This window comes from Pantoea sp. B65, from assembly GCF_047308185.1.
Classification (GTDB): Bacteria; Pseudomonadota; Gammaproteobacteria; order Enterobacterales; family Enterobacteriaceae; genus Erwinia.
In genome coordinates this window covers 67,487-182,829 of sequence record NZ_JAHXPU010000041.1, presented here as the reverse complement: position 1 = coordinate 182,829, position 115,343 = coordinate 67,487, and the positions used below count along the sequence as shown (strand labels likewise).

At 51.0% G+C, this 115,343-nt stretch carries 94 protein-coding genes, 5 tRNA genes and 7 pseudogenes; 58 read left to right on the top strand and 48 right to left on the bottom strand.

Annotated elements, in window-relative coordinates; all coding sequences use genetic code 11:
- Positions 1-31 precede the first annotated feature (31 nt).
- Entirely contained in the window at positions 32-487 is a 456-nt protein-coding gene (locus tag JWF83_RS21205) for a tlde1 domain-containing protein (protein WP_413652433.1), read from the top strand.
- Positions 488-783: 296 nt separating this feature from the next.
- Here the strand turns inward: JWF83_RS21205 and ssuB are convergent, their stop codons facing one another.
- The 5 genes from ssuB to ssuE are packed head-to-tail and all read right to left on the bottom strand — an operon-like array spanning position 784 to position 5,051.
- Entirely contained in the window at positions 784-1,572 is a 789-nt protein-coding gene (gene ssuB, locus JWF83_RS21200) for an aliphatic sulfonates ABC transporter ATP-binding protein (protein WP_413652431.1), read from the bottom strand.
- Entirely contained in the window at positions 1,569-2,360 is a 792-nt protein-coding gene (ssuC, locus tag JWF83_RS21195; RefSeq protein WP_413652430.1) for an aliphatic sulfonate ABC transporter permease SsuC, read from the bottom strand. Before ssuC ends, ssuB begins: the two co-directional genes overlap by 4 nt.
- A gap of 9 nt (positions 2,361-2,369) precedes the next feature.
- On the bottom strand, positions 2,370-3,515 hold the full coding sequence (gene ssuD, locus JWF83_RS21190; protein WP_413652428.1) for an FMNH2-dependent alkanesulfonate monooxygenase: 1,146 nt from the start codon (positions 3,513-3,515) through the stop codon (positions 2,370-2,372).
- 11 nt (positions 3,516-3,526) lie between these two features.
- Positions 3,527-4,489 (bottom strand): sulfonate ABC transporter substrate-binding protein, encoded by a 963-nt coding sequence (locus JWF83_RS21185; RefSeq protein WP_413652426.1) that lies wholly within the window; start codon positions 4,487-4,489, stop codon positions 3,527-3,529.
- Positions 4,490-4,499: 10 nt separating this feature from the next.
- Positions 4,500-5,051 (bottom strand): NADPH-dependent FMN reductase, encoded by a 552-nt coding sequence (gene ssuE, locus JWF83_RS21180; RefSeq protein WP_413652424.1) that lies wholly within the window; start codon positions 5,049-5,051, stop codon positions 4,500-4,502.
- A 257-nt stretch (positions 5,052-5,308) separates the two neighbouring features.
- Between ssuE and pyrD the strand changes: the two genes are divergently transcribed.
- On the top strand, positions 5,309-6,319 hold the full coding sequence (gene pyrD / locus JWF83_RS21175) for a quinone-dependent dihydroorotate dehydrogenase (protein WP_413652422.1): 1,011 nt from the start codon (positions 5,309-5,311) through the stop codon (positions 6,317-6,319).
- 185 nt (positions 6,320-6,504) lie between these two features.
- Positions 6,505-7,050 (top strand): cell division protein ZapC, encoded by a 546-nt coding sequence (locus JWF83_RS21170; RefSeq protein ID WP_413652421.1) that lies wholly within the window; start codon positions 6,505-6,507, stop codon positions 7,048-7,050.
- 57 nt (positions 7,051-7,107) lie between these two features.
- Here the strand turns inward: JWF83_RS21170 and JWF83_RS21165 are convergent, their stop codons facing one another.
- On the bottom strand, positions 7,108-8,229 hold the full coding sequence (locus tag JWF83_RS21165; protein WP_413652419.1) for a YcbX family protein: 1,122 nt from the start codon (positions 8,227-8,229) through the stop codon (positions 7,108-7,110).
- A gap of 376 nt (positions 8,230-8,605) precedes the next feature.
- Between JWF83_RS21165 and rlmKL the strand changes: the two genes are divergently transcribed.
- The 6 genes from rlmKL to rmf all read left to right on the top strand — a co-directional run bounded on the left by rlmKL (position 8,606) and on the right by rmf (position 16,573).
- On the top strand, positions 8,606-10,723 hold the full coding sequence (gene rlmKL, locus JWF83_RS21160; protein WP_413652418.1) for a bifunctional 23S rRNA (guanine(2069)-N(7))-methyltransferase RlmK/23S rRNA (guanine(2445)-N(2))-methyltransferase RlmL: 2,118 nt from the start codon (positions 8,606-8,608) through the stop codon (positions 10,721-10,723).
- Between the two features lie 5 nt (positions 10,724-10,728).
- Positions 10,729-12,639 (top strand): ABC transporter ATP-binding protein, encoded by a 1,911-nt coding sequence (locus JWF83_RS21155; RefSeq protein ID WP_413652417.1) that lies wholly within the window; start codon positions 10,729-10,731, stop codon positions 12,637-12,639.
- Between the two features lie 20 nt (positions 12,640-12,659).
- Positions 12,660-13,928 (top strand): membrane integrity-associated transporter subunit PqiA, encoded by a 1,269-nt coding sequence (gene pqiA, locus JWF83_RS21150; protein WP_413652416.1) that lies wholly within the window; start codon positions 12,660-12,662, stop codon positions 13,926-13,928.
- Positions 13,915-15,558: an intermembrane transport protein PqiB gene (pqiB, locus tag JWF83_RS21145; protein WP_413652414.1), complete on the top strand. Its 1,644-nt coding sequence runs from the start codon at positions 13,915-13,917 to the stop codon at positions 15,556-15,558. Before pqiA ends, pqiB begins: the two co-directional genes overlap by 14 nt.
- A complete protein-coding gene (gene pqiC, locus JWF83_RS21140; protein WP_413652412.1) occupies positions 15,555-16,127 on the top strand; it encodes a membrane integrity-associated transporter subunit PqiC in 573 nt (190 codons plus the stop codon). The genes pqiB and pqiC overlap by 4 nt, the downstream gene beginning before the upstream one ends.
- Before the next feature lie 278 nt (positions 16,128-16,405).
- Entirely contained in the window at positions 16,406-16,573 is a 168-nt protein-coding gene (rmf, locus tag JWF83_RS21135) for a ribosome modulation factor (RefSeq protein WP_413652489.1), read from the top strand.
- 82 nt (positions 16,574-16,655) lie between these two features.
- Here the strand turns inward: rmf and JWF83_RS21130 are convergent, their stop codons facing one another.
- From JWF83_RS21130 to JWF83_RS21120, 3 genes are all read right to left on the bottom strand, one after another.
- Entirely contained in the window at positions 16,656-17,291 is a 636-nt protein-coding gene (locus JWF83_RS21130; protein ID WP_413652410.1) for a hypothetical protein, read from the bottom strand.
- A gap of 409 nt (positions 17,292-17,700) precedes the next feature.
- On the bottom strand, positions 17,701-18,219 hold the full coding sequence (gene fabA / locus JWF83_RS21125) for a bifunctional 3-hydroxydecanoyl-ACP dehydratase/trans-2-decenoyl-ACP isomerase (RefSeq protein WP_413652408.1): 519 nt from the start codon (positions 18,217-18,219) through the stop codon (positions 17,701-17,703).
- A gap of 68 nt (positions 18,220-18,287) precedes the next feature.
- Positions 18,288-20,042, bottom strand: a complete 1,755-nt coding sequence (locus JWF83_RS21120; RefSeq protein WP_413652407.1) for an AAA family ATPase — start codon at positions 20,040-20,042, stop codon at positions 18,288-18,290.
- Between the two features lie 185 nt (positions 20,043-20,227).
- On the opposite strand from JWF83_RS21120, the gene matP reads away from it, so the two are divergent.
- Entirely contained in the window at positions 20,228-20,686 is a 459-nt protein-coding gene (gene matP, locus JWF83_RS21115) for a macrodomain Ter protein MatP (protein WP_413652487.1), read from the top strand.
- A 68-nt stretch (positions 20,687-20,754) separates the two neighbouring features.
- Here matP and ompA read toward each other — a convergent pair whose 3' ends face one another.
- Together ompA and sulA are read right to left on the bottom strand one after the other, a co-directional pair.
- Positions 20,755-21,825, bottom strand: a complete 1,071-nt coding sequence (gene ompA / locus JWF83_RS21110) for a porin OmpA (protein ID WP_413652406.1) — start codon at positions 21,823-21,825, stop codon at positions 20,755-20,757.
- 349 nt (positions 21,826-22,174) lie between these two features.
- Positions 22,175-22,681, bottom strand: a complete 507-nt coding sequence (gene sulA, locus JWF83_RS21105) for an SOS-induced cell division inhibitor SulA (protein ID WP_413652404.1) — start codon at positions 22,679-22,681, stop codon at positions 22,175-22,177.
- Between the two features lie 213 nt (positions 22,682-22,894).
- Here sulA and JWF83_RS21100 point away from each other — a divergent pair, with 213 nt between their 5' ends.
- On the top strand, positions 22,895-23,506 hold the full coding sequence (locus JWF83_RS21100; protein ID WP_413652402.1) for a TfoX/Sxy family DNA transformation protein: 612 nt from the start codon (positions 22,895-22,897) through the stop codon (positions 23,504-23,506).
- 7 nt (positions 23,507-23,513) lie between these two features.
- On the opposite strand, the gene yccS is transcribed toward JWF83_RS21100, so the two are convergent.
- Both yccS and JWF83_RS21090 read right to left on the bottom strand, forming a co-directional pair.
- The gene (gene yccS, locus JWF83_RS21095) at positions 23,514-25,652 is read right to left on the bottom strand and encodes a YccS family putative transporter (RefSeq protein ID WP_413652401.1); all 2,139 of its coding nucleotides are present in this window, start codon (positions 25,650-25,652) and stop codon (positions 23,514-23,516) included.
- A 17-nt stretch (positions 25,653-25,669) separates the two neighbouring features.
- The gene (locus JWF83_RS21090) at positions 25,670-26,116 is read right to left on the bottom strand and encodes a YccF domain-containing protein (RefSeq protein ID WP_413652399.1); all 447 of its coding nucleotides are present in this window, start codon (positions 26,114-26,116) and stop codon (positions 25,670-25,672) included.
- A 139-nt stretch (positions 26,117-26,255) separates the two neighbouring features.
- On the opposite strand from JWF83_RS21090, the gene helD reads away from it, so the two are divergent.
- Positions 26,256-28,310 carry a DNA helicase IV gene (gene helD, locus JWF83_RS21085; protein WP_413652398.1) on the top strand — a complete coding sequence of 685 codons (2,055 nt, stop codon included), beginning with the start codon at positions 26,256-26,258 and terminating at the stop codon, positions 28,308-28,310.
- Between the two features lie 36 nt (positions 28,311-28,346).
- Here helD and JWF83_RS21080 read toward each other — a convergent pair whose 3' ends face one another.
- Together JWF83_RS21080 and JWF83_RS21075 are read right to left on the bottom strand one after the other, a co-directional pair.
- Entirely contained in the window at positions 28,347-28,805 is a 459-nt protein-coding gene (locus JWF83_RS21080; protein WP_413652397.1) for a methylglyoxal synthase, read from the bottom strand.
- A 94-nt stretch (positions 28,806-28,899) separates the two neighbouring features.
- Positions 28,900-29,529: a DUF2057 family protein gene (locus JWF83_RS21075; RefSeq protein ID WP_413652396.1), complete on the bottom strand. Its 630-nt coding sequence runs from the start codon at positions 29,527-29,529 to the stop codon at positions 28,900-28,902.
- A 193-nt stretch (positions 29,530-29,722) separates the two neighbouring features.
- On the opposite strand from JWF83_RS21075, the gene JWF83_RS21070 reads away from it, so the two are divergent.
- Positions 29,723-30,139, top strand: a complete 417-nt coding sequence (locus tag JWF83_RS21070) for a CoA-binding protein (RefSeq protein WP_413652394.1) — start codon at positions 29,723-29,725, stop codon at positions 30,137-30,139.
- A gap of 29 nt (positions 30,140-30,168) precedes the next feature.
- Here JWF83_RS21070 and hspQ read toward each other — a convergent pair whose 3' ends face one another.
- On the bottom strand, positions 30,169-30,486 hold the full coding sequence (gene hspQ / locus JWF83_RS21065; RefSeq protein WP_413652392.1) for a heat shock protein HspQ: 318 nt from the start codon (positions 30,484-30,486) through the stop codon (positions 30,169-30,171).
- Positions 30,487-30,547: 61 nt separating this feature from the next.
- Positions 30,548-31,738 carry a 23S rRNA (cytosine(1962)-C(5))-methyltransferase RlmI gene (rlmI, locus tag JWF83_RS21060; protein WP_413652390.1) on the bottom strand — a complete coding sequence of 397 codons (1,191 nt, stop codon included), beginning with the start codon at positions 31,736-31,738 and terminating at the stop codon, positions 30,548-30,550.
- A 281-nt stretch (positions 31,739-32,019) separates the two neighbouring features.
- On the opposite strand from rlmI, the gene JWF83_RS21055 reads away from it, so the two are divergent.
- From JWF83_RS21055 to yccX, 3 genes are all read left to right on the top strand, one after another.
- The gene (locus tag JWF83_RS21055) at positions 32,020-32,772 is read left to right on the top strand and encodes a DUF4225 domain-containing protein (RefSeq protein ID WP_413652389.1); all 753 of its coding nucleotides are present in this window, start codon (positions 32,020-32,022) and stop codon (positions 32,770-32,772) included.
- The gene (locus JWF83_RS21050) at positions 32,772-33,158 is read left to right on the top strand and encodes a hypothetical protein (RefSeq protein WP_413652387.1); all 387 of its coding nucleotides are present in this window, start codon (positions 32,772-32,774) and stop codon (positions 33,156-33,158) included. Before JWF83_RS21055 ends, JWF83_RS21050 begins: the two co-directional genes overlap by 1 nt.
- Positions 33,159-33,230: 72 nt before the next feature.
- Positions 33,231-33,521, top strand: a complete 291-nt coding sequence (gene yccX, locus JWF83_RS21045; protein ID WP_413652386.1) for an acylphosphatase — start codon at positions 33,231-33,233, stop codon at positions 33,519-33,521.
- 1 nt (position 33,522) lies between these two features.
- Here yccX and tusE read toward each other — a convergent pair whose 3' ends face one another.
- Together tusE and yccA are read right to left on the bottom strand one after the other, a co-directional pair.
- Positions 33,523-33,849, bottom strand: coding sequence for a sulfurtransferase TusE (gene tusE / locus JWF83_RS21040; protein WP_413652384.1), 327 nt, complete (start codon positions 33,847-33,849; stop codon positions 33,523-33,525).
- 104 nt (positions 33,850-33,953) lie between these two features.
- Positions 33,954-34,610: an FtsH protease modulator YccA gene (gene yccA, locus JWF83_RS21035; protein ID WP_413652383.1), complete on the bottom strand. Its 657-nt coding sequence runs from the start codon at positions 34,608-34,610 to the stop codon at positions 33,954-33,956.
- A gap of 218 nt (positions 34,611-34,828) precedes the next feature.
- Between yccA and JWF83_RS21030 the strand changes: the two genes are divergently transcribed.
- The 5 genes from JWF83_RS21030 to JWF83_RS21010 all read left to right on the top strand — a co-directional run bounded on the left by JWF83_RS21030 (position 34,829) and on the right by JWF83_RS21010 (position 37,893).
- Positions 34,829-34,916: transfer RNA gene (locus JWF83_RS21030), tRNA-Ser, on the top strand.
- A gap of 356 nt (positions 34,917-35,272) precedes the next feature.
- Positions 35,273-36,037 carry a hypothetical protein gene (locus JWF83_RS21025; protein ID WP_413652382.1) on the top strand — a complete coding sequence of 255 codons (765 nt, stop codon included), beginning with the start codon at positions 35,273-35,275 and terminating at the stop codon, positions 36,035-36,037.
- The gene (locus tag JWF83_RS21020) at positions 36,007-36,390 is read left to right on the top strand and encodes a VOC family protein (protein WP_413652380.1); all 384 of its coding nucleotides are present in this window, start codon (positions 36,007-36,009) and stop codon (positions 36,388-36,390) included. The genes JWF83_RS21025 and JWF83_RS21020 overlap by 31 nt, the downstream gene beginning before the upstream one ends.
- Positions 36,391-37,608: an MFS transporter gene (locus tag JWF83_RS21015; RefSeq protein ID WP_413652379.1), complete on the top strand. Its 1,218-nt coding sequence runs from the start codon at positions 36,391-36,393 to the stop codon at positions 37,606-37,608.
- A 197-nt stretch (positions 37,609-37,805) separates the two neighbouring features.
- Positions 37,806-37,893 (top strand) — tRNA-Ser (locus JWF83_RS21010).
- Positions 37,894-37,944: 51 nt separating this feature from the next.
- Here the strand turns inward: JWF83_RS21010 and galE are convergent.
- Together galE and JWF83_RS21000 are read right to left on the bottom strand one after the other, a co-directional pair.
- A complete protein-coding gene (gene galE, locus JWF83_RS21005; RefSeq protein ID WP_413652377.1) occupies positions 37,945-38,967 on the bottom strand; it encodes a UDP-glucose 4-epimerase GalE in 1,023 nt (340 codons plus the stop codon).
- Between the two features lie 18 nt (positions 38,968-38,985).
- A complete protein-coding gene (locus JWF83_RS21000; RefSeq protein WP_413652375.1) occupies positions 38,986-40,092 on the bottom strand; it encodes an ABC transporter ATP-binding protein in 1,107 nt (368 codons plus the stop codon).
- Positions 40,093-40,445: 353 nt separating this feature from the next.
- Here JWF83_RS21000 and JWF83_RS20995 point away from each other — a divergent pair, with 353 nt between their 5' ends.
- The 6 genes from JWF83_RS20995 to JWF83_RS20970 all read left to right on the top strand — a co-directional run bounded on the left by JWF83_RS20995 (position 40,446) and on the right by JWF83_RS20970 (position 47,617).
- Positions 40,446-41,681 (top strand): extracellular solute-binding protein, encoded by a 1,236-nt coding sequence (locus JWF83_RS20995; protein WP_413652373.1) that lies wholly within the window; start codon positions 40,446-40,448, stop codon positions 41,679-41,681.
- 119 nt (positions 41,682-41,800) lie between these two features.
- Positions 41,801-43,051, top strand: coding sequence for a carbohydrate ABC transporter permease (locus JWF83_RS20990; protein ID WP_413652486.1), 1,251 nt, complete (start codon positions 41,801-41,803; stop codon positions 43,049-43,051).
- Positions 43,052-43,061: 10 nt separating this feature from the next.
- The gene (locus JWF83_RS20985; RefSeq protein WP_413652371.1) at positions 43,062-43,913 is read left to right on the top strand and encodes a sugar ABC transporter permease; all 852 of its coding nucleotides are present in this window, start codon (positions 43,062-43,064) and stop codon (positions 43,911-43,913) included.
- Between the two features lie 4 nt (positions 43,914-43,917).
- Positions 43,918-45,117 carry an arabinogalactan endo-beta-1,4-galactanase gene (locus JWF83_RS20980; protein ID WP_413652370.1) on the top strand — a complete coding sequence of 400 codons (1,200 nt, stop codon included), beginning with the start codon at positions 43,918-43,920 and terminating at the stop codon, positions 45,115-45,117.
- A 56-nt stretch (positions 45,118-45,173) separates the two neighbouring features.
- Positions 45,174-47,234, top strand: a complete 2,061-nt coding sequence (locus JWF83_RS20975) for a beta-galactosidase (protein WP_413652368.1) — start codon at positions 45,174-45,176, stop codon at positions 47,232-47,234.
- 68 nt (positions 47,235-47,302) lie between these two features.
- Complete coding sequence (locus JWF83_RS20970) at positions 47,303-47,617, top strand: glucose PTS transporter subunit EIIB (RefSeq protein WP_413652366.1); 315 nt, start codon at positions 47,303-47,305, stop codon at positions 47,615-47,617.
- A gap of 135 nt (positions 47,618-47,752) precedes the next feature.
- On the opposite strand, the gene JWF83_RS20965 is transcribed toward JWF83_RS20970, so the two are convergent.
- Positions 47,753-49,012, bottom strand: coding sequence for a maltoporin (locus JWF83_RS20965; RefSeq protein ID WP_413652364.1), 1,260 nt, complete (start codon positions 49,010-49,012; stop codon positions 47,753-47,755).
- A gap of 267 nt (positions 49,013-49,279) precedes the next feature.
- On the opposite strand from JWF83_RS20965, the gene JWF83_RS20960 reads away from it, so the two are divergent.
- Both JWF83_RS20960 and agp read left to right on the top strand, forming a co-directional pair.
- Positions 49,280-50,356 carry a LacI family DNA-binding transcriptional regulator gene (locus tag JWF83_RS20960; protein WP_413652363.1) on the top strand — a complete coding sequence of 359 codons (1,077 nt, stop codon included), beginning with the start codon at positions 49,280-49,282 and terminating at the stop codon, positions 50,354-50,356.
- Between the two features lie 283 nt (positions 50,357-50,639).
- A complete protein-coding gene (agp, locus tag JWF83_RS20955; protein WP_413652361.1) occupies positions 50,640-52,232 on the top strand; it encodes a bifunctional glucose-1-phosphatase/inositol phosphatase in 1,593 nt (530 codons plus the stop codon).
- Between the two features lie 99 nt (positions 52,233-52,331).
- Here agp and JWF83_RS20950 read toward each other — a convergent pair whose 3' ends face one another.
- The 3 genes from JWF83_RS20950 to wrbA all read right to left on the bottom strand — a co-directional run bounded on the left by JWF83_RS20950 (position 52,332) and on the right by wrbA (position 54,628).
- Positions 52,332-53,705, bottom strand: a complete 1,374-nt coding sequence (locus tag JWF83_RS20950) for an NAD-dependent succinate-semialdehyde dehydrogenase (RefSeq protein WP_413652359.1) — start codon at positions 53,703-53,705, stop codon at positions 52,332-52,334.
- Between the two features lie 73 nt (positions 53,706-53,778).
- Positions 53,779-54,009: a YccJ family protein gene (locus JWF83_RS20945; RefSeq protein ID WP_413652358.1), complete on the bottom strand. Its 231-nt coding sequence runs from the start codon at positions 54,007-54,009 to the stop codon at positions 53,779-53,781.
- A gap of 22 nt (positions 54,010-54,031) precedes the next feature.
- Positions 54,032-54,628 carry an NAD(P)H:quinone oxidoreductase gene (wrbA, locus tag JWF83_RS20940; RefSeq protein WP_413652357.1) on the bottom strand — a complete coding sequence of 199 codons (597 nt, stop codon included), beginning with the start codon at positions 54,626-54,628 and terminating at the stop codon, positions 54,032-54,034.
- Positions 54,629-55,154: 526 nt separating this feature from the next.
- Between wrbA and JWF83_RS20935 the strand changes: the two genes are divergently transcribed.
- Together JWF83_RS20935 and JWF83_RS20930 are read left to right on the top strand one after the other, a co-directional pair.
- The gene (locus JWF83_RS20935; protein ID WP_071590531.1) at positions 55,155-55,319 is read left to right on the top strand and encodes a general stress protein; all 165 of its coding nucleotides are present in this window, start codon (positions 55,155-55,157) and stop codon (positions 55,317-55,319) included.
- 140 nt (positions 55,320-55,459) lie between these two features.
- Positions 55,460-56,389: a DMT family transporter gene (locus JWF83_RS20930; protein ID WP_413652356.1), complete on the top strand. Its 930-nt coding sequence runs from the start codon at positions 55,460-55,462 to the stop codon at positions 56,387-56,389.
- On the opposite strand, the gene rutG is transcribed toward JWF83_RS20930, so the two are convergent.
- The 7 genes from rutG to rutA are packed head-to-tail and all read right to left on the bottom strand — an operon-like array spanning position 56,386 to position 61,971.
- Complete coding sequence (gene rutG, locus JWF83_RS20925; RefSeq protein WP_413652354.1) at positions 56,386-57,717, bottom strand: pyrimidine utilization transport protein G; 1,332 nt, start codon at positions 57,715-57,717, stop codon at positions 56,386-56,388. The genes JWF83_RS20930 and rutG overlap by 4 nt on opposite strands.
- Positions 57,718-57,767: 50 nt before the next feature.
- Positions 57,768-58,292 (bottom strand): NADH-dependent FMN reductase RutF, encoded by a 525-nt coding sequence (gene rutF / locus JWF83_RS20920; RefSeq protein ID WP_413652353.1) that lies wholly within the window; start codon positions 58,290-58,292, stop codon positions 57,768-57,770.
- A 10-nt stretch (positions 58,293-58,302) separates the two neighbouring features.
- Positions 58,303-58,893 carry a malonic semialdehyde reductase gene (locus tag JWF83_RS20915; RefSeq protein WP_413652351.1) on the bottom strand — a complete coding sequence of 197 codons (591 nt, stop codon included), beginning with the start codon at positions 58,891-58,893 and terminating at the stop codon, positions 58,303-58,305.
- Complete coding sequence (gene rutD / locus JWF83_RS20910; RefSeq protein WP_413652349.1) at positions 58,878-59,705, bottom strand: pyrimidine utilization protein D; 828 nt, start codon at positions 59,703-59,705, stop codon at positions 58,878-58,880. The genes JWF83_RS20915 and rutD overlap by 16 nt, the downstream gene beginning before the upstream one ends.
- 11 nt (positions 59,706-59,716) lie before the next feature.
- Complete coding sequence (gene rutC, locus JWF83_RS20905) at positions 59,717-60,103, bottom strand: pyrimidine utilization protein C (RefSeq protein ID WP_413652348.1); 387 nt, start codon at positions 60,101-60,103, stop codon at positions 59,717-59,719.
- A 30-nt stretch (positions 60,104-60,133) separates the two neighbouring features.
- The gene (rutB, locus tag JWF83_RS20900; RefSeq protein ID WP_413652484.1) at positions 60,134-60,832 is read right to left on the bottom strand and encodes a pyrimidine utilization protein B; all 699 of its coding nucleotides are present in this window, start codon (positions 60,830-60,832) and stop codon (positions 60,134-60,136) included.
- A 47-nt stretch (positions 60,833-60,879) separates the two neighbouring features.
- Positions 60,880-61,971, bottom strand: a complete 1,092-nt coding sequence (gene rutA / locus JWF83_RS20895; RefSeq protein ID WP_413652346.1) for a pyrimidine utilization protein A — start codon at positions 61,969-61,971, stop codon at positions 60,880-60,882.
- Between the two features lie 283 nt (positions 61,972-62,254).
- Here rutA and rutR point away from each other — a divergent pair, with 283 nt between their 5' ends.
- Positions 62,255-62,914 carry an HTH-type transcriptional regulator RutR gene (gene rutR, locus JWF83_RS20890; protein ID WP_413652344.1) on the top strand — a complete coding sequence of 220 codons (660 nt, stop codon included), beginning with the start codon at positions 62,255-62,257 and terminating at the stop codon, positions 62,912-62,914.
- 73 nt (positions 62,915-62,987) lie between these two features.
- On the opposite strand, the gene cycA is transcribed toward rutR, so the two are convergent.
- Entirely contained in the window at positions 62,988-64,382 is a 1,395-nt protein-coding gene (gene cycA, locus JWF83_RS20885; RefSeq protein ID WP_413652342.1) for a D-serine/D-alanine/glycine transporter, read from the bottom strand.
- Between the two features lie 325 nt (positions 64,383-64,707).
- Between cycA and JWF83_RS20880 the strand changes: the two genes are divergently transcribed.
- Entirely contained in the window at positions 64,708-65,403 is a 696-nt protein-coding gene (locus tag JWF83_RS20880) for an extensin family protein (RefSeq protein ID WP_413652340.1), read from the top strand.
- Between the two features lie 4 nt (positions 65,404-65,407).
- Here JWF83_RS20880 and JWF83_RS20875 read toward each other — a convergent pair whose 3' ends face one another.
- Entirely contained in the window at positions 65,408-66,085 is a 678-nt protein-coding gene (locus tag JWF83_RS20875) for a DUF4396 domain-containing protein (protein ID WP_413652339.1), read from the bottom strand.
- Between the two features lie 700 nt (positions 66,086-66,785).
- Between JWF83_RS20875 and sdiA the strand changes: the two genes are divergently transcribed.
- Both sdiA and JWF83_RS20865 read left to right on the top strand, forming a co-directional pair.
- Entirely contained in the window at positions 66,786-67,508 is a 723-nt protein-coding gene (sdiA, locus tag JWF83_RS20870) for a transcriptional regulator SdiA (RefSeq protein ID WP_413652337.1), read from the top strand.
- Between the two features lie 127 nt (positions 67,509-67,635).
- Positions 67,636-68,250, top strand: a complete 615-nt coding sequence (locus JWF83_RS20865) for an autoinducer synthase (RefSeq protein ID WP_413652335.1) — start codon at positions 67,636-67,638, stop codon at positions 68,248-68,250.
- Here JWF83_RS20865 and JWF83_RS20860 read toward each other — a convergent pair whose 3' ends face one another.
- Both JWF83_RS20860 and JWF83_RS20855 read right to left on the bottom strand, forming a co-directional pair.
- Positions 68,251-68,586, bottom strand: coding sequence for a GlpM family protein (locus tag JWF83_RS20860; protein ID WP_413652333.1), 336 nt, complete (start codon positions 68,584-68,586; stop codon positions 68,251-68,253).
- A 78-nt stretch (positions 68,587-68,664) separates the two neighbouring features.
- Positions 68,665-68,889: a DUF2594 family protein gene (locus JWF83_RS20855; protein ID WP_413652331.1), complete on the bottom strand. Its 225-nt coding sequence runs from the start codon at positions 68,887-68,889 to the stop codon at positions 68,665-68,667.
- A 516-nt stretch (positions 68,890-69,405) separates the two neighbouring features.
- On the opposite strand from JWF83_RS20855, the gene uvrY reads away from it, so the two are divergent.
- The 7 genes from uvrY (at position 69,406) to JWF83_RS20820 (ending at position 74,457) form a co-directional block, all read left to right on the top strand.
- Positions 69,406-70,065, top strand: coding sequence for a UvrY/SirA/GacA family response regulator transcription factor (gene uvrY, locus JWF83_RS20850; RefSeq protein WP_413652329.1), 660 nt, complete (start codon positions 69,406-69,408; stop codon positions 70,063-70,065).
- Positions 70,058-71,890 carry an excinuclease ABC subunit UvrC gene (gene uvrC / locus JWF83_RS20845; RefSeq protein ID WP_413652328.1) on the top strand — a complete coding sequence of 611 codons (1,833 nt, stop codon included), beginning with the start codon at positions 70,058-70,060 and terminating at the stop codon, positions 71,888-71,890. Before uvrY ends, uvrC begins: the two co-directional genes overlap by 8 nt.
- A gap of 71 nt (positions 71,891-71,961) precedes the next feature.
- On the top strand, positions 71,962-72,510 hold the full coding sequence (gene pgsA, locus JWF83_RS20840; protein WP_413652327.1) for a CDP-diacylglycerol--glycerol-3-phosphate 3-phosphatidyltransferase: 549 nt from the start codon (positions 71,962-71,964) through the stop codon (positions 72,508-72,510).
- Positions 72,511-72,685: 175 nt separating this feature from the next.
- A tRNA-Gly gene (locus JWF83_RS20835) sits at positions 72,686-72,761 on the top strand.
- 54 nt (positions 72,762-72,815) lie between these two features.
- Positions 72,816-72,889: transfer RNA gene (locus JWF83_RS20830), tRNA-Cys, on the top strand.
- Between the two features lie 11 nt (positions 72,890-72,900).
- A tRNA-Leu gene (locus JWF83_RS20825) sits at positions 72,901-72,986 on the top strand.
- Between the two features lie 217 nt (positions 72,987-73,203).
- The gene (locus JWF83_RS20820; protein WP_413652326.1) at positions 73,204-74,457 is read left to right on the top strand and encodes a tyrosine-type recombinase/integrase; all 1,254 of its coding nucleotides are present in this window, start codon (positions 73,204-73,206) and stop codon (positions 74,455-74,457) included.
- A gap of 617 nt (positions 74,458-75,074) precedes the next feature.
- On the opposite strand, the gene mobH is transcribed toward JWF83_RS20820, so the two are convergent.
- The 4 genes from mobH to JWF83_RS20800 form a co-directional block, all read right to left on the bottom strand.
- Entirely contained in the window at positions 75,075-76,685 is a 1,611-nt protein-coding gene (mobH, locus tag JWF83_RS20815; RefSeq protein WP_413652325.1) for a MobH family relaxase, read from the bottom strand.
- A gap of 103 nt (positions 76,686-76,788) precedes the next feature.
- Positions 76,789-77,700: an ArdC family protein gene (locus JWF83_RS20810; protein ID WP_413652324.1), complete on the bottom strand. Its 912-nt coding sequence runs from the start codon at positions 77,698-77,700 to the stop codon at positions 76,789-76,791.
- Positions 77,701-78,517: 817 nt separating this feature from the next.
- Positions 78,518-79,903 (bottom strand): hypothetical protein, encoded by a 1,386-nt coding sequence (locus tag JWF83_RS20805; protein ID WP_413652323.1) that lies wholly within the window; start codon positions 79,901-79,903, stop codon positions 78,518-78,520.
- A 226-nt stretch (positions 79,904-80,129) separates the two neighbouring features.
- Entirely contained in the window at positions 80,130-80,732 is a 603-nt protein-coding gene (locus JWF83_RS20800; RefSeq protein WP_413652322.1) for a site-specific integrase, read from the bottom strand.
- 258 nt (positions 80,733-80,990) lie between these two features.
- On the opposite strand from JWF83_RS20800, the gene JWF83_RS20795 reads away from it, so the two are divergent.
- A complete protein-coding gene (locus JWF83_RS20795; protein WP_413652320.1) occupies positions 80,991-84,113 on the top strand; it encodes a hypothetical protein in 3,123 nt (1,040 codons plus the stop codon).
- 138 nt (positions 84,114-84,251) lie between these two features.
- Here the strand turns inward: JWF83_RS20795 and JWF83_RS20790 are convergent, their stop codons facing one another.
- From JWF83_RS20790 to JWF83_RS20765, 6 genes and pseudogenes are all read right to left on the bottom strand, one after another.
- The gene (locus JWF83_RS20790) at positions 84,252-85,352 is read right to left on the bottom strand and encodes a hypothetical protein (protein ID WP_413652318.1); all 1,101 of its coding nucleotides are present in this window, start codon (positions 85,350-85,352) and stop codon (positions 84,252-84,254) included.
- Positions 85,353-85,681: 329 nt separating this feature from the next.
- Positions 85,682-86,245, bottom strand: a complete 564-nt coding sequence (locus JWF83_RS20785) for a hypothetical protein (protein ID WP_413652316.1) — start codon at positions 86,243-86,245, stop codon at positions 85,682-85,684.
- A 360-nt stretch (positions 86,246-86,605) separates the two neighbouring features.
- Positions 86,606-87,391, bottom strand: a complete 786-nt coding sequence (locus JWF83_RS20780) for an MAE_28990/MAE_18760 family HEPN-like nuclease (RefSeq protein WP_413652314.1) — start codon at positions 87,389-87,391, stop codon at positions 86,606-86,608.
- The gene (locus JWF83_RS20775) at positions 87,391-88,473 is read right to left on the bottom strand and encodes a DUF262 domain-containing protein (protein ID WP_413652312.1); all 1,083 of its coding nucleotides are present in this window, start codon (positions 88,471-88,473) and stop codon (positions 87,391-87,393) included. The genes JWF83_RS20780 and JWF83_RS20775 overlap by 1 nt, the downstream gene beginning before the upstream one ends.
- 190 nt (positions 88,474-88,663) lie before the next feature.
- A pseudogene (locus JWF83_RS20770) lies at positions 88,664-88,795 on the bottom strand (transposase); the annotation flags it as partial.
- A 267-nt stretch (positions 88,796-89,062) separates the two neighbouring features.
- A pseudogene (locus tag JWF83_RS20765) lies at positions 89,063-89,371 on the bottom strand (ArdC-like ssDNA-binding domain-containing protein); the annotation flags it as partial.
- 334 nt (positions 89,372-89,705) lie between these two features.
- Between JWF83_RS20765 and JWF83_RS20760 the strand changes: the two are divergent.
- From JWF83_RS20760 to JWF83_RS20715, 10 genes and pseudogenes are all read left to right on the top strand, one after another.
- Positions 89,706-89,978: pseudogene (locus JWF83_RS20760) on the top strand (IS3 family transposase); the annotation flags it as partial.
- 178 nt (positions 89,979-90,156) lie between these two features.
- Complete coding sequence (locus JWF83_RS20755; protein ID WP_413652482.1) at positions 90,157-95,109, top strand: AAA domain-containing protein; 4,953 nt, start codon at positions 90,157-90,159, stop codon at positions 95,107-95,109.
- On the top strand, positions 95,106-96,542 hold the full coding sequence (locus JWF83_RS20750; RefSeq protein WP_413652311.1) for a hypothetical protein: 1,437 nt from the start codon (positions 95,106-95,108) through the stop codon (positions 96,540-96,542). The genes JWF83_RS20755 and JWF83_RS20750 overlap by 4 nt, the downstream gene beginning before the upstream one ends.
- Positions 96,543-96,873: 331 nt before the next feature.
- Positions 96,874-97,008 (top strand): annotated as a pseudogene (locus JWF83_RS20745) (transposase); the annotation flags it as partial.
- A gap of 404 nt (positions 97,009-97,412) precedes the next feature.
- Entirely contained in the window at positions 97,413-99,077 is a 1,665-nt protein-coding gene (locus tag JWF83_RS20740) for a ShlB/FhaC/HecB family hemolysin secretion/activation protein (RefSeq protein ID WP_413652309.1), read from the top strand.
- A gap of 12 nt (positions 99,078-99,089) precedes the next feature.
- A complete protein-coding gene (locus JWF83_RS20735) occupies positions 99,090-110,291 on the top strand; it encodes a polymorphic toxin type 25 domain-containing protein (RefSeq protein WP_413652307.1) in 11,202 nt (3,733 codons plus the stop codon).
- The gene (locus JWF83_RS20730; RefSeq protein WP_413652305.1) at positions 110,278-110,739 is read left to right on the top strand and encodes a hypothetical protein; all 462 of its coding nucleotides are present in this window, start codon (positions 110,278-110,280) and stop codon (positions 110,737-110,739) included. Before JWF83_RS20735 ends, JWF83_RS20730 begins: the two co-directional genes overlap by 14 nt.
- A pseudogene (locus JWF83_RS20725) lies at positions 110,739-110,991 on the top strand (hemagglutinin); the annotation flags it as partial. The gene JWF83_RS20730 and the pseudogene JWF83_RS20725, both read left to right, overlap by 1 nt.
- 308 nt (positions 110,992-111,299) lie before the next feature.
- The gene (locus JWF83_RS20720) at positions 111,300-111,440 is read left to right on the top strand and encodes a polymorphic toxin type 33 domain-containing protein (RefSeq protein ID WP_413652480.1); all 141 of its coding nucleotides are present in this window, start codon (positions 111,300-111,302) and stop codon (positions 111,438-111,440) included.
- Positions 111,441-111,449: 9 nt separating this feature from the next.
- Positions 111,450-111,854, top strand: a complete 405-nt coding sequence (locus tag JWF83_RS20715; protein WP_413652303.1) for a DUF4279 domain-containing protein — start codon at positions 111,450-111,452, stop codon at positions 111,852-111,854.
- A gap of 55 nt (positions 111,855-111,909) precedes the next feature.
- On the opposite strand, the gene JWF83_RS20710 is transcribed toward JWF83_RS20715, so the two are convergent.
- Together JWF83_RS20710 and JWF83_RS20705 are read right to left on the bottom strand one after the other, a co-directional pair.
- Positions 111,910-112,245 carry a hypothetical protein gene (locus tag JWF83_RS20710; protein WP_413652301.1) on the bottom strand — a complete coding sequence of 112 codons (336 nt, stop codon included), beginning with the start codon at positions 112,243-112,245 and terminating at the stop codon, positions 111,910-111,912.
- Positions 112,242-112,466, bottom strand: coding sequence for a SymE family type I addiction module toxin (locus tag JWF83_RS20705; protein ID WP_413652299.1), 225 nt, complete (start codon positions 112,464-112,466; stop codon positions 112,242-112,244). The genes JWF83_RS20710 and JWF83_RS20705 overlap by 4 nt, the downstream gene beginning before the upstream one ends.
- A 223-nt stretch (positions 112,467-112,689) precedes the next feature.
- Between JWF83_RS20705 and JWF83_RS20700 the strand changes: the two are divergent.
- From JWF83_RS20700 to JWF83_RS20680, 5 genes and pseudogenes are all read left to right on the top strand, one after another.
- Positions 112,690-113,678: pseudogene (locus JWF83_RS20700) on the top strand (VENN motif pre-toxin domain-containing protein); the annotation flags it as partial.
- Positions 113,675-113,998, top strand: a complete 324-nt coding sequence (gene imm45, locus JWF83_RS20695) for an Imm45 family immunity protein (protein ID WP_413652298.1) — start codon at positions 113,675-113,677, stop codon at positions 113,996-113,998. The pseudogene JWF83_RS20700 and the gene imm45, both read left to right, overlap by 4 nt.
- Before the next feature lie 544 nt (positions 113,999-114,542).
- Positions 114,543-114,845 (top strand): annotated as a pseudogene (locus tag JWF83_RS20690) (hemagglutinin); the annotation flags it as partial.
- Positions 114,842-115,036 (top strand): CPCC family cysteine-rich protein, encoded by a 195-nt coding sequence (locus JWF83_RS20685; RefSeq protein WP_413652296.1) that lies wholly within the window; start codon positions 114,842-114,844, stop codon positions 115,034-115,036. The pseudogene JWF83_RS20690 and the gene JWF83_RS20685, both read left to right, overlap by 4 nt.
- Before the next feature lie 228 nt (positions 115,037-115,264).
- Positions 115,265-115,343, top strand: a 79-nt coding sequence (locus JWF83_RS20680) for an Rpn family recombination-promoting nuclease/putative transposase (RefSeq protein WP_413652479.1), incomplete at its 3' end; no start/stop codon positions are given.

The window sequence follows — 115,343 nt, the reverse complement described above, 5'->3', positions numbered from 1 at the left end:
AAAATTACTCCTGCCATAAGGGATGGCAGGAATGACTGTAAAGGACTCACTATGCAAATCTGTCGGCTTGATTATCAAAATTTGTATGAAAATGGCGCAAAGGCCAGATTTCATTGCTATGGCGTGGGAGCATTTGAGGTGTTCTCAGGTGATCGTCCCTTTTCAAACATGCCAGAGTGTGCCGATATTCCTTATGCAGCTTTACCTCTCCGTGTGGTTCGGACTGTTTAGTTTTCAGATAATGAACGACTGGCTTTATGTCAACGGCGTCAGGCGTGGGCAGTTCAGGTTGCATCCGCTGCGCCCCAATGGCTCTGGTACTTCATGGGGTTGTATTACGTTTTTCCGTATGCATGATTTTGCTATGGTCAGGCAGGCATTGCTGAGCAGGAAAAAGGTTCGGGTTCCTGGTCACTCTGAGTTGATGGCTTATGGTCGTGTTGATGTGACAGGGAGCCGGGATTTTGGTTTATGCAAACTGCGCTAAGTACGGCAAAAAAACGTTAATCTTTCTGGTCTGTTTCTTTAGCATATTTATTGTGTCACGCCAGATCGGCCCATTGAAAAGTTTTCTCTATTCAACCTCTCTAATGCTGGAAACGATGCTATTCAATCTGGGCTGGAGGTTGCCAGGACAGGACAGTGAGGGGAGTTGGATCGAATTCTTCACCATTTTGTTTTATCTGTTAGTCATGACGATAATTTTATACAGATTAATTTCCCGCTGGTTGAAGCATTAAACGCGTAATAAATAGCGGGCGGCAAAATGCCGCCCGTTTTTAATCAGCCGCGGGCATAACGTTTTTCCGCTGGCGACGGCGCACGTTTCATTACCCGATCCAGCACTTCGGCTTCCAGCTCCGCCAGTTTCGCCGATCCCCGCCGTCGCGGGCGTGGCAGGTCAACCAGCAAATCCAGTCCGACATTGCCTTCCTCAATCAACAGTACCCGATCTGCCATCGCCACCGCTTCGCTGACATCATGGGTGACCAACAGTACGGTGAAGTGATGCTGCTGCCAGAGGGATTCGATGAGTCCCTGCATCTCAATACGTGTCAGCGCATCCAGCGCCCCCAGGGGTTCATCCAGTAACAGTAAACCGGGTCGATGAATCAGCGCCCGCGCCAGCGCCACACGCTGTTTCTGGCCGCCGGAAAGAGCGGCGGGCCACTCACCGGCGCGATCCGCCAGTCCGACCGCCGCAAGCGCATCCAGCGCTGCACTGCGCCAGGACTTACCGCGTAAACCGAGTCCGACATTATCAATCACGCTTTTCCACGGCAGCAGACGCGCATCCTGAAACATCAGGCGCGTATCATCGCGCGACGCGCTCAGGGGGGCACTCCCTGCCAGTAGCTCGCCGGAGCTGGTGGTTTCCAGCCCGGCCAGCAGGCGCAGCAGGGTGCTTTTACCACAGCCGCTGCGACCGACCACCGCCACAAACTGCCCGGCCGGAATATGCAGATTGATATTATTAAGAATAGTGCGTCCGCTGTACTGCTTACCGACACCATTAATCACCAGTGGCATACCGGCATTGAGACGCGCCGGAGAGGTTGCTAACTCGCTCATGCGTTTTCCTCTTTTAGTTGATATGCCGGATGCCAGCGTAGCCAGACACGCTCAAGCAGCAGCGCACTGACATCAGCCAGTTTCCCGAGCAGGGCGTAAAGAATAATGGCGACCACCACCACATCGGTTTGCAAAAATTCACGCGCATTCATTGCCAGATAGCCAATGCCGGAATTGGCTGAAATGGTTTCGGCGACAATCAGTGTCAGCCACATCAGGCCGAGGCCAAAGCGCACGCCGACCATAATGGATGGCAGGGCGCCTGGCAGGATCACCTGCACAAACAGGCTCCAGCCCGACAGGCCATAACTGCGCGCCATTTCCACCAGACCGCTGTCGATGTTACGAATGCCATGCCAGGTATTCAGATAGATGGGGAACAGGGTACCGAGGGCGACCAGAAAGATTTTGGCGGTTTCATCAATACCAAACCACAGGATCACCAGCGGGATCAGCGCCAGATGCGGCACATTGCGCAGCATCTGAATCGATGTATCCAGCAGGCGTTCACCCCAGTGCGACATGCCGGTAATCAGTCCCAACAGCAGGCCTATCGAACCGCCGATACTGAAACCGATCACCGCACGCCAGCCGCTGATCGCCAGATGTTGCCACAACTCCCCGCTGGCGGATAAACGCCAGAAGGTGAGCACAATATTTTCCGGCGACGGCAAAATGCGCGTCGACAACCACCCGTTTTGCGAGGCAACTTGCCAGACTACAATCAGTAGTGCCGGCAGTGCCCAGGGAACCAGCTGGTTAACCACCCGGTTGCGTCGCTTGCTCATCGTCACCTCTTAGCTTTGCGATACTTTTTGCGGGGCGAAGCCATGTGCCACTGCTTCACCGTGGGCTGATATTTTAGACGGCTGTGGGATCGTCGGCACGTTCAGGTCCAGATGTGGGAACAGCAGTTCGCCGACGCGATAAGCTTCTTCCAGATGGGGATAGCCGGAGAGAATAAAGGTCTCAATCCCGAGGTCGGCATATTCCTGCATCCGCGCCGCCACCGCCTCACCATCACCCACCAGCGCAGTACCGGCGCCGCCGCGTACCAGACCGACACCGGCCCACAGGTTCGGGCTGATTTCCAGCTTGTCACGGCGTCCGCCATGCAGGGATGCCATACGTTGCTGGCCCACTGAATCGGTACGGGCAAAGGCCTGCTGCGCTTTGGCAATGGTGGCATCGTCAAGATGGGAGATCAGCCGCTCAGCCGCCTGCCAGGCTTCTTGATTGGTTTCGCGTACGATGACGTGCAGACGGATACCAAAACGCACGCTACGCCCCTGTGCCGCCGCTTTAACGCGTACCGTTTCAATTTTCTCTTTCACCTGTGCCGGAGGTTCCCCCCAGGTCAGATAAACATCCACCTGCTCTGCGGCCAGATCCTGCGCCACATCCGAGGAGCCGCCAAACCACAGCGGCGGACGCGGTTGCTGCACCGGTTTAAACATCAGGCGCGCACCGCGCACATGAATATGCTTGCCTTCATAATCGACGGTTTCTCCTTCCAGCACCCGGCGCCAGACGCGGGTAAACTCTGCCGATTCGGCATAGCGCTCGCGGTGGTCGAGAAACACGCCGTCTCCGGCCAGCTCTTCAGGATCGCCGCCGGTGACCAGATTAAACAGGGTGCGGCCATTAGAGAGGCGGTCAAGGGTTGCTGCCTGACGCGCAGCCTGAGTAGGGGAGATCACCCCCGGTCGCAATGCCACCAGAAAACGCAGACGCTGGGTTACCGGGATCAACGAAGCCGCGACCAGCCACGCATCCTCACAGGAGCGACCGGTCGGGATCAGTACGCCAGCAAAACCCAGACGATCGGCAGCCTGGGCAATCTGCTGCAGGTAGCCGTGATCAACCGGACGTGCACCCTCAGCGGTACCAAGATAATGGCCATCACCGTGAGTAGGCAGAAACCAAAAAACGGAAAGACTCATGATGCGCTCCTTTATGGGTTTACCGGGCTGTCGTGCCAGATGCGATCGGCAATATTGACTTTCACCGGCATTAAATGATTTTCATAAAACAGATCGGCGGTCTGTTGCTGCGCTTTGACAGTTTTCTCATCGACCGGCGTAATTGCCGTTGGCGGACGGTGGCTGAGATAGCTGGCAATCACCGGTTTCGGCAAGCCCATCGCCTGCGCCAGCAGGTCGATGCTTTGTTCAGTCTGCGTACGCGTCAGGGCATCTGCCTGAGTAAAAGTATCCAGTACCTGACGAACAAAGGCGCCATGGGCATGGGTAAAAGTACGGCTGGCGAGATAGAAGGAGCCGGTCTGATTCAGATCGGTGCCATCTTTTAACACCCGGACATCGCCCTGCAACCATGCCGCAGAGTAGTAAGGATCCCAGATCGCCCAGGCATCCACGTCGCCTTGCTGGAATGCCGCGCGGGCATCGGCCGGCGTCAGATAAGTAGCTTTGATATCGCTGAAACTCAGACCGGCCTGGCGTAGCGCGCGTAGCAGCAGATTGTGGGAGCTGGAACCTTTCTGAAAGGCAACTTTATGCCCTTTCAGGTCCGCCACGGTGTTCAGCGGGCTGTTTTTCGGCACCAGAATCACTTCCGCTTTTGGCTTTGGTGGCTCCACGCCGACATACAGCAGGTCAGCGCCGGCGGCCTGGGCAAAAATCGGTGGAATATCGCCGGTGCTGCCGATATCAATGCTGCCGACATTCAGCGCCTCCAGCATTTGCGGTCCGGCGGGGAATTCAACCCAGCGGATGTCAGTGGCGGGAAATCTTTTCTCCAGTAACTGATGGGATTTCGCCAGCACCATGCTGACCGACCCCTTTTGATAGCCAATACGGAACTGTGCGGGGGCTGGCGCATCGGCGCTGGCCTGGCCGCTGAAAGCCAGCAAGGCGCTCAGTGCGACGCCAGAAAGCAGGGAAGTTAATCCTTTCATACCGGGCTCCTTATACTGCGGTGGCCAGCGTATGATGTCGTCTTGACAGCGCCTGCCAGAAGGCATCCAGCGACTCATCCAGACGCGCGGCCAGCACCTGATTCACTTCCGGCTGGCGATCGTAATGGGTGATTTGCGAATCATCAGCAAAAACGCCGTGTAACACTTCCTGCGCCTTCAGCGCGTTCAGTACCGGCTTCAGGGCGTAATCCACCGCCAGCATATGCGCGACAGTGCCGCCCGTCGCCAGCGGTAATACCACTTTATGCTCGAGTGCGCGCTCGGGCAGCAGATCCAGTAGGGTTTTCAGCGCGCCAGAGAACGAAGCTTTATATACGGGCGTGGCGACAATTACCCCGTCGGCACTCTCCAGGTCCTGTTTCAGCGCCAGCAGAGCGGGTGAGTCAAAACGCGCGTAGAGTAAGTCTTCAGGCTGGAAGTTGTGCAGATTCCATGGAATCACTTCAACGCCACGCTTTTCCAGCTCCGTCTGGCAAAGGGTTAACAGTGCCGTGGAGCGTGAAGGATAGCGAGGGCTTCCCGCCAGAGTAATAACGCGCATAAAGACTCCTTATAACTAAAAGTTATTGATTAATCTTAATTCAGAACAGATGAGGTTATCCTGACAGAGGCGCGGGAGGCGATTAAATGATTTATCCGGGAAATCTAAGTCAGATTTGAGATAAGAAGTGCAATCAGCGGCATGCTGTGGGAAAACGTTTGCGTTTATTTCACCTGATTTGTTTCAGATCCTGTTTTTTCTTCTCTTTATCCCGGATAATACCGCCCCGATTTGCCATCGGGAATTCAGGAGTATGCATGTACTATCCTTTCGTTCGTAAAGCGCTGTTTCAGCTCGATCCAGAGCGGGCGCATGAACTGACTTTTCAGCAGTTACGCCGACTTTCCGGCACCCCATTTGAAGCCTTAATCCGGCAGAAATTACCGTCCAGACCGGTAAAATGTATGGGGCTGACGTTTAAAAATGCATTAGGACTTGCCGCAGGGCTGGATAAGGATGGCGAGTGCATTGATGCTTTAGGCGCCATGGGCTTTGGGTTTGTTGAGGTCGGCACCGTGACGCCACGCCCGCAGGCTGGTAATGACAAGCCACGTTTGTTCCGTATTGTTGCCGCCGAAGGGATCATCAACCGGATGGGTTTCAACAATCTGGGCGTCGATCATCTGATCGAAAACGTCAAGAAATCGCACTTCACTGGCATTCTCGGCATTAATATCGGCAAGAATAAAGACACGCCGGTAGAGCAGGGCAAAGATGATTATTTAATTTGCATGGAGAAGGTCTATCCCTATGCGGGTTATATTGCCATCAATATCTCTTCGCCGAACACCCCGGGTTTACGTAGCCTGCAATATGGGGAAGCATTAGACGAGCTGTTGGCGGCGATTAAAATAAAGCAGAAAGATCTGGAAAAAATCCATCACAAATATGTGCCGGTAGCGGTAAAGATCGCGCCGGATCTGTCGGAAGAGGAGTTGATCCAAATAGCCGGCAGCCTGCTGCGTCATAATATTGATGGTGTGATCGCCACCAATACCACCCTCGATCGTTCTCTGGTTGCCGGTTTAAAAAATTGTGACGAGGCGGGAGGTTTAAGCGGGCGTCCGGTTCAGTTACGCAGTACGGAAGTGATTCGCCGTCTGGCTCAGGAGCTGGAAGGCCGCATTCCGATTATCGGTGTCGGCGGCATTGATTCACTGGTTGCTGCGCGTGAGAAAATCGCGGCCGGCGCCACGCTGGTGCAAATATATTCCGGCTTTATCTTTAAAGGTCCGTCGCTTATTAAAGAGATTGTGACGCAATTGTGACCTGCCGATAGAGCAATTCTGCGCTAAATTGGCCAGAGGCTTTATTTCTGCCTCTGGCTCGTTTATATTTTATCCCATTCAGTCATTATTTAGTCTATTATTCATTTTGCCGTTGAGTTTCGTTTTGTATCTGCAAGGTGCAGGAGAGCGGCGTTAGTAACAATTTATTTCTTAAAGGGCGTACCATGAGAATTAAACCTGACGACAACTGGCGTTGGTTTTTTGACGCAGAGCACGATCGAATGATGCTCGATCTGGCGGATGGTATGCTATTCCGTTCCCGTTTCCCGCGCAAAATGCTCACCCCTGATGCTTTTGCCGTGTCGGGTTTCTGCGTTGATGATGCTGCGCTGTTCTTTACCTTCGATGAAAAGTGCCGCATGGCGGATCTGAATGCCGATCAGCGTGCGGAACTGGTACTGAATGCGCTGGTGGCCACCCGCTTCCTGAAACCGCTCATGCCTAAAAGCTGGCATTTTGAAAGTTATCACCACGCTGAATGGCGTCCGGGTGAGGGCGATATGGTACGGGTTAAGCTGTGTGAAAATGGCCAGCTGGCGTGTTTACTGGTGGTGGAAAGCGGTGAAAATGCCGCGCTTTGTCTGTTGGCGCAAAGTCAGCTAACCCTGGCGGGACGTAATATGGTGCTGGGCGATGCGATCAAAGTTATGCATGACCGCCTGCTGCCCCAGGCAAAAAAAGAAGCCTTGCGCTACGACCAGGCGGTATAACGGCGGCAGCCATACATGACTGCCCTGCATAATTACGCCCGGCGCTAAATAAATCTGTCAGGTCAGTTCTATATCGCCAGCCGGAATACAACTACACGCCAGAATAGTGCCATCGTTACGAATGGCGCCCTGCTTCATGGCTCTGACCTCGCCGGAAACCAGCGTCATTTTACAGCTGCCACAGATGCCGGCGCGGCAGGAGTAGGGGATACTGTGTCCCTGCATCTCTAACTGCTCCAGTAAAACCTGCTGGTTATTACCGCTGAAACTGCCGCCCTGATAACCAATGGTAACGTTGCCTGCCGCCTGCGGTGTGACCTGCAGGGTTTCCACTACCTTGCCGGCGCCATACGGGCGCGGTGGTTTGCTTTTCAGCACTTCAAGCTGGTCGCCAACACGGATAACACCGCTGTTGCGTGCAATCAGATTCAGGCCAAAATCAACATCACCACTGTCATCCAGTGCGCTACGGAAAGATTGTAAGCTGGTCAGCGGCTCGCCGCCGGGATGTTTGCGTCCGCGCTCCGGACTGACAGTGGTGAATATGCAGCGACTGCAGGGTTTCGGCACCTCAAAAGTAATATCGCCAATGCGTATCACCGACCAGCTATCTTCCGCCCAGGGCGCGGCGCCAGTCACCACCAGGTTTGGACGAAACTGCTCCACTTTGACGCTGGCCGGACAGCGCTGCTGCAAATCGAACAAAGAGGCATCGTTAACCAGCAGAAACGGATAGCCGTCGGCAAATCCCAGCGGCACTTCAGGCTTTTTCTTCACCCGGCGCGTCATTTCCGCGCCAACCCAGCGCAGCTGTACCGGACGCGGAAAGAAGCCGCTCAGCCAGCGATTAATACTTTCCGGGGCGATCAGCGCGGTAAAATGGTTGCCCCAGACTTCAGTCGGCGCGGATTCAGCCGCGAAATCAGTAAAGCGCACGTTGGCGCTGCTGCCATCCGGCGCGCTCAGCCAGAGACCCTCCAGCGTCAGCGCCGGGGTAAATAGCACCATTTGCGGAAACTGGCGGGCGGTAATAAATTTTCCATCAGGCTCGGTGATCATAAAGATACGATCAAAAGCGAGGCCGCTTTCCAGCACCCGGGCGTGGGAAAGCTGTAGTCCGCGCATCGATTTAACCGGATGAATAAACAGGCGTGACAGAGTGACAGATGTTGTATGCATAAGCTTTTTGATGATTTGAAATAGTGATAAAAGCATACCTTTATTCAGCGATTTCCACACTATAACAAGCTGCGGATTTTGCCATTGATTGCAGGGAGTGCTGTGACGCAAATAATATGATTTCAGCAGGTAAACAACCCTCTCACCGTACAAATGCTAATTGATTCGGTAATATCAGGCCGCTGGGGTGATTAAAGCTGATAAAACCTTGCAGCAGCGCCAGGGATGGGGCAGATGTCCCGCTGATCGCTAGCGTTCTGTTGCCCGCGAGGCTGCCACCCCGAAGATAGCTTGCAGCGTGATGGTCAATATTTATGACATGCGCCCGTGATTAGCTATAATGCGCAACAATTTTCTCAGGACAGTAAGTGACGATATGAATTCTCTGTTTGCCAGTACGGCGCGTGGGCTCGAAGAGCTATTAAAAAGTGAACTGGAAGCGCTGGGTGCGCATGACTGTCAGGTCGTCCAGGGCGGCGTACATTTTCAGGGAGACGATCGTTTACTCTATCAGAGCCTGATGTGGAGTCGGCTGGCGTCGCGCATTCTGTTGCCGTTAAGCGAATGTGGCGTCTACAGCGACCTCGATCTCTATCTTGGCGCCCAGGTGATTGACTGGACGGCGATGTTTGACAGCGACCGTACCTTTGCCGTGCACTTTAGCGGCACCAATGAGGTGATTCGCAACAGCCAGTTTGGTGCGCTGAAGGTGAAAGATGCCATTGTCGACAGTTTTACGCGCAAAAATCTGCCGCGTCCGAATGTCGATCGTGAACAACCTGATATTCGCGTAAACGTCTGGCTGAATAAAGATACCGCCAGCATTGCCCTCGATTTGAGCGGCGACGGGCTGCATATGCGTGGCTATCGTCAGCAGGCTGGCCAGGCGCCGTTAAAAGAGAACCTGGCCGCAGCGATTGTGATGCGCTCTGGCTGGCAGGCGGGCACCCCGATGATCGATCCGATGTGTGGTTCCGGCACGCTGCTGATCGAAGCCGCGATGATCGCCAGCGACCGTGCTCCGGGTCTGCATCGTACCCACTGGGGCTTCCTCGGCTGGAACCAACATAACGACGCGCTATGGCGCGAAGTGGCCAGCGAAGCCCAGGTGCGTGCGCGTCGTGGCCTGCAGGAGACTACGTCACGTTTCTGGGGTTATGACAACGACCCACGGGTGATGGAACGTGCGCGCGCCAATGCGCGTCGTGCCGGGCTGGCGGATTTAATTAGCTTTGAGGTGCAGGATGTCTTAAAGCTGGCGAACCCGTTGCCGGAAGGTCCGGCCGGTACGGTATTGAGTAACCCGCCTTACGGCGAACGTCTGGAAAGCGAACCGGCGCTGATTGCGCTGCACAGCCAGCTGGGGCGCATTATGAAAAGCCACTTTGGCGGCTGGAATCTGTCGCTGTTCAGCGCCTCGCCGGAACTGTTAAGTTGTTTACAGCTGCGCGCTGAGCGGCAGTTTAAAGCGAAAAATGGTCCGCTGGATTGTGTGCAGAAAAACTATCAGCTGGTTGCCAGCACCACCGCTGGCGGCGTGGCGCAGATTGCGGAAGATTATGCGAACCGCCTGCGCAAAAATCTGAAGAAGCTGGAAAAGTGGGCGAAACAGGAAGGCATCGAGTGCTACCGCATTTATGACGCCGATCTGCCAGACTATAATGTGGCGGTCGATCGTTACGGTGACTGGGTGGTGATTCAGGAGTATGCTCCGCCAAAAACCATCGATCCCAATAAAGCCCGCCAGCGTCTGTTTGATGTGATTTCAGCCACGCTCAGCGTGCTCGATCTGCCCGCTAATAAGCTGGTAATGAAAACGCGTGAAAAGCAGAAGGGCAAAAGCCAGTATCAGAAACTTGGCGAGAAGGGCGATTTCTTCGAAGTTTCCGAATTTAATGCCAAATTATGGGTTAATCTGACCGACTACCTCGACACCGGTCTGTTCCTTGACCACCGTATCGCCCGTAAAATGCTGGGGCAAATGAGTAAAGGAAAAGATTTCCTCAACCTGTTTGCCTATACCGGTAGCGCCAGTGTGCATGCCGGACTGGGTGGCGCGCGCAGTACCACCACGGTGGATATGTCACGTACCTATCTGGAATGGGCAGAACGCAACTTACGTCTGAACGGACTCACTGGCCGTCAGCATCGTCTGATGCAGGCCGATTGTCTTAGCTGGTTGCGGGAAAGCGATGAGCAGTTCGACCTGATCTTTATCGATCCGCCGACCTTCTCAAATTCAAAACGTATGGAAGAGAGCTTTGATGTGCAGCGCGACCATCTCGCGCTAATGACCGACCTGAAACGTCTGTTGCGTAAGGGCGGCACCATCATGTTCTCCAATAACAAGCGCGGATTCAAAATGGATCAGCAGGGGCTGTCAGACCTCGGTCTGAGTGCGCAGGAAATCACGGCAAAAACCCAGTCACAGGATTTTGCCCGCAACCGTCAAATTCATAACTGCTGGCTGATTACTCACGCTGGTAAGGAATAAGTTTTATGTCACTGATCAGTATTCATGGCGCTTACCTGTCATTCAGCGATGCGCCGCTGTTGGATAACACTGAACTTCATATTGAAGAGAATGAGCGTGTCTGCCTGGTAGGCCGTAACGGCGCCGGAAAGTCGACGCTAATGAAGATAATCAACGGTGAACAGCCGCTGGACGATGGCCGTATTATTTACGAACAGGATCTGATTGTGGCGCGTCTGCAACAGGATCCGCCACGTAATGTGCAGGGGACGGTGTATGACTTTGTCGCCGAAGGCGTGGCCGAGCAGGCCGAACATCTGAAGGCTTATCACGCGATCTCCCATATTGTGATGGAAGATCCCAGCGATAAAAACCTGAATGAGATGGCGCGTTTGCAGACCATTCTTGACCATCAGAACCTGTGGCAGCTTGAAGGGCGCATCAATGATGTGCTGGAACAGATTGGCCTCGAGGCGGATGCGCTGCTTTCATCACTCTCCGGTGGCTGGCTGCGTAAAGCGGCGCTCGGGCGCGCGTTGGTCAGCAACCCGCGGGTGCTGATGCTGGATGAGCCGACCAACCACCTGGATATTGAAACTATCGACTGGCTGGAAGGTTTCCTGAAAACTTTCCAGGGCAGCATTGTTTTTATTTCCCATGACCGTTCTTTTATCCGCAATATGGCGACACGCATTGTCGATCTGGATCGCGGCAAGCTGGTCTCCTGGCCAGGTGATTACGATCAGTATCTGCTGGGTAAAGAGGAAGCGCTGCGCGTTGAAGAGATGCAGAATGCTGAATTCGACCGCAAACTGGCCCAGGAAGAGGTGTGGATCCGTCAGGGTATTAAGGCACGCCGCACGCGTAACGAAGGCCGTGTACGTGCGTTAAAAGCCTTGCGCCGCGAACGTTCAGAGCGTCGTGAAGTGATGGGCAAAGCCAATATGTCGGTGGGAGAGGCCTCACGCTCCGGTAAGATTGTCTTTGAGCTGGAAAATGTTGATTACAGCGTCTCCGGCAAGCAACTGGTGAAAGGGTTCTCCGCTCAGGTACAGCGTGGTGATAAAATCGCGCTGGTGGGGCCGAACGGCTGTGGTAAAACCACGCTGTTGAAACTGATGCTGGATCAGCTGAAAGCTGATAGCGGTCGCGTGCATATTGGTACTAAGCTGGAAGTGGCTTATTTCGATCAGCACCGTGCGGAGCTGGATCCGGACCGTACGGTGATGGATAACCTTGCTGAAGGTAAACAGGAAGTGCTGGTGAACGGTAAACCGCGCCATGTGCTCGGTTATCTGCAGGACTTCCTGTTCCATCCTAAACGCGCTATGACGCCGGTACGTGCGCTGTCAGGCGGGGAGCGTAATCGTTTGTTGCTGGCGCGTCTGTTCCTGAAACCCAGTAACCTGATGATCCTCGATGAACCCACCAACGATCTCGACGTGGAAACGCTGGAGTTGCTGGAAGAGCTGATCGATGGCTATCAGGGCACGGTGTTGCTGGTCAGCCACGATCGTCAGTTTGTCGATAATACCGTTACCGATTGCTGGATCTTTGAAGGCAATGGTGAGATTGGCTGCTTTGTTGGCGGCTATCACGATGCCCAGCTGCAGCGTGCGGCTTATAAGCAGACCCGTGCCGCCAGCAAACCAATCACCGCTGGCAAAACGGACAGCGCGAAAAGCGAAGCTGTTAAACGTCCGGCCAGCAAACTCAGCTATAACCTCCAGCGTGAACTGGAGTTGTTGCCGCAAAAGCTGGAAGAGCTGGAGAATAAAATCAGCGCTCTGCAGGCGCAGATGGGCGATGCCAGCTTCTTTAACCAGCCGCATGACAAGACCCAACCGGTACTGGATGCGCTGGCAAACACCGAGCAGGAGCTGGAAACCGCCTTTGAGCGTTGGGAATACCTTGAATCCCTGAAAAACGGTGCCTGAAACTACGGGAGAAAAAGGGTATGTGCGCGTCGGACCACACGCATCAATGGATGCTTTGCCCTCAATGTGACCTGATGACACAGCTGCCGGTAATCCATCCCGGCAGCAAGGCGAGCTGTCCGCGCTGTCACACCACATTAGTCTCAAACTGGATTGAGCCGCGCAAGCGGCCAACCGGCTATGTGATTGCCGCGCTTTTTATGCTGCTGCTCGCCAATCTCTTTCCCTTTGTTAACATGCAGGTCGCCGGCCTGAGCAGCCAAATCACCCTGATGCAGATCCCACAGGTGATGGTTTCCGAAAACTACAGCAGTCTTGCAACGCTATTTCTGCTGTTGGTGCAGGCCGTCCCGGCGTTCTGCATGGTGGCGATTCTGCTGCTGGTCAATCAGGTGCGTATGCCGTCAGGATTACGGCGCTGGATGGCGCGCATCCTGTTTCAGCTGAAAAGCTGGGGCATGGCGGAGATCTTTCTTGCTGGCGTACTGGTCAGTTTTGTAAAACTGATGGCCTATGGCGATATCGGTATCGGCAACAGTTTTGTACCCTGGTGTCTGTTTTGTATGCTACAGCTGCGTGCTTTTCAGTGTGTCGATCGGCGCTGGTTGTGGCAACGAGTGACGCCAATGCCGCCATTACCGGTGAAACCGGTGGCGGGGATTAGCGGTCTGCGGCAGGGCGTGCGCTCCTGCCGTTGCTGCACCGCTATCCTGCCTGTCGATCAACTCCACTGTTCACGCTGCGGTACTGCTGGTCATGCCCGGCGCAAACATAGCCTGCAGTGGACGCTGGCGCTGTTGATTACCTCGCTGGTGCTCTATATTCCCGCCAACCTGATGCCGATTATGGTGACCGAAGCGCTTGGTAACCAGATTAACTCTACGATTATGGCCGGGGTGATCCTGCTATGGAGTGATGGTTCTTATCCGGTGGCGCTGGTGATCTTTATTGCCAGTATTATGGTGCCGACACTGAAGATGATTGCCATCGGCTGGTTGTGCTGGGATGCGCAAGGGTATGGCCGTCATGATGGCGAAAAGATGCATCTGATTTATGAAGTGGTTGAATTTGTCGGACGTTGGTCGATGATTGACGTATTTGTTATTGCCGTGCTCTCTGCGCTGGTGCGCATGGGGCGGTTAATGAGTATTTATCCCGCACAGGGAGCGCTATTGTTTGCGATGGTGGTCATTCTGACCATGTTCGCCGCAATGACCTTTGATCCGCGCTTAACCTGGGATCGAGTACGCGAAAAAAGTCTTAAGGAGCCGAGCGTTGACGGAAAATAATCACGGCGTCGCCAAAGTCGAGCAGATCAAACGCTGGTCGCCCGTCTGGATCATTCCGATCGTTACCATTCTGATTGGGGCATGGATCCTGTTTTATCACTTCAGCCATCAGGGGCCGGAAGTCACTCTGATTACCACCAATGCCGAAGGGATTGAAGGGGGTAAAACCACCATCAAAAGCCGTAGCGTGAATGTGGGCATCGTTGAAAGTGCGGTACTGAGTGATGACCTGCACCATGTTGAAATCAAGGCGCGCATGAATTCCGGTATGGAAAAACTGTTGCATGCGGATAGCGTCTTTTGGGTCGTGAAACCACAGATTGGCCGTGAAGGGGTGTCAGGACTGGGAACACTACTCTCTGGCGCCTATATCGAACTTCAGCCGGGTAGCAAAGGGGATAAACCGGACCGCTATGATCTGCTGGATGCGCCCCCGCTGGCGTCACCTGATGCAAAAGGGATCCGTATTAACCTCGACAGTATGAAGGCTGGTCAGCTGAACGCAGGCGATCCGGTGCTGTTCCGTGGCTACCGCGTGGGTTCCGTGGAGACCAGTAATTTCGATGCTGATAAACGCGTCATGCGCTATCAACTGTTTGTTAGCGCCCCCTACGATCGTCTGATTACCAGTAATGTGCGTTTCTGGAAAGACAGTGGTATTGCGGTGGATATGTCAGCATCAGGGATGCGTGTGGAAATGGGCTCGCTGACCACCTTGTTCAGCGGCGGCGTTAGCTTTGATGTGCCGGATGGGCGCGAACTGGGTATGCCGGCGGAAAATAATGCGGAATATCAGTTGTTCGACGATCAGCGCAGTATTCAGGATTCGCTCTATACCGAGCATACCGATTTTGTCATGTTCTTTAGCGACTCAATTCGTGGTCTGCAGCCGGGAGCCCCGGTCGAGTTCCGCGGTATTCGTCTCGGAACCGTGGCGCAAGTGCCGTTCCTGGTGCCGGGTACCAATCAGGAGTTGAATACCGATTACCGTATACCGGTGCTGATCCGTATTGAACCTGAGCGTTTCCTTGACCGTCTGGGTAAGGGTTTCAGTCTTGAGCAGCATCTGCAGGAAGGTAAGAAACGCGGCCTGCGCGCCTCACTGAAGTCCGCTAACCTGTTGACCGGTTCACTGTATATCGATCTCGATTTCTATGAGGGGTTGAAACCCTATGCCGGTCCGGCTACGGCTGGCGGTTATGAGATTATCCCGACCACCAGTGGTGGCCTGAACCAGATTCAGCAGAAACTGATGGCGGTACTGGATAAGGTTAACGCGTTGCCGTTGAACCCGATGATCAATGAGGCAACCAATACTCTGGCAGAAAGTCAGCGCACATTACGTGAATTGCAGAAGACCCTTGATAACCTTAATCAGATCACTTCCAGCCAGTCGATGAAGGATCTGCCGCAGGATATGCAGCAGACCTTACGTGAACTGAATCGCAGCATGAAGGGCTTCCAGCCTGGCTCCCCGGCTTACAATAAAATGGTCGGTGATATGCAGCGTCTGGATCAGGTACTGCGTGAACTGCAGCCGGTATTGAAAACGCTAAACGGTAAGAGCAATGCGCTGGTGTTTGAAGCGAAACCCGGTCAGGACCCACAGCCGAAGAGGGCGAAACAATGATGAAATGGATTCCGCTGGCCATGGCGCTGGCGTTGAGCGCCTGTAGCAGCACGCCAGAGACCACTTACTATCAACTGCCGGCGGCGTCCGCCGGCCAGTCTGACAGCGCTGGCAGCGCCAGCTCTCCGCCGCTGCTGTGGGTCGAGCATGTTTCGGTGCCGGATTATCTCGCCGGTAATGGTGTGGTTTATCAGACCAGTGATGTGCAGTATGTTATCGCGGCTAATAATCTGTGGGCCAGTCCGCTGGACCAGCAGTTACAGCAGACGCTGGTCAGTAATCTTAGCGCCGCGCTGCCGCAGTGGATTGTTTCGGCTTCGCCGGTGGGGGAACAGCACGATACGCTCAATGTTAACATCAGCGGTTTTCATGGTCGCTATGACGGCAAGGTTATCGTGAGCGGCGAGTGGCTTTTGCAGCATAACAACCAGCTGATTAAACGGCCATTCCAGCTTGCACTGGCGCAAAATGAAGATGGTTACGATGCGTTAGTAAGAACGCTGGCTAAAGGATGGCAGCAGGAAGCGCAGCAAATTGCTAATGAGATATCCCGCTTAAAACAGAAATAATTTTTCTTTAGCGCTAAGTCCTTGATTGTCAGTGGGAGACCATTTTTGAGAATCAGGGGCTTTTTATTTTCAAATTCAAGTGGTTAGAAAGTGTTTTTCTGCCGCGATTCTCTGACCTGACTGATAATTTTAAGCCAAATTTATGACATTGGCGTGAATTTTGCGCATTGATCTTTCTAATTTTAGAATGTAGAACTTAAATGTGGCTGCACATTCTGTGACCACTGTTTTCTTTGATACCAAATTCCAGCAGACCTGAATGAGGGAAACGAGGCATGATGAAGAGACAGAAACGTGACCGCCTGGAACGGGCGCACTCACGGGGTTATCAAGCGGGAATCACCGGACGCTCAAAAGAGATGTGTCCCTATCAGTTGATTGATCAACGATCTCACTGGTTGGGAGGTTGGCGACAAGCCATGGAGGACAGAGCGGTTACCGTGTAACTGACTGTTTATTTAAGGGAAGTTAACCTCCGCTGAGTGCGGAGGTTTTCGTTTCTGGCGTTCGGAAAATGCCAGCCGACAATTATAATGATTTTGTGATAATCGGCGTCATTAGCGCTACCAGTACCGGGATGATTAACGAAGTCAGCAGAATGCCCAATAACCACTTCTGGAATGATTCAAACCGCGTATTGATAGCCTCAAACTGAGCGCTGAACCTGGTGTCCATTGCATCAAATCGGGTACTGAACCTGGTGTCCATTATATCAAATCGGGTACTGACCTTTGCGTCCAGTGCATCAATTTGGCTACTGACCTTTGCGTCCAGTGCATCAATTTGGCTACTGACCTTTGCGTCCAGTGCATCAATTTTGTCATTGAACTTTGCGTCCATTGCATCAATTTGGCTACTGAACTTTGCGTCCATTGCATCAAATCGGGTACTGAACTTTGCGTCCATTGCATCAAATCGGGTACTGAACCTTGTGTCCATTGCATCAAATCGGGTACTGAACCTTGTGTCCATTGCATCAAATCGGGTACTGAACTTTGCGTCCGTTGCGTCAAATCTGGCATTGACTGATTCAAACTTGCTATCCAGCTTTTCTTCTACTGTCTTCACATCCGAACGAAGCTCACGGATATCCTGCTTCATATCAGTGAGGGTGATATCGATATGTCGGACATCTGACTCAAGCCTTGCAACTCTGGACTCCATACCATCATCTCCGCTACCCCCGCTATGTCTGGGAGCCTTCCAGTCAGCTACTGTCGATTTAGTCTGATTTCTGCTCATATTTTACTCGCTGCTTCCTTTCTTGTCATGGGTATCTATCCACTGATAAACAGGGCGTACAGAAAACGCATCGCTGCAACTGCCAGAGTATGCGACTTGTTGACGCCTATCTTATCCATACCTGAACAGCGCGCAATAAAATGATCTTTTTTTTACAAAGGGTTAATTATTCAATTAAATCATATTATTAACAGTATAAGGTGATGAGGTTCAGGACGTGAAAAGGGAGAAAGGAAGGAGTGTAACCGGGGGGTGGCAAGCGATGGTACGAGAAACGCGGTAAGCGGAAAGGCCCTGATAGCATGTGTTATCAGGGCCTGGCAGGCTAAATTTAGAAAGCGGTGGTATCTTTAAACAGGCCGACTTTCAGGTCGGTAGCGTTATAAATAACATGACCATCTACCAACACTTCACCATCAGCTACACCCATCACCAGTTTGCGGTTGATCACGCGCTTAAAGTGAATGCGATAGGTCACTTTCTTCGCGGTCGGCAGAACCTGACCGGTGAATTTCACTTCGCCGACGCCCAGTGCGCGGCCTTTGCCTTCCGCACCCAGCCAGCCAAGGTAAAACCCTACCAGCTGCCACATAGCATCGAGGCCTAAGCAGCCAGGCATAACCGGATCACCGATAAAATGACAGCCGAAGAACCACAGGTCCGGATTGATATCCAGTTCCGCTTCAACGAAGCCTTTACCGTAGTTACCGCCGTCTTCTGTCATTTTAACGACGCGGTCCATCATCAACATATTACCGGCTGGCAATGGTGGGCCACCAGCGCCAAACAGTTCTCCGCGACCAGAAGCAATCAGGTCTTCTTTATTATAGGATTCGCGTTTATCTACCATGTTTTTAATAAGCCTTATTTTAGTGAATCACGAAGGTTAGCTAACAGGTGTAAGCTGAACAACTCCGATCAGCTGTGGTTAAACCAGTTAAGCCAACGCAACGGCCATGGACGCTGGCGCGCGTCCTGCAGGTGGATCTGTGCAATACGTTCCTGTATAGATCGTAGCAGACATGGGCCATTTTCCAGGTCCCACTCTACACCGGTCAGCAGTGGCAATGCTTCATCCGCGCTATTGACTGCCCAGATATGAAACTGGTCATCACGTACTGCATTCACCACATCCTGCTGCAAACACAGGTGGCGTACATTACTGGCTGGAATGATCACGCCCTGCTTACCGCTCAGATTGCGCTGGCGGCAAATTTCAAAAAATCCTTCAATCTTTTCGTTCAGTCCGCCAACCGGTTGCACATTACCAAACTGATCGACCGAGCCGGTAACGGCAATTTGCTGGTTAATCGGCTCACTGGCCAGCGCGCTGACTAATGCACACAGCTCAGCCAGCGATGCGCTGTCGCCATCGACTTCCGAATACGACTGCTCAAATACCAGCGACGCGGAGAAGGGCAGTTGCTGATCAAGTTGCAGCTCAGCAATCAGGTAGGCCTGCATAATCATCATACCTTTGGCATGAATGTTGCCGCCTAACTCTGCTTTGCGTTCAACGTCGGTAAATTCTCCGTCACCGGGATGTACTACGCAGCTGATGCGTGAAGGCTCGCCAAACGCGCGCGGATGACCCGGAAACTCAATGACTGACAGGCCGTTAATCTGACCGATGGCTTCGCCTTCGGTCTCGATCAAAATCTGATCGAGCAGGATCTCATCGCGAATACGTTCGGAAAGGTAACCTTCGCGCCATTCACGAGCTTCCAGTGCCGCCGTCAGACTTTCACCACTAATCTGCTGTTGCTCATCATCATACAGCGCGGCCTCGCGCAGCTGACGGCCAAGCCATGCCGGGCAGAGTGGCAGGGTTTCCTGATCGCCGGTATAGCGCACACTCTCACGCATTAGCACTGGCCAGAAATCAGCATTGATCGGGGGTAACCCTAATTCGGCGGCAAGCTGGCTGGTCCAGCGGCACCACAGGCTGATATCCTCTTCCTCAGCAATCTGCAGATTTTCTTCAAACTCGCTATAAATGCACAGCGAGGCCAGCTCGGGCTCCATCTCCTGGAAATCAGCCAGAGCATCGCGCTCGCCACTAAGCACCAGGCGAAATGACATCGGCATTGACGGGATAGATACCGGCAGCGGACGTGTCTCATCCGGTGAGAGCCAGTCAAAGCGCTGGCGCGTGATAATTTGCTTCAGACGCAGCCACATTAGTGGCTGAGCCAGCAGACCACGCAGCGACAGCACCAGGGTGCCGCCATTAATGCGGTGCAGCAGACCCGGTTCCAGCTGAATGTGGTGTTGATTCAGGCGAACGCAGCCAAAAAGTTGTTCCGGTTCAATCCAGTCGGCAAAGTGAATCTCACCGACAGTTGCAAATTGCTCATCGGCGCTGCTGGCCGGCTGCCAGCTGACCGTTTGCCCGCTGACAGTATACTGGCCGCCAAACACGCCCTCGCTTTCGACACTGAGGCTCTGCAGGGCGCTGGTCAGTAACGGCAGGTAGTCAGGGTTTTCCGCACATTTCACCAGCATCAAAGGGAAGGCTGCCGAAGATTGCTGCAGTAATCCTAACGCATTGATTAGACGAGGTTGTACTGCAGCCAGACTGTCAGTATCGTCATCAAATGACTGGGAGAAAAGGGGCTGTAAGCTGTCTGTATCGGGCTGTAGGGCGCGCCATTCTAATCGGTTACTGGTCAAAGTTATCGAATTTATCTGAATTGAGGAAAAGCGCGATTATACAAGATTTCAGCCGGTTAAGCACCGTAGAGATGCATTTTGCCCCTGGTCAGAATCTTATCAGCGCCAATCATCTGGTTTTCTCTGCCGCAAGCCAGAAAAAAGCTGTTATTCTTAGCTCGTTACGTGGTAACGATGAGATCCCGATGAAATATCAGCAACTCGAAAACCTTGAAAGCGGATGGAAATGGACCTACCTGGTGAAGAAGCACCGGGAGGGGGAGTTGATCACGCGCTATATCGAAATCAGCGCGGCGCAGGAAGCGGTGGACGCGTTACTGGCTATGGAGAACCGCCCGGTGGAAGTACTGAAGTGGATTGATGAACATATCAATCCGGCGCTGGAAAATCGTATGAAGCAGACGATCCGCGCCCGCCGTAAACGCCACTTTAATGCCGAGCATCAACACACCCGCAAGAAATCGATCGATCTGGAGTATCTGGTCTGGCAGCGCCTTGCTGGCCTCGCGCAGCGTCGTCATTGCACGCTGTCAGAAACTATTGTGCAGCTAATAGAAGATGCCGAGCGTAAAGAGAAGTACGCCAGCCAGATGTCTTCACTAAAGCAGGGACTGCAGGATATTCTGGGCAAACCCGAAGAGTAACTGCGCCATCTGCACTCTTTCAGGCAATAAAAAACCCCGCCATGGCGGGGTTTTTTTACGCGGTAAACTTAAGCCTGTGGCTGAGTTACAACGTCTTTGATACCTTTAACTTCAATTTCTACGCGACGATCTGGCGCCAGGCAGTCGATCTGGGCATTACGGCCTTTCACGCTGTCACAGGTGCTGCCAGTAACAGGGTTAGATTTACCCTGGCCACGTGCAGAGATTTTGTTCGCAGGGATACCTTTAGAAATCAGGTAATCCACTACAGACTGAGCGCGCTGCTCAGACAGTTTCTGGTTGTACTGCTCAGAACCGATACGGTCGGTATAACCCAGAACCACAACAGAGCCATCTTTAGGATCCATTGCGCTCAGCTGAGTGTACAGCTGGTTCAGAGCCTGCTGGCCTTCTGGTTTCAGCGTTGCTTTGTTGAAGTTGAACAGAACGTCAGACTTCAGAGTAAAACGTTTGGTTTCAACAACTGGAGCCGGTGCCGGGGCTGGAGCCGGAGCTGGTGCAGCCGCAACTTCGTCCTGACCGAAACGGTAAGACACACCCACGCTCAGCATGGCGTTGTCTGGACGCGCGCCAACAGTACTTGCGTCACCGATGTTGTTAACCCACTGATAGTCCAGGCGAGTTGCCCAGTTTTGAGTGAGTGCATATTCAACACCAACAGCAGCCAGCGGAGAAACGCCAGTGTCGTGATCGCTAATGCGAACACCATTGTTGTTCTGAGTTGAATCAGCACGCCATGCCATACCACCCAGACGGGTGTATACATCCAGGTCGTCCGCTACAGGATAGCTTAATTTAGCTGTCAGCTGAACGCCCTGAGCTTTGAAAGCGCCATTAACATTGTTGCCTTTATTAGGCATACGACCAAGCCAGTCATAACCCATCTCGAAACCGAGGTAAGGGTTAGCCTGATAGCCCCCGAATGCGCCAGCGCCAAGCTGACTTTCGTGGGTTGGGCCGTCGTTATCTGCATAACCGTTACCGTAGTAACCTTTGTCATGGTACTGAGACCAGCCCAGTTTAGCACCGGTATACCAGGTGTCATCTTTCGGAGCGGCCTGCGCTACGGTAGCGAAGCCAGCCAGTGCCACTGCAATTGCGATAGCTGTCTTTTTCATTTTTGCGCCTCGTTATCATCCAAATAGGCAATGAGCTTTAAATTAAGCCCTTGGTTAAATCCTTCGCCGGGTTATCAAGCTCGATTATTACTCTACCGAAAAACGGAGGTTATTGAGCACCCTGGCGAGATAAAGTCTACAACGTAACAGCAAACTTACAAGTAGGATGTGATGTGGCCCCGCAAAAAAACAGCGTTTCCTACACATTTTTTAACATTTAAAGGGGGATTCTGTGCGATAAAATATCGTGGGTGACGCGGCTAAACCATTGTCCAGCCGCGCCAGAGTAGAATCAGTGTCTTATCGGACTCAGGGTTAGTGAGAATCCTGAGAAAAATCTCATTTTTACTTAATGATACAAAGTAGAGTGAATTTTTAACCCAGTTTCTGGTCTGGCGGAAGAGGAAACGCGATATTGCGGTCGCATAATCAATCCCAACGCCTGGCCCATTGCTGCAGCTTCGTCCAGGCGACGACGGTCTTCACAATCAATTTCTTCTGGCAACCACCCTAAAACCACACTGTAATTTCCCGTCTGCAATGCTTTGATCATCGCATTAACGGTACTGATCTCTGTCGCCTGGGGGATTTGCATTACCTTATCCAACGGCAAGCCTGATTGCTGCAGCCAGCGACGGCTCAATTTTTGCGGCGGAGTTAACCAGAGTTGCCAGCGAGACTGCGTTCCCAACTGCTGAAGCAGGGGCAACAAGAGCATTTGTGTCATGCCCGGTTGATCTTCACTGTAGATCAGCTCACTAATCCAGCCGCCGGAGGCGGTGGTTGCCAAAGTGGCGTGCCGGGAAGGATGAATCACAGCATTAGCAGATTGAGTTTTCAGTAAATGAGTACGCATGTTTGTTCGCTCGCAGTGTTACTGTATGGATATACAGTAACTGCGTTGTGGATAAAGATCAACCTCAATTTCTGAAAACATCTCGCAGATTAAAATGAAAAACGGGTGTAATAGCATTTATTGATTGAACCTGTAACCTGAATTGAATATTTTCTAATATCATGTAAAAACACGTTTTTTTGGCCTCTGACAATCATGCTGAAGGAGATTTGCATGAATAATTCTAAACAAAGGATCGCGCAGTCAAAGCTCTGTCTGGCACCCTTGGGGAAAATTGATGCGCGCACACAGTTTGGCGGTTATAGCCTCGCCGTAGAGAAAATTGTCTTTGCGGTGGTGGCGGAAGGGGAGTTGTATCTGCGCGCCTGCGAACAGATTCAGCCCTATGTCGGCGCAGGGCGCATGCCGCGTCTGATCTTCCATAAGCGCGGCATGCCAGTGTCACTTAATTACTTTCGTGTCGATGAGGCTCTTTGGGCGCAGCCAGAAACGTTGCTGGCGTTATCACGTTCCGCCCTGCAATGCGCGCAGCAACAATCGCAGGAAAAAATGGAAAACCTGCGGGTAAAGGATCTGCCGAATATGGGGGTGCGGCTGGAAATGATGTTGCGTCAGGTTGGCATCTGTTCTGTACAGTCATTACGCGCCGAAGGCGCGAAGCGCAGCTGGCTAAAATTGAAAGCGCAGCATAAAAACCTCGGCATCAATACGCTGTTTGCCCTCGAAGGCGCGATCACCGGACGGCATCAGGCGGCGTTGCCCGATGCCGTGCAGCAGGAGTTGCGCGACTGGTTCAATCACGCCGTGAAGTCGTGTTACGAATAAAAACGACTCAGGGCGCATGGGAAATTTGCTTTTTCAGCGCGGCGAGCTCAGGCAAAAGAGCCACCAGTAGTCCCACTTGTTGTAAAACCAGTGGCTCTTTGGTTTCAGCTGCCGGCTCAATGGTTGCCATGCGCGCGGTAAGCTTATCCAGCATCTGTTTAGCCTGCTGCTCGCTGACGCTCTCCACCTGCAACACGTCATCGGCATAGCACACCGCGTCATCCAGCAATTGCAGCATTTCCGGGCTGGTAAGTTGTTCGCGGTGGGCACCCAGCGCAGAAATATAGCTCAGAAAGGAGTGGTTGAGGTAAAGCAGACGAAATGCTGATTCAAGTAACGCCGGGTTACGGTGCGACTCGGTCGCCATATTGGAGACCACCGATGCCAGTTCTGCGTCACTGTTATGCGCATCACGCCGCGCAATACGATAATCAAGACGGTTATCTTTACCCTGATGATACTGCACCAGAATAGCATCGAGATAACGGCAGTCGGCATTCAGCGTACGCTCTGTCACCGCCGGTAAACGACGGAATTTCCAGTCCGGCCAGATATAACTCACCGCAAGCCAGGCGATGCCACAGCCCAACAGTGTGTCGATAATCCGTGGCACCGCCACTTCAAATCCCTCGCCAAGCAAATTAAAGCAGAGCAGCACCAGTAAGGTGATAAACAGTGTGGCATGGGCATAGCGCACATTACGAAAAGCGAAGAACAGCACCCCGGTGAGAACGATCAGAATCAGCTGCCCGTCGGTGGAAGGAACCAGCCACAACACCGGTAATCCGACGGCGATCCCCGCCAGGGTGCCTAAGATACGCAGGGCCAGACGCCGGCGCGTAGCATTATAGTTCGGCTGGCAGACAAACAAACTGGTTAACAGGATCCAGTAACCATGCTGCAGACCGGTTAGCTGAATAAAAGCATAACCGACACACAGCACCAGCGACATCCTGACGGCATGGCGGAACAGGGCAGACTCCGGGGTAAGGTGACGGCTGATACGTAAGCGGATATCGCTCCAGCCGGTCAGACCTTCACTGGATAAGCTATTATCGTGATTAGCATGCGCCTGGGCGATAGCCTGTTCAGATTCAATGGTGGCCAGCTGGGCATCAATGGCTTTCAGATTACTCAGCAAATAGTACATCGCCTTGATCTTGTCCGATTGCGGCTGGGCCTCCTGCAGACGCGTCAGGGCGGCTTGCAGATGGACAAAAGCGCTCTCGAAGCGGGTATTATGCTGATAGGTCTCACGCATCAGAATTGAATTTGCCAGCTGCTGGCATGCTTTGGCCTGCATATTCAGCAGACGCTGAAAGCGAAACAGGATCTCGCTGTAGCAATATTCTTTACGTAACTGATGATACTGCACGTGCGACGAACTGGCGCGCTCATGAATATCCTGCGCGACAAAGTAGTAGTGTAAAGTGCGACGGGTACTGCGCTGGCCGCGATCGCCGCGTAAACGTGTCTGAATCGAGCTTTTGGTCTGGTTCAGTACCGCGACCAGCTGGCTATTTGCCATTGCCACATCGATTAACGGGCTGTCATCATTCTCACCGATATCGGGATCAAACAGATTCGCTTTGGCTTCGAGATAGTTTGCCAGCTGGTCGAAACTGCGCGCCAGGTTCTCCTGCAGCGGCCGGACAGGAAACAGCAGGTGGCCACTGAGGGTTAGCAGGTTGTACCAAATCGCCCCGGCCAGTAACAACAGCGGTTGCAGATACCATTGCGGAAACAGACCAATCCCCAGCATGGTGTAAATGGCGATCAGCAGCGCACCAAAAGCGATGGTGGCATAGCGTTGACCTAACGCCCCCAGCAGAATAAAGCCGCAGGTTGAGAGTGCCAGCCCGCCAATAAACAGCCACGGATAAGGAAACAGCAGCTCGATTGACACCGAGGCGATACAGAAGCATACCAGGGTGATCAGCAGATTACGCAGGCGACCACTAAGACGGTCATCAAGATCGGTCAGCGCCGCCGCCACTACGCCAAGCGTTAGCGGAATGGTCCAGATAATCTGATGCAGCCACCACGGGAGTGCCGCTGCGCCGGAGAGCGCCAGCAGAATGCGCAGGTTATACAGCCAGGCGCTGTTAAAGGCATAGCGACGCAGGCCAGGCTTAATGGCAAACATAGTCAGTTGTCCGCAGGTTAGTTAAAGCGGCTACGCGCATTGGCTTCGCGCGCGGCTTTTGCCACTTCAACCGATACCACACGGCGTCCTACCGGCCACAGTGCGATGGCGGCAATTTTAAAATTAGCGATGCCCACCGGGATGCCAATGATAGTGATGCACTGCGCAATACCGACCATAATATGGGAAATACACAGCCACCAGCCGAAAAAGATAAACCACAGGATATTGAGCAGGGTGCCGCCGGAGTTTAGCAGTACACTTTTATTCGCGGGGTTCAGTTCGTCCACATGCACCGCCTCATTGCCGTATGGCAGCAGCGACAGTTTGGTAATTTCCCAGCAGGAGCGGGTCAATGGCAGGGTAAAAATCAATATGATGCTAACCAGCGTCGCCAGCAACCAGGCCAGCGTGGTAAAGAAACCACCAAGAACAAAATTAAGAATATTGAGGACGGTACGCATAAAAGCTGTTCCCTTAATCAGTGCGCTGCATCAGCAATCAGACAATTCGTTGATTGTAACGTGTTTTAACGGTGGAGCGGTAAACTCCTGCCAGTTAAACTGATCAACGAACAATAAAACCGCGACATGGTCAATGTGCATGGAACTTAAATCAACGTCGCTGGGCAAACACCTGGCGCAACATCCTTACAACCGGGTGCGGCTGCTGACAGCAGGCGTGGAAGTCAGCGGTGAAAAACATGAGTATCTTATCCCTTTCAATCAGTTGCTGGCTATTCACTGCAAGCGCGGCATGGTATGGGGTGAGCTGGAGTTTAGTCTGCCAGATGACAAAGTGGTGCGTCTGCACGGCACCGAATGGCAGGAAACTCAGCGTTTCTGGCACTATCTGAACAAAGCCTGGCAGAGCTGGAGCGCCGAAATGAGCGAGGTTAGCGCTCAGGTATTGCAGGAGGTGGTCGATACACTGCAACGCTTTGAACAGCAGGACCGCTGGCTGAAGCGCAGTGAGCTAAATGAGCTGGCGGCTACCATCAATAAAGCTTTTGCGGCGTTGCCATTGCCGGTTGACCGTCTGAATGAGTTCGATAACTGCCGTGAGCGTTATCAGTTCTGCCTGCAGTGGTTACAGAGTGGCGAGAAACAGCTGATGCAGCGCAACGCTGAATGGGCCAGCCGGATGCTGACACAATATGCTGATTTCTTTAACAGCGTGGAGAGTTCGCCGCTGAATTCTTCGCAGGCGCGTGCGGTGGTTAACGGTGAAGATGCATTGCTGGTGTTGGCTGGCGCGGGGAGCGGAAAAACCTCGGTACTGGTGGCGCGTGCTGGCTGGTTACTGATGCGTAAACAGGCGACGCCACAGCAGATATTACTGTTGGCCTTTGGACGCCAGGCGGCAGAGGAGATGAACCACCGCATCAAAACGCGGTTGCAGAGTGACGGTATTCAGGCGCGCACCTTCCATTCGCTGGCCCTGCATATTATTCAGCAAGGCAGTAATAAATCACCGGCCATCAGTAAGCTGGAAACCGACAGTCGTCACCGTGAAAAGTTACTGATCGCCACCTGGCGACAGCAGTGCAGTGAGAAAAAAGCGCATGCCAATGGCTGGCGGCAGTGGCTGAATGATGAGCTGGAGTGGGAGCTGGAAGAGGGTGACTTCTGGAAAAACGACCGGCTGGCAAAACGGCTTGCCAGTCGTCTTGAACGCTGGCTGGGGTTAATGCGGATGCACGGTGGGGCCCAGGCGGCGATGATCGAGTCGGCGCCTGAAGAGGTGCGTGAGCTGTTCAGTAAGCGCGTGAAGCTGATGGCTCCGCTACTGAAAGCATGGAAAAGCGCGCTGAAAGAGGAAGGGGCAGTGGATTTTTCCGGCCTCATCCATCAGGCGGTCAATATCCTCGACAAAGGGCGTTTTATTAGCCCGTGGAAACATATTCTGGTCGATGAATTTCAGGATATTTCACCACAGCGCGCGATGTTGCTGACGGCGTTACGCCGGCAGAATAAGCAAACCACGCTGTTTGCGGTGGGAGATGACTGGCAGGCGATTTATCGCTTCAGCGGCGCTGAAATGACACTGACTACTGCCTTCCATCACCACTTTGGTGAAGGCGACAGCTGTGTGCTGGATACCACCTATCGCTTTAATGATCGGATTGGCGAAATCGCCAATCAGTTTGTGCAGCAGAACCCGCATCAGCTGGCAAAACCGCTGAACAGCCTGACGAAGGGGAATAAAAAATCCATTGCATTACTGGCGGAAGAGCAACTGGAGGCGTTGCTGAATAAAATCAGTGGTTATGCCACACCCGAGGAGCGGGTGCTGTTGCTGGCGCGTTATCACCATCTGCGTCCTGAAATGCTCGAAAAAGCCAAAACCCGCTGGCCTAAGCTGAAAATCGACTTTATGACGATTCATGCCAGCAAAGGACAGCAGGCGGAGTTTGTGATTATTCTTGGGCTACAGCAGGGGAAAGATGGTTTTCCGGCTGCGGCCCGCGAGTCGGTGATGGAGCAGGGGTTGTTGCCGCAGCCGGAGGATTTCCCCGATGCTGAAGAGCGACGCCTGGCGTATGTGGCGATCACCCGCGCGAAACAACAGGTATGGATGCTGTATGACCGTCAACAGCCATCGGTGTTTGTGGAGCAGTTTAAGCGGTTGGGGGTGCCGGTATTAGGTAAACCTTAAACGATCACAGGCCAGCGTGACGCTGGCCTGACGACATTACTGCAGACGTTCTTGCAGATAACGTTGATAATCCGGGATCTGGATTTCAACCGGCTGTGAGAACAGCGGCGAGTGGATAAGAAAATCGGCGGTAGAACGATTGGTTGCCACCGGAATATTCCAGACGGTGGCCAGTCGTAGCAGCGCTTTCACATCAGGATCGTGCGGCACCGCATTCAGCGGATCCCAGAAGAAAATCAACAGGTCAATTTTACCTTCCGCAATCAGCGCACCCACCTGCTGATCCCCGCCCATTGGACCGCTCAGCATCGCCTGGACTTCCAGCCCGGTCTCACGCTGAATTAAATTGCCGGTGGTACCGGTAGCAGAAAGCTTATGGTTACCCAGTATGGTTTTATGGGTATTCACCCACTGTAGCAGCGACGATTTACAGTGATCGTGCGCGACTAACGCAATATGTTTTGACTCGGGGATGGTACGGCTGGTTTGCTCCATTAATACATCCTGATTTTGCGTAGAGTAATGAAAATAAGGGCTTATGCCATAGTAAACAAACTGCACTGAGTTTACCGCTGCTGACGGTAAAACATCAACTTGCGCGCAGTGCCTTCATCCACAAAACCAGACGTTGACGGGTGGCCGAATCGACCTGGTGAAACCACAGATTGAGCAGGCGTTCCGCAGCGGTGTCACTGAGTGCCAGATCGGCAGGCGTTGACTGGTTAATGCTGGTGGTGGCCTGCGGTTGAGCAAACCGCGGTACCGAGGCCACCTGGCCGTTACGGTTATAGGCGATCATCGCTTTTTCCAGATCGTCATTATGACTGGTAATCAGGCGATCGCGTTTGCTGGCAATTTCATTACCCTGTTCATCAATCAGCTTAAAATCAGGTGAGGCATCGAAACTTTTTCTCTCGCTGCGTGTTTGTAACTCAGGCAGGTGGATAGTGACGGATTTTGCCTGCGCATTAAAAGTGGCAATCAACGGTACGGAGAGGTACAGGTGATGATGAGAGGTGGTTGTTTCGACGCGGAACAAAAATTGATGTTCGCCACGTTCCAGCTCAAGCCCCTCAGCCCCTTTCAGCAGTGAACCGGAGATTTTACGTCCATCCAGCACCAGCAGGTCGATTTCAGGTGCCAGCTTAAGCGTGGTCGCATGACAGGATGCAGCAACCAGCAGGGCAATTAAACCTGACAGCACCAGACGCAGTTTCATTGTTACTCCAGAAGATGCGCGAACGGCTTATCACGCAACGAATGTATCAAATTCTTACATTATGGCAGCATATTAACATTTGAACATATTTATTCGTGCTGTTAATCCATAAAAAGCTCAACGCCAGTTTATTCCTCTTCTTCTGACCACAGATAATCTAAAATGTTTGCATTCATCGCAACAGGAGTGGGATATGAACGATCAAACAATCGCTGATGTGCTGACCTCAACGAAGCGTATCGCGCTGGTAGGCGCCAGCGATAACCCGGCGCGCCCGAGCTATGGCGTGATGGCCTATCTGTTGTCACAGGGATATCAGGTAACACCTGTAAGCCCGAAACTGGCCGGGCAACAGCTGTTGGGTCAGCAGGTTTATGGTTCGCTGGCGGAAATCCCGCATTCGATCGATATGGTCGATGTGTTTCGCAACTCTGAGGCGGCCTGGGGCATAGCGCAGGAAGCGATTGCTATTGGCGCTAAAGCTCTGTGGCTGCAGATTGGCGTAATCAATGAGCAGGCGGCAGTGCTGGCCGGTGAGTCAGGGCTGCAAGTGGTGATGGATCGCTGTCCGAAAATTGAAATTCCACGCTTAGGTCTGGAAAAGGCCTGACAAAAAACCCCGCGCTGGCGGGGTTCTGTTTAATGGCGCAGGCGCGGCGCTTGCAGCTGTTGACGAATAGATGCCGCCAGCGCATCAAGGGAGGGCTGCTCGGGATGCTCCCCCGGCGTTTCCCAGGATAACTGCGACTCAGCCAGATAGGTATGAATCGGTTGTCCGTTATCATCTTCCATTATTACGTGATACCAGGGAGCGGCGCGCAGCTCGGCGCTTTCTGCCACCTCGTCAATCACTGGCTCCGCTAATGAGTATTCCGGATCGACATCAACCACTACTCCCAGGTACCCCAACAGCCTGTGGCGGACCTGCTGGCCGATACCAAATTTACTGGCAATCATAGTGACCTCCTGAGAAACATTGCCCTGACACCGATATGGGGACAGGGACCTTGTTTTCAAGTCACAGCACGCGGCAGGCAAAGCCCTTCAGATACATACCTTCAGGATAACTGGCGATCACCGGATGATCCGCCGCCTGGCGGAACTGCTCTATAAATTGTACATCACGGTGCGCATCAAGGGCGGCGTCAGCGATGATTTTTTGAAATAAATCAGTTGGCATTAAACCTGAGCAGGAAAACGTCAGCAACATGCCCCCCGGATTGAGTAGCTGCATCGCCAGCATATTAATATCTTTGTAACCGCGGCAGGCACCGGCCAGCTGATTCTTGTTTTCAACGAACTTCGGCGGATCCATTACGATCAGATCGAATTTCTCGCCGCTATCGCGATAGGTACGCAGCAATTTAAATACGTCATCACGTAAGAACTGTGCTTTGCTGACGTCCAGGCCATTGAGTTCGACATTCTGTTTCGCGATGTCGAGCGCACTCTGCGAGGTATCGACACTGATCACTTCGCGGCAGCCACCCATCAGAGCGGAAACGGCAAAACCGCCGGTGTAAGAGAAACAGTTAAGCACCCGGCGATCCTGAGCATAACGCCGGGTTGCCAGACGACTGTCGCGTTGATCGAGGTAATAGCCGGTTTTATGGCCGGTCTGGATATCCACCAGCAGCTTCATACCATGTTCGGTAATCGCCAGTAGCGGCGGTGGCAGTTCACCTAATACCACCCCTTGCGTCAGTTCCAGCCCCTCTTTTTTCCGCACGGCGACATCTGAGCGATCGTAAATAGCACAATCCGGATAGCAGTGCGTCAGAGCTGAAATCAGCGCGGCGCGCTGATACTCGGCGCCGGCAGACAGTAGCTGCAATACCAGGAAGTTGCCAAAGCGGTCGATGGTCACCCCCGGCATGCCGTCTGATTCACCGGCAATCAGTCGGTAACTATCGAGATCATCGCGTCGGGCCAGCCAGTCACGCAGTAGTTGGGCCGCCTGCAGACGACGGACAAAGAAATCGATATCGACAGACTCGTCTGGTTGCCAGCTCCAGACGCGTGCGCGAATTTGTGACTGCGGTGACCAGGCGGCACGTGCCAGCCATTTACCCTGGCTGTCACAGACATCAATGGTTTCGCCACTGGAGGCTTTACCTTCCAGGCGCGCAACCGCACCGGAGAACACCCATGGATGACGACGTAACAGGGACTTTTCACGGCCCTTAGCGAGAATCAGACGAACGCTCATATTTTGCGATGTTTACCTGCAGAAAATTTGCCGTCATTGTCCGGTGCTGGCCGCAAAATTGCAATTCCAAATGACACTGGCGCGATGCCATGGGGGAGCAGGGGCCATGATACTGTCGGGCTAAATGATCCCCGGTTAGTGCATAGTCAGCAAATTATTTGATTCATCAGGCACTGCTCTCGACAGTGTTATATCTGTCGCACTATTAATCAGGCAGGGTTGCTCATATCTGCTGTTATTATTAACATAATGATAACTGAAAATGGATATCAGGAGGCGTTATGTTTTCGCTTAATAAAAATAAGGAAGCGTTCGAAGCGAGGATAAGTGAGCTAAGAAGGCTGGTTCATGATCTTTCAATAAAATACCTGCGATATAATTCATCAGAATTCTATTTCGATGTAGAACAATTAATTAATGAAATACAACAACAGATTGTTATCCATTGCCAGAGTTATCGCTGGGGGATTGAACAGTTGCAGAAAGAGATCGATGAGCTGCACCAGCAGGATATGGCGTTAACCACCGATCGGCTAAAACTCTATCTGATAGTCGAGAGGGAGCGTCAGTATAAAATAACCCTAAAACAGGTGGGCTTTGTCGGCGGCGGGGCACAGATGATGGCCGGGATTGGCGTATGTGTCGTTTCACTGGGCGCGGCATGTGCCGGCTACGGGTTACCGGTGCTATTACACGGGGCAAATAATGTTTATGAGAATGGCCACTATCTGTTATTGCGTGAAGAGCGGTCCGGTAGCGTGCGCGATGCCTGGCGTTATGCCGCTGGCAGGTTAGGTTATGGACATGACGATGCCGATATGGCGTATGCCGCCGTGGATTTAGCCCTGACAGCATATGGCGCTACGCAAAAGATACTGCTGAGCCGGGAAAAATCGTGGAAATTGTTTCGGCACATTCATTCTGACTATATCCATGGCTGGCAGGCTATGGGCAAACCCGCGCTGCCGGCTGAAGTGGCCGGTTTTTTAAATACCAATATATCGATATATAAAATTAAAGCTGGGGAGGAATAATGACAGAGATTATCCCCGCGGTAACATCATGGGAAGATGTGGCGCTCACCACAAAGTCCTGGTGGGTAGTTATAATATATTATGCTGTTTCGCTAATAATTTTTGTTTTTATCTATCAGCTGGGGTTAGCAGTAGAACGACGGTGGGGGATGTTAATGTTTTCCCTGGTGAGGGCTTTTATTGTTTATGTGGGAGCGATACAAGCTAGTATTTATTTTTATGGTCTATCAACCTTTTTTTTGTTTTTTTTGCATGATATGTTCCCGGCGAGTGTGTTTTTAAATGATTATGACTCGATACGATATACTGCCTTTGGGATTGCATGGCTTTACACATTGGCAGCGCCGGAGAAATGGCATGTGGAACCTGAATCAGAGCAGCGCTAAAGTGTTATCGCGCGCCAAAAACCGGCGCGTACTGTTACACTTATTCTGCTTTCCCGGTTAATAAGGTGACTTATGGCAAATGAAGACAATGATATTTGTATCAAATGCTGGGTGTATGGCATGGTGCAGGGAGTGGGTTTTCGCTATACCACGCAGGCGCAGGCAAAAACGCTGGGACTCACCGGCTATGCGCGTAACCTGGATGATGGCAGTGTAGAGGTGCTGGCATGCGGCGCGCAGCAACAGGTTGATACGCTGCTGGCGTGGCTGAAAGCCGGAGGGCCACGCAGCGCGCGGGTAGACAAAGTGCTGACTGAGCCGCACCAACCTGCTGAGTTGCCGCGCAGCTTTACGACGCGTTAATTCACAGACATTTGACCGGTCTGGGCAGGCCGGCGATTTTGGTGGCCTGCTTTGCCGGGCCTTCAGGAAACAGACGGAACAGATAGCGGCTGTTGCCTTTCTCTTCGCCAAATTTCTGCGCCATGGCTTTTACCAGCATGCGCACCGCCGGTGAGGTATTGAACTCGAGATAAAACTCACGCACAAAGCGCACCACTTCCCAGTGCGCATCGGTCATTTCGATCTGTTCTTCCGTGGCGATCTGCAATGCCAGCGCCTCGCTCCAGTCGCTGACCTGCTGCAGATAACCCTGCGCGTCGCGCGCAATCTCTTTACCTTCAAATAACACGCTATTGCCTCATTTACGGTTTACGCTGCGCAGTTTAGCAAACTTTTTCGCCGGCAAAAATAAAGCCCCGCAAGCGGGGCTTTATTTCTGTACATCAGGCCTGGTTAGTTGCTACGGGCAAAGCCGAGAATACTCAACAGGCTAATAAAGATATTGTACAGCGAGACATACAGGCTGACGGTGGCGCGGATGTAGTTGGTTTCCCCACCGTGGATGATATTACTGGTTTCCCACAGAATGGCACCGGCGGAGAACAGAATAAACATCGCACTGATCGCCAGATGCAGCGCCGGGATTTGCAGGAACAGGTTAGCGACAACCGCGACCAGCAGCACTACAAAGCCGGCCATCATCATGCCGCCAAGGAAGGACATATCTTTGCGCGTTGTCAGGACATAGGCTGAACAGCAAAAGAACACTAATGCCGTACCGCCCAGAGCCAGCGCAATCACATCGCCCATCCCGGCGCTGAGGAAGCTGTTCAGAATCGGACCCAGGCAGTAGCCAAGGAAACCGGTAAAGGCAAAGGCCGCCAGAATACCTGCCGGGCTATTAGCCAGTTTATGCGTCAGAAACATCAAGCCGTAGAAGCCAACCAGCATCAGGATCAAACCTGGCGCAGGCAGGGCGAATACGGTGCTGGCGGTTGCCGTAATGGCCGAAAAGGTCAACGTCATGCCAAGCAGGAAGTAGGTATTGCGCAGAACTTTATTCGTACTTATTAGCGAACTTTCGCGTGTGGAAGTAACAATGCGATCCATAAAGCGCCTCTTATCAGGTCACAAATATCGTTATAACAATAGGCAGTGGGACGCCACAAAGGAAGCCGTTTTACCCTTCTTTACGCGTTAAACTGCTGATTATCCGCGCGCGATGGTGATAATTGCGTCAAAAAAACCGCAGTTGGCGATTTTTCAGCCGAACGAATCAAAACAGGCTTTACAATACTCAGACACATGTTTATAGTGCGCCTCATTGCGGAGGGGTGGCCGAGTGGCTGAAGGCACCGGTCTTGAAAACCGGCGACGGGAAACCGTTCGAGAGTTCGAATCTCTCCTCCTCCGCCATCTTCTCTTAGCGTTCTGCCAGACCTGAAATCCCAACCTGATTCTGTTCTCTTCGTTATCCCTTCTGTTGTTTGTGGTATTTCGTTACCTATCTAATAATTATATTTTATTTTGTTACCCTGGTGCTGACCCTTTATTGTGTTCCGCTGATGCCTGATAATATGCCGCCAGTTTATCGTTGGTGACAGAGGCTAAATCTCCCTCTGGACAATAATTAAAATCTATGTTAATCGACAATAATGCGATTTTTTAATTGCGTAGTTGCATTAATCAATTATGATTAGGTCTGAATGGTTATTTTTATTCTAATATAATTATCATGAATATGATTAGCCTTGCAATCAAGGAGGGTTGCTATGGAGATTAATACCCCGCAGCGAGCTCGTGCATCACTATTATTTAGCGATGCAATTCGGCATGTTCTTGATCCAGATAATCAGGATGTTTCATTTTCTTTTGTCGATACGTCATTAGCGAAAGTTATCGCTTTTTCGACCAATTACCAATGGCATCTTAATTATTGGGCGTGCAATCTCGATAAAGGAATGCAGCAGCGACTGATACCAGGGGTAAAGACCTGGCAATCCTATGATTATGCTCATACCGCGATCCTTAAAAAATTTTTACCTGATAGAAAAACTAAAATCGATATCTGTACACGCCATGGCGATTGTTATGAAATTATGTCATTAAGTTGTAATTATGATATTGATTTTAATAATATTTGCCGTCTTTTTTCCCTCAAGCCCAGACTCAGCGCAGTGGCAAGCAGTTTGTACCATAAACGGCAGGATGAACTGGCGCTTCCTTTGCGAGATGCTGTCTCTGCCAATCGCTATACAGCACAGCCTCGGGATACATTTCAGCTTAAAAAATGGCAGTTTGGTCATCTGGTATTTACCGATCTTGAAATTGATACTCTGCGTCAGTTACTGATGTGTCGTTCGGTAAAGGAGATTGCTTATGCCCATCATTGTAGCGTGAAAGTAGAACGACACAGGATTGATAATATAAAGCAAAAAGCGGGCTGTCAGTACCACCCTAATTCAGCTCTGTTTGATATCTTAAATCAGCATGGGGTCATTCAGGCATGTCTGGCAAACTGCATCATATATCGGTGACCTGCCGTGATATAGAGAAATCCCGGGGTTTCTATTCTCTGCTGGGTTTTATCAGCCAGAAGAAATATGAAGATGGTCAATGCACCATTTTATGGCTGGGTGGGATGGCAGGCATTATTGAATTGTTTAATTTCAAAACAATTGCGCCGGAATATTGCCGGCCAAAAAAAGTCACCACTACCGGTATCACGCATATTGCCTTAATGACTACGGATTTAGCGGCAATCAGACAGTGTCTTGAACAACATGGCTACGCCTGTGAGCAAAACCGAACCGCGAGGATCGGTGCGTTTGACTATTTTTTTACCGCCGATCCGGACGGGAATCTGGTCGAGATTATCGAGGAACATTAAATGAGATGGAAGCAAAGGATTGCGGTTGTCGCGGGTAATGCGATGGAGTATTACGATATTGCCGTCTATGCGGCGATATCGGGATGGTTGTCAGTGCTGTTTGAACAGCACGGTGTGCGGCATGGCAGCGCTATGGTATGGGGAATATTTGCTCTACGCTTCCTTATCCGGCCACTGGGGGGGATTCTGATTGCCCGCTATGCAGAAAAGAAGGGCAGGAAAGCGGCGTTGATTGTTACCAGTAGCTTAACCGGCGTTGCCACCTTCGCCATGGCATTTATGCCGGTCAATTTTGCCGGTCATGCGGTGGTTTTTGCCTTTCTGCTACTGCAAATGTTGCAGGCATTTTCTTTTGGCGGCGAATATCCCACGGTGATTAATTATCTGCTGCGCGATGCCCGGCAGAATGAATCGGCCAGAATCAGCGCCCTGATTGTCGGCAGCTCTCTGGTGGGGGTGGTCGCTTCCCTCAGCATTGTATTAGTACTGAACATGGTGCTTAGTGATAGCCAAATGCTGGAGTATGGCTGGCGTATACCATTGTTGATTGGTGGACTGAATGTCGTTATCTGCTTTTGGTTTCGTACGCGTCTGCCTTTTCAGGCGCCAGAGGCGAGGGCAAAACGGAGAAGGAGTCTGCTGAATAAACATGTTTTACTTATTTTCATGCTGACCATCACTGGCTCGGTGGTATTTTATGTACAAAATATGGCCAGCACGTTAATTGGTAACGCTCTGCTGATAGGTGAGCTAAAGGCTTTTTACCCGATTATTAATTCGCTGTTATTAATGTTAATGCTGGCTGCCGTAGCTATCTGGGTGGATAAGTTTTCTGATCCACAGAAAGCCTATAACCGGGGCGTCGTCTCTTTGTTACTACTGGCGATACCACTCTATTGGTTAATGGACAGTCAGTCATGGTTAGTGATGGCGCTGGCGGCGTTAGTGCTGTCTTTTATTAGCGCACTGATTCTGGCCAATCTGGCGGCTGTATTGTGGCAGACGGCGGGCGATCGGGATGTGGCGCTGGGGCTGGGTTATAATCTGGCGTCCTCAATCTTTGGCGGCTTAACCCCGGCAATTATTAACGCGGTTATTCCTTATGGGTTCGTCTATGCCGGTCTGTATGTAGCGCTATCGGCGTTGCCACTATTTCTGGCGTACAGATTTCACGCAAAGTGGAACGAAGATGGGGAAACGCTGGCCGCGAATAAATAATTTCTGATGGCGGAAAGCACACTTTTTCAGCATAACAACTTAAAAGACAGGCAATTAGCGCATATTTTCGGCGGTCAGTAACAATCGCGTTATTTGCCTGTTGCTCTCCCACAATCAACCCATTACACTGCTACGCATCTTGAAGACCTGAGCCGTGTATTACAGGGTTTTAAGATGGCTTTAGTAATAAAGTCTGCGGAGGGGTGGCCGAGTGGCTGAAGGCACCGGTCTTGAAAACCGGCGACGGGAAACCGTTCGAGAGTTCGAATCTCTCCTCCTCCGCCATCTTTACTCCCACTTACGCCATGAACAGTCCTGTTCAGACTCTCTGCGATACTACTCTCCGACCGCATAACCATGCGGATTATTTTTCTGCCAGCGCCATAAATCTTGCATCATCTGATGAATATCACGTGTTACCTGCCAGCCAAGCTGCTGTTTTGCCCGATGCACATCAGCCCAGAATGCGGCCAGATCGCCATCACGTCGCGGCAAAATCTGATATGGGATCTTTACGCCGGAAGCCTGCTCAAAGGCATTAACCATCTCCAGTACGGTGTAACCGACCCCCGCGCCAAGATTGTAAGCCTCGAAAGCGCTAATCTGCGGTAAATGGTCCATGGCAGCCAGATGCCCTGCGGCAACATCCATCACATGAATATAGTCACGTACGCCGGTGCCGTCCCGGGTAGGGAAATCCGCACCAAAAACCCCCAGTTTTTCCCGCTTACCGACTGCCACCTGGGCAATATAGGGCAGCAGATTATTAGGTATTCCCAGCGGATCTTCGCCAATGCGGCCAGAAGGGTGGGCGCCTACCGGATTGAAATAACGCAGCGCGATAATCGCAAAGTGCGCATTGGCCCGGGCGAAGTCTTGCAGGATCTGTTCAACCATAAATTTGGAGCTGCCATACGGGCTGCTGGTACCGCCTGTCGGCATTGTTTCGCGGTACGGGACCGGTGAGTCTGCGCCATATACCGTCGCCGATGAACTAAATATCAGCTGCCGGACATCCGCCTGGCGCATCGCCTCCAGCAACACCAGCGTGCCGGCAACATTATTCTGGTAATACTCCAGCGGTTTACGGGTGGATTCGCCGACGGCTTTTAGTCCGGCAAAATGAATAACGCGGGTAATCGGATGCTGGCTAAACAGCGCATTAAGGCAGGCGATATCGCGAATATCACCCTGGCAAAATGTTGCTGCTTTACCGGTCAGCGCGGCCACCCGCCGTAATGATTCTGCCGAAGCGTTCGACAAATTATCCACTACCACCACATCCTCACCCCGTTCCAGCAATGCCAGCACGGTATGGGAACCGATATAGCCGGCACCGCCGGTGACTAAAATGGTCATTTCAGATCCTTATACAACTTAATGGGCTGGCACCGGTAAGTCGGCGCTGATGCGCTCACCTGCCGCGTTAAACACCAGACACTGACTGGCGCTGAAACCGGGCTGCAGTTTTTGATAGGGCTTAAAGTGCACATCCCCCGGTAACAACATTTTAAAACCGTCATGACCATGGCACTGTCCGAACAGATAGGTGTTGTTGCCGAGGCGCTCCACGACTTCGCAGTGAAAATCGAGACGCAGTGGCGAGTCGCTGGTGGTGGTCAGATGCTCCGGGCGAATACCCAGCGTCACACTTTCACCGATGCCGACTTCACGGCTGTGGATCGGTAGTACCAGCGTTGTTGCGCTATCGATGGTTACCGTAAGCGTCTCCGGCTGCCAGCTTACGACAGTGGCGGGCAGGAAATTCATCTTTGGCGAACCAATAAAGCCGGCGACAAACTTATTGACCGGGTTGTAGTAGAGCGCCATCGGCGAGCCCATCTGCTCCACCTTGCCGTAATTCATTACGACAATTTTGTCTGCCAGGGTCATTGCCTCAACCTGATCGTGAGTGACATACACCATGGTGGTTTTCAGCTCCTGATGCAGTTTGGCAATATGCAGTCGCATATCAACGCGCAGCTCGGCATCGAGGTTGGAGAGCGGTTCATCAAACATAAATACCTTCGGATTACGCACGATGGCGCGTCCAATGGCAGTACGCTGACGCTGCCCGCCGGAAAGTTGCTTTGGCTTGCGGTCCAGCAGATGGGAGAGTTGCAAGGTTTTCGCTACCATCTCCACCTGATGGCGAATCTCATTTTTGGGCATGCCATTGACTTTCAGACCGTATCCCATATTTTCCGCCACCGTCATATGGGGATAGAGCGCGTAAGACTGAAACACCATTGCCACGCCACGATGGGCGGGGGCGACATCATTGACCCGCTCATCGCCAATCAGCACGTCGCCATCACTGATCTCTTCCAGACCGGCAATCATCCGCAGTAGGGTGGATTTGCCACAGCCGGATGGACCGACAAACACGGTAAATTCACCGCTCTCAATATCGAGGTTGATATCGTGCAGCGTTACCACTTTGTCAAAACGCTTGGTCACATTCCTTAATCTGATACTCGACATGCCTCAATCCTCAAAAGTTAACCGACAGGCAGCGACGAAGCAGGTTGTTATGGTAATTTTTGTATTACGTATAACAATTATTCTTGTCGCTGCCGGAGTGTCTGAAAAGCGTGTAATGACTATAACTGCGCTGATTTTCCTGCCCTATCGCTGCTTTTCATTTCTGCAATCAGGATCACACAATAGCGATAATTGTATAGAATAAACAGTATTGTAAGGGTAGCGTATAACAAAATCAGTTGTCGCCTGCGGATGCGCTGACAGTGGCACAGGCAGTGAGATTGAGGCTGTTACGTCATTTGCTAATTAAGACGTTATGGTTAAAAATGTAATACCTTCACATGAGGCAGATAATGAAAACCAAAAAGATAACCGCTCTGGTATTGACTACCCTCGTTGCCGGCCAGTTTGCCAGCTTTATTGCCAGCGCAGCGGATCAGCAGCTGACGGTCTGGGAAGACATTAAGAAATCGGTGGGTATTAAACAGGCGGTGACTGATTTCGAAAAGCAGTACCACGTAAAAGTTAATGTGCAGGAGATGCCTTACGCCCAGCAGATTGAAAAGCTGCGTCTGGATGGTCCGGCGGGTATCGGCCCCGATGTGCTGGTGATCCCTAACGATCAACTGGGCGCGGCGGTGGTGCAGGGACTGCTGTCACCGCTGAAAGTGCCGGAGGCTGAAACCCGGGCATTTACGCCATCGTCGATCAATGCTTTTACCATGAATAACACCCTTTACGGTTTGCCGAAAGCGGTGGAAACCCTGGTGCTGATCTACAACAAAGATCTGCTGCCAAAACCGCTGACCACGCTGGATGAATATTATGCCTTCTCAAAGCAGCAGCGTGCAGAGAATAAATACGGCCTGTTAGCGAAATTTGACCAGATCTATTACAGCTGGGGCGTTATCTCCCCTATGGGCGGCTATATCTTTGGCAAAAACGGCAAAGGCGGGCTGAATACCCAGGATGTCGGTCTCAATACCGCCGGCAGCGTAGAGGCGGTGACCTATGTGAAGAAATTTTATGCCGATGGTTTATTCCCCTCCGGGATTATTGGCGACAGCGGACTGAATGCTATCGACTCGCTGTTTACCGAGAAAAAAGCGGCGGCGGTGATAAACGGTCCATGGGCTTTCCAGCCCTATGCTGATGCCGGGATTAATTACGGTGTCGCACCGTTGCCAAAACTGGCCAATGGTAAAAGCATGAGTTCTTTCCTCGGCGTGAAAGGTTATGTGGTCTCTACCTGGAGTAAAGATCATGCGCTGGCACAGAAGTTTATCGAATTTATTAATCAGCCGGCATATGTGAAAACCCGTTATGAGGTGACCAAAGAGATCCCGGCACTGACGGCGATGATTGACGATCCGCTGATTAAAAATGATGACAAAGCCAGCGCGGTAGCGGTTCAGGCGGCTCTGGCCACCGCGATGCCGGGCGTGCCGGAAATGCAGGAAGTCTGGGGGCCGGCCAACTCGGCGCTGGAACTGAGCGTCACCGGTAAACAGCAGCCGAAAGCGGCGCTGGATGACGCGGTGAAGCAGATACATATGCAGATCGAAGCGATGAAGGCCAGCAACCAGTAATACCGTTGGTATTTGCCAGCTGAACGGGAGGTTTCCCTCCCGTGATATAGAAGGAGCAGTGTGTGATTCTTAGTCCCAGTGACAATTTAACCGCCGGTAAGGGCCGCAGCCGCTACGCGATTGCCGCGCTGGCATGTGCTCTGATACCTGGCTTCGGTCAGTTTTATAACCGACAGTGGGCGAAAGGGCTGATCTTTCTGCTGCTGCTCAGCAGTTTTATCGGTGTTTTTCACGATTTTCTCGCTGAGGGTCTGTGGGGGCTATATACCCTCGGTGAGGAAGTGCCGCGTGATAACTCTATTTTCCTGCTGGCAGAAGGTATTATCACACTGTTGATCCTTGCATTTGGCGTGGCCATTTATGGCCTGTCACTGCGCGATGCATGGATCAATGGCAAAAAACGCGATGATGGCTTTGCGCTGAATAGTGTGCGCAAACAGTACCAGATGTTACTGAGTGAAGGTTTCCCGTACCTGATGATCACCCCGGGATTTATCCTGCTGGTATTTGTGGTGATCTTCCCGATCCTGTTTGGCTTTTCCATTGCCTTTACCAACTACAACCTTTACCACACGCCGCCGGCGAAGCTGGTGGATTGGGTCGGGTTTAAAAACTTTATCAATATTTTTACCCTTGCTATCTGGCGTTCTACTTTCCTCGATGTGCTGCAGTGGACGGTGGTCTGGACACTGTTAGCGACTACCCTGCAGTGTACCGTTGGGGTGCTGCTGGCTATTCTGGTGAATCAGAAGGATTTACGCTTCAAACCACTGATTCGCACTATCTTTATCCTGCCATGGGCGGTACCGGGCTTTGTCACCATTCTGGTCTTTGCCGGGATGTTTAATGATAGTTTTGGCGTCATTAACAATGCCATCCTCGACTTTTTTGGGATTGCGCCAAAAGCCTGGATGACCGATCCCTTCTGGACGAAGACCGCATTAATTATGATGCAGACCTGGCTGGGCTTTCCGTTTGTCTTCGCCATGACTACCGGGGTGCTGCAGGCGATCCCCGATGATTTGTATGAAGCGGCTACCATGGACGGCGCCGGCAGCTGGACGAAATTAACCACCATCACTTTGCCGCTGGTGCTGTATTCAATTGCGCCGATCATTATTACGCAATACACCTTTAACTTTAATAACTTCAATATTATCTATTTGTTTAATAACGGCGGCCCGGCGGTGGCAGGTTCGAATGCGGGGGGGACGGATATTTTGGTTTCATGGATCTATAAGTTAACCATGTCCTCATCGCAATATGCGATTGCGGCAACCATTACCATATTACTTTCCATCTTTGTGGTTGGCCTGGCGTTATGGCAATTCCGCGCCACGAAGTCATTTAAAAATGATGATATGGCTTAAGGGTAACAATATGGCACACTCCCGCAGTATCCGAAAAGAGAAGTGGATTCGTTTATCACTTTCATGGCTGGTGATTATTCTGGTCTCCACCATTATTATTTATCCACTGATTTGGACCATTGGCGCATCGCTTAATGCCGGTAACAGCTTGCTGAGTAGTTCGATTATTCCGCAAAATCTCTCATTCCAGCACTATGCCGATCTGTTTAACGGCCAGGTTAACTATATGACCTGGTACTGGAACTCAATGAAGATCAGTTTCCTGACCATGGTGCTGACTTTAATCAGCGTCAGTTTTACCGCCTATGCCTTTTCACGTTTTCGGTTTAAAGGACGACAGAACGGGTTGATGCTGTTCTTACTGCTGCAGATGATCCCTCAGTTTTCGGCACTGATTGCCATCTTTGTATTGTCGCAGCTGCTGGGTCTGATTAACAGCCATCTGGCGCTGGTGTTGATCTATGTCGCCGGGATGATTCCGATGAACACCTACCTGATGAAAGGGTATCTGGATGCGATTCCAAAAGATCTTGATGAGTCTGCACGCATGGATGGGGCCAGTAATTTCCGTATTTTTATTGAAATTATTATGCCGCTGTCGAAGCCGATTATTGCGGTAGTTGCGCTGTTCTCTTTTACCGGCCCGCTCGGCGATTTTATTTTGTCGAGTACCATTTTGCGTACGCCGGATAAATATACCCTGCCGATTGGCCTGTATAACCTGGTGGCGCAAAAAATGGGCGCCAGTTATACCACCTATGCCGCAGGAGCGGTACTTATTGCGGTGCCAGTAGCGATTCTCTATCTGGCATTACAGAAGTACTTTGTTTCCGGTCTGACCTCGGGAAGTACCAAAGGATAATAAGATGAATATAAAACCGACTTTATTAAGCCTCTGCCTGGCTGGTTTACTGTCGTCACCTCTTTTTGCCGCCGATACAGTAACGGTCAGGCCGCTGCTGAATCAGCCCGCTGACTTTATCAAAGGGGTGGATATTTCCACGCTTGCTGAAGTGGAAAAACACGGCGGTAAATTCTATGACCAGAATAATCAGGCGCAGGATGCCTTAACCATCCTTAAACATAATGGCGTCAATTATGTGCGTCTGCGTCTGTGGGTGGATCCAAAAGACAGCGCCGGCAGTGCTTATGGCGGTGGCAACAACGATCTGGCGACCACGCTGGCGCTGGCGAAGCGGGTTAAGGCGCAGGGGATGAAGCTGCTGCTTGACTTCCATTACAGTGATTTCTGGACCGACCCGGGTAAGCAGTTTAAGCCGAAAGCCTGGCAACAGATGGACTATGCCCGGTTGAAAACCACCCTTCATGACTATACCCGCGACACCATTGCCACCTTTAAGCAGCAGGGGGTATTGCCGGATATGGTGCAGATCGGGAATGAAATTAATAGCGGCATTTTATGGCCGGAAGGGAAAAGCTGGGGCGAAGGCGGCGGCGAGTTCGACCGGCTGGCCGGGCTGCTAACCGCAGCAATTGACGGCGTACGCGAGAATCTGGACTCGCCAGCGCAGGTGAAAATTATGCTGCACCTCGCCAAAGGTACGCGCAATGATACGTTCCGCTGGTGGTTTGATGAAATAACCAAACGCAATGTGCCGTTCGATGTGATTGGCCTGTCGCTTTACACCTACTGGGATGGCCCGATCAGCGCACTGAAACTGAATATGGATGATATCAGCAAGCGCTATAACAAAGATGTGATTGTGGTAGAGGCGGCTTACGGTTACAGCCTGCAAAACTGTGATGATGCAGAAAATAGTTTTAATGCCAAAGAGGCGAAAGAGGGGGGGTATCCGGCGACGGTACAGGGGCAGGCTGATTATATCCACAATTTGATGCAAAGCATTATTGACGTGCCGGGTCAGCGCGGCAAGGGCATTTTTTACTGGGAGCCGGCCTGGATTGCCGTATCGGGTGCCGGTTGGGCCAGTAAAGCGGGAATGAAATATATCAGCGATGAATGGAAGGAAGGGAATGCCAGGGAGAACCAGGCGTTATTTGACTGCCAGGGGAAAGTGCTGCCTTCAGTAAAAGTATTTAATTAACCTGTATTAGCATCAGATGCGTTCTGTGCTGTGTTTTCTTCTTGTAAGGAAAATTCATGAACAAGTTTCCTCCTTTAAGTGCCAGGGTAAATGGCCTGCTGCATGGCGCAGACTATAACCCTGAGCAATGGTTTAATTATTCCGGGGTGGTGGAAGACGATTTAAAGATGATGAAGCAGGCAAACTGTAATGTGATGTCTGTGGGTATTTTTAGCTGGGCAATGCTGGAGCCGGAAGAGGGAAAATATACTTTCGGCTGGCTGGATGAGGTGCTGGATAAATTACACCAGCAGGGGATCTGGGTCTATCTGGCGACGCCCAGCGGCGCACGTCCGGCATGGATGTCGCAAAAGTATCCGGAAGTACTGCGCGTTGGCCGTAACCGGGTGGCAGCGCTGCACGGCGGCCGCCATAACCACTGCTTGTCGTCGCCGGTCTATCGCCGCAAAGTGGCTGAGATCAACCAGCAACTGGCCAGTCGTTATGCTTATCATCCGGCGGTGATTGGCTGGCATATTTCCAATGAGTACGGTGGTGAATGCCACTGCGACGGTTGTCAGGCGCAGTTCCGCCTCTGGTTACAGCAGCGCTATAAAACGCTGGCGGCGCTGAATGAAGCCTGGTGGAGCACTTTCTGGAGCCACACCTATAGCGACTGGTCACAGATTGAGTCGCCCGCCCCCCAGGGAGAGGCGTCAATCCATGGCCTGAATCTGGACTGGCGGCGCTTTAATACCGCGCAGGTAACGGATTTCTGCCGTCGGGAGATTGCACCGCTGAAAGCGGCCAATCCGCAACTGCCCGCGACCACCAACTTTATGGAATATTTCTACGACTATGATTACTGGCAGCTGTCGCAGGCGATTGATTTTATCTCGTGGGATAGTTATCCAATGTGGCACAGCCAGCAGGATGAAACTACGCTGGCCTGCTATACCGCGATGTTCCATGACCTGATGCGCACCCTGAAACAGGGCCAGCCTTTTGTACTGATGGAGTCGACGCCGAGCGTGACCAACTGGCAGCCGACCAGCAAGCTGAAGAAGCCGGGTATGCATATTCTCTCCTCGCTGCAGGCAGTGGCGCACGGTGCTGATTCGGTGCAGTACTTTCAGTGGCGTAAAAGCCGGGGTTCGGTCGAGAAGTTTCACGGTGCGGTGATCGATCACTATGGCGGACTGGATACCCGTGTCGGCCGTGAAGTGACTGAGCTTGGGCGGATTCTCGGCTGTATGAGCGCCGTCAGCGGCAGCCGGGTTGATGCCCGCGTGGCGATTATTTTTGACTGGGAAAGCCGCTGGGCGATGGATGATGCGCAGGGCCCGCGCAACTGCGGTATGGAATACGAAAAAACCGTGGCTGAACACTACCGACCGTTCTGGGAACAGGGCATTGCGGTGGATGTGATCAATGCCGATTGCGATCTCTCCGGTTATCAACTGGTGATTGCGCCGCTGTTGTATATGGTGCGCGAAGGTTTTGCTGCCAGAGTGGAAGATTTTGTCAGTCAGGGAGGCCAGTTCGTCACCACTTACTGGAGCGGTATTGTTAATCAGTCCGATCTTTGTCATCTCGGCGGTTTCCCCGGACCTTTGCGTGGCGTAATGGGCATCCGCGCGGAGGAGATTGACTGTCTGGCCGATGATGAAAGCAATAGCGTCACTGGCATCAGCGGCAATGTCGCCGGATTAACCGGGCCGTATCAGACGCGTCATCTTTGTGAATTGATTCATCTGGAAGGCGCGCAGGCGCTGGCCAGTTACGACAGTGATTTCTATGCCGGTATGCCGGCGGTCACCGTTAATCAGCAAGGCAAAGGTAAAGCCTGGTATATCGCTTCGCGCAACGATCTGGCTTTCCAGCGTGACTTCTTTGGCTCGCTGATCGCCGGGCTCCAGCTGCCGCGCGCCATGGATACGACATTCCCGCCAGGGGTGACGGCGCACAGCCGTGATGATGGCGAGCAGGCGTTTATTATTGTACAGAATTACAGTAACCAGGCGCAGAAATTAACCCTGCCGCAGGTGTATACCGATATGACCGACTTAAGCGCCGTCGAAGGCGAAATTACCCTGCAGCCATGGGGCAGTCGGGTACTGTCGCGTCGCCTGAAATAACCGTTCTACCCGTCACGCCCGCTCTATCTGAGCGGGCTTTTTTTTATGGTTAAGATGAGGAAATAACGATGGTCAGTCTCAAGTCATTTATCCATTATTTCTCCCAGCAGAAAACCGCACCGGAAGATAACAGTATCGACAGTGAGTACCTGCAGGCATTAATGCAGGGATTTGGTGGTCGTGACAATATTATTAAAGTTGACGCCTGTATTACCCGTCTGCGGGTAACGGTTAAAAACCTGGCGCAGGTGGATTCGGAAGGATTACAACGGGCGGGGGCCTTAGGGGTGATTATTCTCGGGCAGGAGGTACACGCAATCTTTGGCACGCAGTCGGATAATTTACGTAAACTGCTGGAGAAGCGTTTTTCGGTTAAAGATTAAAGATAAAAAAATGATAACCACCCTGCGGTGGTTATCAATAGCAAACAAGGACAGGAGAAATAGCGATAATCGTATGGCGATTAAATAAGTTAAATAACAGACACAAATAAATGATGGGTTACTGCATGAAAAAATTTACCACCAGGCTTCAACCTGCACACCAAAGTTCCAGGTGTTATTGGCTGTGCCGTCCTTAAATGATTTACCATCTTCAGAATCATTTAAATAAGAGGCGAAAACGCGCAATTCCGGCCGTGACATAAACTCCGGACCATCGGCTAATCCCAACGCCAGCGTATATTTCTGACCGGCCTGCTTATAATGGCTGCCATCTTTATTGTTATCTTTCTGATAGAAAGTACCCACTTCGCCAATCGCACGCACGTATTGCGTAAACTGATACTGTCCGCGTCCGACCAGCGACAGCAGGCTACTATCATTAATCTGGTCGTTAGTCTTGTCAGCCGATCCCCATGTCAGGACATGGTTAAGGGAAAACTTCTCGGTAATCGGGATCAGTCCGGTGTTAATTAAGCGGTAGCCGGTGGCATCCTCGGTATTGTGCCAGACATCATACCAGCCACCCCCCTGCGAGATCATATTCTGCGCCAGTCCCTTATTGGCGTACTGCAGTACGGTTTTATTGTAGCCGCCAAACATATCCTGGCTGATCTCACCGGTCAGCATGACCCCATTTTCCGCGTCGTACAGGCCACCATACTCTTTTTGCTTATTAGTTGGGTTTGGCATCGCGTAGTCGACGCCAAACTCGGTCCAGGCACCGCTCCACGGCTTCAGGCCGGCATAGCGTACGTCGATATAGTTGACGTTAAGGTCATTGTCATTATCGACACGGTAATCGACATCGTTGCCGTCGCCACGGATCCACGCCACTGAGACGGCGCCGGGTCCAAAGCTGTAGTTTTCAATCCCGGCGCCGGAGCCGGAAATATTCCAGTACTTGGTATCAATGATGTGCAGGTCATGGCGCTGGTAGTAGCGTTTACCCCCCCAGATCACCGCATTCGGATCGTTGGGGATCAATCCTTTGATTTGCAGGTTGAGCTGGCGTAAACCAAACTGCGCATCGTCATTCAGCGTCGATTCGCTGTCGTTAGAGCCATCGGAGACCATGCTGACCATGGTGTCGAGATAGAAGCTGACATCATTCTTTTTATACACTTCCGAACCCAGTTCAATTTCACCATAGGTATCGGCTTCATTACCCAGACGGCCCACTTTGTTTTTCTGATACTCAGCGATGCCGCCATCACTTGATGCGCCGACGCCCGAGCGGAAATAGCCGTGAAAGTCGATGCCATCGACAGCAAAAACAGAGCCAGAGCTTAAAGCCAGCGCTAAGGCGACGGCGACTGTGTGGAGTTTAGTGTTCATGATTGCCTCTTTTGTTTTTGTATTACGTTCACAATTGTGATGCTATAAAAGAGCTAACGATGAAATCACACAATTTGTTTATTAAGATATTGTGAGTTAGTGCAAATAAATCAGGTGTTTTTGTAACGACTGGTGATCGGGATCACCTGATTTTTAATTGTGAACGAATATCTTTTGTTGGCGTTATGCTGTCCGGCGTATCACCAGCTATGTTGGCCGCTAAGTGCCTGATACAATCAACAGAGAAAAACAGCAGGGAATCGGAAGATGAAGTCGAAGAGTACTACATTAGAGGATGTTGCCCGCCATGCCGGCGTGTCTTACCAGACTGTTTCCAGGGTACTGAATAAATCCGCCAATGTGTCTGAGGCCACGCGCCGCAAGGTAGAACAATCAATTGAGTTGTTGCGTTATGTGCCGAACCGGCTGGCGCAACAACTGGTGGGCAAACAGAGTCGCACGGTTGGACTGGTGACTATTTCGCTGGCGCTGCATGCGCCTTCACAAGTGGCGGCGGCAGTAAAGCGTTACGCCAATGATGAGCAGTATCAGGTGCTGATCTCGATGATCGATGAGAACGTCACTCATAGCATCCAGGATTCTATCAACGAGCTCAAGTCCCAGCTGGTGGATAAGGTTATCATTAACGTGCCGCTGGAGACCGCGCAGGCGGAGAAAATCGCCGCGGACAATGACGATATTATCTGTCTGTTTCTCGATGTTGATCCCTATTGTTCGGTGTTTAATGTCTCATTTAATCCGGCAGACGGTACCCGCGCCAGCGTCAGGTATTTATATGAGTTAGGTCATCGTGATATTGCTTTGCTGGCCGGGCCAAAAAATTCGGTGTCGGCCAATTTGCGCCTGAAAAGCTGGCAGGAGACGCTTAACAGTTATGGCCTGAGTCCGGTCATTACCCTGCACGGCAACTGGGATGCGCAGAGTGGTTATGCTGGCGCGTGGCAGATGTTGCGTGAAACGCCGGGTTTTTCCGCGGTACTGGTAGGCAACGATCAGATGGCGCTGGGGGTTCTCAGTGCTTTTCATCAAAATCACCTGAGCATTCCGGGACAGAAATCAGTCATTGGCTATGACGATACCTATGAAAGCTCTTTCTTTCATCCGGCGCTAACCACCGTTTCACTGGATCTTGACCTGCAGGGGAAAGAGGCGGTGCGGCGGATCCTCAGCGCCAGCGACAGCGAGGTTCAGCGTTCGTCGTCCATTTTGCCGGCCAGGCTGATTGTGCGTCACTCCACCGGTCCGCAGGTCGGACAGCAGCAGGATCTGCAGCAGATTGCCGATGAGTTACGCCAGCTGGCGCAGCGGCTGAGTTCAGGCTGAAGCAGGCGATGCGCGCGGGTAAAGCGTCTGCCCGCGCGAAATCACGACGCAGCAGCGTGACCTGCCTGATTCTGAAAAACATCCTGTTGCTTTTCAATCTGCTATTGGTACTAAACCGTAGCAGCCAGAGTCTGCTATATTGCTAACATTAATACGCTACTACAAACGTCCGGGGCTTTTCGGAACTGGGCAGGTTATGATGTTCCGATATTTTTGCTGTCCAGTGGTGGACAGCGTGTTTGATAGCCAGGATGTTTATCATCTGAATTAATGGAAAAGCACAATGATCAAAAAATATACTCTCTGCGCGTTGTCCGTACTGGCCACTTTACCCACCGGGTTTTCCGCCTGGGCCGCGGATGGTGATTTGCAGTTACAGCAAGTATTGATGATGAGTCGCCATAACCTGCGTGCCCCGCTGGCGGATAATGGCAGTGTGTTAGAGCAATCCACAAAAAAAGCCTGGCCGCAGTGGGATGTTCCCGGTGGTCAGCTCACCACCAAAGGTGGCGTGCTGGAAGTTTATATGGGGCACTATACCCGTGAATGGCTGGCGCAGCAGGGGCTGGTAAAAAACGGTGAATGTCCGGCATCCGATGATGTTTTTGCCTATGCCAACAGCCTGCAGCGTACGGTTGCTACCGCCCAGTTCTTTATTAATGGTGCTTTCCCTGGCTGCGATATCGCAGTAACCCATCAGGATGAGATGGGCACCATGGACCCGATCTTCAATCCGGTGATTACCGATGGCAGCGAAGAGTTCAATAAGAAAGCGCTGACGGCGATGAATGCCGCCGGTGAGAAACTGAGCCTGAAGCCAGCTTTCCAGCGTCTGGAAAAAATCATTGATTATAAAAATGCGCCAGCCTGTAAGGATAACAAGCAGTGCAGCCTGAGCGGCGACAATCAGGATAAATTTAAAGCGAATAATGGTGAAGAGCCTGGCGTAGCCGGACCCCTGCGGGTGGGCAACTCGCTGGTTGATGCCTTCACTCTGCAGTACTACGAAGGTTTCCCTATGGAGCAGGTGGCATGGGGGCAAATTAAGAGCGCAGATCAATGGAAAGAGCTGTCAGCGATTAAAAATGGCTATCAGGATGCCCTGTTTACGTCACCTGACATCGCACGCAATGTTGCCGCGCCACTGGTGGATTATATCCGCAGTCAGCTGATCGATCAGGACAAAGCGACGGCGCCAAAAGTTACGCTGATGGTGGGACATGACTCCAATATTGCTTCACTGCTGACCGCGCTGAATGTGAAGCCGTACGAGCTACCGGGCCAGAATGAGCGCACGCCAATTGGTGGTCAGATTGTTTTTGAACGCTGGCATGACAGTAAAAATAACAAAGACCTGGTAAAAGTGGAGTACGTTTACCAGAGTTCTGAGCAGTTGCGTGATGCTGAGCCGCTGTCGCTGAAGAATCCGCCACAGCGCGTGACGCTGCAGATGCAGGGATGTGAGACCGATGCCAATGGTTTCTGTTCATGGGAGCAGTTTTCGCAAGTGCTGAATAGCGCGGTGCAGGGCACGGCAATGCAACAGGCTGCGCCTAAACCTGCCGTCGTACCAGCCGCTGCGCCGGCGCAGGACGAAGCAAAAGTCGCCGCCGATAAAGCGGCTGCAGCTAAAGCTGACGCCGATAAAGCCGCGGCTGAGAAGGCTGCAGCAGATAAAGCGGCACAGGCGAAAGCCGCTGAGGAGAAGGTTACGGCAGATAAAGCCGCCGCTGCTCAGGCCGCTGCGGATAAAGCGGCTGCGGATAAAGCTGCCGCCGATAAAGCGGCTGCCGATAAAGCCGCAGCAGACAAAGCCGACGCGGCTAAGCCACAGGCCGACCAGCCGAAAGCCGCTGAAGCGCCAAAAGCGCAGTAATGTCGCCGCAGTGCTGATTAGCGCAATGGCTAAAAAAGGGGCCGACAAATTGTCGGCCCCTGATATTTCTGGCAATGAAATCCTGCCAGCGATCGCGTTCTATGCTTTCGCCACGACTACCAGCTTCTGATTTACAAACTCTTTGATACCGAGATCGGACAGTTCACGGCCAAAGCCGGAACGTTTCACCCCACCAAAAGGCAGTTCCGGCGCGGTATCGGTCATTGAGTTGATATATACCATGCCGGTTTCAATCCGCGAAGCCAGTTTTTTACCGCGCTCGATATTGCTGGTAAATACTGAGCCACCCAGGCCGTAGTGGGAATCGTTAGCCAGTTTCACCACTTCATCATCATCTTTCACTACGTAAATCTGCGCCACCGGGCCAAAGAACTCTTCAAAATACGCCGGATTAGCGCGGGTAATATTGGTGAGAATGGTCGGCTGATAGAAGCAGCCTTCACCTTCCAGCGCACTACCGCCAAAATGCAGTGTGGCGCCATTATCGACTGCCGCCTGAACCTGTTGCACCAGACTGTCGCGCGCAGCGGCGGAAGAGAGCGGGCCTAAGGTGGTGCTTTCATCCAGCGGATCGCCAATTTTCACCGCTTTAAATGCCGCAGTAAATTTCTCAAGGAAGGCATCGGCTACTTTCTGTTGCACCACAAAGCGCTTCGCGGCAGTACACACCTGGCCGGCATTATTCAGTCGCGCCTGTGCGCCTTGCCGGACGGCTTCATCGAGATTGCAGTCATCCAGCACGACAAAAACATCATTCCCCCCCAGTTCCAGCGTCGATTTTTTCAGGTATTTTGCAGCCTGAGCGGCGACAATGCTGCCCGCTTTTTCCGAACCGGTAAGGGCGGCGCCCTGCACGCGATCGTCAGCGATCAGTTCTGCAACCTGGGCGGTAGAGATAAACATATTGGTCCATGCGCCTTTGGGCGCACCGGCATCGAGGACTAACTGCTCAAAGATACTGGCGCAGTGCGGCACAATCCCCGCATGTTTGGCCAGCACCGGATTACCGGCGGCAAGATTAGGCGCCAGTACCCGCATCAGTTGATAGTAAGGGAAATTCCACGGCTCCACCGCCATAATCACGCCAATTGGATGGTTTTCCACCCAGGCTTCACCAAGATCGCTGGGGTAGCGCGTGGATTGCAGAAAACGTCCGGCATTTTCCGCATAGTAACGGGCAATTTGCGCACAAAGTTTAACTTCGCCGCGGCTCTGATTAATCAGTTTCCCCATTTCGACGCTGGCGATTTTTGCCAGTTCATCAACACGGCTGTCGATAAGGTCGGCCAGCTTTTTCAGTACCTGCAGGCGCGGCTGGATATCACCTTTACACCATGCAGACTGATACAGTTTTGCCGCCGTATCCAGCGCCTGTTCAACCTGTTGCGGGCTATGTTCCGGCCAGGATTTAATCAGTTTATTATTTGCCGGATTGATGGTCTGATATGACATGGATTCTCTCCCTGGTCATTGATTTGCAGAAAATAGCTTTGCGGGCGGGGGCTCCCGCCCGGACGCAGACGTGTCAGACATTTTTACGGTTGACCACTTTATCGTCCCACGTCAGTACGTCTTTATCGGTTTTCTCAAAGGCGCGCAGTAATACGTCATCGCTGCCTTGTTGTTCCCAGATTTTTTCAGCGAGTATTTCGTCATACGCTGCCACTTCAAAAATCGCTTCGGCGATTTCTGGCGAGGTGTGACGCAGGCTTGCCCATTCTCCTACACGATGTGCTTTCGATTGTTGCGTTGCCATGATTACCTCCTGAAAGGTGAGATTAGCCGTTAAGTTTGATTGCCAGACCGGCAACATATTCGCCCTGATAGCGGGCAATATTGAGTTCTTCTTCACTGGGCTGACGTGAACCGTCACCACCCGCAATGGTTGTGGCGCCGTAAGGCGTACCGCCGCGCACTTTGCTGACATCAAACAGCTCTTTCGCCGCATAGCCAATGGGGACAATTACCATACCGTGATGCGCTAAGGTGGTCCAGGTGGAAGAGATCGTATGTTCCTGACCGCCGCCAGTGCCGGTTGAGGCAAACACGCTGGCCAGCTTGCCGTACAACGCGCCTGAGGCCCATAACCCGCCGGTGCGATCGAGGAAGGTACGCATCTGGCCTGCCATATTGCCAAAACGCGTTGGGGTGCCGAAGATAATGGCGTCGTACTGCGGTAACTCTTCCGGCGTGGCGACAGCCTCTTGCTGTGCTTTTCCGCCCACTTGTGCAAAGCGTTCTGCGTCCATGGTTTCCGGAACGCGTTTCACCGTTACCTCTGCACCGCTTACTTTGCTGGCGCCTTCAGCGACCGCTTTGGCCATGGTTTCAATATGTCCGTACATTGAATAGTAGAGCACGAGAATCTTCGCCATTAATTAACTCCGTAGTTTGCTGATAAGTGGAGATAAAAAAACTCGCTGGCCCGGGGAGGGCCAGCGAGTGATTCAGAGTTTTTTCCGGGGCTTCTGCGGCATTTTGTCGCCAGATTCTGGCGCATTCTTTGGATCATCTTTTGCCGGACGGGGTTGTGGTTTTGCCATCATAGTTCTCCTGCACAGTTATGCGATTGATGAGGCCATTATTAGAGTATAGAAGAGAAATGGCAGCTTGCTGCGTCTGGCTGCCGGCGCGGCGCTGGCGGCAAAGAGCATGATTTCAGCGGCGGAAATTTCAATAATGCTTAGAAAGAGTTAAGTGAAGTCTGCGGCAGTAACGGCATTTTTTAGTTGATTGTTTGTTTCTAAATATAAATAAAAGGCTGAAAAGCGCGCGTTTCGTCTAAACTGGAACAGGTGGCGATAACCAACGGGCAGATGATTACCCGATTCCGCCACCCCCTTTCGCCGCAGGCGGAGAGGGCGTTAGCAATATGATGGCTTAACTATTCGGAGGTAAGAAATGGCAGAACATCGTGGAGGCTCTGGTAATTTCGCTGAAGACCGTGAGAGAGCATCAGAAGCTGGCCGTAAAGGAGGCAAAAGCAGCGGTGGCAATTTTAAAAATGACCCGCAGCGTGCTTCCAAAGCAGGTGAAAAAGGGGGACGGAGCAGCGGCAAGAAATAACTACCCGTTGTCTGTACTCTGAGTATGTCCCCCCAGCCGCCGGGTAATGCCCGGCGGTTTGCTGTTTAATCATCGTCGCCATTGACCTCTCCTGTTCGCCAACGCACACTAGCGCCCACTTTTATTCAGTGGATCGGGCTATGTCGGCGTTTTTTGCGCGTTATAAATTCAGCATCAAAATGCAGGAAGTGGTACTCATCCTGATCACTATGTTGTGGGGCGGCACCTTTCTGGTGGTGCATCACGCGATGACCGTCAGTGGTCCGTTCTTCTTTGTCGGTCTGCGTTTTGCCACCGCGGCGCTGTTGCTGGCGCTGTTTTCGTGGAAAACATTGCGCGGATTATGCTGGCAGGAAGTGAAAGCCGGCGCCTGGATTGGGCTGGCGATCGCCGGTGGTTATGGTCTGCAAACCTGGGGGATGCAGACTATTTCCAGCAGTAAATCGGCGTTTATTACTGCCATGTATGTGCCGCTGGTGCCGCTACTGCAGTGGTTGTTCCTTGGCCGTATGCCGGGGATTATGTCCTGGATTGGGGTGATCCTCGCCTTTAGCGGTTTGTTATTACTGGCCGGGCCGGAAGGTAACTCGCTGGCGTTTAGCGCCGGGGAGATCGCTACGCTGCTTAGTGCGCTGGCGATTGCTGCCGAAATTATCCTGATCGGCGCTTGCGCCGGTAAGGTTGATGTACGGCGCGTGACTATCGTGCAGTTGGCGGTGGCCGCAGTTTGCGCGTTTATTTTTATGCTGCCCAATCGGGAGTCGATACCGGCGTATTCTCCATACCTGCTGTACAGCGCCATCGGACTGGGGATGGCCAGTGCGGTGATTCAGGTCACCATGAACTGGGCGCAGCGTAGTGTCTCACCGACCCGTGCCACGGTGATTTATGCCGGAGAACCGGTATGGGCGGGAATTGTCGGACGTATTGCCGGTGAGCGTCTGCCGGGTATTGCCCTGCTCGGTGCGGCGCTGATTGTACTGGGCGTATTAATCAGTGAACTGCGACTGCAGCGCAAAAAAAAGGCGAAGGATAAACCTTCGCCTCAGCAGATCACGGAAAACCCTTAGCTGTCCTGCGGTAGCGGTTTACTGCCGCTGATGGCCACGGCGCGGCGGTGGCTGAGGATGGCATTGAGGATGATGGCGCCGAAGGTTGCGGTACCGATGCCGCCCAGGGTAAAACCGCCGATATTAAGCGCAAAGTCACCGGCGCCCAGCACCAGGGTGACGGCGACCATAATCAGGTTGCCGTTCTGGCTGAGATCAACATGGTTTTGCACCCAGATACGTGCGCCTGCCACGGCAATTAGCCCAAATACCACAATCGAAGCGCCACCAATCACCGCCGCCGGGATGGTGTGGATCAGCGCCCCAAATTTCGGCGAGAAGCCAAGCAGCATCGCGATCACTGCTGCAGCGACAAACACCAGCGTCGAATAGACTTTAGTTACCGCCATCACGCCAATATTTTCCGCATAAGTGGTGACACCGCTGCCGCCCACCGACCCGGAGAGCATGGTGGCCAGACCGTCGCCAACAAAAGCCCGACCCATCCAGGGATCAAGATTGCGTTCAGTCATACCGGCTACCGCTTTGATATGTCCAAGATTTTCCGCCACCAGAATGACCGCCACCGGAGCAATCATCACCATTGCCTGCAGACTAAAGGTCGGCGTAGTGGTTTGCGGCAGTCCAAACCAGGGGGCGTTAGCCAGCAGGCTGAAGTCGACGGGTTTACCGAGACCAAACACATTGGTTAACAACGCATAAATCGCCCAGGCGACGATCAGCCCCACCAGAATGAGCAGACGCTGTACCATACCCCGGGTAAATACCGCGACTACCCCGATACACAGCACCGTCATCACCGCCATCCAGCTGTCGAACATCGAGCCTGAGACGCCACGTACCGCAATCGGAGCCAGGTTAAGACCAATAGCCATCACCACGGCGCCGGTGACCACGGGCGGCATCAGGCGTTCAATCCAGCGGGTTCCCGCTTTCATTACGACCAGACCGATCAGCGTATACAGCAGGCCGCAGGCGATAATGCCGCCCAGCGCGACACTCAGATTCGGATTCAGACCCTGGCCGTTAAAGCCGGTTACGGCAATAACTACCCCGACAAAGGCGGCGCTGGAACCAAGATAGCTGGGTACCCGGCCAGCGGTAATCAGAAAGAACAGCAGAGTACCGACACCGGACATCAGAATCGACAGGTTAGGATCAAGCCCCATCAGCAGCGGCATCAGCACCGTTGCGCCAAACATCGCTACCGCATGTTGCAAACCCATAATAATGGTCTGCCCGGCGGGCAGGGTTTCATCGGGGGCTACCAGGCCGTTATCAGTAACCGCCGATTTTTTACGCCATTGTGGAAACCAGGAACCAGACATCGTTTTCTCCCAACCAAAGTGCTAAATAACGGTGACCGCCGGATGGCGGATTAACTGGCTTCCTGCCGTAACAGATGATGATATCCACGATCGAAATAGATCAGGCCGTGCGTATTGTCGTTACACACCAGCGCCTGTGCTTCACAGAACAGAATGTCATGTGTGCCGACACTAACCACCTGGGTGATTTTGCAGTCGAAAGAGGCCACGGCGCCGGCAAGGATCGGCGCACCGGTCACCAGTGTTGACCACTCGGCAGCGATAAAACGTTCCTCCATCGGCGTTTTACCGCCAAACAAATTGGAGAGGGATTCATGACCGGCCGCCAGAGTATTAACGCACAGCGTCTGATTCTGGCTGAATACCGGCCACACCGAGGCCGAACGGTTCAGGCACACCAGTAATGTCGGCGGGCTGTCGGTGACGCTACACACGGCGGAAGCGGTAAAACCGGCGCGACCACCAGGACCATCAGTAGTAATGATATTCACCGCCGCGCCAAGGCGTGACATGGCATGACGGAATTCCTGTTTTTCTACACTGGCCGCAGCCAGCGGCAGGGTATGCAGCGACATGGGTAACTCCTTATCCGAGCACGCAGGCGTCGGTGAAATCGAGACGCGGCAGGCGGCCATAGACTTTGCTGCTGTCGCCGTAGCCGATATTAATCAACAGATTGCTTTTCCAGCCGCTGTCAGCAAAAAAGGCCGCATCTACTTTAGCGCGGTCAAAACCGGACATCGGTCCGGTATCAAGGCCGAGGGCGCGGCAGGCGCTAATCAGGTAAGCCGCCTGCAGCGAGCTGTTACGAAAGGCTGTCTCTTCCGCCAGTTCAGGACTGGAGGTGAACCAGGAACGTGCATCCGCGTGTGGAAACAGGGTCGGCAGCGCGTCATAAAACAACGGGTCCCAGGCGACGATGGCGGTAACCGGAGCCGCCATGGTTTTCTCCAGATTGCCGCTGGAGAGCGTCGGGCGCAGTTTCTCTTTGCCTTCCGCGCTGCGTACAAACAAGAAACGCGCCGGGCTGCAGTTGGCGGAAGTCGGGCCCATACGCACCAGCTGATAAATTTCCGCCAGCTGCGTATCGCTGACCGGTTTATTCAGCCAGCTATTGTGGGTGCGCGCGCTGGTAAACAGGATGTCGAGTGCTTCGCTATTCAGTGGTTCTGCCATGATGGCTCCATTACAGTTGCTGGTGCCGGGCCGGGAGCAGGCGTCTCCAGCCATTCCATCAGCATCGGGTTAAAAGTAAGGCTATCGGTAACGCTCATTGCATGTCCCCCCCAGCTCATTTTCTTCAGGCTGGCATTGGGCAGGGCATCCAGCAGGATTTCTGAGCAGGTCCAGGGTACCAGCAGATCGTCCTGCGAACAGATCAGCAGGACCGGCTGGGTGATTTGCGCGGCAGTGGCGCTGAAATCGGTGGTCATCAGGGCATGGAGACGGCGCAATAAGTTTTCCATCCCCTGGAAGTGAGCCACATGCAGGGTATCTTCCGCTTCAATGCGTGACTGATTGGCCGATAGCCAGTCTGCCGGGTAGAGAAACAGGGGCTGCGCGCGGACAAAGGCTTCGACGCCGACATTCAGCAGTAGATCGCGGCGCACATGAAAACAGCGACGGGTATGGGGATCGAGACGCAGCCAGCCGTTTACCACCACCACCCGCGACACCAGCGCCGGGTAATCGAGCGCCATCTGCAGACCAATCATGCCACCCAGCGCATGTCCCACCACATCACACTGGCTGATACCATGTTGCGCCAGCGCGCTGGCCAGTTCAGCGGCCATATCTTGCATACTGTAGCCATCAGGCAGCGTATCCGGGCTGCGACCGGTGCCGCGCTGGTCATACACTACGACGCGATACTGCGCGCGTAATGCATTCAACTGAGGCAGCCAGAAGTTGCCGGATCCGCCCAACCCGGCGGACAGCACCACGGTTTTCGCCTGCGGATGTTGCTGGCCCGATAGCTCGATATACATGTCGTTGCTCCTTATTTACCAATATGGGCGACGGTGGCGATCTCGATCAGCGCATCCGGTTTCACCAGGCCGCACTGGATACAGAAGCGCGCGGGTTTCTCTCCGGGAAAGTATTCGGCATAGACCTGATTTATCGCTGCGTAGTTGTTCCAGTCGGTGATAAAAATCGAGTTAAAAGTGACGTCATCCATGGTGCCGCCGGCGGTTTCAATCACGCTTTTAATGACCTCCAGCACATGGCGCGTTTGTGCGGCCGCATCGCCAACGTGCACCACATTGTTCTGCTTATCAAAAGGCAGGGTGCCCGAAACGTAAACCACGCCATCAGCGAGGGTGCCGGGAACAAACGGGGCGATAGGAATAGCGGTGCCCGGTGGGGTGATCACTGTTTTTGGCATAACAACTTCTCCATATTTATATGACTGAACTCAGGCCTGGCGCTTAAGCGGCAAGGCAGGGGATTGCAGGCTGCTGCAGAAACTGTCGACATCGGAAACCCAGCCGAAGAAGGTTTCAATATTGAAAATCGCCGCCTGCTGGGCGAAAGCAGGTCCGGCCTGATAAGTGGCGTCTTCCAGCACTACGCCAAAATATTCGAGAAAAAAGCCGTCGCGTAGCGTCGACTCGACGCAGACATTGGTGGCGATACCGGTGAAAATCAGATGGCGGATGCCACGGCTGCGCAGCATGCTATCCAGTGGAGTATTAAAAAAGCCGCTATAGCGCGGTTTTGGCAGTACGATATCACCCGCCTGAGGTTGTAATTCGTCAACCAGCTGGTAATCCCAGCCGCCTTTTGACAGCAGCGAGCCTTGTAGCTCAGGTTTTTTGCGCATGGTTTTTAGCGCGTTGGATTTATGGAAGTTGGGCGAGCCAGCGCCACCGGCTTCAACGTACTGATCGTCCCAGCCGTTCTGGAACCAGATAATCTGAATCCCCGCCGCGCGAGCGGCATTGACCGCGATATTAATTTTGCCGATCACCGGTTTGGTGGCGGAGACATCGAAGCCCGCCAGATCGAGATACCCTCCTGCAGTGGCATAGGCATTTTGCATATCGACTACGATCAGCGCCGTCTGCTGCGGCGGGAAGGCGATCGCTTCCGGACGGGCAGGCAGCGTCAGCAGGTTTTCTGTGGCGGTAGTGGCGCAAACGACGGTATCAGGCTTATTCATCAGGCTACCTCTTTTGCCGCGTCAATCACATCCATACGGCTGGTCATCAGTGGCTGGATCCGTTGGCCAAACGCTTCGATTCCTTGCAGGAAATCATCAAAGGTCAGCAGTACGCCCTGGGTGCCATCAACCGTAGCGACTTCATCCAGCATGCGTGCGACGTTGGCGTAAGAACCCACCAGCGTACCCATATTGATATTGACCGCCGAAGTCGGGTCCGCCATCTGCCGGACATTGGTATCGCTGCCGGAGCGCTTATCCTGCTGACTCTGGGTGGTCAGCCATGCCAGCGCCTCTTCATCAGCGCCGGCTTTGTAGTGTTCCCATTTGGCGCGTGCGGCCTCGTCCGTTTCATCGGCAATAATCATAAACAGCACATAGGTTCCGACATCACGCCCCGTGGTTTCCGCTGCGGCTTTCATTCGGCTGGCGGTGGGGGCGAAAGCGGTTGGCGTGTTGACGCCTTTGCCGAAGCAAAAGTTGTAATCAGCGTATTTGGCGGAGAATTCCATTCCGGCATCACTCTGACCGGCGCAGATCACCTTCATCGGCTGTTGCGGCTGCGGGCTGAGACGACAGTCGTTCATGGTCAGGAACTCACCTTTTAAATCAGATTTACCGGTACCCCACAGATCACGCAGTACCTGCACGTATTCCGTCAGGTAGTCATAGCGACGCGCAAAGTACTCATCGCCTGGCCAGATGCCCATCTGGTCATATTCCGGTTTTTGCCAGCCGGTCACCAGGTTAACGCCAAAGCGTCCATTGGAGATCGAATCGATCGTCGACGCCATGCGTGCGACAATGGCTGGCGGCAGCGTCAGCGTGGCGGCAGTAGCGTAGATTTGGATGCGCGAAGTGACAGCGGCAAGACCCGCCATCAGGGTGAAAGATTCAAGGTTGTGATCCCAGAACTCGGTTTTGCCGCCAAAGCCGCGTAGTTTGATCATCGAAAGGGCAAAATCAAAATGATAATGCTCGGCTTTCAGCACGATGGCTTTGTTGAGCTCGAAGGTCGGCATATATTGCGGCGCATTAGTTGAGATCAACCAGCCGTTGTTACCGATAGGGATAAAAACACCAATTTTCATGTGAAACCCTCTGCTTGACGATGGACGTGGTTCACGCGCTGCGGTGCATCCTGCATTTTCCCTCGAGGCGGCGCTCACAGAATAAATTGCAAAGGTTGTGCCAGAAATTAAAAGGCTTTTGTAAACAGAGTGTTGTTAAAAATACACTCTGATGTTGCAGAGCAAACGGTCCATAATGGACCGTCTGGTAAAAATTAAACGCACAACAAACAGGCAGTGATGTACCATTTGAGTGCATTCCCGCGCATTAGGTATGACGAAATCACTTTGCTATCATGGGTCGATGATTAATGGAGAAGGAATTACAGTGAAGTCTTCAGAAAAAGCACCCACGCGCCGTTCACGCGCCGTTGCCGCGAAACGTGAGGCGATCCTTGTCGCCGCACTGGAGTTCTTTTCTCAATTCGGTATCCACGGCACCAGTCTGGATAAAGTGGCAGAGCGCGCGGATGTGTCGAAAACTAATCTGCTCTACTATTTCCCATCCAAGGAGGAGCTGTATATCGCAGTGCTGAAGGATATTCTTGATGTCTGGCTGGCGCCGCTGCGTGCATTACGCGATGATTTGCAGCCGCTGGAAGCGATTGGCGAATATATCCGTATGAAGCTGGTGGTATCGCGTGATCACCCGCAGGCATCAAGGCTGTTCTGCCTCGAAATGTTGCAGGGGGCGCCATTACTAAAAGGTGAGCTGGAAGGGGCGCTAAAAGCGCTGGTGGATGAGAAATCCGCAGTGATTGAAGGTTGGATCGAGCAGGGGCGTCTGGCGCCAGTGGAGCCGCACCATCTGATCTTTATGCTGTGGGCGACCACTCAGCACTATGCTGACTTCGCTACCCAGGTGGAAGCCATAACCGGTCAAACTCTCAGTGATGACAGCTTTTTCGATCAGACGGTAGAGAATGTACAACGGATGGTGATTGAAGGTATTCGTGTACGCTAATATCACGGCACTCTGCGGATAATCCATGCAACGGACGGCATCAATGCCGCCCGTCGATATCTGAGGATGGATATTACGCCGCTTTCCTGCTGCGCATAAACCAGCCAATCGCCAGCAGAACAAACCACAGCGGCGTGACCATCAGCGCCTGACGGGTATCTTCCTCCAGTGTCAGCAATACCAGCACAAATACAAAGAATGCCATACAGACCCAGCACATCAATTTACCCAGCGGCATTTTATAAATGGACTCGGCGTGCAACTGCGGGCGCTGTTTGCGGTACACCAGATACGAACAGAGAATAATGGTCCAGACAAACATAAACAGAATGGCGGAAACCGTGGTTACCATGGTGAATACTGTCATCACGTTCGGAATCAGATAGATAAGCGCTACCCCTCCCAGCAGACACAGGCAGGAGAAGAACAGGCCATTGGTCGGCACCGCGCGGCTTGACAGGCGACCAAAGCCGCTATGAGCCACCCCTTGCTGCGCTAAGCCGTACAGCATACGGCTGGTGGAGAAAATGCCGCTGTTAGCCGAAGACGCTGCCGAGGTCAGTACGACAAAGTTAACGATACTGGCTGCTGCCGGCAGACCGATCATAACAAACATCTCCACGAACGGGCTGCGATCGGCGAGTACCTGGTTCCATGGCGTTACCGCCATAATCACCATCAGCGCCAGCACGTAGAAAAAGATAATACGGATGGGAATGGCGTTAATCGCGCGCGGCAACACGGTTTTCGGATCGTGAGTTTCAGCCGCCGCGGTACCAACCAGTTCAATGCCGACAAAGGCAAATACCGCAATCTGGAACCCGGCAAAGAAACCACTCAACCCTTTCGGGAACATACCGCCATGATCCCAGATATTGGTTAACGATGCGGTTCCGCCACCCGATGAAGGGTAGTGAATCGCGACCAGTACAATACCGGTGGCAATTAACGCCACGATGGCGACGATTTTTATAATGGCAAACCAGAACTCCATTTCACCGAATAATTTGACTGTCGCAATATTCAGCGCGAGAAATACTACCACGCAGAGTAATGCACTCATCCAGATGGAAAAATCGGGGAACCAGAGCTGGAAATAGGAACTGATGGCGACCACATCGGCAATACCGGTGACGACCCAGCAGAACCAGTAGGTCCAGCCGGTGAAATAACCGGCCCAGGGACCGAGTAAATCGGCGGCAAAATCGCTAAATGATTTATATTCCAGATTGGAAAGCAGTAACTCGCCCATGGCGCGCATCACGAAAAACAGCATAAAACCGATGATCATATAGACGAAAATGATCGAAGGTCCGGCGAGGCTAATGGTTTTGCCTGAGCCCATAAATAAGCCGGTACCGATAGCTCCGCCAATGGCGATCAGCTGGATATGACGATTATGAAGATTACGCTGTAATTTATCCGGCTCTGCGGATGTCAGCACCGTGTCTTTTGATTGATCAACCATAACAATTCTGTTCCTGTCAGTGATGGTGTGTCAGCTCTGTTGGCTGTTATTTAATCTGGTCAATGCCCAGCTAAGTTGGCATAAGATAGTGTAATAAGCGTGTTAACTGGTAATTTTTTTTGCCGGCGCAACACGATTTCATCCACATCCGGAGCAGATAATGAGCAGTGGATAATAGATAAGCAGCGCGGCTGTGATTAACAGCAGTAGCCAGCTAATGTGCGCGATAATCGTTATCACGCGACTCAGGTTCCGCATACTGGACTATGGTTGATAGAGGGGACATAAAGAGGGTATTACCTGTCGGTTGAGGAAACAGGCATCCGTGAAATTTCTGATAGCGATAGTCATCATTATTGTCGGCGCGATACTGACCATGCCGTGGCTAAAACAGCATCTGCCCGCTGAATATAATCCTTTCACTCCACTTGCGGTAACCGACCCGCCGAATTTTATTACCCGCTATAAATTGCACCGGCTGGCAACGGATCCGCAGGCTTGTCTGGCGCTCATGGCGCATGCCCGTGACGCCGGGCTGGTCTCTTTCAGTCGTCCCGGTAGCATCGGCGGCCAGTGCCCGCTTCAGGATCCGCTCAGCATTCAGCGTTTTGGCGATGTGCAACTTAACAGCCGTTTTCTCGCCAGTTGTCCTCTGGCGGTAAGCAGCCTGATGTTTGTATTGCAGCTTAAGCAGAATGGCGGCGGCGCATTATCCTCTCCGCTGGCACGTATTGAGCATTTGGGCAGTTATGCCTGTCGCAATATTTATCACCGGGCACAAGGGAGGCTGAGTGAGCATGCCACGGCCGATGCCTGGGACATTGCCGAATTTCAGTTAAAAAATGGTCAGCGCATCAGCGTATTAGATCACTGGCAGCAGCCGGCAGAGAAGGCAGCCTGGCTTCACCGCCGCTTTCTGGAAAGTTGCCGTTATTTTGGTAATTCACTCGGGCCGGATTATAACGCCGCACATGCCAGCCATTTTCATTTTGGGATGCGTGGCTTTGGCGTTTGTCGCTAACGCATTAAAATGCCGGTTTTCTGTCGCGCTTAAGCAGAAAACTGCTGGCAGGCCAGGAGAAAATAAAGCCCGTCATCATTGCAATCTGCAACATAAACCAGAACAGCAGCAACATCGGATTGACCTGATCATTGAGGACGAATTTCAGCGCCAGAGACATAGTGAACAGGGTGCCCAGTTGATATATCACCAGCGGGAAGGTCTGCGCTTTACAGGCCAGCAATAAAGCAGGGATAACGCGTAGCTGTCTGCCTTGCCGGATTGCCAGAAACTGAAACAATAAGCCGAGAAACACTGACAGTAGCAGGCAGTAAATACCTTCCAGCCACAACGGAGTGGCAATTGAAAGATGTTGCAGCAGTACAAGCAGCGCAAGCGTGGCGCTGTTACCGAGCACACAGGCTGCAGCGCAGAGTGAAGTGGAGGTAAACACCCGGCGCCAGAGCAGGGTATCATCGGTGGTACGCTGCTGAATGCGTAACGCCGGAGTTCGCTTATGAAAGTGATTACGGCCAAGATACCACCACGCCAGCCAGCCAAGAAACGGCATATACAAACCGGTTACCGGCCAGACAATGTTCATAATTCCCAGCGGATGCGGGGATCTAAACAGGTCTTTGGTGATCATCAGGGCAGTACAAATCCCGAGGATTAAAAACAGCATGGCAAACTGGTTGAGCATGGTGCTATTCCTGTGTCAGTGATCGGGCTGTCGTCATACTAAAATAATTTTTTAAAATTCAGTTGGTTATCTGATTTTTTGCCATCTGTCATTAATCTGGTAAGGATTAAATTTATATCCGGAGAAGAGGTATTAATAATAAAAAAGAATAATGCATTTATGCAGATGATTATCGATCGCAAAACCGATATCGCCAGTATTAACCAATAACCCTTGCTTAACCAGGCGATTTACCCTGTGGCGGATCATAATTACCGTGCCATGCAGATATATACTATTGTTTTTTAAATGATTTTTATTAAATGTGCAGCAAGATTTAACTTAAGGTATTCACTATAAAACAATAGCGAAACAATCAGGCAATAAACAGGCCAAAAAAATTGAATATTAATGAGAAAAATCTTATTCTGTGAGATTGATAATAAATGAAACAGTGGATGGCTGGCAACTCAGCGATAAGTATTGCCGATCAGGGATGGCGCCTTCCATTTATTTTTTTATCTTAAATGCATCGGATATCTTCTTCCGGTTGTGAATAATTTTCATCACCCCGGGCGCAATTACTGCGGTTTTTCTCTCGTTGAGTACTGCCGGTAACCGGTAATAAGTAGTGTTTCTGGTAGAAATCCATTTTTAACACGGCATTACCACCACAATTATAAGCACGACGCGCATGATACTGCGTATCAATGAGGCATTGATGAAGTCCGATAACTATTTCGGCTGGCGTGGCGAAGTTGGGGCTCTTTTCCACACTGTTGATGAAACTTGCCAGCTAATCCATATCGTTCAGCAACAGATTGAACAGCTGGGTTTTGACTATTTCTCCTTGTATATCCGGCATCCCGTCCCTTTTACCCGGCCAGAAACGCATTTGCACTCCACCTTTCCTGCGCGCTGGTTAAGGCATTATCGTAAAGAAAAATTTATCGATGTTGACCCGATTGTGCAGTTGCGCCACCCGTCGGGAACCATTCTGCCATGGAAAGATGAGTTTTTTAGCAGCTGCGAGAAACTCTGGCGCGAAGCCAATGAATTTGGCCTGCGGTCGGGGTTTTCCTGTTCTATAATGGCAACTAACCGTGCCACCGGGATATTGTCAGTGTCATCACGTGTTTCTTTAAAAACCATTGATGTCGGACCGACCTTTGAGATGAAACTCCAGCATTTGACGGAGCTATATCTGATGGCTTTGATGCGCCTTCAGGACCGTTCTATGTCAGTGCTGAACATGGTGTTTAGTGAGCGAGAGCTGGAAATAGTGAAATGGACCGCTGAAGGGAAAACCGCCGCAGAGATCTCACTTATTCTCGGTATTTCACCGCATACCGTTAATTTTCATCAAAAAAATATGCAAAAACGGTTAAATGTGGCGAACAAAACTCAGCTTGCCTGCTATGCCGCTGCAGTTGGCTTAATTTAAACAAACGCAACTACTAATTTTGGTAGTTACATCTCGCTAATCGGTTGTCTACCCTGCGCCCAGGGTAACAAATCTGCTGATGCCGCGACCTCGCGGCATCTACGAGGGGATGCGACAGGGGACAGTGATGAAGATTATTCAAACCCAGCTTAAGGACATGCCATCCTCGTTGCTGGCGGAGTTAGGAAGTTACCGCTACAACGTGTTTGCGCGTGGCGAAGGTTGGTCTATTCCATCGCGGCTGCGGACACCCGGTCAGGAGTATGATCGATTTGATCGCTCAGACGTCAACTGGCTGATTGCATGGAGTGCGCAACACGGTATCAGTGGCTGCGCGCGGCTGATGAAATGGCAGGATACGGATGTTAGCGATGGTATCACTGTGCCGTTTGATATTGATGCAACCTGGGAAATGTCACGTTTTTCTGCCCGGCTGGAGATCGATAAAGAGCTGCCGCTGAATATTTTGTGGCATGCGCTACAGATGGCGGAAAACTGCGGCATTCAACATGTCGTCAGTGCTGCCACGCCGATGCTGGAAAAAATGTTTGAACAGTACCAGGTCAGATACGAACCGCTCACTCCCGGGTTGATTAACTCAGAAGATAATTTATTTGCGGTGAAGATCCCGGTGAATCAGCCAACGCTGGCGGATAAATATCATGGTGCGCGCCGCTTCAGTCCGGAGGAGGTTCTGCCTTCGTTAGGCGTTTCCGTGAACTGGCATGCCCGCGGTCGCTAGTTATGCCCAGCGCGACCACAAGCTGATTAGCAGCCATGCAGCGAGGACCCAGCACAGGATCGCGCTGCCAAAGGCGACGGGCAGGCGCATAAAACCGACGAAGTACCACAAAGATAACAGGTAGATAAAGTAGGGCAGGATCGCCCACATACCAAACAGGATGGTGGTACGCAGCGCTTCAATGCCGCGTTCCGTCACTACAACATAGTGGGCGATCAACGCAAAGGTGGGAAACAGCGGGATCAGCCCGGCTATATAGTAGTTACGTGTCTTTGCCAGAAAACCAATCAGTACGACGACTGCCGCCCCGAGTATTGCCTTGATAAGTAAGCCCATTGTTGCGCTCTGTTAAACCCAAAACAGCTAAAATGGGCTAACCGGGACGTAAAATCAATGGGCTTGTGGATAATCCTGTTACTGGCGGTAGGCGAATTTGATCTGTTTGATCGTATTGCTAAACACGTCCGCCTGGTTCTGATCCTCCAGCTGAGCGATAAATCTCTCCATATTAATGATGACTTTTCCGGCGTCTGCCTGACCCATGCCTTTCAGCATCAGGGTAACCATAGCTTTGAGGCAGGCAACCTCATTGGCCAGTGCCTGGGTATGTTCTGAAGTGGTAAAGTCGATCTGGCTCATTGCTGTCTCCTTGAGGACATCTATTGCGCACATAACCATGAGGTTATGTGAATAAAAAAGTGGTGAAAGTATATCACAACTCAGCCAACGACTAACCCCAATGACCGTTACGTTTGCCGTTCCCGCCGCGACGTCGCCAGGCAGATAACTGAGCGTTAAGCTATTTATTGAAATAACCGGCGGCAGCGCCTGCCAATTTAAGTAGCAGCAAAACTGTTATTAGCACATGTAATAGTGATAAAAGCTGTTACCTTTTTTAACTATTTGATTATTAATGCTTTATATTTTTTTACAAGATAATTACCATTGATGTAATTAAGTTTAATTATATACAAGATTAAACGATACTAAAAAAATACTTCTTTTCATGATAATTATTTTGTCATCTGAAAAACATAAAACATTACAGGCCAAACGGTGATTTATGTTCATTCCTGAGCGAAAAAAGAGTAACATTAGCTGCTAAATTTGCCTGTTAACGGTTACTTTCACCTTCGACCATTGTGGAGAGATCTTTTGATCAGCGTTCTTCTTGTTGATGACCACGAACTGGTACGCGCAGGGATTCGTCGCATACTGGAAGATATCAAAGGCATTCTGGTAGCCGGTGAAGCAAACTGCGGCGAAGATGCAGTCAAATGGTGTCGTGCGAATAACGTTGATGTCGTGTTGATGGATATGAATATGCCGGGCATTGGCGGGCTGGAAGCCACACGCAAAATTGTGCGTTTTAACCCTGATATCAAAATTATTATGCTGACCATCCATACCGAAAATCCGTTACCGGCAAAAGTGATGCAGGCGGGTGCTGCTGGCTATCTGAGTAAAGGCGCGGCGCCGCAGGAAGTGATCAGCGCGATTCGTTCGGTGCATTCCGGCCAGCGCTATATTGCTTCTGACATCGCCCAGCAGATGGCGCTCAGCCAGATCGAACCGCAAAAAGCAGAATCACCGTTCAGCTGTTTGTCGGAACGTGAATTACAGATTATGCTGATGATCACGAAAGGGCAGAAGGTTACCGAGATTTCTGAGCAGTTGAGCCTCAGCCCGAAGACGGTTAACAGCTATCGCTACCGCATGTTCAGTAAGCTGAATATCAGTGGCGACGTTGAGTTAACGCATTTAGCCATTCGTCATGGCATGTTTAATGCGGAGTCGTTGATTAGCAGTGAATGAAGCGTTTGATGCAAAATACTTTCTGAAGACCGTTACCAGCCAGCCCGGTGTTTACCGGATGTATGATGCTGATGGTACGGTCATCTACGTTGGCAAAGCCAAAGATCTGAAAAAGCGCCTCTCCAGCTATTTTCGCGGCAATCCTGGCAGCCGCAAGACAGAAGTGCTGGTGGGGAATATCTGCCAGATCGATGTCACCGTCACCCATACCGAAACCGAAGCGCTGCTGCTGGAACATAACTACATCAAGCTGTATCAGCCGCGCTACAACGTGCTGCTGCGTGATGATAAATCTTACCCCTATATTTTCCTCAGTGCGGATGCTCATCCGCGGCTGGCGTCTCATCGTGGCGCTAAGCATGCGAAAGGGGAGTACTTCGGCCCGTTTCCCAACGGCTATGCAGTCCGTGAGACCTTAGCGCTGTTGCAAAAAATCTTTCCGGTGCGTCAGTGCGAAAACAGCGTCTATCGCAACCGTTCGCGCCCCTGTCTGCAATATCAGATTGGACGTTGCCTCGGACCGTGCGTCAGTGGGCTGGTCAGTGAAGAGGAGTACGCACAGCAGATCGAATACGTACGTCTGTTTCTCTCTGGTAAAGATGATCAGGTACTGAATTTGCTGGTCAGCCGGATGGAGCAGGCCAGCAGCGCGCTGAAATTTGAAGAAGCTGCGCGGCTGCGCGACCAGATCCACGCGGTACGGCGTGTGACCGAGAAGCAGTTTGTCTCGAATCAGGGTGACGACCTGGATGTGATTGGCGTGGCTTTTGATGCCGGGACGGCCTGCCTGCACGTACTGTTTATCCGCCAGGGTAAAGTATTGGGCAGCCGCAGCTATTTCCCGAAAGTACCGGGCGGTACTGAACTGGCGGAAGTGGTACAAACCTTTGTCGGCCAGTTTTATCTGCAGGGTAGTGAAGCTCGCAGTTTGCCGTCTGAGATACTGCTGGATTTCGCCTTGCCGGAACGCGAACTTTTAGCCGACTCGTTAACCGAGATGGCCGGACGTCGTATCAATATTCAGAGCAAGCCGCGCGGTGACCGCGCGCGTTATCTGAAGCTGGCGCGCACCAATGCCGCCACCGCGCTGGTGACCCGACTGGCGCAGCAGTCCACCATTCATCAGCGGCTGTCAGCGCTGGCGGAGACCCTCAAACTGCCGGCTATCAGACGGATGGAGTGTTTTGATATCAGCCATACGATGGGCGAACAGACCATTGCCTCCTGCGTGGTCTTTGACAGCAATGGTCCGCTGCGCGCGGAGTACCGCCGTTACAATATTAGCGGCATCACCCCTGGTGATGATTACGCGGCAATGGACCAGGTACTGCGCCGTCGCTATGGCAAGGCGCTGGAAGAGAGTAAAATCCCTGATGTGATCCTAATCGATGGTGGTAAAGGGCAACTTACGCAGGCAAAAAACGTATTTGCCGAACTTGATGTACCATGGGATAAGCATCACCCGTTGTTATTAGGTGTAGCGAAGGGCAGCGATCGTAAAGCCGGGTTGGAAACTTTGTTTCTTGAACCGCATGGCGAGGGATTTTCTCTGCCGCCAGACTCACCAGCATTACATGTGATACAACATATTCGTGACGACTCTCACAATCATGCAATTACGGGTCATCGTAACAAACGGGCTAAAGTGAAGAACACCAGCGCGTTAGAATTGATTGAAGGAATCGGGCCGAAGCGCCGCCAGCAGCTACTTAAGTACATGGGGGGACTTCAGCCCCTGATGGCCGCAACGGTAGAGGAAATCGCCAAAATACCGGGGATTTCCCATGCTCTTGCGGAAAAAATCTTCCACTCGCTGAAACACTAGCATTGAATAGCAGGGTACAATGTTGCAACATACAGGTAAATCCTACTCCGGCCAGACAGTTACCGTAGCATATGCAATTTAATATTCCGACGTGGCTCACCCTGTTTCGTGTCATCCTGATTCCGTTCTTTGTGCTGGCGTTCTATCTGCCATTTCATTGGGCCCCTCTGGCTTGCGCACTGATTTTTATTGTTGCGGCGGTTACCGACTGGTTTGACGGTTTTCTGGCCCGTCGCTGGAAGCAAACCACGCGGTTTGGCGCTTTTCTCGATCCGGTCGCTGATAAAGTGATGGTGGCGATGGCGCTGGTGCTGGTTACCGAACATTTTCACGCCTGGTGGATAACACTGCCGGCAGCCACCATGATCGCCCGGGAAATAATTATTTCTGCGCTGCGTGAGTGGATGGCGGAGATTGGAAAACGCAGTAGCGTGGCGGTTTCGTGGATCGGCAAAGTGAAGACGACGGCCCAGATGATGGCGCTGTTCGCGCTGTTATGGCGTCCTGATGCGATGGTCGAAGGTGTTGGCGTGGTGGCGTTGTATATTGCGGCGGTGCTGACGTTCTGGTCAATGTTCCAGTATTTAAGCGCCGCACGCAGCGATTTGTTTGAACGGTGATCGATACGATTTAAAAAGCAGCAAACGGACACGGAGTGAGGATAATTTTATTGACTCATTTCCTCAGGTCAGTAGAATGCAACGCATCGAACGGCAGCTAAGCGCCAGAAGATAAATTAAATCAGCGAGTTCGGATGAATTCTGAATAAACTTATTAAATAGTTAGCTGATAATTGCGGGAATAGCTCAGTTGGTAGAGCACGACCTTGCCAAGGTCGGGGTCGCGAGTTCGAGTCTCGTTTCCCGCTCCAGATTAAGTTATCAGAAACCATCTGGTAACAGCCTGAAAAGGCAGCAAGAATTAAGGCGCGTTGGCAGAGTGGCCATGCTGCGGATTGCAAATCCGCCTACCTCGGTTCGACTCCGGGACGCGCCTCCACTTTACACCTCGCCCGGGTGGTGAAATCGGTAGACACAAGGGATTTAAAATCCCTCGGCTTATGGCTGTGCGGGTTCAAGTCCCGCCCCGGGCACCATTGCTTCAGAAAAGAGTCACCTCAGGGTGACTTTTTTTTCGTCCGTATCCTTCCGTGGCGGTGCATAAGCCACTGTAAATCATCCGAAATCCCCACATAAACCATTTTTCAACAGAAATCAGTTAGTGCGTGCTGTTGCATCTCTGTGCGTTGACAGCCATGCCATCTGGGGGCCAAATTGGGGGCTTCTCCAGTTCGATTTTTGTGAGGCCCCCAAATGCCTTTATCTGATCGCGCTGTCTTACACGCGAAGCCCTCTGAGAAGGCTTATAAGCTCAGTGATGCCCATGGTCTTTATCTGTTGATAAACACCAGCGGATCAAAGTTCTGGTATCTTAAATATCGTTATACTGGCAAAGAGAAGAAGCTCTCGTTTGGACCTTATCCTTCTGTCACTCTGGCTGAAGCCAGAAGGCTGAAAGACGAGGCACGCGCTATGTTAGCGGCCGGAGTTGATCCTGGTGAAAAGCGGAAAGTGGAAAAGCGCAACGCTGTTCCACAGCATACCTTCAAATCTGTTGCCCTGGACTGGCTGGTCAGTAACCGTACCTGGTCAGAAGAGCATGCTGAAAGAGTAAAACGCTATTTTGAGATGTATGTTTTTCCGCGTATTGGTTCGCGGGATATCAAAAAACTTAAAGTGCCAGAACTGCTTGAGCCTGTCAAAATAGTAGAAAAAGCGGGAAAACTTGATGTTGCGCGCCGCCTGCAGCAGCGCACTGCAGCTGTTATGCGTTATGCCGTGCAGAATGGCATTATCGATTACAATCCGGCTCAGGTTCTCAGCGGGGCGGTAGCCACCAGTAATACCCGGCACCTTCCCGCACTCGAGCTGGAACAGTTACCAGAGTTTCTGAGACGTATTGACCACTATAAAGGTCATGAGCAAACCCGATTAGCCCTGCAGCTTACCCTGCTGATCTTTATCCGCTCCAGTGAACTGCGCTTTGCGCGCTGGGATGAAATTAATCTTAAAAGAGCCTTGTGGACCATTCCGGACCGAAGAGAACCCCTTGAGGGGGTAAAATTCTCTGAACGTGGGGCCAAAATGCGTTCCACTCATCTGGTGCCGTTATCGCGGCAGGCTGTCCTGATATTAAAACGCATACAGCATCTGCAGGGTGAAGGACAGTTTCTGGTGTTCCCCGGAGTTCGTAACTTAAATAAAACGATGAGTGAAGGCACCATTAACAAAGCCCTGCGGGTGATGGGCTATGACACCCAAAAAGATGTTTGCGGGCATGGTATTCGCACAATGGCATGCAGTGCACTTGTCGAATCTGGTAAATGGTCAGGTGAAGCAGTCGAACGTCAGATGAGCCATCAGGAGCGCAAAAAGGTACGTGCAGCTTATATTCATAAGGCCAGGCATATTCATGAGCGCGAGAAGATGATGCAGTGGTGGGCCGACTATCTGGATGCGAATCGTGCCGGATGGGTGAGTCCGTATGAGTTTCCCTGGAAAGATTAGACTGACAGGGAGCAAGTTCAGGGTTCAGAACAATTATCTTGCGGATATTAATAGTTAAGGTGCTATAGGATATGTGCAAAATTATAAAAACACCTATTTGTGTTTTTTTCTCGTATATGTGTATGTTGAGTGGGGTGAGGATCTGAGTTAAGGTATACATTATAAAAGATAATAAAATCAAAGAGTATGGAGCTGCGTTATCAATAACACAAAAGTAAATGCTGAACTTTCTGGTACAAGTCAGCAACAGTTTCAGCGCATCGAAACTGGGCAAGTTGCCGCAAGTCTGTCTGGCACTCTTGTAATCAGTAATGCGTTAGAGGAAGTGTCTATGGAACCGGGAATGCTCCAGCTTGCCAGTTTTACCTCAGTGTGGCGCGAAATTTTTCTTTCTCAGGAATTACCGACATAACTTCAGGTGCATTCGCCATGCCGCATTCAATTATGTTATGCATTTGCTCAAATTTCTATTCATTGTCATTAGGATTTTTTTCCGCAGAATTGCGGTATGGCTATCGGTGGCGCTGAAGGTAAAAACAACCACTGGTTATCGTCAACAGGCCAGTTACCTTGGTGCGTTAACTTTTTTAGGAGTATCATTATCCCTTCTGAAATAATCAATACGATTCAGGCGGCACACTTGTCTTGAGTTTTAGCCATGGGTTATCACTCCACATTTTCTCGCCGAGAACAGATGATGAGTCAATTAATAAATACCCTTTGATATTACTAACACCTCGTGGCCCTTTGACCTCACAAGTCCAGATATTGACACCGTCATTACCACGGCGGTGCAGCTGCAACTTCTGAAAATCTTTCTGCACCAGCTTCCACTCATCGCCCGTGGCGCCAGACGTTTCTTTTACGTAACGTTTGAAGATCCCGGGTGAGACAAGAAACAGCTGGTTCTCAATGACATGGAGCAGGGCTGTGGGCTCATTCACAGGTAGATGACCTGAACTGACGCCCGTTTTCAGCCACTTGATAAACATATCTCCGCCTGAAGTCCCCGGTTGGTTAAAAAGGGCCTTAGCATCATTTTTTTGTTCAGTAGCTGATTCAGGAAAAGACACTGCCTGCTGTTTCTTCACCACAGGTTCAACACTCCCGCTAAAAAGCGCAGGCCGTTGCTGACCTGTTTCCCAGATTAATGCAGGGGAAATCTTAAGTAATGTCAGTGGAACACCGGCCATCCAGCCACTATCAGATGTCACCGTACAGGGCCATATCACTTTATCGCCGTTAGGCACTACAATTTTATGCGCCAGCATTTCATCAAACAGGCGAATATTGCTGTCAGGAACACCGGTGATCCCCACCCCTAACAGGTAAGCACGAATACGATCAGCCGTGGTTTTGCTGATTAACCACAGCGCGTTGTCCGTAAGCCAGCCATCGGAACCACAATCTGAATTATTGAGTTTAAATTCATTCTGTACCAGATAGCGAAGGGCACTGACAATCTGCTGGGTGAAAGACGTCAATGGCTGCTGAATTGCTTTAGCTGCGTCTCCTCCAAGATTCTGCGCCACCGATGCACGGTCAGCTTTCTGCACCAGCTCACCCAAAATACCAGCATGTTCATAATGTCCAGTCAGGCAATAGATCAGCGCGGCATATGCCTCGCGGTAACCGGCCAGCCAGCTCAGTGCCCGCTGCGGCAGGATCTGTGTACAGAGAAGTGCGGCAGCAGCAGGATGAAGACGATAATCTTTACCCTGCCCCGGGTAGCGTAATCGCCAGGGAAGAGAGACTGGTCCCAGCCATGGATACCAGGTACTGCCATCACTGAGTTCAACATGAACGTCAACAGCAATCTTGCCCAAATCATGCAGTAATGCCGCATAGATAACCGCTGCCGTCCAGACCTCGGTTTGTCGCGACTGTATTTCCGTGGGCGCAGAAGGGGGTAAAAGATAATTCTGCCGCAGTCTGGCGGCAAGGCAGGCGGTTTCCAGACAGTGATCCAGCATGCCGCCTGGTGTCGAATGATGGTGATTTTCAGAGGCGGGGAACAGCTGAACCAGTTCAGCTAAACGATTAACCGGCGTCAGGTATAGCTGGTCGAACATAGTGTCTGGTACTGCAGTATACTGCCGGAGTTGATTAAGAAGCTGTTGTCGTGGCGTGAACGCCAGAAGCGTTTCAGCTGACGCAGGTCTGAACCAGCCTTCAGGTAGTTCTGCGTCTGGTGCAGGTGAGGCCTTTTGTCTCAGCCATTTCAGCATATTAAATCCTTTCAGGGCAGGTCCGTTTCCTTTATCCCCTTCCTTTGAACAGCCTTTTTGCTTTTTACCCTTTAGCCCCCTCCTGACGTGAAGGGGGCACAGGTCAGGCAGTGATTTGCACCGGCTGGTTAACCCTTTCCAGCAACCATTCGCAGGCATTGCGGGCGAGGCCGCTGGCACGGATAATGGCGCGTTTGTCATTTCTTAACACCCGCAGCCAGCTTTCGATGTATCCGGCGTGTTGCAGATTAGCCCGGATACCGGTTTGGGCGCAGATGAAAGCTGACCCCATCTCTGCGACCAGTTCTTCAAATGCGTAGACCGGGTCGCCAAAGGTTTTGTTCTCTGACGTGATACCTTCGCGTGCAAGCCGCGTCAGATGGCCAGTGGCATGGGTGATTTCATGCAGCAGGGTGCCATAATATTCATCCGCGTTATCAAATTGCTCCGGATGCGGCATCACTATCACATCACGATGCGGATAGTAATACGCCCGCTGTTGGCGCCGGTGAACCACCGGTACTCCACTGTGGCTGATAACCGCTTCCGCGGCTTCAACTGGTGCGCTGACCTGGATAACGGGTTGCTTCCAGGCCTGCGGTAGTCCATCACACTGCTCAAGATTAAACAGTCTGAATGTGCGCAGCAGGGCAAAGTGCTGCTTCTTCGGCTGACCATTGCTGTCGAAGAGCGGCTCGCCATTTTTGTCTTTTTCTTCGCGCTCCTGTGGCAGGTAGAGTACGGCCAGCGTCGATTTCTCTCCTTTGCGCACATTACCCCCCACATTAAGGGCCTGGCGGAACGTTAGCCAGCGGTCATGTTCGAAGCCGTTCCTGTCGGCACTACGCCACAATAGCGGAATATTAATGCCGTTATAGGCGCGGTTAAGCGCTGCATTAACCGGGAAAACCGGTTCCCCGTCGCGCCAGGGGCGTATCCAGGGAATGCAGCCTTCTTCCACAGCTGCAATAATTTCATCCGTTACCTGCTGATAAACATCCGTGATTCTTTCCATATTTTTTTCCTCTGACAGAAGCAGAGGACTTCTCCATGTGCGGAGAAGTCCTCCGCCAGGAGATGAAAAGACTAAATCAGGCTACTAACTACGTAAGTGAACAGAGATATACGCCATGGAGTAATCCAACTGTAGCCTTACCAGCTCAGAAACTTTTATGCTGCTGTCCTGGGGCAGACACCAGATACCGTAATTTACCGGACTGGAACCAGGTTCCGCGGAACAGAAGTAAATCAACGTGGTCATTAACAGTTCTCCTAACCGCTTACGCTCCATTTCAGGTTTCTGAGGATACCTGACAGTTTTTTCCCAAACTTCAGGGGAGATAACGACGGGCAAAACACTTTTATTAACTCCATTTTTACACATGACATTTCTCCTTTTGATTTACAGGTATATATACCGCTGCAGCAGATATTTTCCCTGATAATGAGTAAACAGATATCCGATATGGAACACTATTAATAAAGGTGGATACCGGTAAACCCGGGCGAGCAACACCGGAATGGTGGCAACCTCAGCTCTGGTTGCAGGGCGCTGACAAGGCAGCAGTAACCGGCTAAGTGTTGTATCCACGCGAGAAGAGATGAAGGAGAAATTAGTTTGGTAAAACTTAAAATTAGGAGGCGGAGAAGGTGATTTCACAAGCGGATCTGAAACGAAAAAAACTTGTCGAATGTCTCAGGGCGTGAAGCGGACGTAGGAAATTGTCCATACCACCCAACGATACTGTATGTTAATCAGCGGGGAGCAGGTGATGAAACCATGAAACGTGTTGAATAGTTATGTTCCCAGCATCGTCCTACTCCAGCCACGTTCAACGCGTGATTTTTGCGGCCTTATCTTGCTCCCAATGTGTGACGTCTTCGACCCCATGCGTCGAGTCAGATGCGAGCATCAATGACTGTATAGGGAAGAGATCCATCAAATGCGGTACGCGGGCAAAGTGTTGCACGGTCTCAGCCCACTCATAGTTTTCCTCAGACGGGTAGTAATTCACGGCATGCAGGAAAGTACCCAACACGGTTGTTTTAGAGGCATCGTAGGCCGAGATATTCTCGATGTTTTTATCCCTACGTAGTTCCTCGATCTCTATGCCTTCACAAGTCTCATACCAGATGTGCACCACGCCAGCCTGATCGGGGGGAATCTGCATCACTCCGTCATTGAACAAACTCTTAAAATGCTTGGATCGCAGGCCGAGAGAAACCTCATGGTCGCAGCGCCACTGAGCTCCAACGCACTTTGCAACATCCTTTACAAACATGTTGAGAATGTCGTTATTGGTGCCAGGACGAATAACTCGCTTAGCGATAGTTGAGATACTTCGCTTCTCATTGCTGTCTAGTCCCCCAAATACCAGCAATTCATGCTGTGGGCTATTGGCTCTGACTGAAAATTTTCGGTAGTGACGTTTGAGCCCTAATTTGTCGATGGCTCGTATTCCCACACTAATTGAACCCTCATTAGCTTTTCCCGTCCCCCCTTTAATGGCGAGATTCACCGATTTAATTATGTCTGCTGAAGTCACACTGGCGACCTGCTCATGGAAAATTATATCGACAATGTTCCACGGTGCGACTTTGAGCATATGTTGGCTCAACTCATGCCAGATGTTGGCCCAGGCTTGCTCTTCGGTCTTTGAGTACTTGGTTTGCTTATCCGACCTTTTGCACTCAACGTAGAACTCCAGATCACCTAACTTGACGAGCATATCCGGTGATTTTTTGGTTTTTCCATCGGGCCAGACAATGCTGTTTTCCGGGATGAAGGCAACCTCATAGCCGTTCTTCATGTAGAACGATGCCGCCAACAGCTCAAAAATCTGAGTTTCTGGTTTGTTGTTATTTGCTAGCATTTTGTCCAGAACATCATCGACGTATGGAACTTTGCGAAGCTGGTCAGCAACAGCGCCTATGGCCATTGCATAGGGGTAGATACGCGTGCTGTGGTAAGTACAATCACTATATGGAAAATCATGATACAAATACGACGCCAGAATGTACCAGTCGATGTCATCTTCTGCTGGTACGAAGAGCTGAGGCTCTATCGGCAGATTGATGTTGAACTTAGACTCCTTCTCTCGTATGCGCTTCAAATATGCAGCTTTGCGAGCAGCCCAATCCTCAGTTCCAAGCCTGTCCACGAGCAACTGATAAAAAGCTTTTGTTCTTGAAAGCTCAACCCGACTGACAATATCCATTACGGTCTCTCCTGGTAGTTGTATAGAGTCTTTATCGAGATATGTCATTTCAACTTATTGGGGGCATTATCCCTAAGAAATATCAATTTGCTACCACAAAGAGATAGACCACTCTGTATCGAATCCTGTGTAAGTATCCTATCCAGGCGGACCATAAGTTTTTTAATATCTGACGAGCAGCAACGCCCGCTCTTGGCACAGGGCTGCTGTTGCAGCCCTGGCAACCTTAGACTTCAATCGATTCAGAGATCTCTAATGCATCATCGACTTCAATGCCCAGATAACGGACTGTGCTTTCCAGTTTCTTATGACCCAGCAGAAGTTGGATCACCCGGAGATTCTTGGTTCTCTTGTAGATCAGGTAAGGTTTTGTTCTTCTCATGGAATGTGTGCTGTAAAGCGAATCTTCGAGACCAAGCTTTTCTACCCACCCATGAAAGATTCGGTTGTATTGCCGGGTTGAAATGTGCTGGTTAGTTCCGACCCGAGACCGAAACAAGAAGTCTTTACTGTGCAAATTGCCAAGCTTTATCAATGCAGCAACAGCTTCTCTTGTCCCTTTGGTTATCTCAAATTGCACAGGGCTGCCTGTTTTCTGTTGTAGCACCGTTGCTCTGCTTGAAACAGAGCTACCATATGCAACATCAGATACTTTGAGTTTTACCAGATCACAGCCTCGTAGCTTACTGTCCAGGGCCATATTGAACAGAGCTAAATCGTGCGTTTTACCTTCCAGTTCAAGTCGGATTCGGATCCCCCAGATATGAGATATCTGAAGTGGTCTTTTTTGGCCGATGATACGGTCTTTGTTCCACGGTAACGTGTTCATATTCAAATCTCCTGCAATGTGGGAAATTTGAGTATGGTTGTCCCTCATGAGCGAAAAGCGGACGTCTCATCCTGCGATAATCTTCTATCACTAGTGCATTTCCGCATCAGTATCTCTCTTCTCCTAATGAGGACCGAATAAGGTAAACTCGGAAATGCTTTGAGCTGAATACTAGTAGGTAACGTAAAGAGTTTTAAAGGAAAATTATACAAACAGGACGTATGATAGAGGGATTGACCACCCAACATCAGGAGCGCTATGTCTGCCATATTCTTTGCACGCCTTTCAGCTAAAGTGAGAGCAGATCTCAAACGAAACCTTAAAGGTAATTCGGTGTATAAAAAACATCGCTGGAACTTGTTTGAGAGGGCGCAGGTATACAGCTCCACACATTATCTGAAGGCCATGTTTTTGCTCTGGGCGGCGGCAAGCAGTGCAGTCATTGTCGCGGTATATTTTCGTTCTGAATTTGGTTCTTTTGCTGCTACCTATCTGAAGGGTATAACAGTACTGCCGTCATGGATGTCAAACCTGTTAGGCAGCCAACTGACGATTATCGGGATCGTGTTTCCGTTGGTTGTGGGTCTGGTGAGCGTGCTCTTTCAGAAAAAATCGTCCCGGATACATATTCAGACTGCCTATCAGTTGCATTCGGGTTACATGTTTGCCGGTCTGAGTGGACTATCCCTGGCTGCATTTATATTGGTAGGTGGGCTGTTTTCATCAGCAGGTGATAATTATCTTACTATCACGTTTGCTATTACGTCCTTGAGTTGGATGCTGTTCAACATCGTGCTGTCGATATGGTTTTTTATTTCAAGCCTAAATGTTCTGGATGATAAAAAACGTGATCGACTTATGCTGAAGTATTTTAAGTCGGAGGTTGTAGAAAACTTTATTCTTCATTCGCAGATAAACTCATGGCTCCAGTATCCAGGAACCTATATCGATAAAGATTATATCGAAGGTATTGAAATCCTTCGCTGGTATGTTTCTGGTGAAGAAAAGATGCAGTTGTTACCTTATCATTTAGATGAGGGAAAAGAAATTACAGATGTTAGAATACAACTATTTAATTTTCTCTTAAAATTTCTGCGACCTGTTAACGATAGTGAAGGGGAGATAATTATACTTCCATCCTTGGGGTGTAAGAAAAATACAATTACACTGCTGGCATCAACGGATGTTAATGTTCCCTGTTGGTGGGTGTTTTTATTCAGATACTGTTTTATTAGTGGACCTAAAAAAAACTGGAAAGAATACAGGTATATTACCCGCGATTTTTATGGTGAAGCCTATGATGCTCTGGAAGACAGAAACATTAGTACATTCATCAGTGCTACAGACAGGCTCGTAGAAACCTATACAACATTGAAAAAGAGTTTCCAGTATGCTGGCGGTAACTATATTGATGAATGTAATGATACGGGATTTATGGTTACGTTCAGCCAGTCATTCCATCGGGACTTTTACTCATTTAGCCATGATATTGTAAAGTCTTTGGAAACCACGGGAGAATATTTTCGCAAAGTAATTACAATCCCTTTCTCTGTGAATCGTAACGTAGACAGTTGCCAGTTGGGCGACTTTCAGCAATATGTTCAGTCTCTTTTCCACGTCTGGCATGCGCTGATAGACTGGAAAACCGGTTATGGAGAAAATCTGTCTGTCGGTCAAGAATTACGTCATCGGGAGCTTGTTAAAGATTTCATCGGTGAATGGGAAAGCTGGTACATGTGGCGACGTATTCATAACCGTAACGGAGAACCGTCTGATAGTGATCCGGCCTGCCTACTGTCTCATCTTTTATACACTGCTCAGACAGTCATAACAGCAGTCATGAAAGACGATCGTTTTGCCTCAGAACACAGCTCAGATATGCTGCTGCTCTGGTTTGGCCGGAATAACTTTGAAGAACATTTTGACCAGTACCGATGGCACAGTTTTTTCATCACGCCAGCGTTATTAACGCAGACTCCTGAAGGGCCTGACTGGCAGGTTGTACTGCGAGGTAATGAATATGCAGAAAATAAGACGCAGTACACGGCGTTTTATAACGCCCTAGCTGACGTGCGTTTGTTGACTGCAAGCTATATTCTTTCTCATATTAGGCAGAAAAAGAATGTACCCCTTAAAAACATTGTTAAGCGACTCCTGAGTTCAGAACTTGTCTATCCTACAGGCGCACACGATCGCATGACGCCCTCATTTAAGTCAGCCACTGATATTATTGACAGCATTATTAGGCTGGAATACCGGAACAATGGTCATGAGAACGGCTGGTACGAAGCGCTGTCTGGCCTCATAAAAACCTTTTCAGCCTTTAATGAAACTGAAACCATAACCGGTCGCATTTATATGGGAACCTATGAAGACGTCAGGAATCTGTACGGTACTTACGCTGATATTGCTTTTTATCTTTCCGCTGAGGCACAGTCTGTCAGCCGACGCGTGCAGAATGCGCTGAATGACAATCTCTTCACTTATTCTAGAAAGGAACAAATTATAAATCAGCTCCACGGGATGAAACGACGTGAAGACAGTTCCCCTGACGGATATTTAATGTCAGAAATGGCTTTTAAAGCGAAAATCATTTCTTTCAATAAAACCCTCGATGCCTATATTCTGGCTTTCAGCCAGTGCCTGCATGATGAACTTCTTAACGCAGAAATTGATACAGAACGGCTGAAAAATACCGATCTTACTCTTACCCGTGATCTGCCCGAAATGCTTGCCCAAGATGCACTGCTTTCCCGTTTTTCTTACAGTAGCTCTGAGAATGGTGAGATACCGTGGAAAGCTAGGTCGGTTCGCGGGACCATGCCTAAAAATATCATTGCCCGGGGGATCAACAGCAATGTTTACGGAGATCTGACATCGCTTTCAGACGTGAAATATTCTCTGCTTCGTGACGTTTACTATGGCTTGAGTCAGTTGCTGGCCCTCCGGACCGAAAGCGTTCGCGACGTGGAGGGACTGCTGAAGCATTTACGGGAGATGACTGTCGATAATGACGACTTTACTCTCATATTCTTCGGAACCCGTCTGAGGAGTGACCTGCGTGAACTGACCCACCACACGGACAGGCATGCAGAGCTAGGGATCACCCTGGACAGTTCATCGCGTCCGGGTGGACTGATGCCTGTCAGAATCAACGGCTGTGGCATCTATCAGGTATGGGCCTCAGAGAGATGTTATTCCCTGCTTGTTCGGAATAGTATCTTCGGCAACCTTCACTTGCAGAGCGATCCTGACGATCTGTTTTTTAGCTCCTCATGGCAGACAGACAGTCAAGATCCCCTGACTGGCTGGGTGACTACGACCTGGAACCAGTTGCTGGAAATTGAAGGTGCTGTGGTGGCCAGGTTCGAACATCTCTGACAAATCTGGCTGAGCGAAGTGCATTATTTCCGCTCAGTCAGTATTATTGAGGTGATGTAAATAATATCCAAATAACATTTCCGTAAGTTCCAATAGCCATATCTGTGACCTGCTCTTCGTTAGTAATGTTTGCGAATATTAATCTGAATCCATTTTTCCAAACGCGGTCAAGCCAACAACTGAACTACCAGTAACATGAGCTTGCAAACCCGCTTCCTGCATGTCACTCAGAGCCACGGCTTGACTATCCTCTAATCCAATAGAGAACATTGGATAGGCCCAGTTCCAATGCTGATCAGGAATCAAACTATTATTCTCAATTCTAAAAAAGCTGACCATGAGATGATGGTTCCCCTGAATTGCCTCATCATCATAGATGTTTGCCAGTACACCAAAGTGCTTGTAGCCTGCTTGTTCATTCTCGAACATTTTTATTTTCGTGCCATTTCTGATCATCCAAAAAGAATGGTTCCCAGTGGCATCAGTGGCCTGCCAGCTTGATTCGTCAATTTCCCAATCGAGGTATTGTTTGTAATTTGACTTAGATTTTGGTTTTTTGCTATTACTAAACCAATATATTGGCGGGAGTGCTGGTTGAAGTCCTTTCGGCAGGGGGGACTGACCTGCGGCAATGGAATGCATGATCTTTGTCATCGATGGAAGCCCCATTAGATGCCATACATCATGTTTATCCTTTTTAAGGATAAGAAGACCTTTGGATACGCCATCCGCGTAAGTTGACTTGACACGGATTAGTATGTCCTTGTTACCGTCTTTGTCGAAGTCTTCAATACTCATTGAAGATGCCACGACTTCGTCATTTTCTGCGCCAGGGATAATTGCCCAGTACCCAATATCGTAGAATCCAGGTCTACCAACCACTTTATCTATTAAATTCTGTCCAGAGGGTTCGAAGATCATCAGAAAGCGGCTAAGGTCACCATTAGTGCTCACAGCTTTTCCGTAGACTACTACGGAGTTTGATGTGCTTAGGTCGAGTGACTCACTTGTCACTGAATCAAATACCACAGAGGTCAAATTTGTGGCAAGTTGCTGCTGGATGCAAGCTCGAGCCATTTCTACTAATTTTTCGCGAACATCAGCAGAGCGCATAGGTTGTGAACTAAAATGGAAAAGCCCTATTGTAACCACTACGCCTAGTATTCCCGATATAACGCTGCCTAGAACCTGCTCCTTGACCAATTTCACAACACCCATCAATATCTCCTTTAACTTCATTTCAGCACCTTAGTACTGTTAAACTTTTCACACTGAAATTGGTTAATTATTAACTCACTCTCGATGATAATACCAATCCTGCCGTACCTAATATCAATTTCCGTCTAAGCGCACTAAAATGTTACAACCAGTAGAAGCAGAGTTGTCAGGTACTAATTAAAGATTTTAACCCACCTGTGCTTGGTAAGTTAAAATCGCGGTGTTCAACTCTTCAACATAGCGCTCAAGTTCACATGAGACATACATGAGAAATGTTTCATCCATCAGTACATTATTAAAAATAGTCATTGAAATACCAGAGTTATCAGTCTTAGCTCGATGAATGGCTCTTAAGAGTCGCTTTTCAGCGTCATTTTTTTGGTTTGCTTGTAGGAAATCTCCTTATAGTTCTCTGCAATACCATCGCTATGATCCATGATATTTCTCATCACCGATAGATGATCGATATCCTTAATATTTTTACCGGCGAAATTCTGCTTGAGACGTTTATGGCAATCCTCAACTGTTTTGTATTTTTTATCCGTTATTTTACATGATAGGCGATTCATAAGTTCTAGACAATCAACCATACGGTGTTCAAACAGACCAAAAATGGTAAGAAAAGCTGCGCGGCGGGTTAGTTGCGCTATCAGATGCTTATATTCAGACTTAACTTCATTTTCATCATACCCCACACATGATCCACAGGAATAGTATGTGCGTTGATACGTTGTAATCCCTCCATCTTCATGATGTCTTTCATCTTGAAACTCCCCAGACTCAATGGATCCGGGCTTATCGGCATCGCTTAGCGCACGGGATATATTTGCTTCTTCCTTCTCCGCTAGCATTTTCATTACGGGAATTGAGGCGGTTGCTCTCCATAGCTTTGCGTTAAAGAAAAATTTTGCCACACTCTAAATTTCCATTGAAAACAGATTATTGACCTCAGATTCTATCGTTAAACTAGTAAGTATCCTACTTAATTGGACCATATGCTTTTGTTATCTGACCTAATGAGTCGTAATGTTGTAGTGGCTCATTAAATTTGGTAATCCGAACAGAGGTGCACCACGCCGCTTCTGGCTCGAGGCGGACGGAATGTGGTGCAGAAGGGCCGCTTTGAGCGAGGAGCGGACATTGACATATCTGTTAAAGTGAATGGTTCCTTTTGCAGGGATACTTACAATGCTATAAGTTATTTTTAAACCACATAATTGATAGAATTTTTAAAGGGCAGCAAAACTGCCACCCTTTAACATTACCTACTTTATTTATGTATTGCATATTTCAGAGCAAATAATTAATAAAAATGAGTACTGAAGTATTCTGACCTTATCTTTAAGATCAATAAGTGAGTTAATATCTGTAGCATTGGCAAAGTCATTACCATGGGCTATTTTATGACGCTTTTGATTTAAATCATCTAAAAAAGTCTGCCATAAACTTCGCCCACGATATAATGCCGGACTTGTATAGTAAGCATTTTTCCTTACTCTATAAGGAAAATCACAAACTTTTCGCTTGGTTAAAACAGAGATAACTTCAAGAGCATTTTTAATTTGTGGAGATGTCATAGCAAAAATCTTATCAAACCTTGATTCGTGTAGGTTTTTAAAAATATCTCCAACCCCAAACCTTGATGCTATATTACCAATGACATCTGGCTTTGGATTTCTATTTCTATCCGATATAAATGGTTCAGGAGAAATTTTGAAGTCATCTGTTTTCTCTAAATCATCCATTAGGCACTGGATTGCATCTTGATATCCGGGAAACGCTTTTTCATCAAACCCTAAATATTTTTTACAGTAAGTTCTTTTAATCGAAATCGGTAACTCTTTGAATTTTATGGATGCGTAATCGCTAATAATGTTTTTGACTGCACCTTTAACAAACCCTTCCATATGAGCAACAATCAAAACTGTAATCGAGCGACAAAGAGCATTATATAAATATTCATTTGACTCCTGAACACGGACCGCTTCATTGACTAAAATATCAACTTCTCTCCACTGAAGATCAACGGTATCAAGATAATCCGCAATGAATGTAGCCATTATGCTGTTTCCTTTGCCTTATTAATCCTTGTATTTAGTTTAGCTACATCATTTACACTACCTTCACATGCTGCAAAAAAATCAGGATCTGAAAACATTCCGAGAATTTTTTCGGAAGTAACAACCGTTCCTTTTCTCAAACTTTCAATAAAGAGGTGTGTAATTGAATCATACACCGCAGCATTAAAATCAGACATTTTTTCAAAGCCATCGGCTGTTGCCCGATACTTAGTGAAAGGATAATCTATATTAGATTTCCCAATAGCTTTAAAAGTATCATTAAACAACCTTTCCATTTCCTCTAACTGTTTTATAGGTAGATTGTTAAATGAATTCATCTTACTAGTCAGGAAATTTTTGAACTTCCCTTTGTAATCCCTATAGCTATCAAGGTAGTTTATGGCGAAGAAACGCAGTACAAGCTCTTCATCTTCCATTTTTTTAACGCGGGAACTATCAGGTGTTAATTTACATGCCAATTTAAAGTGTTCATTTTTTGACAATCCTTTTATGAGGTCTTTAAATGGCCCTCTGCATGTTGCATTGCGCAGTTCTTGTGACTCCAACTTTACCGATCCAGAGTTCAGTCTTTCAAAGATGTCATACTTCACTTGTGGGTCAAGTGTAGAGTCAATTCGCAAACATCTGATGCTTCTTTCTTCGAGGCGCCTCATTAAAAATGGAGGTAAATCTTTATGGAATGCCCCATTGAGCTTGTCAAGAACCTCTAAACCTTGGAGCTGATATTTATTCTCAAAGAAATTATAAATTGCAGTGAGACGCTGCTGCCCATCGATGACCGAGAAACGTGATGACTCAGAATCTATTTCCTCATCAACATCAACATCTTGGGAGATGTAGATAAAAGGTATCGGTATATTAAGTATAAGACTTTCAATTAGTCTTGATGATGTTTCATCATCCCAACGGTGTTTTCGTTGATACTCAGGATTAAGCTTTATGACGTTTCTTTTTATTTTTTTTACTAAAGTTTCCAGATCATATTCGATAGTTTGCGTTTTGACTGTGCGTTCTTTTGCTATTTGCTGCAGCTCATCGAGGTTATGTTTGAAATTGGTCATATTTTCTCCACGAAACGACATTTAAAACGGCTATCTTTACCACAATACATGATTCACAAAGTATGCAGTTATTTGCATGTAATTGCATTAAAAATGAAGCATCTACTGTCTTCCCCAAGAACCGATGGTGACAGGCTTTAGCAATGCAACTGCATTAAAACCGCCCCATAAAGCGGGCAGGCGTGGCGGGGAAAGCATTGCGCCAAGTATAGAAGGTAGCGTCTGAAATAGCATGCTTGCGGCAGAGTTCCCGGGCCGAAACCCCGGCTTCGGCCTCGCGGAGAATACTGATGATCTGTTCGTCGGAAAAACGCTTCTTCATGGGGATGTCCTCATGTGGCTTATGAAGACATTACTAACATCGGGGTGTATTAATCAACGGGGAACAGGTCAGAGATCAATGGTCTTAAACACTCATGGGGGGATAATCCTCACATTCCGTATGACAGCTGACATGACTTTTCCGGAAACATGGGGAATATGGCCTTCAGCCATCTTACGCATCAGACTTTCCTTCCGGCACATGGCGCTCAGGACAAACGACATTTTGCAATTTGGCGGTATACGGTGCTAGGTGCTGGCTAAACGCACGCGTCTCCCTGAATCCCTTTTTTGAGGCACTGCACCATAGCAACATGATATTCATTCCACTGTAAGCAGAACCAGTCGCGTAGTTTGAAGGTAATCCTGACATGCCCGGTACGCGCTGCCACGGGCAGGACCACGGCTTAACGCCTGTTTCAAGGCCAGAAATGATGCTGTCAGTTACTGTCTGATAAATATCGGTTTTGGTTTTAGAAAAGTTCGTTTTTGAAGAGCCTGACGGGTCCAGCAGGGATACGTTGGTCGCCGCTGCGGTGTTAGGGGCGCTTGTCTGAGTAGGCAGGGAAATAGTCATGGTTTTTTCTCCGTCAGTGGTGTGATTTTCGTCTTCGTATCGCCTGACGGTTCGCTTTCCCGGCATCGTTCCGGCATGCAAGGGCGCAGAATGCGTGCCATTTACCCTTGCAGGACGGGTTGTGTTGGGAAACGATTAACCGGAAGCTGATACGAGGAACGGAAAACACACGGGAGAAAAAACTGACCCTGCATAGCCGGGCATAGCGCCCCTTAGGCCGCAGCGGTGAAATGGGCTTAGGGTTTCATCAACACTTAGTGATCCTACCCACCATTAGTGGACACGTGACTAAGTGAGTAATCTCTCAACCAGAAGTGATTACTCATGACAAAACCAGCATCAACCAGCGGATTACCAGCCCCTGCTGAAACGGCATAATCAGTATGGCAGTATGAGTACAAAAGGCTGCTGCTACGATAACGACTGTGTGGAAAGCTTCTTCCATTCGCTGAAAGCGGAGTGTATCCACGGATAACACTTTAAAAGCCGGGAAATAATGCGGACGACGGTGTTTAATTATATCGAGTGTGATTACAATTGTTGACGACATTGCAGTGCCTTTGGCAGTCTCAGCCCGGAACAATTTGAAAACGATAACCTTGCTTAGGGCTGTAGCACACTACGTAGGTAAGATCACCTCTCACCGAAGTAATACCGGAGGCAGCGAATAATGTTAACTTAGAGACAGAAGCTGCCAGGAGATGGCGGGTCAAGATCTGCATAAGCGTCCTAGCTATCTTGATAAATTAGATTGAAATCTGAGGGGAATTCCATTGGAAGTAGAAATGTGGGATGGTGGCTTACAAGAGCAAGAAGTGGTAGCTATCGAGAAAATAAAGGCTGCGTTTTCGGATAATTTATCCAAGTCTGACAAGCCTGTTCGTGGAGGTTCTATTGGCGAGCAGCTACAAAGCTATGGTTATACCGGCAACGGAATGTTCCCCTGGAAAGGTTATGCAGGTTTTCGTTTTGTTGAGGCAAAAAAAGAAGGTGAATTCGATTTAGTCATTGTTACGCATTGCAATGTGATCATAGTTGAGTTGAAGGACTGGAACCATCAGCCTGTAACTGCGCGCGGGGAGACTTGGTATAAGGGTGATAAGAACATGGGACGCTCGCCAGTAAGCGTGACCCGTGGCAAAAAGTTCACGCTGGACAACAAATTCAAGCGTCTGACAGACCGTTTTACGAACAAAGGCTATGCTCCATTTGTACATTTCTTTGTTGTGATGACTGGCAATGCGGACTTCAGAGAGTTACCGGAAGAACAACTTCACCATACGATCTCGTTAACAGATTTTCTTAAATTTGCTGATCGCAACACATTCAACAACTACTTCAGACCCCATCCAGGCTCCCAGGTTCTAAACAAAGATTTTCCCCTTTTTGATAACCTTTTCTTAGGACCTCAGACAGCGCCAAAATCCCTGAGGGTTAATGGATTCGAAGCTAAGGATATGATTTTCGAACATCCAAAAAAGGTGTATCGGGAATACCTGGCAAAATCAGAGATATCAGCAAATAGCGAAGCATTACTCAGAGTATGGAATTTCCGGAATATCCAAGGGACGAAAGCGTACACGCCGGAAGGAAGAGCTGAGATCGTTTCACGTGAGCGTGAAGTGTTACAGCACATCAATCACCAGAACCGGGATCTGTATAACCACTGCCTGAGGTCTCTGACGAGTTTTCAGAAAGACGAAGTGACGGCCGAGTACAGCGAAGTCTATGAGCTTCCACCGGGTCATGTTCGGTTTAACGAATTCATCGGAAAGTATGGAAAGGCGTTTTCAGACCTGGACCGATTGAATGTGGTCAAACTACTCATTGCGAAGTTTAGTGATCTCCATGAGATGAAAATTGCGCACAGGGATATCGCCGATCACAGTCTGTGGATTTCACCTTCAAAAGAAGTCGCCCTTTCGAACTTTATTTCGGCATATCATCGACCAGCTGGAACGGTCGGAGATTATCGTAAGCTTTTATCCGTGGGCGCTGTCGAGGTAAAAGACATGCTTGATGGGGGCGAGCTTACGCCTTTTCAGCAGGATGTTCATGCCCTGGGCCTTGTAGCGTGGCACTTATTAAGCGGTAAGCGCATGTCGCCAAAGAGTCTGGAGACAGTACAGGAGAGTATGTTAAGCAGTCAGCACTGGTATTCAGATGTATTACTGGATGCTGTTGCTGCAAAATTTGCTTCCGCGACGGATTTCTTTGACGCCCTTAAACAAGCTGAACCTGCAGGCAAGGCGATCCCAACATTTGATGATACTGAGCTTGCCCCTTACAGGCATGCTATTAACCACTCTCGTCAGTATCGGGAAGATGATGACTTTCTGGTAGAAACATCTGATAAAGAAGTCTATATCTCGGGTGGACGGCTGGTGAAGGCGTGGCTGAATATTGGTGGGCAAGGAGACGATTCATCAATAAACTTCCAGGTTTTGAAGTTTTTAAAACAGGTCGAACAGCTTTCTTTAGTTAAACCAACATATCTGCCAGAAATTCGTGAATTTGGTATCGCATCTAAATCATCGAGTCTGTACATGGTAACGGACCAGGTACAAGGAGAAACCTGGGACAAAATGGTGGTCCTAGATGATGAAAAAATCGATCTGATTGATAAGTTTGTCGCCGCAGTTGGGCATTTGCACGGTCTTGGTGTTTCTCACGGGGACATCCACCCTGGCAATGTAATGCTTGGGACGGAGGGGCGCTCGCTTTTCCTCATCGATATCCCCGATTTTTCACCGACGGAGGACGAACCTAAAAACCACAGCTACAGCCCTGAATATATTGATAATTGTACTTCCTTTGAACGCGATAACTATGCAGTGATGAAGATGTCCTGCGAGTTGTTAGGTTTGTCCTGGGGGCATGAATCAGAACTTTACCCAACTATTGCGAATGCCATCCGGGCTGAACTGGAAGATCCTATTTTTGGGTTTAAAGATTTAGGCCGGTTTAAAAAAGCGGTAGACAGTTATGACCTGGCGTCAAAACAAGCTTTGATAGAGATTACAGCAGGAAACGCCGATGAAATAATCTCTGTTCTGCCTGATAACGGGCATCTGTATGTCAAAGTTGAGCCCAATCGTAAAGAGCCAGCTGAAGTAAAAGTGACTTTCACCGGGATTGGTGGCAGTTTTTCTGCAATGTTCAGCAAAAAACAGAAGACGCTGCTTTATGGCTTTAATCCAAGGGCTCGTTCATCAATTCGTAAGCAAGATATTGATGAAAGCCAGTTCGAAATTGGTACCGGTATCAGGATTACTCCGGGCAGCCCGCAGGATATGTCGGCGTTGACAGTATTGCTTAATGAAGAAGAATCATTTACCCGGGCAATCGAGTTGATTGCCGCATCTGAAGACGTTCAGGCACAGGATCCGCTTACTCTTCAGTTAAAAGATGCCTTTGCCAGACTGGATAAGCAAGCGCTTGAGCCTGCTTTAAAAGAAGTGCTGGAAATCCCGACGGTGAAGCTGTGGCGCGCAACTCTGGATACTGAAACAGAATCCTATCCGAACATTGAAGTCAGCGGGGAGGTAGTCCCTGTTGCAGATGCTCATGGAGAACTACTCATACCTTACTCTGCAGACGTTGATCCTCTTGGCGCATTCAGAAGTAGCGATGAAGTTGAAGCCTTACAGGTCGATCAGGAAGGGGTTGAGCGATTTATAGGTGAGGTGTCACTTAAGAAGTCAGAGCTCAAAGAGATTCGACTGGTCAGGGTGCGTTCAGCAGCCTACAGGTTGAAAGATTCTGATATTGTCTTCTTCCGCACAAAGCAGGATCGGGCGTCTTATCAGAAGCGTAAACGAGCGCTGGAACGCCTCCTCGATCGGGAGAGTGTGCTGCCTGACTTAATTGACCTGTTCGACCCATCCTGCAAACAGGATGCTCAAAATTATGGTATCACTGTCAGCGATGCTGATTTTGCCAGATACGACCGTGAAGACCAGCACGGAAACAAGATCAGCCTGAATGACCAACAAAGAAAGGCGTTTAACATACTGATTAATAATGGCCCTCTCTCCCTGCTGCAGGGGCCACCGGGGACCGGTAAAACCGAGTTTATCGCGGCCTTTGTCCACTACTTGATTGAGAAACAGAACACCAAACGCATTTTATTGGTTAGCCAGTCACACGAGGCTGTAAATACAGCGGCCGAGCGCATCAGAAAGCACTGTTCCCGACTTGGTACAGAGCTGGATGTCGTCAGGTTCAGTAACCGTGAAGGGGCAATTTCTCCGGGGCTGAAAGATGTGTATTCAAACGCAATCACAACGGAGAAGCGCGAACTGTTCAATGCTGAAATTAAGTACCGCGTTGAAGCGTTGAGTGACGCCATTGGTCTGGAGCCGGGGTTTATTTCGGGTGTCGTGCTTGCGGAGCTCAGGTTGTTCAAGCAAATAGATCACCTTGAGAAACTGCTCTATCAGGTTAACGATTTAACCGCTCCTAAAGAGATCAATGAACTGAAAGATATTGCAGTCGAACTCGACTTTTCCATCCGCTCCAGGCTGAGTCAGGAGTATGGGATTAACCTGGACAGAGACGCTAAGATCTCTGCAGCAAAAGACATTCTGATCTCAAGGCTGTGTACGGAGTATGGTGTCAGACCTGATGAGGCACAAAGAGTAAAGGCATTAGCAAAAATATCCCGGGATATGCAGGATGCTATGTCGGGAGAGCGAGTGAACCTTGATGAGTTTTATTCACGATCTAGGCAGTTAGTGGCTGGCACATGCGTCGGTATTGGACAGGGGCACATTGGTATCCAGGAGAATATCTACGATTGGGTGATCATTGATGAAGCTGCGCGCTCGATTGCCAGTGAACTGGCCATTGCGATGCAGTCTGCCAGACGCGTCCTGTTGGTAGGTGACCATCTGCAGCTTCCACCACTGTACTCAGATGCTCACAAGGCGGCATTAGCGAGGAAACTGGGTATCAATAATTCTCGTACTGAAATTGATGAGGTGTTACGAAGTGACTTTGCTCGTGCCTTCAACTCTGCTTATGGTGCGCAAGCTAGTGCAGCTCTGCTGACACAATATCGTATGGCTCCTCCAATTGGCGATCTGGTATCGAAGACCTTCTATGACGGGAAGCTTCGAAATGGAGAGCGAGCAATTCCAGATGTCTATCAGCATGCACCAGAAGCTTTACGTAGCGTAGTGACTTGGCTTGATACTGCTAGCTTGGGCCATCGGGCGCACCATTTTGAAGACCGTGGCACAAGTATTTACAACCGTAGTGAAGCTGACGAGATTATTTCTGTACTTAAACAGGTATCAGAGAATGATGAATTCGTCGCTCAGCTTTCAAAGCTCGTTAATAAAGATGAAGCCGCTATCGGAGTGATTTGTATGTATGCCGAACAAAAGCGGTTGCTCCGTCAGAAATTCAATCAGGAAATCTGGAGCGAGGGATTTAAGGACATTGTTAAAATAGACACGGTTGACAGTTATCAGGGTAAGGAAAACCGGATCATCATCCTGTCTCTGACGCGTTCGGATAAGCAGCATAGCCCGGGTTTCTTACGCGCTCCAAACCGTATAAATGTCGCAATGTCACGCGCAATGGATCGACTGTTGATTGTGGGTAACGCCGATATCTGGAAGGGAAATAATAAAGAACTGCCATTAGGCTCCGTTGTAAGTTATATGGCTGAACGAGGTCAGGAAGCTGGATACAGGTTCCTCTCCGCTCAGCAGGGAGGCAAAAAGAAATGATATCTGATAATAAAGTAACCTATCACGAGGTTGACTTCCTGCTGCCAGCACAGAGGTTTAACATTCAGTTTTCCTATGTTTCCCAGAAAGGGCTGCCATTCATCCGGGAGTTTGTGCTGAGACTTGTTCATGTAGCCTCGATGAGCAAAGCACAAATAGCAACCTATTTCGGCCTGACCCACCGTGAGTCAGAAGAGGCGATTTCCGATCTTGTGCAGCGTGGCGAACTTACGCTCTCTTCAGACGGTAGACTGACCTTAACAGAAAAATCGAATGGATATTTTTCTGAGGTTGGAGAGATACCGCACCTTTCAACTGTTCAGGACAGTGGTGGTACCTTATCGTTTGATTTAGCGACCTTTAGTTGTTTCAGTAACCAAAATGTCCAGGACCATTGGATGGGAGGCATACCATTAAAGGTTCATGACAACAATATTTCTCAAAGTGAGAGATTGGTTGAGAAACACTTTCAGTACCAGTTTAATCAAATTCTGGATAAAGGCTACCTGTCTCACTTACAAGTTCAGGGCGGAAAAGAACAGCCTTCTATTTATACAGTTAATTCAATTAATAAACTCCGGCAAATGCCGCTACGTTTAACAACTGAGTTTAAAATGGATAGCGATGGAAAGGCTGTCGAGCGTGAAGACTATGAATACTTAAACAGCTCTGAATGTGTTCATGAGTTAATGGCTATTGAAATATCCAGGTTGTTAAGACTTAATAATACCATAAGCATATTTAAGGCCATGGTATCACTCAACGATGAAAATACGCTTAAGTTATTTGACTCAAAAACGAATCAAGTTAATCCAGCTTTTATTAAAGATATGCAGGCCCTAGAAGAATATTCTGACTCAGGCAGAACGACTTTCTTAGGCCCAATATACGCTAAAAACAATTGGGAAAGGCTGCAGAAAGCTTTGGCACCGGTGCTCGGTCAGCGTATCAAAGACAAAGCTGATCATGGCGGAAGTCATTTCATGTGGATAGCACCATCAGATGCATACTGGTCAAAGAGCGAACGATTTATCTCCAGCCTGAGTGATTTCATTCACAAGTCGAGTACGAAAGATAAGCAGTTATATAAACCTGTGCTATATGTGCCCGTCTCAGATGATGTTGATTCCAAGGCAGCCAGACAATGGAAGTATGAACTAGGGCAATTACACGAGTACGCTAAAGGGCTTGTAGAAGGATTGTTAGATGGTAATGTTGAGATCCTTCATCTCGAGGATGAATTATCTGTTGTTATCTATCATATTTCTCAACCAGAAACTTTGCCAGTGACTATGCCATTGGGCTTTATAACAACTAACAAAGTGTCGGTAAATATTATTGGAACGCTGATTACTGAATATCTGAAAAGTAGCTCTGGTTTTGATAAACCCCATGATTGTGGTCCTGTTTCTTCTTTAGTTCGAAATAGTTGAACGACTGGCCATCACAAGGGCAATTTATTGCCCTTGTGATGGATAAATTAAGTAAATCATAGCAAGCGTCATCCCAGCACAGTCTGGTTCCGGATCAAGAATCCTGTAACTTACGAACCTACTTATTTTGGAGGTGGACGTGTAAGTATCCCAACAAGCCGAACTGACCTGTCCCCCATGAAGTAACATATCGCAATGTTATCAACGCCCGCTTAGCACAAAGCAGTCGTTACATCCTGATATAAAATTTCCAGGCTAACTGACCTGCTCCCCGTTGATTAATACACCGCGATGTTAGTAATGTCTTCATAAGTCACATGAGGACATCCCCATGAAGAAACGATTTTCCGACGAACAGATCATCAGTATTCTCCGCGAAGCGGAGGCTGGCATTTCCGCCCGCGAACTTTGCCGTAAGCTTGCGATCTCTGACGGAACCTTTTACACCTCGCGAAACGGAAAAGGTAAACAAGCCGACATTACTAACTGACTGTTGCATTTAATCTTGGGAGCAGGTCTGTGTCATACCATGTCAGCCAGGTTTCAAATCGCGCCAGATGGCGTAAGTTAATCACCATTCAATATGCTTTCGCCACGCTTTCATTAATCAATCAGGGATGATGTGCGTTGAAAAGCAGTGCAAGTGCTAATGGTAGTGGTGCAAAAAATCTGTGTGAATTTCCGCGGTTTTAAGAAACAGAAATGAGTCATCTTTAGATTTGAGTTAATCCGAAACAGAACAGTAAGCTAAGTAAAATTAAAAATCCATTCTCGTTTTATGTCTCTATCAGGAACTTTCTGATTGTTTAGATGATATTCTGTATAAACAGGCTTACAAAAAACTTACATTCAATTTCACTTAAGTCTTTTATGATGGCATATACAGGGAAGTTACTGGCGCTGAGCGTCGGCTTATTGACTGCTTCAGCAATTGCGGCACCGTTAAATCCCGGCGACCGCGATTACATCCAGAATCAGCAGCAACAGCGCCTGCAGCAGGACCAGAAGCAGCGCGACACGCTGTGGAACGCTGTCGCCCCGCAGGTCGCACCGGAAGGGGATCTGAGTGCATCCGGCCCGTGCTTCCCCGTCCATCATATCGTCATCCGCAATGCGTCTTTGCTGTCGCAGAGCCAGCAGCAGAATATTACCGCGCCCTATATTAATCGCTGCCTGAACTTAACGGAAATTAATTCACTGGTCCACGCCATCTCCGAATGGTATATGCAGCGCGGTTATATCACCAGCCGCGCGTTTTTAACCGAGCAGGACTTATCCCAGAGCGAACTGGTTATTCCTGTGCTGGAAGGGAAGCTCGACGAAATACGCCTCGACGGCCAGCATCCGCGCGCGCTGTTAATGGCGTTCCCCGGCCTCGAAGGAAAGATACTTAACCTGCGCGATATTGAGCAGGGCATGGAGCAGATTAACCGCGTGCGCTCGACGCCGGTGCAGATAGAAATTCAGCCATCCCCCAAAGCGGGTTATTCAGTGGTGAACCTCACCGCGAAACCGGAGTTTCCGCTCAGCGCCTCGCTGGGTTTTGACAACAGCGGACAGAAGAGCACCGGCACCGGTCAGCTGAACGCGTCGCTAACCGGTAATAACCTGCTGGGGCTGGCCGACCGCTGGTTTATCAGCGGCGGACGCAGCAGCGCCTTGAGCCAGTGGCGCGACGCACAGAGCCTGCAGGCGGGCGTCAGCGTGCCGTACGGCTACGGCCTGCTCGACTACAGCTACAGCTGGAGCAGCTACTACAGCAGCTTTATCAACAATGATTTCACCTGGCTGAGTAACGGTGATAACGTCGCGCACCGCCTGAACGGCTCCTGGGTGCTGTTCCGCAACGGCGATATCAAAACCGGCGTGCAACTCGGCCTGAACCACTATTCCAGCCACAACTTCCTTAACGACGCGCTGCTCACCAGCAGCAGCCGCAAAATCACCAGTCTGCAGATCGGGCTAAACCACACGCAGAAAGTGTTCGGCGGCGTGGCGACGCTCAATCCGGCTTTCAGCCGCGGCATGCCGTGGTTTGATGCTGAAAGCGACACGGGAAAAACCGGTGATTTGCCGAAAGCGCAGTTTCGCAAGTGGAGCATCAGCAGCAGCTTCCAGCGTCCGCTGACGAATAGCCTGTGGTGGCTCAGCAGCGTTTACGGCCAGTGGTCCCCGGACCGGCTGTACGGCAGCGAACGCCTGACGCTCGGCGGCGAAAGCTCGGTGCGCGGCTTTAAGGAGCAGTATCTCTCCGGCGACGCCGGGGGCTACCTGCGTAACGAGCTGGATTACAGCCTGTTCACGCTGCCGGTAGTCGGTGAGGTCAGCGTGCTGACCGCCGTCGACGGCGGCTGGCTGCAGAGCGACGCGCAGAACCGCGAGTCCACCGGCACGCTCTGGGGCAGCGCGGTCGGCCTCAGCACCCGCGGACGATATTTCCACACCCAGTACACCGTGGGTATTCCGCTCAGCTATCCCGGCCACCTGCAGCCGGATCACGTCAGCATTTACGCCCGCGTCGGGCTGGTTTTTTAAGAGGCAAAGATTATGGACGATCGTCAACCCGTTTCCCTCGCCCGTCGCGCGCTGAGCTATCTCATCTGTTATCTGGTGGCGGTGCAGCCGATGCTGCCCGCCATGGCGGCACAAATCACACCGGTGACGCCCGGTACGCAGATGGACGCCGCCGGAAACGGCGTACCGGTGGTCAACATCGCCACGCCCAACGCGGCAGGCGTCTCGCACAACCAGTACCAGCAGTACAACGTCGGACAGGAAGGGCTGATCCTCAACAACGCCACCGGACAGCTCAACCCGACGCAGCTCGGCGGCCTGATCCAGAACAACCCGAACCTGAAAGCCGGGCATGAGGCGCAGGCGATCATTAACGAGGTCACAGGTGCAAACCGCTCGCAGCTGCAGGGCTACACAGAAGTGGCGGGCAAAGCGGCCAACGTCATCGTGGCCAATCCGTACGGCATCACCTGTAACGGTTGCGGCTTTATCAACACCCCGAACGTCACGCTCACCACCGGGAAACCGCAGCTGGATGCGAACGGCAACCTGTCTTTCCTGGAGGTGACTAAGGGCTCGGTGACCGTCGAAGGCAAAGGGCTGGACGGCAGCAGCGCAGACGCGGTGTCGATCGTCGCGCGTGCCAGCGAGATCAACGCCGGGATCCACGCGAAGGATCTGTCGGTAACCGTGGGAGCCAACCGCGTGGGCGCGGACGGGTCGGTGACGCCAGTTGCCGGGGAAGGAACGGCGCTATCGGTGGCGATTGATACCGGCGCGCTGGGCGGCATGTACGCCAACCGGATTCACCTGGTGTCGAGCGAGAAGGGCGTGGGGGTGAATCTGGGTAACCTCGCCGCGAAGCAGGGGGGTATTCAGCTCAATACGAACGGCAGGCTGACGCTCAGTAACAGTCTGAGCAGCGGTGCGCTGACGGCTAATGGAACATCGGTTGCGCTAAATGGTGATAACAAAGCCACCGGGCAAATTAACGTCAGCGCACAGCAGGATGCCGCTCTGGGTAAAGGGACCCTGGTCAGCGATACCGGGATCGCCGTGACTGCGAAAGGCAATCTGACCACCAGCGGCACCAGCCTGACGGCGGGTCGTGACATCCGGCTGAATGGGGCCACCTTGTCAGCTGATCAATCAACCCGCGTCAACGCAGGCAGCAACATTCAGCTTCAGGCTCAGAACCAAATCAGTAACAGCGGCCAGTTTACCGCGGCTGAAAATCTTTCCGTTGATACCCGGCAGCTGAACAACAGCGGCGCTCTGGCAGCGAGTGCCATCAGCGTAAAAGCGGGTACGTTACAGAACGACAATGGCGCGAGCGTCGCCGCGACCCGCAACCTGACAACGGTGAGCGACAGACTTCTCAATCAGGGCGTACTCTCTGCACCGGTGCTGGATATCAGCAGCGTACAAACCGATAACAGCGGAATGTTGCAGGGTTCCAGTGCGTTCAGTTTCAGCGGCAGCCGCCTGAACAACCTTACCGGTGGCACCCTCAGTTCAAATAACGCCTTCTCACTGAATTTGCCGGATCTGAATAACAGCGGCCTTATCAGCAGCGGTGCAACACTCACGCTGGGTGGCCACAGCCTGACGAATTCGGGCGAGATCAACGCCGGCAATCTCACTGCGCTTAATGATGTGATCCTGAATAATGCGGGCGGCTCGCTGCTCGCCGGGCAGGCGTTGCAGCTGAATAACAAGGATCTGACCAACGGCGGAAAAATGGCCGCCGTCCGGCTCATCATCAACAGCAACGCGATCAACAACAGCGGCACGCTGCAGGCAAAACAGACTCTGCAGACAGAGAGCCAGCAGCTGACCAACCGCGGGACTGTACTGAGTGAGGGCCAGCTGACGCTGGATACCGGTGTGTTCAGCAACGCGGGTTCACTTCAGGGCGAGCAGCTGAATGTCAGGGCAGACAACTGGCTGAACAGCGGGAAGGTGCTGAGCCTGGCGGAAGGGGCGTTAACGGCAGGCAGCCTGAACAATACCGGCAGCATTTTCAGCCAGCAGACGCTGCAGCTCAGCAGCGGTGAAACCGACAACAACGGGCTGATTCAGGGGACGACTGGACTCAGTTTCAGCGGTCATCGCCTCACTAACCTGGCGAACGGCACCGTCAGCTCTGATAACAGTTTCGGACTCGATCTGCCGGAGCTGAACAACTTCGGGCTGATCTCCAGCGGTGCGGCCCTGGGCCTGAGCGGCGGCAGCCTGACCAACTCCGGAGAAATCAACGCTGCCGACATCATCGCAGACAATGACAGCCTCAACAATCAGCAGGGCGGCCTGCTGCTGGCGGATAACGCATTGCAGCTGAAAAACGGCAGTCTTTCCAATGCCGGGCAGATTGCCGCCAGCCAGCTTGATATTAACAGCATCACCGTGGACAACAGCGGCACGCTGCAGGGTAAACAGACGCTGCAGGCAGCAGGCCAGCTGCTGACGAACAGCGGAACCGTTCTCAGCGGCGGTCAGCTGAGGCTGAAGGAAGACAGGCTTGATAACAGCGGCCAGATGCAGGGCCAGCAGCTTAACCTCACAGCAGGCGACTGGCAGAACAGCGGTAATACGCTGAGTGCAGGCGATGCAACGCTTGCTGCCGGCACGCTCACCAACAGCGGCAAGATACTGGGCCAGCAGCATCTTGAGGTAAAAACGGGGAGTACCGACAACAGCGGCTGGCTGCTGGCGCAGGCGCTGACGCTGCAGGGCGATCTGGTCAACAGCGGGCTGATGCAGGGCTCCGATGCCCTGACGCTGCATGGCGATAAGCTCGTCAATCAGGGAAGTGGGCAGTTACTGACGGCAGGCAAGGCAGACGTGGAGGGCTCATCGCTGAACAACCTGGGCAGTGTCCAGGCAGAACAGCTCGACCTGAGGCTGGAAAACTGGCAGAACACCGGCAGCGTACGTGCCGGCAGTCAGCTCACTGCTGATGTCAGTGGCGCACTGGATAACAGCGGAAAGCTGATGAGCGAACAGGCAATGAATCTGTTCAGCAGCAGGCTCAGTAACGCCGGTACGCTGGCTGCAGACCGCCTGACCATCACGGCGCCGCTGCTGATTAACTCAGGTCTGCTTCAGGGCAACAGCGCGCTCACACTCAGCAGCACGGACATCACTAATACAGCCGCCGGTGAGCTGATTACCGGTGATTCGCTATCCCTTGTACCGGTCACGCTCACCAACGCCGGCCTCCTGCAGGTGGCGGGAGACCTGAGTCTGACCGGGCACAGTGTCAGCAACAGCGGCCGCATTACCGCAACCAATTTCAGCGCGGTACTGGATGGCTCACTGGACAACAGTGCGGACGGGCTGCTGCTGGCACAACAACAGGCAGATCTTCAGGTTAATACCCTGAACAACGCGGGTACCGTCGCCGCTCAGCAGGTAAAAACCACAGGCGTGAAGCTGCAGAACCAGGGCCTGCTACAGGGTGACGCGCTGCTGACCGCAGATTTTGACCAGTTCGATAACCTTCTCCACGGACAGCTTATCAGCAGTGGCGAACTCTCCCTTAAGGGAAGCACGGCCAGCAACGCAGGCGTGTGGCAGGGCAAAAACCTTGGCTATCACTTCACCTCACTGTCTACCAGCGGCACGATTAACGGCACCGGGTCCCTGAGCGGCATATCTGACACGCTGCTGAACAACAGCGGCAGTTTGCTGGCCGGTGGAAATGCCAGCGTGTCAGTTGGCAGCCTGACGAACAGCGGCAAGATAATGGCGGACAATCTCACGCTTCGTGGCAATTCGCTGAGCAACCGCGGGCTGTTGCAGGGCACGACGACGCTTGATGCGCAGGCGTCTGACCATCTGATTCAGTCCGCTGACGGTCAGGCCCTGACCGGGGGAAGCCTGTTGCTGAATGCGGACACGCTGGAGACCTCTGGCACGCTGCAGGGTGAGAGCGCGTATATCAGCGCGGGAAGCTGGCAGCATCAGGGCTCACTGCTGAGCAGCACAGACCTGAATGCATCGGTCAGTGAAGAGCTGAATAATCAGGGGGAACTGCTGTCTCAGGGCGCGGCGCAGATTTACGCGCAGAATCTGGATAACAGCGGAACGATGCTGGCTGAAAAAGACATCACGCTCAGCGGCAGTTCGCTCAATAACAGCGGTACGATACAGGGTAATACGCTGGCCATTACCCCCGCCAGCGTGACCAATCAGGGCTCGCTGATCGGATTACAGTCGCTGACGTTAGGACCCGCCGCAACCGTTCATATTTTCCGTACGCTGGCAGCACAGACTCAGTCCTCACGCGTTCTCACCAATAATGCCGGCGGGCAGCTGCTGACCCAGGGAATGTTAAGCATTACCGGCGACAACGTCACTAACAACGGTGCCTGGCAGGGGCAGCAGATCCTGCTGAATGCAGTCAGTCTCACTAATGCAGGTGCGATCCAGAGCGCAGAGGGTCTGCAACTTAACCTCAGCGATACGCTCACCTCCTCCGCGGGCAGCAAAATCACCGCCAACGGCATCGCCGCGCTTAATGCGCTCAGTTTCAGCAATCAGGGGCAGTGGATCGCGAAGAATCTGACGTTGCAGGGCACTTCACTGAACAACAACGGGGAAATATCCGGCGTTGAAGGCCTTACGGTCACGATGAATGGCGGGCTGACGCAGCAGCAGAACGGCGCGCTGCTGAGCGGCGGTAAGCTGGAGATGCACGCAGCCTCCGTCAACAACGCCGGTCGCGCACAGGGGAAAGATCTGACTCTGACCAGCGGCGCCGTGACTAACAGTGGCCGACTGCAGGGCGACAGCAGCCTGCTGCTGAATGCCGGCGGACGGCTGACCAATAGCGCCAGCGGTACATTACTCAGTCAGAACAGCCTGACGCTGACCACGCCCGAAATCTACAACTATGGCCTCATTCAGGGCGCGACCAGCATCATTGCCGCAACTGGCACAGCAAACAACAGCGGGAAAATCCTTTCATCTGCGGATTTGACGCTGACCGCGCCGCAATTCATCAACAGCGGCTGGCTGCAGGCGTCACAGTTGATGCTTAACGCCTCAAACGCCAGCAACAACGGCACGCTGATGGCCGATCAGCAGGGTACATTAACCGGCACGCAGATGCAGAATCAGGGCACTGCGCAGGGAGGCACACTGTCAGTGAACTATGCGCAACTGACCAATGCCGGCACAGTGCTGGGCGTGAATCAGTTGAATGTTAAAGCCACGAACGTGACGCAGCAGGCAGCAGGTAAGCTTTTCAGCGGTGGAAATCTGCTGCTGGAAAGTACCGGTTTCGATCAGCTTGGTCAGGTGGTTGCTCTCGGCAACGCCACGCTGAATCTGAACAATGGTTTTACTGCCCGCAATACGCTGGCAGCGGGTAATCGCCTCACCATCAGCAGCAATGGTGCGGTTGACAATCAGGGCACATTGCAGGGGCAGTCGCTGACGCTGAGCGCAGGCGGCGAGCTGACAAACAGCGGCCAGATCACTACAGGAAACGGCGACAGCAGCCTGAGCGGCAACCGCATCAGTATGAATGGTTCGGGTACCCTGCAGGGTGGAGGTAACGTCACGCTGAACAGCCGAAGTGATGTTGCGCTCAACGGTTTCACCGGTACGCGCGGCAATCTCACTATCAGCTCGCCAGGCAGTATTGTGAATGCGGCCCTGCTGTATGCCGGGCAGAATTTGTATCTTTACGCCAACAGCATCCGCAACGAGCGGAGTGACATACTGGCGGGTAACGGCCTGTGGATGCAGCGAGATGCGGCAGGTAATGCTAACCGTGAGGTGATTAACACGTCCGGCACTATTGAGTCGCGGAACGGCGATATCACGATAAAAACCGGTCACCTGCTGAACACGCGGAATGAGCTAAGCACCAGTGAGCAGGTCACTCAACTCGCAGTGCCGGCATGGGCGTCGGAGACTAACGTCAGTATCCCGCTCTCATGGTTTTCCCCGGATGAATACGGGCTTTACACCAGCAAATCCGAACAGCATCACGGGCATAACGATGACTGGGATACTTACACCGGCAGCTACGCCCCTTATCCCGAAGCTGATGTACAGAAGATTGCGTATCAGACAATTTCTGTCACTGCACATGCTAATGGCAGCGCGGGGCGTATCGCTGCGGGCAGTAATCTGACAGTGCAAGCCACTCAGCTCGATAATTTTGCCTCGAACATGCTTGCCAGAAATAATATCTCGCTTACGGGCAGCACCCTGAATAACAAAAGCTGGACGGATGGCATTACCACGGTCTATCAGATCTACCGTTATGGTGTTGGCGTCGCTAACCCTGCCAGACCTTCTGAAGCCCAGCATTCCTATGATTCAATCACTTCAAGTTCCATTGCCTATACGCTGGATGGCAGCCCGGTTTATGAAACCACCGGAAGCGGCAATGTTTACCGCAGCGTTATTCAGGCAGGTAACAATATTGATGCAGCCTTTAGCCAGAACATCAGTAATACCTCTAGTGACCCGCACGTCAGTGGAACGATCAACACGTTAGCGACACCCGGATTAACACATCTCAGCCAGCAGTCAATCAGCGGTAGCGTACAGAAACAATCTCTCAGTTCGGCCGAAACAGTCGCTGTTAATTCACCTGCGTGGAAAGACCTGGTACAGAGTGCACTTCAGAACATTACTGGCGGAAGTGAACTGGAGACTAACAGTGGCAATACTGTTTCCCTGACCCAAAACGCTGTTGATCAGAAAGGCAATACCAGCCTCGGCACCTCTGGCGCACTCAAAGATGCCAGCGCGTCCCTTGCAGGTTCAGCACTGAAGCCATATCAGGTAACAAACGTTGATAGCAGTGCGTACCCGGTGCCTGCCAGCGACAATGGTTATTTTGTTGTTTCAACCAGTCCCTCCAGCCCTTATCTCATTACGGTTAATCCGAAACTGAATGGTCTTGGCCAGCTGGATACCCGCTTATTCGGCGATCTTAATACGTTACTAGGTAAGCAACCCGGTAACGCGTTGCAGGAAACCCGCCAGCAATATACTGACGCGAATACGTTCCTGGGCTCTTCTTACCTGCTCGACAGACTGAATCTCAAACCGGACAGTGACTATCGTTTTCTGGGCGATGCCGCGTTTGATACCCGGTATGTCAGTAATGTGGTACTAAACCAGACCGGAAGCCAGTATCTGAATGGTGTGGGTTCCGATCTGGACCAGATGCGTTACCTGATGGATAACGCCGCAGCGTCACAGCAGTCTTTAGGCCTGCAGTTTGGCGTGTCCCTGACAGCGGAGCAGGTTGCCTCACTGGACAAGAGCATTATCTGGTGGGAAGCCACCTCGGTGAATGGCCAGACGGTGATGATACCGAAAGTGTACCTTTCCGAAAAAGATGCGGCAATGAACAACGGCAGCGTGATTGCCGGGAACAACGTTACGCTCTCTGGCGGTAACATCACCAACAGTGCCAGCAGCATTGTGGCGCAGAATACTGTCAGCGCAGACAGCCAGAACAATATCGACAACCTCAACACCGGTCTGATCAAAGCCGGGGGGGAATTGCAGCTTGTCGCGCTGAATAACATCAACAACGTCAGTTCGACTATTAGCGGCAAAAAAGTGGCGCTGGAAAGCGTCAGTGGTGACATCAATAACACTACAGTAAGTTCACAGTGGACGATCGGTGACAGCGGAGCGGTGCAGGTGAGCAAGACGCTGACTGGCAAGACGGCGGCGATTACGTCACTGGATGCGCTTAGTCTGAAGTCCGGCAACGATATCAACATCACCGACGCCTCACTGCATGCGGGCGGCGATCTGCTGCTCAACGCCTTGCACGACCTCAGCCTCAACAATATTGCCACCAGCGAAAGCCGCAAAATTGGTAACAAGGAAACCCATAGCTCAGGTGCTGAACGCACAACAGTTTCCAGTGGCGGCAACCTGACGCTGATAGCCGGGCAGGATATCACCAGCCAGGCGGCAGCGCTGGCAGCCGAGGGCGATATCGGACTGCAGGCGGGGCGTGATATTAACCTGAACGCCGCAGAATCGGGCTCCGGCAACAGCGAACGCGGCAGCAAGAAAACGGTAATTAACGAAACCGTTCGACAGCAGGGCACTGAGATTGTCAGCGGCGGCAGCACTACGCTGCTGGCGGATCATGACATCACCAGCCAGGAGGCTACGCTGACCGCCAATAAAGATCTGGCACTGCAGGCGGGTCATGACGTCAACATCACCACTGCGACAGAGAGTGATTACGCCTACAGGGAAGAGACGAAAACCAGTAAAGGGCTGTTCAGCAAGAAAACCACCCACACCGTCAGCGAAGACAGCTCCACTTCAGAAAAGGCTTCCAGCCTGAGCGGCGACCACGTTTCGATTGTGGCAGGCCACGACCTGACAGTGAAGGGTTCCTCGGTCGTCGGCGAAAGCGACGTCGGCCTGAAAGCGGGCAACGATCTCACCATCACTGCCGCCACCGAAACCCAGACCAGCTATCGCCTGAGCGAGACCAAAAAAAGCGGTATGTTCAGCGGCGGCGGCATTGGCGTGACCTTCGGTAGCGCGTCGTCGAAACAGGAACTGAAACAGGACGGCACAACAGAAAGCCAGAGCGCCAGCACCATCGGCAGCACTGGCGGGAACGTGACGCTGATTGCGGGACATGACGCACACATAGCGGGTTCGGATGTGATTGCGAAGCAGGATATCAGTCTGGCCGGCGGGTCGGTCACTATCGATCCGGGCAACGACACCCTGACGCGCCGTCAGATTTTTGAGCAAACGCAGAGCGGCCTGACGCTGCAGCTGACCAGCCCGATCACCGACGCGCTACTGAGTCTGGGCTCCCAGGCTAAAGCCGCCAGTGAGGCGGGAGACGATCGTCTTAAGGCGCTGGGTGCGGTGAAGGCGCTGGAAAGCGGCTGGGCGATGTCCGGAACGGCCGGGCAATCGGCGACAGCGCTGGCGAATGGGGATATGAATAATGCCGGCATCAAAATTTCGCTCAGCGTGGGAGCCAGTAAAAGCAAATCGTCATCGGAATATAGCAGTAACACCGTCAGTGGCAGCTCGCTCAGCGGCGGCGGCAATGTCGCTTTGGTGGCGACCGGCGCGAATGGGACCACCGGCGATCTTACACTGGCAGGTAGTGGCATCACCGGTAACAACGTCACTCTCGCTGCCGCACATGACCTGATCCTGGTTGCCGGCAGCAACAACACCGAGCAGAAAAGCAGCAACAAATCTTCAGGCTGGAGCGCCGGCATGCACGTAGCCATTGGCCAGAACACCGGCATCGGCGTACAAGCCAGCGGCTACATGGCCAGCGGCTCGGAGAATGGCAGCAGCACCGAATACGTGAACAGCCGCGTCAATGCCAAAGACAACCTGACGCTGAGCAGCGACAACGACATGCTGCTGTCTGGTGCACAGGCGCTGGGTAACAGCATCAGCGTTAATGCGGGCAACAACCTGATACTGACCAGCCTGCAGGACACCGACAGTTATCACAGCCAGCAGCAGAGCGCCAGCGGCGGCTTCAGCTTTACCTTTGGCTCGATGACGGGCTCATTCGGGCTAAGTCTGAGTAAAAGTAAGGTAAAAAGCGAATACGCCAGCGTTGGTGACCAGAGTGGCCTGTTTGCGGGTGACGGTGGCTATGATATCTTCGTCGGTAACCATACGCAGCTAAATGGCGCAGTGATTGCCTCAACAGCAGATGCTGCGAACAACAAACTGTCTACTGGCACGCTTGGGTGGGACAACATAGATAATCACGCCGAATACAGTGCAAGCAGCACGTCTGTTGGTCTCAATTTGAGTTCGTCAGGGCAGCAGTTTGCGGGCGGCGCACTCCCAGCGGTGGTAAACATGCATGAAAGTGCGTCCGGCACCACGCGCTCGGCGGTGGCTGACGGGACGATTACCGTTCGTGACGTGCGGAATCAGACGCAGGACGTAGCTGATCTGAGCCGGGATACCGAAAACGCCAATGGCAGCATCGGCAAAATTTTCGACAAAGAGAAAGTTGCCAACCAGATGGCGTTTGCGCAGGGCGTGCAGGAGCTGGCCGGAAGAGTTGTCGGCGACGTGAAAGCTTACAAACTGGATGCGGCGGAAAAAGAAACCTCTGACCGTCTGCTTAAGGAGCACCCTGAATACGCAAACCTTTCGAAAGATGAATTTAATGCGCGTGTTCAGAACGATCCTGCCTACAAAGCAGTGGCGGATTTGTGGGGCACGGGCGGTACCTATTCGATGGTCGCTACCGCCGTGGCGGGCGCACTGGGCGGCCTAAGCGCGAATAATCTTGGCGCAGCAGCGGGCGGGGCGATGGCACCGTATATTGCCAACGCCATCAAGCAGGCCACGACGTCGTATGATGCACAAGGTAATCCGCAAACTAACCTGCTGGCTAACACTATGGCACACGCCGTAGCAGGTGCAGTTCTGGCACAGATATCGGGTAACAGTGCCGCAGGGGGGGCCGCAGGTGCAGCGGGCGGTGAGCTGGCAGCGCGGGCGATTGTGGCCGTGATGTACCCCGACACTAAAATCAGCGATCTGACGGAAACCCAGAAGCAAATGGTCAGCACGCTGAGCCAGCTGGCGGCAGGGCTGGCAGGCGGAATTGCGACGGATTCGACTGTGGGGATTGGTGCTGGTGCTGGAGCTGGAAAGAATGCGGTGGAGAATAATGCGCTCAGTGATGGCTGGAACAATATCCTGCCATCAGGAACACAGGATTACGGGCAGGCCGTAGCCTCGTGGAATCAGTATGCCCTGGACAATAATCTGACACCTGAGCAGGTTCAAGAAGGGATGAATCGTATAGCTATTGGCGAAGGGCCTTCATGGGGGACAGAATATAAGGTTAAACCTAATGGAAAAATTGAAGTTTCAGGTGGCGTAGGGCTTGCTCTGAAAGGAGAAGTTGAGGTTAATAATGATTACTTCTCTATTTCTACAGGATACACCAAAGAGTTTGGTGTTAAGGCCGGAGCTTCTTTCGGTATTGATTTTGGTCCATATTTTCCTGGATTGTTTGGCGACTTAAATCGTGATCACTCAACTAGTATCGGTTTTGGTCCCGGTTCTGTAGGAATGTCTGGCGGAAAAGATGGTATTGGTTTTTCCTTCTCTGTTGGACCAAGTATTGGTTTTACAGGTTCTACCACTGGTTCTCATGATGAAAAAATAGATCTGAACGGCGACTCCACTAAGGAAATATACCACTATGATTTCAAATGATATTATTCTTAATGCATCATCCTTCATGTTGCTATTGTTGTTGTTGTTGTGGGGAGTGTGTTTTTTTATTTTTGTTTATAGAAATCTTGGCGGCACTAAGTTAGGTAAGGATTCTTTACTCTATTTTAATTATATGTTTTTTAAGCGCGATATTTTATCAAGCTGCGCATTGATTTTTCTTGTCCTTGGGTATGTGGCGGCGGCGATCGCTGAATATCGAAGGGGGTTAGATAATTTATCATTAATATCTAATTTGTCCGGAGGAATGTCATTTTTTCTCTTTGCACTATATGGGAAATATTTTTACCAAGGGTTAATTGATAATGAAAAACCATTTTTTTTTATTAAGGTTTTTTTGACAAAATTAGACCTATCCTTGGGTTCGATTTTTCTTTGGCTATCAAGACTGGCGTATGTAACATGGTTAATTATTTTCATTAGCAATTAAATAGCGTGGAGAATAACTTCCTGAAGGTTGTTGCGGAAGGTTGTGCCATCGCTGCCCCATGTCGTAGCAAGGTTGCAGAGCAACTGCTGGAGATCGGAGCAAAAGCAGGTATCGCCGGGTTGGCAGGTGCCGCAATCAAGGATATTGCGGACAAGATGACCTCCGATGAACTGGATCACCTTGTTACCCTGAAAATGATGGGCAACGACGAGATCACCGGAAAATATCTCAGTTCGCTTCAGAATAAATATGCTCCTTCGCATACCGGGGGTGACCAGATAGCTGGGGGAGGCCCAACCAACACGGGCGGAAAAAAATTACCAGAGCAGGGTGTAAATCATACAGGTAACAATAATGGTCAGACCGATGCAGGGCCAAATAATACTGGTGGAAATCAAACTGTAGACCAGTCGTCAAACAACACGGGTAATACCGAAGCCGTACCCGACTTGCCAAATAATATGACAAGTGATGGGCATGATAATGGGGCGGAAAAGCCATCTAATATAAAAGTTGCTGATGATAAGTTCCTGAAAAATAATGGTGTGGATGCTCATTAAATCAAAAAGGATTTCCTCGGTGCTAAAGCAGAGATAAAGCTTTATGACATTTATGTTGATAAAGACAATGGGCAGTTGTGGATTTTCAGAAAAGGTGAGAAAGGTGAAAGAATCCCGACTGGCGAATTTATTAATAAGTAGGGCCGTTACATGGATAAAACAACAGTAAAAGCAGAGTTTTATATTTGTGGCGATGTCTTTGATCCCAATGAGATAACTGCTTTGCTACAGATAGAACCTATGGAGGTTCATCTCAAAGGTGTCATTAGCGGAACGAGGAAAAGGCCGAGTACAGAGACTAGCTGGTCAATCTGTACAGAGAAGGAAGAATCCTATGATGTAGATGAGCAAACAAGAAAGTTGTTGTCTTTATTAAAATGTAAAGTTGATGTTTTGGAAGAAATAAAAGAGAAATATAGTGTTACGTTCATTTTTTCTCTTTTAATAGAAATAGAGAATGGGGAGAAACCATCCATCTATTGGTCAGCAGAAACGAATCGGTTTTTGGGTAGCATTGGGGCTGAAAGTTCTATTGATTTATATATCTATAGTTAAAGCGAACATAAATTACTCATGTTTAATCCCGGCCAACTGGCCGGGATTTTTGTTTTTACGCTTTGAAAACTTCCACTTCTCGCCGCTGCAACCGGAGCACACCGGGCGCAATGATGAGTTCCAGTTGTTCCGCACCGGCAATGTCGGACTCGGTGAGCCAGTCGCCGCCGATAATCACCTCGCCGTTCTCCCGTACCCAATCCGCCCCCAAATCTTGGCTGGCTTCGTACAGCGCTTCCCAGGTGGCTTCATCGGTGACGACAGTGATCCAGAGCCGGTGATGCTGTAGCGTCAGTTGCAGCGGCGTGCCGGTGGTAAATCCCAATGCGGCAAACGCGCCGCCTGTCAGTGTCAGTTCCGTGATCGGTTGAGGGGTAAAGGTGATGTTCATACGTTCCCCTCCGTGGCGGGCGTGGTGCGGATAATCAGTTGGCCGTGTTCGGCGGTAATGCTCACCGGTTGGCCTTTGGTAAACCCCAACGCTTCCAGCCAACGGCCCTTGATGGTCAGTTGCGGCAGCGGGTTCGGCCTGCCGCCGTTGGTGCGGTAACCTACAATGCTTTTACGCGCTTGGGGTGCGGCGGGCTGTGACGTAGAATCTGCCCTAGCCATGGTAACTACCTCGTATAGTTGCTTGTGGTGAGCGGGTTGTCGGTGTTCCACCACCTTCAACCCGCGCTAAAAAACCTGTCTGTTAACTGCCCGTCTCCTGCTGCAGTGCCTGTGCGATCACCGCATCCAGCATCTCTGCCACCATCTTCTGCCGGACCTTCGGCAGTTGGCTGATCACCTCAATCTGCTGTTCCAGCCGGGATGCCGGGCCGCGCTTGCGCGGGTTGGTGGCGCGGCGGGCGGCCTGAAGGCCGGGTTGCTCAGCTACGATTACGATAATGCGCTCAGTCATTTGCTTTACGGCAAGGATGCATCGGAATTGTCAGCTGATGACAAGATGCTGATTGCGAATATTGTTACATTGGCGGGAGCAGCTGCCGGCGGCGCGATTGATGGCAGCGCTGGAGTGGGTAGCGGGGGGGCTGCGGGCAGGACGGAGGTGGAGAATAACTCGCTGAGCGGTGATAAAGCTCGCGAAACGGTGAAACAGGCCGCTGAGTCCCTGAAAAATCAGGTCAGAGCTAAACTGGGTGAAGGTACAACGTCGTCAATCGCCAATGCCATCATTAACGGCCTTGCGGATACCGGCGATGCGGCATTAGGCAGCGCGGATTACGCAGCGGATGCGGCAATGGCGCTGGCTTCATGCGCTACTGGTGACAGTTACTGCGGCACGGCTCTTAATGACCTGTCCGGGAAGAATCAGGCAGTAGCGGACAGCGTGAAAGCGCTGATGAACAGTGACACCTGGTCGGCGGTAGCTGATACCATCAAACAGGCGTCTGAAGGCAATCAGGCGGCACTGGAAGCCACGGGCGGGATGCTGGCCGGTATTCTGCTGCCGGGTAAGAATGTGTCTGGGGTTGTTAAGGCAGTTGACTCGACCCTCAAGATTGCAACAGGGCAAGCCGTTGGAGCCTTTGAGAAAAGCTTGGCTAACCTTCCTCCAGGAGAGCGTGTAGCCATCGTAAAACAGACAGCCCCGAAGGTAGCCGAAGAGAACGGTATGATTAAGGATAATCAGCTAACTAAAAAGAATGGGGTCGTGATGTGTATCGTGGACAGGACGGAAACCTTTATGCTCTCGATACGCAGCATGGACGATTTGAGGTTGTCAGCCCGAAAGGTAAGCATCTTGGTGAAGTTGATTTTTCTATGCAAGTAAGAAAGCCTGCCGATCCATCTGGTGGCCATAATTTGAAGGTGAAATGATGAAGCTGATTGATTACAAAGAAAAGTTTGTATCGAGAGGAGCGATTTTTAGGTTGCCTGCGACTTGGCCGTATGAAGCATGGGTTGATTTTATGTTATTTGAAACTCAAGAAGACGAACGTCCATATGGTCTAATCGTTTCGTCTGGGTATAAAGCAGGACTATTTTTAGTAAAGTTACCCATTGAAAGTATTTCAGATGAAGGCCATGGATTAAGCACAGAATGGGTTATCAATAACTGGGCAAAATGGATTTATCCAGAGTGTAATGTTGAAGATGTTCATATCCTTGACGAATATGTAGCCATCCCTATTGATTAAACTAAATTCCAGCTATCACAGCTGGGACTTTGCCTAATAGATCCCGGCTCGCACCGGGATCGTCGTTTTTATGATGTGGCGGTTGCAGGCGGTAAAGTCACGGCGGGGCGGTAGCGTGCCGGGGGCTAAAAACGCGTATCGGGGTCTCGGAGTCTGGGTATCGAAATGCATCAGGAAATCTGGCTGTAACTGGCTGACTGTCCAGGGAAAGTGGTGTTCGACGGCTGGCTTCGCAACGGAAAAAGTTGTTGTTGAGAATAATGCGCTGTGCAGCACGTTAACGTGCCTGAGTAACCCGCTTGATATGAGCAAGCCGGTGATGGGCGGTGCAGGGATGGCTGCGGCGGGAGCCGGTGCAGCGGCAGGAGCCGCCATCGCAGATGCGCTTAACGGGGATAAAGACGGTGAGTCAGCCCCGAATGTGGGTGCAAATCTGAGTGATGAAGAGAAAGCGGAGCTGGGCGGGAGTGGTTCAGGAACGCCAGGGGGCTGGGGACCGGAGGATGAAGAGAATGGGCGTAGTAATGATGCTCAGACCAGTGGAAAAGATAAAGATACTCAAATTTGGACGGAAACCAAAAATGACGATCCTGTCTCAAACGCTTATGGGCATTGGGATAAACATAAAGCAGAGTTCCCGGAGTTACAGAACTCAAAGCAATATGTTGATGCAACTCATGACTTTGTGAATAATCCTCCAGAAGGAACGTTAACAAAAACTCGCCCTAATGGGGATACATTGTACTACAACCCTGAAACAAACACTTTTGCCTCTAAGGATGTTAACGGAGTGCCGAGAACGATGTTTAGACCCACAAAGGGAATGGAGTATTGGAATAAGCAATGACAGAAAACGAATATTATCCTTGTCCATGTTGTGGCAAAGAAACTATAAGCGAGCTTGGATGTTATGAGATTTGCCCTGTTTGTGGTTGGGAGGATGATCCTGTTCAATCATCGGACCCCAACTTCTCTGGAGGAGCAAATAATTTGAGTCTCGCTGAAGCTCAAAAAGATTTTTTACTGAGATCTCAATAAACATATAAATCCCGGCCATTGAGCCGGGATTACTTTTTTATCAGTCAGTTACCCTTCAGTTGCCAGCCGGATTGTAAGTACCCCGCACGGTAGTGCCATTCACTTGTGTACAGTAGATTTAACGGACTTCCAGGTGGGTGTCCGGACTGAATAAATTGATCATATTTTAATCTCCGGCCGAAAGTGATAGAGTCCGCGCATGTCAACCCGGATGACAGGAGCCACGGAATGGGGACCACTTCCACACCGCATGATGCGGTATTCAAACAGTTTCTCACTTCCCCTGACACCGCCAGGGATTTCCTGC

Bases quoted from the DNA above. Each gene is read 5' to 3' on its own strand.
- JWF83_RS20950 (WP_413652359.1), bottom strand. From the start codon at position 53,705: ATGTCATATCAGACCATCAATCCGGCAAATAATAAACTGATTAAATCC.
- pqiC (WP_413652412.1), top strand. From the start codon at position 15,555: ATGATGAAATGGATTCCGCTGGCCATGGCGCTGGCGTTGAGCGCCTGT.
- JWF83_RS21075 (WP_413652396.1), bottom strand. From the start codon at position 29,529: ATGAAACTGCGTCTGGTGCTGTCAGGTTTAATTGCCCTGCTGGTTGCT.
- JWF83_RS21000 (WP_413652375.1), bottom strand. From the start codon at position 40,092: ATGTCGAGTATCAGATTAAGGAATGTGACCAAGCGTTTTGACAAAGTG.
- JWF83_RS21080 (WP_413652397.1), bottom strand. From the start codon at position 28,805: ATGGAGCAAACCAGCCGTACCATCCCCGAGTCAAAACATATTGCGTTA.
- JWF83_RS21165 (WP_413652419.1), bottom strand. From the start codon at position 8,229: ATGCATACAACATCTGTCACTCTGTCACGCCTGTTTATTCATCCGGTT.
- JWF83_RS20985 (WP_413652371.1), top strand. From the start codon at position 43,062: ATGGCACACTCCCGCAGTATCCGAAAAGAGAAGTGGATTCGTTTATCA.
- JWF83_RS21090 (WP_413652399.1), bottom strand. From the start codon at position 26,116: ATGCGTACCGTCCTCAATATTCTTAATTTTGTTCTTGGTGGTTTCTTT.
- ompA (WP_413652406.1), bottom strand. From the start codon at position 21,825: ATGAAAAAGACAGCTATCGCAATTGCAGTGGCACTGGCTGGCTTCGCT.
- ssuB (WP_413652431.1), bottom strand. From the start codon at position 1,572: ATGAGCGAGTTAGCAACCTCTCCGGCGCGTCTCAATGCCGGTATGCCA.
- imm45 (WP_413652298.1), top strand. From the start codon at position 113,675: ATGATGAAGCTGATTGATTACAAAGAAAAGTTTGTATCGAGAGGAGCG.
- JWF83_RS20930 (WP_413652356.1), top strand. From the start codon at position 55,460: ATGTCGGCGTTTTTTGCGCGTTATAAATTCAGCATCAAAATGCAGGAA.
- yccS (WP_413652401.1), bottom strand. From the start codon at position 25,652: ATGTTTGCCATTAAGCCTGGCCTGCGTCGCTATGCCTTTAACAGCGCC.
- JWF83_RS20820 (WP_413652326.1), top strand. From the start codon at position 73,204: ATGCCTTTATCTGATCGCGCTGTCTTACACGCGAAGCCCTCTGAGAAG.
- JWF83_RS20875 (WP_413652339.1), bottom strand. From the start codon at position 66,085: ATGCTCAACCAGTTTGCCATGCTGTTTTTAATCCTCGGGATTTGTACT.
- JWF83_RS20975 (WP_413652368.1), top strand. From the start codon at position 45,174: ATGAACAAGTTTCCTCCTTTAAGTGCCAGGGTAAATGGCCTGCTGCAT.
- JWF83_RS21070 (WP_413652394.1), top strand. From the start codon at position 29,723: ATGAACGATCAAACAATCGCTGATGTGCTGACCTCAACGAAGCGTATC.
- JWF83_RS20715 (WP_413652303.1), top strand. From the start codon at position 111,450: ATGGATAAAACAACAGTAAAAGCAGAGTTTTATATTTGTGGCGATGTC.
- JWF83_RS21015 (WP_413652379.1), top strand. From the start codon at position 36,391: ATGAGATGGAAGCAAAGGATTGCGGTTGTCGCGGGTAATGCGATGGAG.
- sdiA (WP_413652337.1), top strand. From the start codon at position 66,786: ATGAAGTCCGATAACTATTTCGGCTGGCGTGGCGAAGTTGGGGCTCTT.
- JWF83_RS21185 (WP_413652426.1), bottom strand. From the start codon at position 4,489: ATGAAAGGATTAACTTCCCTGCTTTCTGGCGTCGCACTGAGCGCCTTG.
- JWF83_RS20960 (WP_413652363.1), top strand. From the start codon at position 49,280: ATGAAGTCGAAGAGTACTACATTAGAGGATGTTGCCCGCCATGCCGGC.
- JWF83_RS21130 (WP_413652410.1), bottom strand. From the start codon at position 17,291: ATGGAGTCCAGAGTTGCAAGGCTTGAGTCAGATGTCCGACATATCGAT.
- JWF83_RS21205 (WP_413652433.1), top strand. From the start codon at position 32: ATGACTGTAAAGGACTCACTATGCAAATCTGTCGGCTTGATTATCAAA.
- rlmI (WP_413652390.1), bottom strand. From the start codon at position 31,738: ATGAGCGTTCGTCTGATTCTCGCTAAGGGCCGTGAAAAGTCCCTGTTA.
- rmf (WP_413652489.1), top strand. From the start codon at position 16,406: ATGAAGAGACAGAAACGTGACCGCCTGGAACGGGCGCACTCACGGGGT.
- JWF83_RS20775 (WP_413652312.1), bottom strand. From the start codon at position 88,473: ATGACCAATTTCAAACATAACCTCGATGAGCTGCAGCAAATAGCAAAA.
- JWF83_RS21170 (WP_413652421.1), top strand. From the start codon at position 6,505: ATGAGAATTAAACCTGACGACAACTGGCGTTGGTTTTTTGACGCAGAG.
- mobH (WP_413652325.1), bottom strand. From the start codon at position 76,685: ATGCTGAAATGGCTGAGACAAAAGGCCTCACCTGCACCAGACGCAGAA.
- pqiA (WP_413652416.1), top strand. From the start codon at position 12,660: ATGTGCGCGTCGGACCACACGCATCAATGGATGCTTTGCCCTCAATGT.
- JWF83_RS20810 (WP_413652324.1), bottom strand. From the start codon at position 77,700: ATGGAAAGAATCACGGATGTTTATCAGCAGGTAACGGATGAAATTATT.
- helD (WP_413652398.1), top strand. From the start codon at position 26,256: ATGGAACTTAAATCAACGTCGCTGGGCAAACACCTGGCGCAACATCCT.
- rlmKL (WP_413652418.1), top strand. From the start codon at position 8,606: ATGAATTCTCTGTTTGCCAGTACGGCGCGTGGGCTCGAAGAGCTATTA.
- ssuE (WP_413652424.1), bottom strand. From the start codon at position 5,051: ATGCGCGTTATTACTCTGGCGGGAAGCCCTCGCTATCCTTCACGCTCC.
- matP (WP_413652487.1), top strand. From the start codon at position 20,228: ATGAAATATCAGCAACTCGAAAACCTTGAAAGCGGATGGAAATGGACC.
- JWF83_RS20755 (WP_413652482.1), top strand. From the start codon at position 90,157: ATGTGGGATGGTGGCTTACAAGAGCAAGAAGTGGTAGCTATCGAGAAA.
- JWF83_RS20730 (WP_413652305.1), top strand. From the start codon at position 110,278: ATGATTTCAAATGATATTATTCTTAATGCATCATCCTTCATGTTGCTA.
- JWF83_RS20740 (WP_413652309.1), top strand. From the start codon at position 97,413: ATGATGGCATATACAGGGAAGTTACTGGCGCTGAGCGTCGGCTTATTG.
- rutC (WP_413652348.1), bottom strand. From the start codon at position 60,103: ATGCCAAAAACAGTGATCACCCCACCGGGCACCGCTATTCCTATCGCC.
- JWF83_RS20860 (WP_413652333.1), bottom strand. From the start codon at position 68,586: ATGGGCTTACTTATCAAGGCAATACTCGGGGCGGCAGTCGTCGTACTG.
- JWF83_RS20965 (WP_413652364.1), bottom strand. From the start codon at position 49,012: ATGAACACTAAACTCCACACAGTCGCCGTCGCCTTAGCGCTGGCTTTA.
- JWF83_RS21050 (WP_413652387.1), top strand. From the start codon at position 32,772: ATGACAGAGATTATCCCCGCGGTAACATCATGGGAAGATGTGGCGCTC.
- JWF83_RS20780 (WP_413652314.1), bottom strand. From the start codon at position 87,391: ATGGCTACATTCATTGCGGATTATCTTGATACCGTTGATCTTCAGTGG.
- JWF83_RS20750 (WP_413652311.1), top strand. From the start codon at position 95,106: ATGATATCTGATAATAAAGTAACCTATCACGAGGTTGACTTCCTGCTG.
- JWF83_RS20995 (WP_413652373.1), top strand. From the start codon at position 40,446: ATGAAAACCAAAAAGATAACCGCTCTGGTATTGACTACCCTCGTTGCC.
- yccA (WP_413652383.1), bottom strand. From the start codon at position 34,610: ATGGATCGCATTGTTACTTCCACACGCGAAAGTTCGCTAATAAGTACG.
- JWF83_RS20790 (WP_413652318.1), bottom strand. From the start codon at position 85,352: ATGAAGTTAAAGGAGATATTGATGGGTGTTGTGAAATTGGTCAAGGAG.
- JWF83_RS21155 (WP_413652417.1), top strand. From the start codon at position 10,729: ATGTCACTGATCAGTATTCATGGCGCTTACCTGTCATTCAGCGATGCG.
- rutD (WP_413652349.1), bottom strand. From the start codon at position 59,705: ATGTATATCGAGCTATCGGGCCAGCAACATCCGCAGGCGAAAACCGTG.
- JWF83_RS20795 (WP_413652320.1), top strand. From the start codon at position 80,991: ATGTCTGCCATATTCTTTGCACGCCTTTCAGCTAAAGTGAGAGCAGAT.
- ssuD (WP_413652428.1), bottom strand. From the start codon at position 3,515: ATGAGTCTTTCCGTTTTTTGGTTTCTGCCTACTCACGGTGATGGCCAT.
- JWF83_RS20800 (WP_413652322.1), bottom strand. From the start codon at position 80,732: ATGAACACGTTACCGTGGAACAAAGACCGTATCATCGGCCAAAAAAGA.
- wrbA (WP_413652357.1), bottom strand. From the start codon at position 54,628: ATGGCGAAGATTCTCGTGCTCTACTATTCAATGTACGGACATATTGAA.
- JWF83_RS21100 (WP_413652402.1), top strand. From the start codon at position 22,895: ATGAATAATTCTAAACAAAGGATCGCGCAGTCAAAGCTCTGTCTGGCA.
- yccX (WP_413652386.1), top strand. From the start codon at position 33,231: ATGGCAAATGAAGACAATGATATTTGTATCAAATGCTGGGTGTATGGC.
- JWF83_RS21020 (WP_413652380.1), top strand. From the start codon at position 36,007: ATGTCTGGCAAACTGCATCATATATCGGTGACCTGCCGTGATATAGAG.
- agp (WP_413652361.1), top strand. From the start codon at position 50,640: ATGATCAAAAAATATACTCTCTGCGCGTTGTCCGTACTGGCCACTTTA.
- JWF83_RS20865 (WP_413652335.1), top strand. From the start codon at position 67,636: ATGAAGATTATTCAAACCCAGCTTAAGGACATGCCATCCTCGTTGCTG.
- JWF83_RS20735 (WP_413652307.1), top strand. From the start codon at position 99,090: ATGGACGATCGTCAACCCGTTTCCCTCGCCCGTCGCGCGCTGAGCTAT.
- JWF83_RS20935 (WP_071590531.1), top strand. From the start codon at position 55,155: ATGGCAGAACATCGTGGAGGCTCTGGTAATTTCGCTGAAGACCGTGAG.
- JWF83_RS20945 (WP_413652358.1), bottom strand. From the start codon at position 54,009: ATGGCAACGCAACAATCGAAAGCACATCGTGTAGGAGAATGGGCAAGC.
- JWF83_RS20710 (WP_413652301.1), bottom strand. From the start codon at position 112,245: ATGAACATCACCTTTACCCCTCAACCGATCACGGAACTGACACTGACA.
- fabA (WP_413652408.1), bottom strand. From the start codon at position 18,219: ATGGTAGATAAACGCGAATCCTATAATAAAGAAGACCTGATTGCTTCT.
- rutR (WP_413652344.1), top strand. From the start codon at position 62,255: ATGATTAATGGAGAAGGAATTACAGTGAAGTCTTCAGAAAAAGCACCC.
- JWF83_RS20980 (WP_413652370.1), top strand. From the start codon at position 43,918: ATGAATATAAAACCGACTTTATTAAGCCTCTGCCTGGCTGGTTTACTG.
- pgsA (WP_413652327.1), top strand. From the start codon at position 71,962: ATGCAATTTAATATTCCGACGTGGCTCACCCTGTTTCGTGTCATCCTG.
- JWF83_RS20705 (WP_413652299.1), bottom strand. From the start codon at position 112,466: ATGGCTAGGGCAGATTCTACGTCACAGCCCGCCGCACCCCAAGCGCGT.
- rutG (WP_413652354.1), bottom strand. From the start codon at position 57,717: ATGTCTGGTTCCTGGTTTCCACAATGGCGTAAAAAATCGGCGGTTACT.
- JWF83_RS20805 (WP_413652323.1), bottom strand. From the start codon at position 79,903: ATGGATATTGTCAGTCGGGTTGAGCTTTCAAGAACAAAAGCTTTTTAT.
- galE (WP_413652377.1), bottom strand. From the start codon at position 38,967: ATGACCATTTTAGTCACCGGCGGTGCCGGCTATATCGGTTCCCATACC.
- ssuC (WP_413652430.1), bottom strand. From the start codon at position 2,360: ATGAGCAAGCGACGCAACCGGGTGGTTAACCAGCTGGTTCCCTGGGCA.
- rutA (WP_413652346.1), bottom strand. From the start codon at position 61,971: ATGAAAATTGGTGTTTTTATCCCTATCGGTAACAACGGCTGGTTGATC.
- pyrD (WP_413652422.1), top strand. From the start codon at position 5,309: ATGTACTATCCTTTCGTTCGTAAAGCGCTGTTTCAGCTCGATCCAGAG.
- sulA (WP_413652404.1), bottom strand. From the start codon at position 22,681: ATGCGTACTCATTTACTGAAAACTCAATCTGCTAATGCTGTGATTCAT.
- rutF (WP_413652353.1), bottom strand. From the start codon at position 58,292: ATGTCGCTGCATACCCTGCCGCTGGCTGCGGCCAGTGTAGAAAAACAG.
- JWF83_RS20685 (WP_413652296.1), top strand. From the start codon at position 114,842: ATGACAGAAAACGAATATTATCCTTGTCCATGTTGTGGCAAAGAAACT.
- hspQ (WP_413652392.1), bottom strand. From the start codon at position 30,486: ATGATTGCCAGTAAATTTGGTATCGGCCAGCAGGTCCGCCACAGGCTG.
- JWF83_RS20855 (WP_413652331.1), bottom strand. From the start codon at position 68,889: ATGAGCCAGATCGACTTTACCACTTCAGAACATACCCAGGCACTGGCC.
- JWF83_RS20915 (WP_413652351.1), bottom strand. From the start codon at position 58,893: ATGGCAGAACCACTGAATAGCGAAGCACTCGACATCCTGTTTACCAGC.
- JWF83_RS20970 (WP_413652366.1), top strand. From the start codon at position 47,303: ATGGTCAGTCTCAAGTCATTTATCCATTATTTCTCCCAGCAGAAAACC.
- JWF83_RS21055 (WP_413652389.1), top strand. From the start codon at position 32,020: ATGTTTTCGCTTAATAAAAATAAGGAAGCGTTCGAAGCGAGGATAAGT.
- cycA (WP_413652342.1), bottom strand. From the start codon at position 64,382: ATGGTTGATCAATCAAAAGACACGGTGCTGACATCCGCAGAGCCGGAT.
- JWF83_RS21025 (WP_413652382.1), top strand. From the start codon at position 35,273: ATGGAGATTAATACCCCGCAGCGAGCTCGTGCATCACTATTATTTAGC.